Below are 111579 nucleotides of genomic sequence, written 5' to 3'. Positions count from 1 at the left end.
CCCGCGCGCCGCAGCCGGAGCCAGCGCGGCGACGAGGCGGAGACCGCGCCCCCCGCTCCGGCGACGTCGTGCGTGTAGTCGTACTGCATCCGCAGGCCGTGGCCGGCCGTGACCATGACCGCCGCGTAGGACGAGCCCTGCGTCAGGCCGTCCTTGACGAGGATCCCGGCCTTCGCCCAGGGTGCGAGGCCGGGTCTCGTGCGGCCGGGTCCGGTGGCGATCACGCCGGTGAGCGAGGTCACGGCGACGGTGATCGTGCCGTCGCCGGTCAGCGACCGGTGTACGAAGGAGAAGTCGTCGTTGACCGCTTCGCCGCCCGGGCCGACGGGCAGGGACGGGCCGGAGCCCTCGTTGCCGGCCGCGGTGGCGAGCAGCCCGACCAGGCAGAGGGCGAGGGCTGCGCCCACGCTGCTCACCCACCAGCCGCGCACGGTACGGAACTTGGTCCACTCGGCGTGCAGCACCGCCCCGAACGCGCCCAGACCGGACGTGGTCATCGGCCGGTCTCCTCGGGCAGGGTCCCGTGGTACTGGACGGTGTCGCGGGTCAGTTCCATGTACGCCTCCTCCAGCGAGGCGCGGTGCGCGGCCACCTCGGCGAACGGCACGCCGTGCCCGGCGAGCAGCGAGACGACCCGCTCGGCGGGCAGCCCGGTGACGGTGACCGTGCCGGGGGCCGTGGAGCTGACGGTGGCGCCGGCGCGGGCGAGCACGGTCATGGCGTCGGCGCGGGCGGAGGTGTGCAGCGTGACCTGTCCGCGGGAGACGGACTCCAGCAGCTCGCGCACGCTCATGTCGGCGACGACCCGGCCCCGGCCGACGACGATGACGTGGTCGGCGGTGTCCTGGAGTTCGCCCATGAGGTGGCTGGAGACCAGGACGGCGCGGCCCTCTCCGGCGAGGCCGGCGAGGAAGCCGCGCATCCACCGGAAGCCGTCCGGGTCGAGCCCGTTGAACGGTTCGTCCAGCATCACCGCGGGCGGGTCGCCGAGCAGGGCGGCCGCGATGCCGAGCCGCTGCCGCATGCCGAGCGAGAAGCCGCCCGCCCTGCGGTCGGCCGCGTCGCGGAGGCCGACCTGCCGGAGCACCTCCTCGACCCGTCCGGCGCGCAGTCCCTGGGAGTGCGCCAGCCAGAGCAGATGGTGGCGGGCGGTGCGGGCGGGCTGGACGGCGGCGGCGTCCAGCAGCGCCCCGATGTGGGTGAACGGGGTGCGCAGCTCCTGGTAGCGGCGGCCGCCGACGAGGGCGCTGCCCCGGTCGGGCCGGTCCAGGCCGAGGATCACCCGCATCGTCGTGGACTTGCCCGCCCCGTTCGGGCCCACGAATCCGGTGACCTGTCCGGGCCGGACCGTGAACTCCATCCCGTCCAGCGCCCGCACGCTCCCGAAACGCTTGCGTAAGTCCCTGACCTCGATCGTCGTCTCCATGACCGCCAGGCTAGGCAGCGCGGCGGCCGGATACGTCACCCCTCGGAGCCAGCTTTCGCATCCCTCGCACGGGGGACGACGAGTCCGGACTCGTAGGCGGCGACGACGGCCTGCGTGCGGTCGCGCAGGCCGAGTTTTGCGAGGATCCGGCTGACGTGCGTCTTGACCGTCTCCTCGCCGACGACGAGCCGGGCCGCGATCTCCGGGTTCGACAGGCCCTCCGCGACGAGCAGCAGCACCTCGGTCTCGCGGGCGGTGAGGGTGCCCAGCCGGGGCGGCGGGACACTCGCGGCGGCCCGGTCGGGCAGGCGGGCGAACTCGTCGATCAGCCGCCGGGTGATGGCGGGGGCGAGCAGCGCCTCCCCCGCGGCGACGACCCGTACCGCGTCGAAGAGCCGCTCGGCGGTGACCTCCTTGAGCAGGAAGCCGCTGGCGCCGGCGCGCAGGGCGTCGTAGACGTACTCGTCCAGGTCGAAGGTGGTGAGGATGAGGACCCGCGGCCCGCCGGCGGGCTCCCGTGCTGCGCGCAGCAGCCGGCGGGTGGCCTCGATGCCGTCCAGGCCCGGCATGCGGATGTCCATCAGGACGATGTCCGGGCCGGTCTCGCGGCACACGCCGACCGCTTCGGCACCGTCGGCGGCGGTGCCGACGACGGTGAAGTCGGGCTGGGAGTCCAGCAGCGCGGCGAAGCCGGTCCGGACGACCAGGTGGTCGTCGGCGATCACGACGCGGATCGGCGGGGTGGGGACGCTCATGCGCTGTCTTCCGTCCCGGCCTCGGGGTCGGCGCGCGGCGGCGCGGGAAAGCGGGCGGCCACCAGGAAGCCGCCGACGTCCGCCGGGCCGGTGCGGACGTCCCCGGCCACCGCCGCGGCCCGCTCGCGCATGCCCAGCAGGCCGTGTCCGTCCGTGGGCCGGCCGGTGGCCGGTCCTGGTCCGTTGTCGCGGACGCGCAGGTGCAGGCGGTCCGCGGCGTAGTGCAGCTCGACGTCCACGGCGGCGCCCCGGGCATGTCTGCGGGCGTTGGTGAGGGACTCCTGGACGATCCGGTAGGCGGCCAGTTCGACCCCGGGGTCGAGGGCTCGGGGAAAGCCGCTGAGGACCAGCCGGACCGACCCGCCGGAGGCCGAACGGGCCTCGTCGAGCAGTTCGTCGAGGTGCCGCAGGTCGGGCTGGGGGCCGCGTTCGGCGCCGGTCGCGGACCCGGTGTCCGTGCGCAGCACGCCGAGCAGCCTGCGCATCTCGGTGAGCGCGGCGCGTGCGGTGTCCCCGATGCCGAGGAGGCGTTCGGCGCCCTGGGCGGGCATGCCGGGGGTGGCCACCCGGGCGGTTTCCGCCTGTACGGCGATCATGGACAGGTGGTGGCCGACGACGTCGTGGAGTTCGCGGACGATCCGGGCCCGCTCGCCGCGCGCCGCGTTCTCCCACTCGGTCACGGCCATGACCCGGCGGGCGGCGGAGTGCGCACGGCGGTGCTCGGCGGCCCGCGCGGCGAGCCCGGCGCAGGCCGCGGCGGGCGCGAGCGCCGCGAGCAGCACCGTGCGCACGGCCAGGTCCGTGTCCGCGGCCGTGCCCGTGACCGTGGCGAGGGCCGACACGAGGAAGGGCGCGCCGAGCAGGAGCGCGAGGAGCGTGGCACCGGTGCGGGCCTGCCGGTACTGGGCGACGAGCTGGGCGGCGAGTCCCGCGGCCGTCAGGGTGTGCAGGAGCGTGAGCGAGCCGAGGTTGGCGGCGGTGACCGTGACGCCGGCCGTCAACGGGCGCAGGAACAGCGGTGGTAGCGCCGTAGCCAGGCACAACACCCCTAGGAGTAGGGCGAGTTGCACACGACCGGTGCCGCTGGAGGCGGCGGCGAACAGCCGGGGGACCGAGCCGTGGCCGGCGACGAACTCCACGAGGGATTCGGAGATCGCAAGGAACGCGAGCAACACCGCGCAGGCGTAAGGCCGTTGGGCGATCCGGCGGCGCAGCCGGCGCCAGGTGTCCCGCCATGCCCCCGCACGCATCACGCCGGCCAGTATGGCAGCACGCGAGCATGACGAGGGTCACACCTCCGTCGTCGAACTTCGGCGCCCGTCCCGCATCTGGTTCGCGTCGGTTCACGGGTGGCCGGGGGGCAACCCCCCTCCGCGGCCGGCCCGTTCGTCTTCGTCCCCCTCTTCGTCCAGCAAGCTCTTCGTCCAGCAAGGAAATTCAATGGGTTTTGTGGCTTACCTGCGCGGCTTCGTCCCCTGGATCGTCGCCGGTGCCGTCTCGGGCTTCGCCGACTGGCGGTGGGGTGCGCTCGGCGGTGTCGTCTCGGGCGTGCTGCTCCTGCTCCAGGACCTCCGCCGGGGTGCCGACCTCGACGCGCTGATCCTGGAGATCAGCACCATCGTGTACTTCGTCGTGATCGGCGCCGTCTCCGTCGCGGACCCCGACTCGGCGCTGAAGGACCACAGCGACGTCCTGTCGTTCGCCTGGCTGGCCGCCACCGCCTGGGGGTCCATGGCGATCGGCCGCCCCTTCACGCTCGGCATCGCCAAGCGCCAGACACCGCGCGAGTACTGGGACATGCCCGAGTTCTTCCAGGTCAACAACCGCATCACCGGCGCCTGGGGAGCCGGCTTCACCTTCATCGCCGTGGTCCTCGCCGTCGGCGGCGCGGTGGACGCCCCGGCCTGGGCCGGCATCACCGCCCACGTCGTCGGCCTCGCCGCCCCGATCGTCTTCACGAAGGTCTACCCCGAGCGGGTGCAGCGGCGCCTGCTGGAGTCACAGGGGCTGCTGCCCGTACCCGAGTGACCCGCGGCCGGCACCGCCCCACCGGCCCGGACAAGGAAAGCACCATGACCGAAGGGACCGCCCTCCCCCTCTACCTCAAGGGCCGCTTCGCGCCGGTCCCCGAGGAGCACAGCGCCTTCGACCTCACCGTGCGCGGCACCCTCCCGCCGGAGCTGGACGGCCGCTATCTGCGCAACGGCCCGAACCCGCTGCCCGGCGAGGACGACGGCCACTGGTTCACCGGCCCCGGCATGCTGCACGGCATCCGGCTGCGCGAGGGCCGCGCCGAGTGGTACCGCAACCGGTGGATCCGCACCAGGGAGCGGGAGGGGCACCCCTTCGTGCGCGAGGACGGCACCTTCGACCTGACGGCGACGCCCGGCAACACCCATGTCATCCGGCACGCGGACACGGTGCTGGCGCTGTGCGAGGCCGGCTTCCCGTACCGGGTCACCCCGGCGCTGGAGACCGTCGGGCCGTACGACTTCGGCGGCAGGCTGACCACCGCGATGACCGCGCACCCCAAGGAGGACCCGGTCACCGGCGAACTCCACCTGTTCGGCACCGGGTTCGCCCCGCCGTACCTCACCTACCACCGGGTCACCGCGGAGGGGGAACTGGTCGACAGCCGTCCGATCGAGGTGCCGGGCCCGACGATGACGCACGACTTCGCCATCACCGGGCACCACATCGTCTGGATGGACCTGCCCGTCGTCTTCCGGCCCGGACCCGCCGGCCGCGGCGGCATGCCCTACCAGTGGGACGACGGCTACGGCGCCCGGCACCTGCCGTCGACGGAGGCCGGTCCGGAGCAGTGGCTGGAACGGAGCACGCTGCGGGACTGGGTCTGGGAGGCGCTGGAGGAACTCTCCCCCGCCCTGCGACTGCAGTTGGTGCTGCGCCACTTCACCACGCACGTCACCTCGTACGAGCGGATAGCCGCCGCCTACGGGATCCCCGTCGGCACCGTCCGGAGCCGGCTCACCCAGGGCCGGACCAAGCTCGCGGCGGCCCTCGCCGGCACGGCGGACACCGCGCACGGCGACACCGCACGGCGCACCCTGGACAGCCGCACCCAGGCCCGGGAGACCCTCGCCGCCGCCGAGAGCGGGCACTTCGGAGCGCTGCTCACCGAACGCTGGTCGCCCGAGGTCGCGCTGTTCAGGGGCGGCGACCGGGTCGGCGGCCGGGACCTGCTGGTGCGTGCCATGGACGGCGACATCGCGGCCGGGGTGCGGCAGCGGCTCGTCCAGGCGATCGCCGGACGGTCGCTGGCCGTCTGGGAGATGGACATCGTCAACCCGGCCGACGACCCCGGGCACTGCCCGCCCGCCGTGGCCTGGCTCATGACGCTGGACGCGACCGGCCGGGTGCACCGGCTGCGCCTCTTCCATCCGCAGCCGCTCCGGGCGCTGGAGCTGCTCCCAGCACTGTGACCGGCCCCCCGCCGGGAGCAGCGCGTCATGGACGGCGACGGCCTCGGACGCAGACGACCGGCACGGTGCCGCCCTCTTGACGGTCCGTCAGGTTCGACGACGGCCCGACGGGCAGCCACTGGACGCGCTGTACGACCTTCTGCCGGAATCCGCGGGAACGGGCCGTTTCCGGGAATCCGGAAAGCCGCAAAAGCGGAGGGATCGCGGCGGTCGCTGTAGCATCTCGGTATGGCTGCGGAGCGTCCGGAGGCCGTAAAACAACTGTCCGTGGTCGCGGAGAACGTAGGGTCACGTCTCTCGGACGTCGGCCGTGACATCGCGGAATACGTCCTTGCCGAGATCCCGGAACTCCGGGGTGACGCGACCGTCACGAGAATCCTGCGGGCGAGCATCGCGGAAAACGTCGCCACCCTGCTGCACGTTTTCGAGAACGACATTTCCCTGGAGAAGATCGAGGGTCCGGCGGCCGCTCTCGAATACGCGAGGAGGCTGGCCCAGCGGGGCATCCCGATCAGCCCGATGATCAGGGCCTACCGGCTGGGGCACTGGCGATTCCTGCAGTGGTGTCTGGACGAACTCGACCGGCAGGGTGCCGACGACGAGCTCCACGCCGCGACCGGCCGGCGCATGCTGCGGGTCAGCTTCGGTTACATCGACCGGGTCACCGAGCACGCCGTCCTGGTCCACCAGCACGAACGCGACAACTGGCTGCTCAGCCAGACCGCAGCGCGGGCCGCCCGGGTACGGGACATCCTCGCCGAGGACGACATCGAACTCGACCGGGCCGAGCCGTCCCTCGGCTACCGGCTCCGGCAGCACCACCTGGGGCTGGTGGCCTGGCTGCCCACACCGACGGACGGGGGCGAGGGAATCGCCAGGCTGCACCGGATCACCGACGAGATCGCCCACCGGATCGCCTGCCCCGCCAGGCCGCTCTTCGTCCCCCGGGACGCCTTCCTGTCCTGGATCTGGCTGCCGCTCGGCCCGCACGGCGAGGCCCCCATGGACCAGGTGGCGCAGGTGCTCGACCACTGCGACCCCTCCGTCCACATGTGCGCCGGGGAGGTGGGGTACGGCATCGACGGATTCCGCACCACCCACCGGCAGGCACTGCGCACGCAGGAACTCGCCGCGGCGGCCGACCCCGTGCCCCGGTTCACCGACTTCACCACGGTCGCTCCCATGGCCCTGATGGCCACGAACATCGACGACATGCGCGACTGGGTGTGGAGTGCCCTCGGTCCGTTGGCCGTTGACGACGAGAACAGCGCACGGCTGCGGGAGACCGCGCTGATCTTCCTCGACCACGGCTGCAGTTACACCGCCACCGCCGGCGCCCAGATCCTGCACAAGAACACCGTGCAATACCGCATCCGAAAGGCCGAGGAGATCATGGGGCGCCCGGTCCAGCCGGGACACACCGACCTGGAGATCGCGCTGCGCGCCGTACGGTACCTGGGCTCGACCCTGCTGCGCGCGGCGCCGGACTGAGCACCTGTCAGTTGCCCTGCCAGTGCGGTTGGCGCCGCTCGGCGAAGGCGTGGGCGCCCTCCTGGGCGTCGTGGGAGGCCAGGACGGGTTCGGCGATGCGGTCCTGGTCGGCGAAGGCGTCCTGGTCGCTGAAGGCCCGCCGCTCGTTGACGACGCGTTTGACGGCGGCCACCGCCAGGGGCGCGTTGAGCGCGATGCTGCTGGCCAGTTCCAGGGCCCGCCGCAGCGTCTGACCGGGTTCCGTGAGCTCGTTGACCAGGCCGAAGCGCTCGGCACGCTCGGCGGACAGGGTCCCGCCGGTGAGCAGGAGCTCCAGCGCGATGTTGTGCGGGATGCGTTCGGGCAGCCGGACCATGCCCCCTTCGGGCGGCACGATGCCGAAGCGGACCTCGGTCTGGCCGAAGGTGGCGTCGCGGGCGGCCACGATCATGTCGCAGGCGAGCGCCATCTCGGTGCCGCCACCCAGCGCGTAGCCCTCGACGGCGGCGATGAGCGGGGTCGTGATCCGGGCCCGGGTGATGCCGGCGAAGCCGCGTCCGCCGACGATGGGCTTGTCGCCCGCCGCGAAGGCCTTGAGGTCCATCCCGGCGCTGAAGACTCCGCCGGCGCCGGTGAGGATGCCGACCCTGAGGTCGTCGCGGGCCTCCAGCTGGTCGAGGGCCTCGGCGAGAGCCCGTGCGGTGGCCCCGTCGACGGCGTTCCTGGCCCGGGGCCGGTCGATCGTGATCACGAAGATGCCGTCGATCTCCTCGGTCCGTACGGTCGGTGCGTTCGTACCCGTGGTCATGACGTGCTTCCCTTCTTCTCTTCCCGGCTTTTCCGGCTCTTCCCGGCGCTGCCGGGCCGTGGCTTCAGGCGACGGCTCCGGCGGTGCGCAGTTCCTTGATCCCGGCGGCGTCGAACCCGATGTCGTGGAGCACCGCCTCGGTGTGTTCGCCCAGGTCGGGGGCCGGGCGTGGACGGACCTTCGGCTCCTGGTCGAGCCGTACGGGGCTGTCGACCGTCAGGTGCGGCTCCGCGTTGCCGTCGTCGATCGGCACGAGGATCCCGTTGGCCACGAGCTGCGGGTCGTGGGCGAACTCCTCGATCGTCTGCGCGACTCCGTAGGTGAGGCCCGCGGCGTCGAGCACCTGGCGCCACTCGGCCAGGGGACGGGCCGCGAACGTCTTGTCCAGCAGGCCGGCGATCTCGGCCGCATGGGCACGGCGGCTCTGCGAATCGGCGTAGCGCGGGTTCCGGGCGGCCTCGGGGTGGCCGATGGCCTCCAGGAACAGCGGGACCTGCTTGTCCTCGTTGGCGAAGGCCAGCAGCAGCCAGCGGTCGTCCGCGGTGCGGTAGGCGTTGGCGAGCGCGTTCGGCGGGTCGGTCCGGTCGAGCGGCCGGGGGGCCTTCCCCCCGACCAGGACGGCCTGCAGCCACATGCCCGCCGACCAGGCGCCCTCGGCCACCAGCGAGGCGGTCACCCGGGCGCCCTCGCCGGTCTTCTCCCGCCGGTACAGCGCGGTCATGATCCCGGCGAACAGCGTGATCGCCGTCGGGTGGTCGCCCGATCCCCACGCGTTGATCGCCGGTGGTGCGTCGTGCTGGCGCGTGACGTCCATGAGGCCGCTGCGGGCCCAGAAGGCGGTCACGTCGAACCCGGGCAGGTGCGCGTCCGGACCTTCCTCGCCGAAGCCGGTGACGTCGGCGTAGATCAGCCGGGGGTTGAGGGGGGCCAGGTCCTCGTAGTCCAGTCCCAGCTTGGCGCGGGTGCGCGGCGGGAAGTTGGTCACCAGCACGTCCGCCCAGGCCACCAGCCGTTCGACCACCGCCCGGGCGTCGGGCGACTTCAGGTCGAGCGCGATGCTGCGTTTGTTGCGGTTGTCCAGCTGCCAGGGGTAGTTGACCCCCTCGACCCGGGGGTTCGGTGGCAGGCGGCTGAGCGAGCGGTAGGCGTCCCCCACGCCGGGTGGTTCGACCTTGACGACGTCCGCGCCGAAGTCACCGAGGACGGTGGCCGCGGCGGGTCCCGCGATGAAGCTCGCGAGATCGACGACGTGCAGTCCCCGCAGGAGGGGCGTGTCGGTCATGACGACTCCTTGTCCGCGCCGGGCCGCGCACCGCGCCCGGGCGGGGTCGACCCGCCGGCACGGGCGCCGCGGCAGTTGTTCCTGAGGGCGGGTCAGCACCAACGACGCTAGGAGGGAGCGGAGGCCCGGCCACTGGGCGCGGAACACCAGATTTCCGGCCGATTTGGTGCTCCTGTACCAATTCGAGCGGGAGGCTCTTGCGTCCGGGCCGCGGAAGGGCGCCTGTACCGGGGGACCAATAACCCGCCCGAATCCTGGTCGCGCGGCCCGATGCGCCGGCGGACCCCCGGGCCGACGGTGGTCGGGTGGCCGCCGCACGGCACCTCCGCACCTCTCGTGGCCAACGACCGGGAGCAGTGATCAGCCATGACATCCCACAGGCCCGTCCACCGCGTGGCGATCGTCGGGACCGGCACCATCGGTGCCAGCTGGGCGACGCACTATCTCGCCCGTGGCTTCGACGTCACGGCCACCGACCCCGCGCCCACCGCCGAGAAGGCCCTGCGGTCGTACGTGGCGGGCGCCTGGGCCGCGGCCGCCGCGATCGGGCTGGCCCCCGGCGCCTCACCCGACCGCCTCGGCTTCACGCCGGACATGCGGCAGGCCGTCGCGGACGCCGACTTCGTGCAGGAGAACGCGCCGGAACGCCCGGAGCTCAAGGTCAGGCTGTTCGCCGACCTCGACGACGCCGCACCACCCGAGTCGATCATCGCGTCGAGTTCGTCGGGCATCACGATGAGCGCCATCCAGGCGGACTGCCGGCACCCGGAGCGGACCGTCATCGGCCACCCCTTCAACCCGCCGCACGTCATCCCCCTGGTGGAGGTGGTCGGCGGCGCGCGGACCGCCCCGGAGACGGTCCGGGACGCCATGGCGTTCTACGCGGCGATCGGCAAGCGTCCGATCCACCTGAAGAAGGAGCTCCCCGGGCACGTCGCGAACCGCATCCAGGTCGCGCTGTACCGCGAGGTCGTGTACCTGATCCAGGAGGGCGTGCTGGACGTGGCCGACGCCGACGACGCGGTGTCCTGGGGGCCGGGGCTGCGCTGGGGCGTCATGGGCCCGTCCCTGCTGTGGCACCTGGGCGGCGGCGAGGGCGGCATCCGGCACTTCATGGACACCCTCATGCCGCGCATGGCCGCGTCCTGGGACCAGTTGCGCGCCCCCGAGTTCACGCCTGCGCTCAGGGACACGATCGTGAGCGGTGTCCTGGAGGAGGCGGGCGGCCACTCGATCGACGAACTGTCCGCCCGCCGTGACGCCATGCTCGCGGCCCTGCTGGCCGTACGCGCACGGCACGACCCGTCCGGACCGCCGGACAAGGCCGGGGCCACGGCGGGACCGGACGCGAAGGCGGGCGCGAAGGAGGGACCGTGATGGGAGGCCGGGAGAGCGTGGCGGGAGACCGGGAGCGACTGTTCGTGCTGGAGGCGAGCGGCGGTGGCCGGCTGTTCTCGGTGCGCCCCGACGGCTCGGGCCGGACGGTCCTCGTCACCGGGTGCCGGATCCCCGACGGCGTCGCCGTCGACACCGGCGCGGGGCACGTCTACTGGACGAACATGGGCGTCCCGCCGGAGAACGACGGCTCCGTCGAGCGCGCGGACCTGGACGGCGGCAACAGGACGACGATCGTCCCCGAGGGAGTCACGCACACGCCGAAGCAGCTCCACCTCGAAGCTGCCGACCGGAAGCTGTACTGGGGTGACCGCGAGGGCATGCGCGTGATGCGCTGCGACCTGGACGGCTCGAACGTCGAGACGCTCGTGCGGACCGGCGAGGGCGACGAAGACCGCCGCGACGAGACCAACTGGTGCGTGGGCGTCGCCGTCGACCCCGTCGGCGGCCACCTCTACTGGTCCCAGAAGGGTCCGGGCGACGCGGGACGCGGCAGGATCCTGCGGGCCGGCCTCGCCCCGCCGGCCGGACAGCCACCGGACCGGCGCGGCGACGTGGAGGTGCTGTTCGAGGGACTGCCGGAGCCGATCGACCTCGAACTCGACCTCAGGGCAGGGGCGTTGTACTGGACGGACCGCGGGGACCCGCCGCGGGGCAACACCGTCAACCGGGCCCCGCTGGACCCGCCGGACGGCCGCTGGACGTCCGAGATCCTGCTGACCCACCTCATGGAGGGGATCGGCATCGCCCTCGACCCGGACGGTGGCCGCATGTACGTGACCGACCTCGGCGGATCCGTCTACGCGGCCGGCCTCGACGGATCGGAGCGGCGCGAGATCCTCGCCGCACAGGGCAACCTCACGGGTATCGCCCACGCCGTGCTGCACGCGGCGTGAACCCGCTCGTCCGCCCCGCCCGGCGTCATGCGCGGCGCGGGACGTGTGCGGTGGTCCGCAGTTGCGGGCCCCGGATGGACAGCCGGCCGCCGTACTGGGTGAGCTGGGAGGCGGTCGCCGCGGCGAGCGTGATGGTGCGGGTGCGGGTGGCCGGGTGGGAGAGCCAGCGGGGTACCGCGTCGGGGGTGACGGAGATGGTGCGGTCCGCCGGGAGCGGGCCGCCGCCGAGGCCCGTGACCCTGCCGGTCAGTCTGCGGACGTAGAGGGTCGCCACCCCGCCGTCGCCCTGCCCTCTGAGCGTGGAGGTGGTCGCCGGCCTCGCCCGCAGGCGCATCGCCGCGCGGCCCCGGCCCGCGGTCAGATCGAGGTTGACGGCGTCCAGCGACCGTACGGTGAACTTCAGGGCCCGGACGCTCCCTTCCCCGGTGCGCACCGAGACCACCCCGCGGAATCTGGCGCCGCGGAGTACGAGCCGGTCGGCGCGGAGCACACAGGGGCCCTTCGCGGGACGAACCGGGGGCCTGGAATCGAGCCGTGCGGCGGAGACACGGCCGGAAACACCCCCGGCGGCGTCGCCGGGCAGGCGCGGCACGTCCAGGCGCAGGAGCGCGGCCACGCCGACCACGGCCAGCGCCCCCGCGACGGGCCGGGTCACCCGGCCGAGCAGAGGACCGGCCCTGCCGGTGCGCGGGTCAGGTGCCACTGCGATCCTCCCCCGTCACGGCCGGCCGGGGGTCCGGTGGCGTCGGCGCCTCGTCGCCCGGGGGCGGCAGCCAGGCGCAGGCCAGGGAACCGCCGACCAGCCCGCCGGCCACGCCGAGGAAGAGACCGCCGAAGTTCGCGACGGGGAAGGACACGACGGCGAGCAGGAGGGTGGCGATCCCGGCGAACACCCGGAGATGGGGGCGGTGGCAGAGAGCGACCCCCAGGACCAGGAGCAGGGTCCCGATCACCAGGGACCCGGCACCCGAGGTGGTCGACAGGGCGAGCGGGATCCCGCCCAGATCCAGGTTCGCATAGGGCCAGTAGAGGATGGGCAGACCGGCGGCGAAGGTGAACAGCCCGGCCCAGAAGGGACGTTCGCCCCGCCAGGTGCGGAACCTGCGACGGAACTCCGGCGCCCTGGCGAGCAGTTCACGTCCTCCGGTGAATGGGTTGGTGATCACGCGTCCTGTCCTGATGAGTGGGGTTCTGGTCCCGGGCGCGGGAGTCGGGTCCCGGGCGTGCGGCCCGGCCCCCGCGCGCGGCGGCCACCGGGATCAGAAGCATGCGTGGTCGCCCTGTCGGAGCCGCACGCTGAGGCCCGGGATGTTGAAGGTGCCGGCGGAGACCGCGACCGCGGTCACCCGCACGTCGTTCAGGGTGGTCGACGTCGCCTGCTGGCCGACGCCGTCGGGATCGAAGAACTGCGAGTTCCGGTCTCCGGACCTGACCGGGCCCTTGGTGAGGGCCCCCTGGGCGACGCCGATGTCGAGGCCGTTGAAACTCGCCTCGCCGACCGACTCGGTCGTCGCGTCGATGAAGAAGTTCGAGGTCTCGACCGGCCGGCCGGAACCGCCGGTGAGCCGCAGGGTCTGCGTGCCCAGCACCGGGACGTCGACGACGACGGACTGGCAGAGCGTGCTGATCGTGGCGTGCCGGAAGCCGGAGACGACGACGGGGACGAGTTCGTGTTTCCTCGTGACGTCGACCATGCCGTAGAGGCTGAACCCACGGGCGGTCAGGGTTTCGGCGGACAGCTGGAACTTCTGGCCGGAGATGAAGAACGAGGCGGCGAGCACTCCCTGCGCCATGGCCACGCCGACGGTCGCGCAGGCGGCCACGCCCGGCACCAGGACCACCGCGAAGCGTCTCCAACGGGTTCTTCCGGCGCGGTGCGACATCCCGTCTCCTTCGCTCGTGAGGTGGACCCGCCCATGCCGACAAGGCAGCAGATGCCCCGTTTGTCCGGTGATGGATCCTAGGCTCCCGGCTGCGCCGACCGACTGCACGCCAGGCCCGCCGGACGAGTGACGCAAGTTCTGCTGCTCTCTTCGGGCGACGGGTCCCGGCGGCGGCCGGTCCGCGAGAGCGCACGACACCGCCCTTCGTCCGGCATCCCGTCCGGACGCGCGGCGGCCCGGCATCCCGTCCGGGTGCCGGGCCAAGGGCGGTCCGGCGCGCGGCCGGGCGGGAATCCTCAGGAGGCGAACGGCACCTGTGCCGAAGGCACTTCACCCGCACCCGCGGGGTGCCGCCACACGCCCGCGGCGGCCAGCCGGGGCAGTACTCCTTCCCCGAACCAGTACGCCTCCTCCAGATGCGGGTACCCGGACAGCACGAACTCCTCGATGCCCAGCGCCGCGTACTCCCTGATCCGCTCGGCGACCTCGTCGTGGGAGCCGACCAGTGCCGTTCCGGCGCCGCCCCGTACCAGCCCGATGCCCGCCCACAGGTTGGGGTGGATCTCCAGCGCGTCCCGGCGGCCGCCGTGCAGCGCCAGCATCCGCCGCTGGCCCTCGGACTCGCTGCGGGCGAGCCCCGACTGCACCGACCGCACGGTCTCCGGGTCGAACCCGTCCAGCAGCCGGCCGGCCTCGGCCCACGCCTGCTCGGCGGTGTCCCGGGTGATGACATGCAGCCGGATCCCGAACCGCAGGGTGCGCCCCTGTGCCGCGGCGAGCCCCCGGATCCAGGCGATCTTCCCGGCGACCTGGGCCGGCGGCTCGCCCCAGGTCAGGTACACGTCGACGTACCGGGCCGCGACCTCGCCCGCGACCGGCGAGGACCCCCCGAAGTACACCTCGGGCACCGGCTCGGGCACCCGGGCCAGCCTGGCGTCCTCTACCCGCAGGTGCTCCCCGTCCAGGTCGACCGTCCTGCCCTCCCACAACCCCCGTACGACCTCCAGGAACTCCCCGGTACGGCGGTACCGGGCGTCCTTGTCGAGGAAGTCCCCGTAGGCCCGCTGCTCGTGACTCTCGCCCCCGGTCACCACGTTGAGCAGCAGCCGTCCGCCGGTCTGCCGCTGGAAGGTGGACGCCATCTGCGCGGCGAGCGTCGGTGAGACGAACCCCGGGCGGAAGGCGACCAGGAACTTCAGCCGCTCGGTGTGCCGGCTGACCATCGCCGTGGTCAGCCACGCGTCCTCGCACCAGGCGCCGGTCGGGGTGAGCGCCCCCACGAAGCCGAGGTCCTCCGCGGCCCGGGCGATCTGGCTCAGATAGGCGACCGTCGGCGGCCGGTCCCGTCCGGAGACGGTCGCCGGGGTGCCGTGACCGCCGCCGACGACGTGCCGGCTGTCCCCGTTGGTGGGCAGGAACCAGTGGAAGGTGAGGGACACGGGGGTCTCCGATCTGGGGAGGCGGGGGGTCACAGCAGGCCGTGGCGGGGCGGCCGGGTGCCGTTGAGGACGTACCGGCCGATGTGCTGGATCTTCCAGCGGGCCGGATCGTGCAGGGTGTGGGTCCTGGCGTCCCGCCAGTGCCGGTGCAGGTTGAGGGAGTTGAGGGCCGAGCGGGTCCCGGACACCTCGAAGAGCGCCCCGGCCCCCTCGACGGCGGCGTCGGCAGCGGTCACCTTCGCGGCGGCCACGGCGACGGACGCCTCGGCGGCCGACGCGTCGGTGAGGTCGGCGCGGGCCGCGTCGACCGCGCGGGCGGCCTCCCGCAGCAGGGCCTCGGAGGCCCTGACCCGGACGGCGAGTTCACCGAACCGCTGGATCAGCAGCGGGTCCTCGGCGGCGGTCCCGACCCCGCTCTCGAACCAGGGCCTGCTCCTGGTCCGGACGAACTCCGCCGCCTCGGCCAGCGCTCCCCCGGCGATCCCCACGTCGATGGCGGTGTGCAGCAACTGGGCCACCGCACCGTGGAGTTGCGGTCCCCGGAAGGTCAGGTGGTGCGGCAGCACACGGTCGGCGGGGACCGCGACGCCGTCCAGCCGGACGGTCCCGCTGGCGGTCGTACGCTGCCCCATGCCGTCCCAGTCGTCGACGACGGTGAGGCCGGGGGCGTCCCGGGGGACGTACGCCACGTGCAGGTTGTCGTCCTCGGTGCGGGCCAGGACCGGGATCCAGTCTGCGAAGAGGGCGCCGGTGGAGTAGTGCTTGACGCCGCGCAGCACATACGAACCGTCCGCCGACCGATCCAGCCGGGTCCGGATGTCCTGGACGTGTTGGGTGCCGGCCTCGGACTGCGCGTTCCCGAAGCGGGCGCCCGCGAGCAGCTCCGCGAAGAAGAACTTCCGCTGCTCCTCGCTGCCCTGACGGCGAATCACGTTGACGTACGCGAAGTGGCTCTGCGGGATCTGGGCGAGGCTGCCGTCGGCCGAGCCGAGGAGCCGGAAGATCTCCGCGAGGGTCAGGGCGTCGACGTCGGCGCCGCCGTGCTCCGCGGGCACGGTGACGCCCAGCAGACCCGAGGCCGAGAGCCGGTCCAGCTCGGCCCGGGGCAGGCGGCGTTCGGCGTCGCGTCCGGCGGCCCCGGCCCGGAACCCGTCGGCCAGGGCCGTCGCCACGGCGAGGGCCTCGGTGGCGTCGGCGATGACGTGGGCGGTCACCGGGTCAGCTCGCCGCGGCGAGGACGGGGGTGCCGCCGAGCGCGGCGGAGAACCGCTCGACGACCGGGGTGAGCGCCTCGACGACGGCCGGCGCGAGGGCCAGCGTGCCGTCCTCCCGCACCGTGATGTCCTTGTCGAGGGTGAACCAGCCCTGGACTATGTGGGCGGCCCCCATGGAGTTGAGGACCGGGCGCAGCGCGTAGTCGATGGCGAGGACATGGGCGGTGGTGCCGCCGGTGGCCAGGGGCAGCACGGTCTTCCCGGTGAGGGCGTACTGCGGGAGCAGGTCGAGGAGGGCCTTGAGGACCCCGGAGTAGGAGGCCTTGTAGACCGGGGTGCCGACCACGACTCCGTCGGCGCGGGCGAACAGCTCGGTCGCCTCGACGATCGCCGGGTGCCGGAAGTCGGCGCCGAGCAGGGCCTCGGCCGGGATGGTGCGTACGTCCAGCGGGACGACCTCGTGCCCCTGGGCGGTCAGCCACTGGTCCAGGTGGCGCAGCAGTCTGCCGGTCCGCGAGGAGGCGGAGGGGCTGCCGGAGACGGAGAGAACGGTGGCCATGGGTGCCTCTTTCGTGGTGAGGGGTCGGTCAGACGGACGCGCTGTCGGCCTCGCGGGCCTCCAGCTCCCGGACCAGGGGCAGCACGCGCCTGCCGAAGTACTCGACCTCCTCGTGGTAGTGGAGGAAGCCGAGCAGGAAGAGGTCGACGCCGAGCTTCTTGTAGGCGACGATCCGCTCGGCGATCTGTTCCGGGGTGCCGATCAGACCGGTGCGGAAGCCGTCGTTGTACTGGACGAGGTCCTCGAAGGTGGAGTCCTGCCACATGCCCTTGCCGTCGGCGGCGGACTGCCCGGCCTGCTTGACGGCGGCGCCGAAGCCCTCGACGGCCTCGCTGTCGGCCTTGGCGATGATCTCGCGGAGGGTGTCGCGGGCCTCGGCCTCGGTGTCGCGGGCGATGAGGAAGCCGTTGAGGCCGAACTTAGGTGCCCTGCGGCCCGCTTCGGCGGCGGACTTGCGGACGTCGTTGAGCTGCTCGGTCACCCCGTCGAAGTCCTTGCCGTTGGAGAAGTACCAGTCGGAGACGCGCCCGGCCATGGCGCGGGCGGCGGTGGAGTTGCCGCCCTGGAAGATCTCGGGGTGCGGGCGCTCGGGGGTGTTGAGCGGCTTGGGCTTGAGGGAGAAGTCCCGCAACCGGTAGAAGTCACCGGCGAGCTCGGTGTGGTCCTCGGTCCAGATCCGGCGCAGGGCCGTGATGAACTCCTCGGCGCGGCGGTAGCGTTCGTCGTGCTCCAGCCAGGGCTCGCCGAGCGCGGTGAACTCCCCCTTGAACCAGCCGGAGACGACGTTCACGGCGAACCGGCCGCCCGAGAGGTGGTCGGCGGTGGCGCCGAGCTTGGCGAGGACGCCGGGGTGCCACAGGCCGGGGTGGACGGCGGCGATCACCTTCAGGCGCTCGGTGGCGAGCAGCAGGGCGAGGCTGAAGCTCGTCGACTCGTGCTGGAACTCGGCGCCGTAGCTGGCCATGTAGCGGACCTGGCTGAGCGCGTACTCGAAGCCGTTGTTCTCGGCGAGGACGGCGAGTTCGCGGTTGTAGTCGTACCCCCAGTCGGTGCGCTGCTCGATCGTGCTGGTGACGAGTCCCCCGCTGACGTTGGGGACCCAGTAGGCGAATTTCACGGGCGCGGCGGGCATGCGGAACTCCTGTTGCGAGTTTTCGGGCACGCGAGAATTCACGGGGCCCGGCGCGGGCACGGCACGGTGAATTCAGGCGGGAAAAGGAGGGGAAATGGTGGGGAAGAGAGCGCGGCGGATCTCGATGGGGTGGTGATCAGGCCGCGGCGCAACAGGAGGCGCTGGAGACGCGCGCGAGGTCGACGTGGCGTCGCCGCGTGAGGTCCAGTCGCATCTTCATGCCGTCGATGGTCGCAGTCGGCGTCGACGGGCGTCAAGGAAAACCCGACCGTTCTCGCATCGCGGACCATTGAATTTCACGAACGTGTGACAGGGAAACCCTTGAACACGCCGCGAACGGCGGCGCATTCTGCCGGGGTGCGGACCGAACAGCTGGAATACATTGCGGCCGTCACCCGGCTCGGCTCGCTGCGCCGGGCGGCCGACGAACTGCGCCTGTCGCAGCCCGCGTTGAGCGAGACCGTGCGGAACCTGGAGCGGGAGCTGGGCATCGACCTGCTGGAGCGCAAGCGGACCGGGGCGACGATGAGCGCGGCCGGGCAGGAGCTGATGCCGCTCATCGCCGAGGTGCTGGAGGCGGTGGACCGGCTGCGGGTGGCGGCGGGCGAGCAGCACCGGATCAGCCGGATGGTGCGGGTCGGCACGGTCAACGCGGCGACCGTGCCGCTGCTCATCCCGGCGCTGCGGGACTTCCGGGCCACGCATCCGGTCACCCAGGTCGAGGTGGTGGGCGCCCAGCAGACGGAGATCCACCGGGGGCTCGCCGAGGGCGGATTCGACCTGGGACTGGTGAACCATCTCGACGGCGACGACGTGCCCGCCGGTTTCGAGGCCACCGAACTGCTGCGCGGGCGGCCGGTGGTGTGCGTACGGCCGGACAGTCCGCTCGCCGGGCGGGCCGAGGTGGCGGCCGACGACCTGCTCACCGTGCCGCTGATCGCGATGCGCACCGGCTATGTGATGCACCGCTACGTGCACCGGCTGCTGGCGGACCGCACCCCCGTCTTCTCGTACTCGACGGACGGGGCCGAGATGGGCAAGCTGATGGTCGCGGAGGGGCTGGGCGCGACGGTGCTGCCGGATTTCAGCGTGGTCGGGGACCCGCTGGAGCGCGACGGCACGATCGTGTGCCGGCCGCTGGCCGGGGACGCCACCGAGGTGGTGCTGATGCTCCAGCGCCGACGGGCCGAGTCGGTGCCGCAGGCCGCGCGGGACCTGCACGAGACGTTCGTGCGACGGGCGGCGGAGCTGGGCGCGGACGCCGGACGAGCCGCCGACTGAGCCGCTGGACGTGCCGCGATGTACCGTCAGTCGGCCGCGGCGCCGTCGTGGCTGGTCGCGCAGTTCCCCACGCCCCTTACGGGGCGCTGCTCAGACGGTTCCGCAGTGCCGTGGTGAGCTCCTGCGCCGCGGCGAGCTGGTCCGGGGTGAGGGCCGCCACGAACAGCTCGCGTACGGCGCGCAGATGAGGCAGCGACGCGTTCCGGAACGCCTCCGCACCCTCCGGCGTGAGCACCACCTCGGCGCCCCGGCTGTCGGTGACGCACTCCTCGCGCCGGATCAGCCCGCGCCGCTCCATGCGGCCGATCTGGTGCGAGAGCCGGCTTCGTTCCCAGCCGACGCCGGCCGCCAGTTCGGAGGAGCGCAGCCGCCGCCCGTCCGCCTCGCGCAGGGCGAGGAGCACGGCGTAGTCGCCGGGCGACAGGGCACTCTCGCGCTGCAGGCGGGACGAGAGCTCGGAGCGCAGCGCCTCCGTGGTCTCGATGAAGTCCCGCCAGATCCGCAGCTCTTCCGCGGTGGGGAATTCCTTCCGTCGTGCGTTCATCGTGCCGCCACTCCTCTTGTTGACACGTCAATCATATGAGAGGGATGATTGACACGTCAACCACTCGAAGGAGCCCCGCCATGCCAGACACAGCCCCCGACCCCGGGCCGGGTCTCGTCTTCGGTCTCGACACCTTCGGCGACGTGCCGCAGGACGACTCGGGAGCCCCGGTGTCCTACGCGCGGGCCATCCGGCAGGTCGTCGACGAGGCCGTGCTCGCCGAGGAGACCGGCGTCGACGTCATCGCCCTCGGCGAGCACCACCGCCCGGAGTACGCGGTCTCGACCCCGGAGACCGTCCTCGCCGGCATCGCCTCGCGCACCCGGCGGATCCGGCTGGCGTCCGGCGTGACCGTGCTGAGCTCCGACGACCCGGTCCGCGTCTTCCAGCGCTTCGCCACCGTGGACGCCCTCTCGAACGGCCGGGCCGAGGTCATCCTGGGGCGCGGTTCGTTCACCGAGTCGTTCCCCCTCTTCGGCTACGACATGAGCGACTACGACGTGCTGTTCGAGGAGAAGATCGAGCTGTTCGCCAAGCTCCTGGAGGAGAAGCCCGTCACCTGGAGCGGCACCAGGCGGGCGCCCCTCGAAGCCGCCGACGTCTTCCCCAAGACCGAGTCGGGGCACCTGAGCACCTGGGTCGGGGTGGGCGGCACCCCGCAGTCGGTCATCCGCACCGCCCGCTACGGCTTCCCGCTCATGATCGCCGTCATCGGCGGCTCCCCGGAGCGCTTCGCGCCGTACATCGACCTCTACCGGCGCGCCGCCGACCAGTTCGGCACGACCGCGCACCCGGTCGGGATGCACTCGCCGGGGTTCGTCGCCGACACCGACGAGGAGGCCCGGGAGCAGCACTGGCCGTACTACAGGGTCATCCGGGACCGCATCGGCGCGCTGCGGGGCTGGCCGCCGATCCGCAGGGAGGAGTACGAGGCCGAGATCGAGCACGGCTCCCTCTACATCGGCTCCCCCGAGACGGTCGCCCGCAAGATGGCCCGCGCGGTCAAGGCGCTCGGCGTCGGCCGGTTCGACCTCATCTACACCAGCGGGGCGCAGCAGGTCAGCGCCCGCCTGCGCACCGTCGAGCTGTACGGCACGAAGGTGGTCCCGATGGTCCGCGACCTGCTCGCCGGCTGACGCCGTGACCGGAACCGAGAAGGCGGCGACCGCCGTGCGTACGGTCGGGATCCTGGGCGCCGGGAAGGTCGGCACCGTACTGGCCCGGCTGGCGCTGGCGGCCGGCTGCCGCGTGCTGATCGCGGGGTCCGGCGATCCCGCCGCCATCGCCCTCACCGTCGAGGTACTCACCCCCGGTGCCGTCCCGGTCGGCGCCGCGCGGGCCGCGGCGGAGGCGGACGTGGTCGTCCTGGCCCTGCCGCTCGGCAAGTACCGTGCGGTGCCCGCCGAGGAGCTGCGGGGCAGGCTCGTCGTGGACGCGATGAACTACTGGTGGGAGGTGGACGGCGTGCGCGCGGATCTCACCGACCCGCTCACCTCCTCCAGCGAGACCGTGCAGGCATACCTGCCGGATTCGCGGGTGGTCAAGGCGTTCAACCACATGGGCTACCACGACCTGGAGGACGGGGCGCGGCCCGCGGGGGCGCCGGGACGCAAGGCGATCGCGATCGCCGGCGACGATCCGGAAGGCCTCGCCACCGTCGCGCGCCTCGTCGACGCGTTCGGCTTCGACCCCGTGGTGGCCGGTCCGCTCGCCGCGGGGGTACGGCTGGAGCCGGGCACCGAACCCTTCGGCGCCAACGTCGGCGCGGACGAACTGCGGGCGATGCTCGCGCGTTTCCCGGAGTCCGACCGCGGACGTACCGTGCTCGCCGCGCGGGCGGCCGCCCCGGCGCCGGCCGGACCCGCCGCCTGAACACACCTGCGGCGAGGACGCCTTGCGCACCCGGGCGCATCGTCCCGATCGTGCAGTGCAGTCATGGTTCGTCCGCTTCGCCCTCGATGTTTCGGTACGGTGGGAGCCGCTCCGCGGACGGGGCCCCCGGTGGTCCGGCTCCCGGGCGCTGACACGGCAGCACGGACCGGGCAAGGAGACAGCATGCTCTCGGACTCGACCGACTCCACCGGCTCGACCGAGTCGACCGGCCCGGCCGACTCGATCGTCTTCGGTGCCGGGGGCTTCATCGGACGCTCGCTGGTGGCGGAACTCCTGCGCCGGGGCCACCGGGTGGCGGCCGGCGTGCGCGGTTCCGGTGACGGGCTGACGGCGTGGCTCGACGGGCAGGGCGTGGACCGTACGGCGCTGCGGGTGGTCCGGGCCGACGTCACCGTCCCCGGTCTTGGGCTGCCGCGGGACGCACTGTCCGGGGTCCGCGACGTCTACAACACAGCCGCGCGCTTCGCGTTCGGCATCACGGCGGCGCAGGCACGGGCGGTCAACGTGACGGGTGCCGTGCAGGTGGTCGCGTGGGCGGCGGGCCTGCCGAAGCTGCGCCGGGTGGTGCACATCAGCGGGTACCGCATGGCCGCCGCGGACGGAGGGCCGCCCGACTACCGCCGGCTGGGCGCGTACGAGGCGTCGAAGCAGGAGGGCGACGCGGCGGTGCGGGCCCGCGCAGGCGAGCTTGGGGTTCCGCTGAGCGTCGCCAATCCAAGTACGGTGATCGGGCCGGGCCAGTACCTCGGCCTGGCCGAGGTGGTCTCCGGGCTCTGGCAGGGCCGGCTGCGGGCCCTGCCCGGCGGCCCCGGCGTCTTCCTCCCGGTGGTGCCCCTGGACCACTTCGTCCGGTTCCTGGCCGCTCTTCCGCGGGACCCCGGGAGCGCGGGCCGCACCTACTGGGTGCTGGACGACTCCACCCCCGAACTGCCCGCGCTGGTCGGCCTGCTCGCCGGGCACATGGGGGTGCGCTCCCCCAGCCGCTCGATCCCGCTGGGTCTGCTGCGCAGGCTGCCCCGTGCGATCACCCGGGCGGATCCCGAGACCCTCTCGTTCCTGTCGACCGACCGCTACGACACGGCCGCCGCCCGTGCCCTGTCCGCGGCGCACGGTCTGTCCATGGCGCCCGTGCAGACGGCGCTGCGCGAATGGGCCGACGACCTGGTCGCCACCCGCTTCGGCCGCTCCGGACCGTGCCGCCGCCCCTACGGCTTCCACGGCGTGGCGGGCACCCGCACGTGGGTGACGGGAGAGCGGCGGCACCCCGGATACGTGCTGCTGCACGGACTCCTGCTGAGCGCCGACGCCTGGGCGGGCACCGCGGACCACCTGGACGCGCCCGCCCTCGCTCCCGACCTGCCCGGCTTCGGCCGGTCGGGCGCGGGCGCGGGGACGCTCGACGACTGGCTCGCCGACCTGCTGCGCCCGGTGGAGACCCGGCCGGTACTGGTGGCGCACTCCCTCGCGTGCGGCCCCGCACTGCGCTACGCGGCGGCCCGGCCCGGCCGGCTCGCGGCGCTCGTGCTGGTCGCGCCGGCCTTCCTGCAACGGCCGTCCGCCGCGGTGCTGCGCTCGCCGCTCGCCGTACCGCTGCTGCGCACGGCTCCCGCCGCCCGCCTGGCCCGTTCGCTCGGTCTGCCCGAGGGCCCGGGGTGCGAGGCGCTCGCGCTGGACCTGCGGCGCGCCGGGGCCGCACGCCGGGTGGTCGCCGCGCTGCGCGACGCCCACCGGCAGCGCGCCGAACTCCGCAGTGTGCTGCGGGAGTTGCGGCTTCCCGTGCACATCGTCGTCGGGTCGGCGGATCCGCTCGCCGAGCCCGTGGAGACGCCGGTCACGGTGATCGAGGACGCGGGGCACTGTCCCCAGCTCACCCGTCCGGAGGCCGTGGCGCGCCTTCTGACGTCCTGCCGGGAGCGGGCCGTCGCCCCGGGAACTACCTCGTGAAGGCGAGGACCACGTTGTGTCCGCCGAATCCGAAGGACGTGGACAGGGCCGCCCTGACGGGTGCCCGTCGCGGCCCGCCGGACACCAGGTCCAGCTCGATCCCGTCCGAGGCCTTGTCCAGGTTGCGGACCGGCGGGATCAGGCCGTGGACCAGGGTGAGGACGGTGAAGACGGCCTCGACCGCGCCGGAGGCGCCCAGGAGGTGACCGGTGGCGGACTTGCAGGCGGTGACCGCCGGGTGCGGGCCCACGGCCTCCTGTACGGCCCGGGCCTCGGTGACGTCGCCCAGCGGCGTACCGGTGGCGTGCGCGTTCACATGGCCGATGTCGGCTCCGGCGAGATCCGCGTCCCGCAGCGCCGCCCGGATGGCCCGCACCTGTCCCTCCGCGGCGGGCAGCGTCACGTCGTAGGCGTCGGAGGTGACGCCGGCGCCCGACAGGGTCGCGTGCACGTGCGCGCCGCGCGCCCGCGCGAAGTCGGCGCGCTCCAGTACGACCATGCCGGCGCCCTCGGACATGACGAACCCGTCGCGGTCTTGGTCGAAGGGCCGGGACGCGAGGTCCGGTGCGTCGTTGCGCAGGGACAGGGCGCGCATCCGGGCGAACGCGCCGAGCGCCAGCGGGTGCAGGCAGGCGTCCGTGCCGCCCGCGACGACCACGTCCGCCCGGCCGGACCTGATCAGCAGCGTGCCGACCGCCAGCGCCTCCGCACCGGACGCGCAGGCACTGGTCGGGGCGTGCGTGCCGGCCCGGGCCCCCAGCAGCAGGCCGACCGCCGCGGCGCTGCCGTTGGGCATCAGCATGGGCACCGTGTGCGGTGAGATGGCGCGCGGGCCCCGTTGCTCCAGCCGGTCGTCCTGTTCGAGGAGGGTGAGCCCGCCGCCGATGCCGGTCCCCACGACCACCGCGAGCCGCTCCGGCTCGACCTCCGGCGCGCCCGCGTCCGTCCACGCCTCCCCGGCCGCCACGACCGCGGCCGCCTGACTGCGGTCGAGGCGCCGCCGCCGGATCCGGTCCAGCCGTAACACGGGGTCCTCGCGCATGCCTCCTGCGATGCGGACGGGCAGCTGCTCGGCCCAGGGGGTGTCAAGGCGGGTCACGCCGGACCGGCCGGAGAGCAGCGCCGCCCAGCTGGACGGCACGTCGCCGCCGAGCGGGGTGGTCGCGCCGAGGCCCGTCACCAGCACCTCGGCACTCGGGGGTGTTCGCCGGCCGGTGTGGGGCCGGTTCGTCTCAGTGGTCGCGGGCAGCATGACGGGTTCCTTCCGCGCGGTGTTCCTGTCTCTTGCCTCGGGGCGCCGGCGGGAGGTTCTCCTGCGTCTCCCAGGACGCGGGAGGGAGCCCGGCCGTCACCAGCGCCATGATGGCGATCAGTAATTCCCCGGAGGTGAGAATTTCTTCGGCGCTTTCCATGGCTTTCCCGGAGTCTTCGAATGCCGGCCTATTTGTTCGGCCCATCTGCTCGGAGAAATCTACCCGCCCGGAACGGCCCGGCGCTTCACTCCTTTTCACGAGATCCGGGCAGGTCCGGGAGACCACACAAAGGACCATTAGAACTATTAACAGCCCACGGCCTGTCCTATTTTATGCAGATAACCCGGCGGCGCCCCCGCTAATGCGCTTGTTGCCGCGACGCTTGAACACCCTGCATAGTGAGGTAGTAATGCCGCAGGGGGGAACGGGACCGACAGGATCTCGCATAATTCCAGCCACCCGAAAGGAGAAGTCAATTCGTGCCTCAATACAGTGAGGGGCAGTTATTCTCGGCCGCCCAGGACGTACGTGTCCTGCGCTGGCCGGTCGAGGTGCAGGAACTGGAACAGCTGCGGCGCCGCGGAATCCTCCGCCTCCTCGTGGTGGAGAACGGCGCGACGCCGCCGGTGCCGAGCGACTCGCGGGAGGACTGGGTCAGGGCGCCGGTCAGCAGGGCCGACTTCGCCGCCCGGGTCGCGGCGCTCCGGGCCCGGGCCGGCACACACCGGATCCCCGTCCTCGACCAGGACGGGCTGCTCCGGTACGGCACCCGGATGGTGCCCGTGTCACCGACCCAGATGAACCTGCTGCAACCGCTGGTCGAGCGGTACGGCACCCTCGTGGCCCGGCACGAACTGATCGCCCTGCTCCGCGACCGGCGCGGCACGGCCAGCCAGAACGCGCTGGACCTCCACATCATGAGGATCCGGCGCAAGGTGGTCCCCCTCGGACTGTGCGTCCGGACCGCCAGCGGACGCGGATATCTCCTCGAATCCAGCGACTGATCTTCACAACAGCCAACGGAACGAGCCCTGTTGAGCGCCATGCGCTCAACAGGGCTCGCGCGGAGCACCGCAGGCTCACTGGAGCGCCCGCGGAGCGCGGGAGCCGGTCCACCGGCGGACGGGCTCCGGGCAGGGCGGCGCCATCAGGCCCGTCCGGTAGGCGTGGATGACCGCGTGCACCCGGTTCCGCAGGTTCAGCTTTTCCAGCAGCCGTTGCACATGGGATTTCACGGTGTTCTCGCTCAGCACCAGCACCGCGGAGATCTCCGTATTGCTCAGTCCCTGGGCGAGCAGCCGGAACACCTCCCGCTCCCGCCGGGTCAGCGACTGGAATCCCGCCGTCCCCGCCGCCGGAACGCCCGGGAATTCCGTGGCCCGGGGAAACCGGTCGCCGCCGTCCCCCGGGGTATCCCGCTCCCCGAAGAAGATCCGGTAGCCGGCCGCCACGACGTGCACGGCGGACAGCAGCTCTTCCGCGGTGACCCGGTGGAGCACGACTCCGTGCACGCCGGCCCGGAGGGCGGCGCGTGCGTCCGGGGCGCCCTCGTGGGCCATGAGCAGCACGGCGGGCCCTTCGTCGCCGCAGCCCGCGGAGAGTGCGCCGACCAGTTCCGCGGCGTCGGCGGAGTCGGGGAGGATGCCGGCGAGCAGCAGCCTCGGCCGGAGCGCACGGGCCTTGCGCACCGCGCTCGCGAGGTCGGACGCCTCGCCGACCACCTCGATGCCGCCGTCCCCGTCGAGGACGGACCGGATCCCGGTGCGGGCTATGGACCGTTCGTCCGCCAGCAGGACCCGGATCGGTGCGCTCATCGCTGTCCCCTCCCGTCCCTCCGACCGGCATGCCGATGGCGGGCATGCCGTCACACCAGGTCGCCCACGCATCCCGGCACCGCCGGTTCGGGGTCGGCGGGGCGGCCGTTGCGCCGGCGCCGCGGTACCAGCAGGACCGCCAGCGCCCCGCAGCCGATCAGGGCGACGCCGGTCCACACCGCCGGAACCATGCCGTCCGTGAACCGGTCCGCGGTGGTGAGGTCCCCGTGCGCGGAGAAGACCGAGGCGAGGACCGCGATGCCGAGCACCCCGCCGAGCTCGCGCAGCGCACTGATCGATCCGGAGGCCATCCCGCGCTCCCCGGCGTCGACCGCGCTCATCACCATGTTCGCGGTGGGGGTGAAGTAGCAGGTCATGCCGAGACCGCACAGGACCAGGGCGGGGATCAGCGACGGATAGGGCACCTCGGGCGAGACCCTGGCGGCGATCCACCCCAGTCCGAGAGCCTGCAGGGCCAGGCCGAGCGCGACGATGGTCCGGCCGCCGACGCGGTCGGAGACCAGGCCCACCAGGGGCGCCACGAAGATGGGCACCGCGGTCCAGGGCAGGATCCGCAGGCCCGCCTCCAGAGGGGTGTAGCCGCGCGGTCCCTGGAGGAACTGGGTGAGCAGGAAGACCGAGCCGAACATGCCGGCGAACATCAGCAGCCCGGCGGCGTTCATGGCGCCGAAGGTCCGGTGGCGGAACAGCTTCATCGGGAACATGGGGTGCTCGGCCCGCAGTTCCCAGCCGACGAAGGCGGTCAGGACGGCCGCGCCGCCGGCCAGCGACAGCAGGACGCGCGCGCTGCTCCAGTGGTCGGCATGACCGTTGATGATGCCGAACACGATGCCGAAGAGCCCGGCACTGGCCAGGACCGTGCCCACCAGGTCCAGGCGCGGACTGGGGCCGTGGCTCTCGGTGAGCTTCCACCGGGCGACGGGCAGCACCAGCGCGCCGATCGGCACGTTGATCCAGAAGATCCACTGCCAGCTCAGGTGCTCCACCACCGCGCCGCCGAGGAGCGGGCCCATGGCGATAGCGACGCCCTCCACGGCACTCATCGCGCCCAGCAGGGCACCGCGCCGCCGCTCCGGCGCCGCCTCCGTGAGGATCGTCAGGTTCAGCGGCATCAGCAGCGCGGCGCCCAGCCCCTGCACGGCACGGGCGGCGATCAGGGCGCCGATGCCGGGGGCCAGCGCGGCCCCGGCCGACGCGACGACGAAGACGCCCAGCCCGATGCCGAACATCCGCCGCCGCCCGAACCGGTCCCCGAGCGCCGCGCCGGTCAGCATGAGCACCGAGTAGGTGAGGGTGTAGGCGTTGACGGTCCACTCCAGTTGCTGGATGCTCCCGCCGAGGTCCTCGCGGATCGACGGCAGGGCCGTGATGACGACGAGGTTGTCGAGCGACACCATGGCCACGCCCAGGCCACAGCAGAAGAACGTCCACAGCACGTTCCGTTGCCGAACACTCATGTCCATCTCCGTGGTCGCGATGGCGGCGCGGGCGCCGGCGGCACGGCCTCGCCCGGCCTGCGTCATGAGGCCGCGCGTTCGCACCCGGTGCGACACCGGTGAACGCGCGGCCGGGGGTCGGTACTTCGGGGCCGGAGGTCAGGAGGCGTCGCGGTCGACCGCGGCCAGCGGCGCCCGGCCCGCGCCGGCCCGCCGGGCCAGCCGCAGCAACTCCGGGAGCAGCGCCCCCAGTTCCACCGGCCAACGCGCCCGGCTGCGCCACCGCTCCGCGAGTGGCCTGGCCTCCTGGTGCACGTCGAGCCGGACCTCGGGCCGCACCCGCTGCCCGGTCAGCAGCCGCACCACCATGTGGGAGCTGAGCACGCCGAACGCCATGGCCGTGTAGGCGACCTGCGGAAAGCTGTAGTCGGTCCGGGCGTGGTTGGCCCGGATCTCCGCCAGCATGTCGGTCGGCACGTGCCGCAGCGGCACGGCCCGGCGCAGCAGGTCCCACATGTCGTAGCGGTCCGCGTCGCGCGGCCCGACGGCCCCGGCGAACGGTTCGCGGACGTACCGGTAGTCGTAGCAGCGGACGTACTGGGTGCCCGCCATGTCCCAGCCGGTGATCAGGGGCAGCCGCCGCTGCACGGCGTGGCGGTGGAGGAGGAGTTTGGCCCGCCAGCCCTCGGGGGTCGTCACGTCCACCCCGTCGATGACCACCTGGCAGGAGGCCGTCAGCTTCTCGACGGTCCGCCCGGTGACCCCTTCGGTGCACACCTCGACCGAGGCGTGCGGGTTGATCGCCCGCACCCGGTCCCCGGCCAGCGCGGCCTTGTTCCGGTCGAGGTCGGCGACGGTCGCCGACTGCCGGTTGAGATTGTTGAGTTCGTACGTCCCCGGGTCGGCGAGGACGAACTTCTGCAGGCCGAGCCGGGTGAGTGGTTCGACGGCCGCGCCGCCGATCGATCCGCAGCCGGCCACCAGGACGGTGGCCGTGCGCAGCGCCCACTGGTCGGCCTCGGGCACCACGCCGGCGTTCCGGGCGGTCAGCTCGGCGTAGAACCGGGCTTTCGCCGTGGGCCCGCCGGCCGTATCGGGCATCGGTCCGCTGTCGCCGTTCGTCACCTGCGGGTCCCTCCTCGTGCGGGATCGGGGCGCTGTCCGGCACGCGTCCTGCGTGCGGCCAGGGTGGTGATCACGGCCTGCCAGGAGGCCAGGTCGCTCGTTCCTTCGAGGTAGGAGCGGACCACGTCCCGGTACCAGGCGATGTCGGCGGGCACCGGGGCCGCGAACGGCTTGGCCACGACCGCCTGCCGGTAGATCGGCGCCATGGGATCCGACGCGCACAGGGACGGCGCGGTGCCCTCGACGACGTGCAGGTCGAAGCCGACCAGCCGCAGATGGCGCAGGGCGACGTGCTCCTTGGCGTCGCCCAGCACGACGCGCACGCCGTCGCCCAGCGCGAGCAGCGCCTCGCCGATGCCGAGCATGAGGTGCCAGGGAACACGGGCGTGCTGCTCGTCCCGCGGCATCGTCTGGTCCCGCAGGAACCGCTTGAACTCGAAGGCCTGGTGGGTGCCGAGGCCGGGCCGGGCGTACCTCCCCAGCAGGTCGATGCCGTGCGCCGCCTCGGTCGGGAACGGGGTGCGGCAGGCGGAGTCCAGGGGCAGGCTCTCGGGGTCCGCCGAGCAGGCCAGTCCCACGTAGCCCCGGATCTTCCCGGAGCGCGCGCAGAGCGTGACCGTGTGGATGTTCTCCACGGGCGAGTGCGGTAGTGGTTCGTGGAAGGCGGCGGTGCGGTGGACCGCCTCGGCGGAGATCCAGTTCAGCCTCAGGTACTGGGCGAGGCGGAACCCCAGGATCCCCTTGAGGTAGCGGGCCGGGAACTGGCTGTCGCGGCCGGTGACGGTGACCAGTGCGCCGGCGGGGTCCTCGACGAGGGAGAGCGGGTCGCCCGTGAGCTCCAGGGGCAGCCGGCGGTAGCTGAGCCGGTCGTGGAGCCGGATGATGTCCCGGGCGTAGCGCAGGGCGCGGCGGTCCCGGGTGGCGGCGGGCTCGGGGCCGGGGGCACCCGGTAAGGCGGGGGCGGCGGCTCGGCCGGCGGCGCTCACCACTCGTCCTTCTCGGCGTAGAGGCTCTCGGTGACGGCGAGTGCCAGCACCTCGGGGGTGCCCTCGTAGATCCGGGTGCCGAGCGCGTCCCGCATCGTCTTCTCCAGGCCGTAGGAGCGCAGGTAGCCGCGTGCGCCGAGCAGGGACAGGGCCGTCTCCGCCACGTCGATCGCGGTCCGGTCCGCGAACAGCTTGGCCGCGGCCGGTTCGTAGACCGGCGGCGGCAGTTCGTTGTCGACCTTGTCCGCCGCCCGCAGGTACAGCATGCGGGCGGCGTCGACCTTGGCGGCCATGCCGGCCAGCTTCGCCGCCGTGAACTGCTGGTCCTTCAGGGGGCGTCCGCCCTGGACCCGCTCGCCGCACCAGGCGACCGCCTGTTCCAGGGCGCTGCGCGCCACGCCCGTGGAGATGCCGGCCACCGCGGCGCGGGCCATGTTGCTCTGCGCCATGTTGATGGCCATGCCCTCGCCCTCCGCGCCGATCATGTACTCGGCGGGCACCCGGACCTCGTGGAACTCCAGCTCGCTGCCGAGGCAGGCGCGGTATCCCATCTTGTCCGCCACGGGTCCGCGGACCACTCCGGGCAGGTCGAGGGGGACGATGAAGGAGGTGAGCCCGGTCGCGCCCGGGCTGCCCGCCATGTTGGCGAAGACGGAGGCGAACGCGGCGACCTTCGCGTTGGTGATGAACCGCTTGCGGCCCGTCAGCACGTAGTCGTCGCCGTCCCGGCGCGCGGTCGTCACGTTGCGCGCATGGCCGGCCTGGGAGGGGATGATGAGGTCGCAGCCGGCCTCCTCCTCGGTGACCGCGTTGCAGGCGAGGACCGGTTCGTCGCCCGAGAACAGCGGCAGGAAGCGGGCCTGCAGCCGCGGGTCGCCGGAGAGCAGGATCGGCGCCTGGCCGAGCAGGGTGGCGCCGAAGACCAGTGCCGTGCCCGGGCAGACCGCGGCCACCTCCTCCAGCGCGGTGGCGACGCCCAGCATCCCCACCCCCAGGCCGCCGTACTCCTTCGGGACCGCGGCGCGGGTGAGACCGATACGGTGGCCCCGGCCGACGAGGTCCCAGTCGAAATGCGCCGCCGGTTTCTGGTCGAGTTCCTGTACACGGGGTCGGACGACGTTCCGGGCGAATTCCCTTGCGGCCTCCCGGAACTGCTCGACGTCGTCCGGCAGCACGTCGAAATTCAGCGCCGCCTCGGACACGGATTCGGAGAGAGCGGTGTTCACGTGCGGTGTCACTCCTTGTGTGTGTCGGTTCGGTGTTCGGAACGGGTCGCCCCGCGTCGGTTCACGCGCCGATACCGGCGGCGGTCGCGATGTCGGGGTACCGGTCGAACGCGGGCCGCAGCATGGGCACCAGCTCCAGCACCTTCGCGACCCTGCCGCGGATCCGGAGCCGGCCCGTGGCGATGGCGACGGGCACCAGGAGCCGCCCCATCCACAGCGCGTGCGCCGTGTCGCAGGACATCCGGAGGGTGATCGCCGCCGGCCCCGGCTGCTCCGCGCCGACGTGGACACCGGTCTGCGGTGACACGAAGATCTCGCAGTCGGGCTTCGTGTGGACGAGCCGGACGGACAGTCCCTCCCGCCGGGCCCGCGCCACGAAATCGTCGTCCTCCAGCAATACGGCGAACAGACTGCTGAATACCTTCACGGCCATTTCACTGGACGGAAAAACGGACATGTTCCCCCTTCGCTCTTCGCTCGCTTCTCCTGCACGAAAGTGCCCGTGAAAGAACGTTAGGGGCCGTACCGACCGGGTTCCACCACGCCAACATAAGGCCGAAGGGAAGCGGAAAGGACACGGAAAGAAGGCGCGGAGACCGGGCGGCGGATAAACAGATCCCGGAAAGGAGAACGCCCGGGGAGACCTCAGGGAGACCTCAGGGAGACCTCGGACGGATCTCAGGGCGACCCGGGCGATCTGATCCAGCCCAGCGACCGTTCGACGGCCCGCTGCCAGTTGGCGTACTCCGCCTCCCGGTGGCCGGGGTCCATTCCCGGCAGCCACCGGGCGGCCGGGTGCCAGTTGCGGCGCAGGACCTCGAGGTCCGGCCAGTAGCCCGCGGCGAGCCCGGCGGCGTAACCCGCGCCCAGGGAGACCGTCTCGGAGACCATGGGCCGTACGACGGGCACGTCGAGCACGTCGGCGACGAACTGCATGAGCAGGTTGTCCGCCGTCATGCCCCCGTCCACCTTCAGCTCCTTCAGGGCCACCGACGAGTCGGCGTTCATGGCGTCGACGACCTCGCGGGTCTGCCAGCCGGTGGCCTCCAGGACGGCCCGGGCCAGGTGCCCGCTGGTGATGTAGGAGGTGAGGCCGACGATGACGCCGCGTGCGTCGCTGCGCCAGCGGGGCGCGAAGAGGCCGGAGAAGGCGGGGACGATGTAGCAGCCGCCGTTGTCCTCGACGGTCCGGGCGAGGGTCTCGATCTCCGGCGCGCTGTTGATCAGCCCCAGCCGGTCGCGGAACCACTGGACCAGCGCGCCGGTGACGGCGATCGATCCCTCCAGGGCGTACACCGGCTGCCGGTCCCCGATCTTGTAGGCGACCGTCGTGAGCAGCCCGTGCCGGGACCGCACGACGTCGGTACCCGTGTTGAGCAGCAGAAAGCTGCCCGTGCCGTACGTGCACTTGGCCTCGCCAGGGGAGAAGCAGGTCTGGCCGAAGAGGGCCGCCTGCTGGTCGCCGAGCGCGGCCGTGATGGGAACGCCGGGAAGCTGCGCGCTGGCCTCGCCGTAGGTCTCCGCGGAGGACCGGATCTCGGGCAGCATCGGACGCGGGACGCCGAAGAACGCCAGGAGTTCCTCGTCCCAGGTGAGGGTGCGGATGTTCATCAGCATGGTGCGGCTGGCGTTGGTGGCGTCGGTGATGTGCAGTCCGCCGTCGGCGCCGCCGGTGAGGTTCCAGATCAGCCAGCTCTCCATCGTGCCGAACAGCACCTCGCCGTCCTTCGCCCGCTGTTCCAGGCCCTTGACGTGGTCGAACAGCCAGCGGATGCGCAGCGCCGAGAAGTAGGTGGAGGGCGGCAGGCCGCACCGGTCGAGGAAGAACTCCTCGCCGGGCCGGACCCTGAGCTCCTCGACCAGCGGTGCCGTGCGCGTGTCCTGCCAGACGAGCGCCCGGCCCACCGGGGCGCCGGTACGCCGGTCCCAGACCACGGTCGTCTCGCGCTGGTTGGCCAGGCCGATGGCGGCGACCTGGCTCGTGTCCACGGCCGTACCTGCGCCGGTCAGGACCTCGGTCATCACCCGTCGCAGGTTCTGCCAGATCTCGACCGCGTCGTGCTCGACCCAGCCGGGCCGGGGGAAGTGCTGCTGGTGCTCCCGCTGCGCGACCGACACCAGCCGCCCGCCCCGGTCGAACAGGATGCATCGCGTGGAATTGGTGCCCTGATCGATGGACATCACATAACGTTCGACCATGATCGGGTCCGCCTTCCGATGGGTCGCGGAGTGGGCGAGGCGCGCTGAGCGCGAGGGGTGGCTTACCAGCGGGCGGCTCCCAGGTCCCGGGAGATGGCTCTCGCGGCCTCCCGGATCAGGGTGATCAGGTTGGGCCGGGGCCGGCCCTGGCTGTCGCAGATCCGCTCTACGGGGCCGGACAGCCCGATGGCGCCGACGACGAGTCCGCCGTGCCCCCGGATCGGCACGGCGAGCCCCGCCTCGCCCATGCTCATCTCCTGCACCTCGGTCGCCCAGCCCGCTTCCCGGACCTCGGCGAGCGCCCGGGTGAGCTGCTCCTGGGTGACCAGGGTGTGCCGGGTGTAGGCGTCCAGCCCGGATTCCACGGCGGAGTCGACGGTGGCGGTGCCGTAGGCCAGCAGCACCTTGCCGAGCGAGGAGGCGTGCAGGGGCAGCAGCGCGCCCACGTCCAGGGTCTGGAGGGTGTCGTCCGGCCGGAACACGTGGTGGACGACCAGGACCATGCCCTCCAGCGGGGTGCCCAGGCGCACCGCCTCCCCGCTGCGGGCGGCCAGGGCGTCGGCCCAGTTGATGGACCGGGAGCGCAACTCGTTGACGTCGAGATAACTCGTGCCGAGGTGCAGCAGGGCCGCTCCGAGCTGGTACTTGCCGGTGGTCGCGTCCTGCTCCACGAAGTCCACGTGCTGGAGCGTGCGCAGGATGCCGTGGGCGGTTCCCTTGGCCAGCCCGAGCGAGGCCGCCACCTCCCCGAGTCCGAGTCGGCGAGGCCCACCGGCGAGCAGGCGCAGGATCGCGGCCGCCCGTTCGATCGACTGGACCGGACCGGTCATGAAGCGAGCTTATTACCGTCCCGGAAGGTCTGCCGTGCGTGCGGAGGGCCGCCACCGCGGCGGAGTGCGGGGCCGCGTTCGGTAATGCCGACCCCCGTTCATTGACCCGACCCGGCGTGTCTCTTTAGCGTGCTTTGAGGCCTGGCAACGTGCCGAGGTGCGTGATGCAGGGCCTGTGGCACTGACCCCTGGAGACACGAGATGGCGGTACAGCTCAACACGCGGGTGCGGGGGGCAAGCGAATACGTCTTCCCGATGCCGCCCGTCGCCGGTGCCGTACCGGACGTACGACGACGGGCCGGCGCGGTTCTGGCCGCCTGGAAGGTGTCCCCTGACGTCATCGAGGACGCCTTGCTCGTGGTGTCGGAACTCCTGACCAACGCGATGGTCCATGCGCTGCCCCCGGCGGTGCTGCGGCTCTCGTGGATGCGCGACGCCGGACTCGGCACCCTGCGCATCGAGGTCACCGACTCCGGCCCCGCGCGTACGGCGGGACAGCCGCCCGCGGGCATAGACCCGGACGAGCACGGCCGGGGCGAGGAGATCGTCCACGCCCTCGCCACCCGCTACGGCATCCACAGCCGCCCGGGTGCGGTAACCCGCTGGGCCGACCTCGTCGCGGTGTGAGCGCCCCTCATGCGCGCCCCTCGTGAGCGCCCCGAAGGGGCGCGGGGAACTGCGCGACCGGCCACGACGGCGCCGCGGCCGACAGCCGACACCTCCCGGCACTGACAGCACAGCGCCCAGGCGTTCTCCCGTCAGCGGCCGGGCCCGGACGAGAACACAGCCGCACGGGCTCGGGTGCGCGACACCACGGGCGCGGACTCGTGGCCACCCCGCCCCTCCGGTTCCGCAACGCCCGTTTCCCGCGCCTCCGGCGCGACCGGTACCGGTTCCCCCACGTCCTGCATGCGCAGCAGCAACAGCGCCGCGTCGTCGTGCAGCCGCCCGCCCACATGCGCCAGCAGTTCGTCGTGGACCGCGGAGAGGATGTGCTCCGGCTCGCCGGACACATGGCGGGCCACCCTCTCGGCCAGCGGATAGAACTCGCGGGCGCGGTCGCGGGCCTCGATGACCCCGTCGGTGTACAGCAGCAGCTGGTCGCCCTCGGCGAACGGCAGGATCTCCAGGCAGGGCGGCTCGTCGACGAGGACGCGCAGGCCGAGCGGCGGAGCCGGCCGGGTGGCCTCGACCACGGTCACGCCCCCCGACGCGGGTATCAGCAGGGGCGAGGCGTGTCCGCAGTTGACCACCTCGAGCTGCCCGGCGCGCGGGTGTCCGACGACCACCGCGGTGACGAAGTCGTCGGGGCCGAGGTTGCGCGCCAGACTCCGCTCGATCCTGCCGACGACGGCGAGGAGATCGGGCTCGTCGTAGGCGGCCTCGCGGAAGACACCGAGGACCAGTGCGGCGATCTCCACGGCCGGTAGCCCCTTGCCGCGTACGTCGCCGACGATCAGCCTGACCCCGTGCGGGGTGGGCACCACGGCGTAGAGGTCACCGCCGATGCGGGCCTCCGCCGCGGCCGCGCTGTAGCGGACCGCCACCCGGAACGGGCCGACGGTCTCCGGGATGGGCTTGAGTACGGCGTGCTGGGCGGCCTCCGCGACCGAGCGGACGGCGGCGAGCACGCGTTCCCGGCGACCGCGCAGCGCGCTGGCCAGGGTGCTCGCCAGGGTGACGGCCACCAGAGCCGAGAGCACGGCCGCCAGCTCGTGCCCCGGACCGGCCTCCCTGACCCCGAGGGTCGCGCCCAGTACCGAGGCGAGGAGTCCCACGCACAGGACGCCGCGGGGACCGTTGGTGCTGGCGGCCAGCGCCGGACCGGCCGCCAGCAGCGGGAGCCAGAACATCCCGGACCCGCCGATGACGTCGAAGAACGCGATGCCGAAGACGATCAGAACCGGGGCGACGGGCATTCCGGCGGCCAGTTGTGAGGCGGCCCGCCGGGAAACCGGCGGGCCGTGGTCGGCCGCCGGTTTCCCGAGCGGCCGCAACGGCCGGTGGTTGCCACCATGGTCTCGCGCCTGCCTCATGTCTCTGTCCGTAATCCTCACCCGTGCGGGCCGAGCCCGGCTTGTCCGTTTCATCCAGGAAAGAGGTTCGGTCAGCGAGCCACAAGGCGCTGGATTTCAGATAGTGAGCGACAGGCCCCTGGTCACACGGTCCGCGGTGGGGATCAGCCGGGCCCTGACCTCCGGGAGGCGGGCGAGCCGTTCCACCGGGAGGGAGACGCCGAGCGAGCCGAGGACGTCACCGCGGTAGATGGGCACGGCCACGCACACCGTGCCCAGCGCGTACTCCTCGAGATCCGTGACGGCCGGCGCCAGGGGCGCGGTCTCCAGACTCCGGAGGAGCTCCGGGAGGGTGGTGATGGTCCGTGGCGTCAGGTCGGCGAGATCGTGCCGGGAGAGGTAGTCGCGGCGGGACTCCTCGTCCAGTTCGCGCAGTACGGACTTGCCCAGCGCGGTGGCGTGCCCGGCGTCCTCGAAACCCACCCAGAGGTCGACCCGGGGCGTGCGGGGGCCGTCGACGATCTCGGCGACGCTGATCTCGCCGCCCTCGTAGAACGTGAGGTAGGTGGCGGCGCCCAGCTCGTCACGGAGCGCGGCGAGGGTCGGCCGGACCCGGCTGAGCAGCGCCTGACTCTGCCCTGTGACGTGCAGCGTCCCCAGCTTGTCGCCGAGGACGAAGCCGCCGTCGGCCAGCTTCCGCAGGTACCCGTCGTGGACCATCGTCCGCAGCAGGTGGTAGGCGGTGGCCAGGGGCAGCCCCGTCTCCCTGGCCAGCTGCTTCGCGGGCGCGCCGTTCTCGTGCGCGCTCACCGCCTCCAGCAGGCGGAAGGCACGCTGCACGGACGTGATGAGCGTGGGGCTCTCGTGAACGCTCATGCCACCAGCGTGCCCCCGGCCTCCGGGACGGGCAAGGCGCGGAGGCGCGCGCCGCGACAGCGCGGTGGCGCACCGTGAGTTCCCGCGTACGACGCGTCGCCGTGACCGGTCAGCCGCTCCGTGCGGCGAGCGGCAGATGAGGATCGCGACGATCACGTCGGGGTCGAACGGTGCCGCGATGTCGGCGCAGCCGGCCCCTGTCCGCGGCGCCTGGTCGGCGCCGGCGACGCACTGGCCCGGGTCCGTGGACCCACCCGGATCGAACCGCCCGCCGGCTCCTTCGACTCGGCGTTCGGCCAGAACTCCTGGCGTTCCGGCCCGCTTCGCCCGCGCTGCGGGTCCCCGCGGTCAGCGGCGCTCCGGCCGCGTCCCCAACCGGTGCAGGCGCAGCGCCAGTTGGATCTCCAGGGCGCGGGCCGGACTCTGCCAGTCGTCGCCGAGGAGGCGGGCCACCCGCTCCAGCCGCTGGGCCACCGTGTTCACGTGGACGTGGAGTCCGTCCTTCGTGCGGGCCGGGCTCATCCCGCAGGCGAAGTACGCGTCGAGGGTGCGCAGCAGCTCCGTGCCGCGCCGTCTGTCGTAGGCGACGACCGGGCCGATGGTGTTGGTGACGAACGCGGCGACGTCCCGTTCGCCGGCGAGGAGCAGGCCGAGGAAGCCGAAGTCCTCGGCGGCGGCGCCGTCACCGCCCCGGCCGAGGAGGTGCAGCGCGTCGAGGCAGCGGCGGCCCTCGGCATAGCCGGCGGCCACGGCGTCGGGGTGGGCGGCGAGGTCGGCGACGGGGGCGGAGGCGCCGACGGTCACCTGCCGGCGGACGGCGGAGCCGAGGTGCCGGGCGGTGCGCCGGGCCACGTCGGCGGCGGTGTCGCCGGGTTCGAGGGGCAGCAGCAGGACGGCTCCGCCGTCGCGGGCGGCGGCCAGGCCGCGCCGGGTGGCGGCGAGGCGGGAGGCGGCCGACCACAGTCGCCGGCGCGCCGCCGCCGACTCCTCGGCGTCCTCGGCCGGTCCCTCCGGGCGGGCGGCGAGCACGACATGGGTGGCGTCGAGGTCGGCGTGCAACCGGGCGGCACGGTCCCGCAGTTGGCGCGGCTCGCGGTCCCGGGCGTCGAGGAGGTCGTCCAGCAGCTCGCCCCGCACCCGCTGTTCGGCCTCGGCGGCGGAGCGGCGGGCCAGCAGGAGCAGCGAGGTGACCATCGCGGCGCGCTCCAGGGTGCGCTGGTCGACGGGGTCGAGGCCGGGCCGTCCGTGCAGCACCAGTGCGCCGAGGAGTTCGCCGCCCGCGGCGACCGCGGCGATCCAGTCGCCTCCGTGCCGTACCGCGTGCCCGTCCGTGCGCGACGTCTCCAGCGACCGCGGGTCGGCGGTGTCGGTGAACTCGACCGTACCGCCCAGGACCTGGGTGACGGCGGCGGCCACGTCGTGGACCTGGCCGCCGCGCAGTACGAGTTCGGCGAGCCGGTCGTGGATGTCCGAGGCACGTTCGATGACGGCGCTGTGGTCCTTGATGATCTCGTTGGCCCGCTCCAGTCCGGCCACGGCCGAACGGGTCTCGGTGAGCAGGTTCGCCGTGTCGATGGCGGCCGCGGCGAGCGCGGCGAAGGAGCCGAGCAGCGCGATCTGCTCCCGTTCGAAGACGCGTGCCCGCCGGTCCGCCGCGAACAGCACCCCGATGACCTGCGGCCCGAGCATGAGCGGGACGCCGAGGATGGCGACCAGCCCCTCGTCGCGCACCCCGGCGTCGATGGGGAGCGTGTGCTGGAAGCGGTCGTCCTTGAAGTAGTCGTCGGTGACGTACGGCCGCGCGGTCTGTGCCACGAGTCCGCCGAGCCCCTCCCCCATGCCGAGCCGCAACTGCTGGAAGCGGGCCGCGACCGAGCCCTCGGTCACCCGCATGTAGGTGTCCCCGCGCGCCGGGTCGTGCAGGCTCAGGTAGGCGACGTCGGTGCCGAGCAGGGAGCGGGCGCGCTGGACGATGGCCTGGAGCACGGCGTCCACGTCCCGCAGTCCCGCCAGGTCGTGCGCGGTCTCGAACAGGGCGGACAGCTCGGCCTCGCGTCGGCGTCTGCCCTCCAGCTCGGTGCGGACCCGCAGCGCGAGGAGCTTGGCCCGCTCAAGGGCGGCGATCCGCTCCGGCGGCCGGTTCTCGGCGCGGGCGAGCAGCACCGGCTGCTCGTACGCCTCCGCCGAGGCGCCCCTGGCCAGCAGTTCGAGGTACGCCTGCTCGGCGCCCAAGGGGCCTTCGGCACCCGGGTCGAGGACACCGGCGGCCGGGGCCGGCCGCCTGATGGACTGCACGTGATCGCGAGACATGGTCACAGGATTCCGCATCGCCGCTCCGGCCCGTCGGGCCTGTGGAAAACTCGCCCGGCCGACGGGACGGCGTGCGTCAGTGGGCTGTCCAGCCGCCGTCGAGCACCAGTGAGGTGCCCGTGGCGAAGGACGCCCAGGGGCCGCAGAGATAGGCCACGGCCTCGGCGACCTCCTCCGGTTCGACGAGCCGCTTGACGGCGCTGTCGGTCAGGAGCACCTCGGACAGCACCCGCTCCTCGGGGATGCCGTGCGCCTGTGCCTGGTCGGCGAGCTGCTGCTCGACCAGTGGGGTGCGCACATAGCCCGGGTTCACACAGTTCGAGGTGACCCCGTGGGGCGCGCCCTCCAGAGCGGCCGTCTTGGACAGGCCCTCCAGTCCGTGTTTGGCGGCCACGTAGGCGGACTTGTAGGCGGAGGCCCGCAGCCCGTGGACGGAGGACACGTTCACGATCCGGCCCCAGCCCTGTCCGTACATGTGCGGCAGCGCGCCCCTGATGAGCCGGAAGGGTGCCTCCAGCATCACGGTCAGTACGGTGTGGAAGACGTCCGGCGGGAACTCCTCGATGGGGCGCACCAGTTGGAGGCCCGCGTTGTTGACGAGGACGTCGGTGCCGGCGGCGGCGCGTTCGGCCGCGTCCAGGTCGGTGAGGTCGAGGACGTACGGTTCGACGGCACCGCCGCCCGCCGTGCCCAGGGCCCGCCCGGCCGAGTCCACGAGCTCGGCGAGTCCCGCCTCGTCCCTGTCGACGGCTCTGACCCGGGCGCCGGCGGCCACGAGACGCAGGGTGCAGGCGCGGCCGATGCCCCCGGCGGCACCCGTGACGAGGGCGGTGCGGCCCCGCAGGTCGACGACGGGGGCGGGGCCGGGGACAGCGGCGGCGGCGGAGGTGGTGTCGGCGGAGCCGGTACTCGGCGAGCTCATGGACGGACCCTAAGCGGCGGCCACCCGCTTTCACATGGCGTCAGCACACATACTTCAGCCGAAAGTCGTAGTGTCGAACCATGTGGGTGCGTCCGACATGGCTTGCTTGATCCGGAACACCCCGAACTCGTTCAGCTCCGGCAGGGCGTCCAGGTCGAACCAGGCCACGTCCAGCGACTCGTCGTCGTTCACGCGGGCCTCGCCGCCGACGGCCCGGCAGCGGAAGGTGATGTCCATGTACTGGCAGACGTCGCCGTTCGGGTAGGTGACGGGGTTCAGCGCCTGGACGAGGACCACCCGCTCGGCGACGCAGCGCACCGCCGTCTCCTCGAAGACCTCCCGCACGGCGCAGGCCGCGGGCTGCTCCCCCGGCTCCGGAATGCCGCCGATGACCGACCACTTGCGGGTGTCGGTACGGCGGCCGAGGAGCACTCTGCCCTCGTCGTCGAAGACGATGGCGGTGATCCCGGGCAGCCAGAGGAGCTGGTGGCCGGCGGCGGCCCGGATCGTGCGGATGAAGTCAGGAGTAGCCATGAACCGACCCTAACGGCCCGGTTCCGCGCACCCGGCCGAAGCCACGGGGCGTACAGCGGGTGTACGGCTACGCGTCACCGGCGCGCCGGCCGCGCACTCCGGCCCCGATCGCCCAGCCGATTCCGCCCGCCGCGACCAGCACCAAAGCGATCTCGGGGAGGATGCCCAGCCTGGTCGCGGGCGTCTCGGAGGTGCGCAGCGGCACCTTCTGCACCAGGTAGGCGGGCACGAACATGCCGGTCTTCTGGGTGATCTTCCCGTCCGGCATGATGATCGCGCTGACGCCGCTGGTCACCGGCACGGTGACGGTCCGGCTGTGCTCGACCGCGCGGATCCGGGACATGGCGAGCTGCTGGTAGGTCATCTCGCTGCGGTCGAAGGTGGCGTTGTTGCTCGGCACGGAGATCATCTCGGCGCCGTGCGTGACGGTGTCCCGCACGTCCCAGTCGAAGGCGGCCTCGTAGCAGGTGGCGAGGCCGACCTTGGTGCCGTCGATGTCGAAGACACCGGGCTTGGTGCCCCGGCTGAAGTCCTGGCGGACCATGCTGGTCCAGTCCTTGTTGATGGCACCGACCAGTCCGCGCAGCGGGAGGTACTCGCCGAAGGGCTGGATCTGCCGCTTGTCGTACGTCGAGATCGGGCCCTTGACCGGGTCCCACAGGATCTGCTCGTTGAGCAGCTTGCCGTCCCGCTCGACGACCCCGCCGACCGAGATGGGCACACCCATCGCCTTGGCCGCGCCGTCGATCACGGCGGCCGCGTCGGCGTCGGAGAACGGGTCGACGTCGGAGGAGTTCTCCGGCCACAGCACGAAGTCCGGCTTGGCGGCCTTGCCCGCCTGGACGTCGGCGGCCAGCTTGAGGGTCTCCTTCACGTGGTAGTCGAGCACGGCCTGCCGCTGCGACGCGAAGTCCAGGCCGGCCCGCGGCACGTTGCCCTGGATGACCGCGACGGTGACCGAACCGTCCTCCGCCTTGTCGCTCACCAGCCCCCGCGCCGCGACCGCGCCGACCACGGGCACGGCCACGCTCAGCAGCGCCACGGCCGCCGCTCCGCGCCGGATCTCGCGGGTACGCCGGCCCTCGACGGCCAGCCGCCCCACCTCGTACAGACCGAACCCGCACAGGACGACGGCGAATCCGAGCACCGGCGTGCCGCCCAGCGCGGCGAGCGGCAGGAAGACGCCGTCCGCCTGCCCGAAGGCGATCTTGCCCCAGGGGAAGCCGCGGAAGGGCACACGCGCGCGTGCCGCCTCGCCCGCGATCCACAGGGCGGCCGCCCACACCGGCCAGGCCGGCAGCTTGGAGACGGCGGCCACCCCCACCCCGACCAGCGCGACGAAGATCGCCTCGATGGCCACCAGCGCGAGCCAGGGACCAGGGCCGACCTCGACGCCGGTCCACACCAGCAGGGGCAGCAGGAAACCGAGACCGAACACGTAGCCGAGGCCGAGGGCCGCCTTCCAGCTACGGCCGCGCAGCACCCACCCGAATCCGGCGAAGGCGGGCAGCGCGAGCCACCACAGGGGGCGCGGCGGGAAGCTGACGTACAGCAGCACTCCGCTGAGCGCGGCGGCGGCGGCCGGGACCAGACGGCGGAGCAGCCGCAGGCCGCGCGCGCGGGGCGTGGGGCGCGGCGTGAGCTGGTCCGACTGGTCGACGGAAGTTGCGGTGACGGTCACTCCGGGAGTGTACGGCGGTCGACCTTGCGGCCGACAGCGCGGTCTCGGCATGCAGGAATCACACCGTTCCCGCGCAAGTCATCCACAAAGCGGGCATCGCCGGTTACGGTGAGCCGAGGCGGGCGGCGGGGCCCGCCGCAGGTCGGGGGACCGGGGTACGGGGGGCGACGGTGGGGGCTACCGGGATGACGTCCGCTGCCGACAGGGACACGGACGACGACAGACGAAACGTTTCCGACGTGGTGGGCGTCCTGGTGCTCGGGGCGTGCGCCGCGTGGCCGCTGATCTCGGCGGCCGGTCGCGACGCACGGCCCGAGGGGGTGCTGCTGGCGGTGCTCGCGGTGGCCGCGGGCTATGCCGCCGGCCGGATGTCCGGGGCGCTGCTCCCGGTGGCCGCGCCGGGTGTGGGCGCGCTGGCCGGGCTGGCGTTCGCGGTGGCGATGCCCCGGCTGGCACCGGGCCCCCAGTTCGCGACTCCGCTCGGCCACGCCGGTGCCGTCGCGGCGCTGCTGGCACTTGCGACGGGCGGCGCGTGCTGCGCCGCGTGGGCGACACCGGTTCCGGCGCTGCGGCTCGGGCTGCGGATGCTCGCCGCCGGGATCGCGGTGGCCGGCGCGGCCGTGGGCTCGGCGGCCGGCTGCGCGGCCAGTGCCGTCGTCCTGCTGTGCTCCCTCGCCGCCGGCCGGATGCGGCGGCGGGGTCCGGCCGTCGGCGGGCTGGCCCTGGTGGCCGCGCTGGCGACGGGCACGGTCTGGGCGGTCGCCGCGGACGTCCTGCCCGCCGGCCTCGCCGACGCCCTCGGGGGCCCTCTCACGGAGCACCGCGTCCTGCTGTGGCGGGACGCCCTGCGTCTCGCCCGCCGGCACACCGCCGAGGGGGTCGGCCCCGGGCGCTTCGGCGAACTGAGCGGCAGCGCGTCCGAGGCCCTGCTGCCCGACGGCAAGCCGCACTCCGCGCCGCTCCAGCTGGCCGCGGAACAGGGCCTGGTCGGCGTCCTGCTGCTGGCCACCGCGTTCTGCTGGATCCTCTACGCCCTGTGGCGCTCCCCCCGCTCCACCCCGGTCACCCTCACCGCCGGCGCGGCACTCACCGCCCTGGCCGTGATCGCCTCGGTCGGCAACGCGCTGAGCTTCACGACGGTGTCGGCGGGCGCGGGCCTGCTGGCGGGCCTGGCGACGGCACGCCCATGGGTGACGGGGACGACGGCGATGCCAGGCGGTTGAGCCGAACGGGTGCACGGCCTCGCCACATGTGATCCCGCCGTTCCGCCACATGTGACCCGGCCACACCGGATCCCGCCACGTGTGGTCCGGCCATATGCGGCCCAGCCTCCCTCGGCCGACCACATGTGATCCAGCCCCACTCGGTCGGCCCCATGTGATCCCGCCCCACTCGGCCGACCACATGTGGTCCGGCCCCGTGTGCGGACCGCGTCAGTGCGCCGTGCCCGGCGTGATCGTCCGCAGGCGTTCCCGGATGACCCGCACCGCGGACTCGGCGTTGTCCACGGTGATCGTGAAGGTGTGGCCGTCCCACAGGCTCAGGACGATGCCCTCGCCACGGCGGACGACGACGGCCGTGCCCTTCTCGGGGCGCCAGCGATAGCCCCAGCCGCCCCAGTGGCGCGGGGTGATCTGCGGGGAGAAGTCGGCGCCGACCACATGGGAGAGCGGAATGCGACGGCGCGGCACTCCTATATGACCGCAGCGGACCTCGAGACACTCCCTGTCGAGTCTCAGGTCGACGTGGACGAAGGCGAGGGTGCCGAAGAGGACCAGCAGCCCGGCGGCGATACAGCCCACGACAGCCATCACCAGCGCGGTGACGCCAGAGCTCCAGGCGGAGTCCACGGCCAGTTCGATGCCGAGCGCCATACAGGCTGCGCCGACCAGTGCCAGCAGCCACTGGACACGGTTCGTGGCGCGCCCGGTCCAGACGTCCGGGTGTGAGGCGTCCTCGTCCGGAGAGTGGTCTCGGGGGTGGTCCCTCATGTCTACGAGATTACTCAGGTTTCGCTGCGCGGGTACCGCGTTGCGGAGGGTGACTGCTCACATCGGGGGTATTCACGGCCCCGGACGGTTCACTGGGACGCGGCAGGAGTGGCGGTGCGCAGCAGGCGGGCCTCGGCGTAGCCGAGCGCGGCCTCGGGCAGGTCGCCCTCCCGGCCGTTGAGCAGCACCGTCACCGTGCCGGTGGCCGGTGCGTCGGGGGCAGGCTGCGCACCGATCCGGCGCAGCGCCTGGGCGGCCACGGCACCGGCGGAGCCGTGCAGGACCAGAGGGGCGGCGCCGGGGCGCTGGACGGCGGCGCGGATACGTTCCGCCAGGAGTTCGTAGTGGGTGCAGCCCAGGACGACGGTCGTCACATCACCGGGGGTGAGCCGGGCCGCCGCGGTCACCGCGGCGTCGATGGCGGCCTGGTCGGCGTGCTCGACGGCCTCGGCCAGTCCCCAGCAGGGCACCTCGGTGACCGGCACGCCTCCGGCGAAGTCCTCGATCAGGCCCCGCTGGTACGCGCTGCCCGTGGTCGCGGGGGTCGCCCAGATCGCGACGTGACCGCCGCCGGCGGCGGCCGGCTTGATCGCCGGGACCGTGCCGATGACCGGGATGCCGGGCTCCAGACGCGCGCGCAGCGCCGGGAGGGAGTGCACGGTCGCGGTGTTGCAGCCGATGATCAGCGCGTCGGGCCGACGGGCGGCGGCGGCCTCGGCGACGGCCAGGGCGCGCTCGGTGACACCCTCGGGGGTACGCGGCCCCCAGGGCATGCCCGCGGGGTCGAAGGAGAGGACGAGATCGGCGTCGGGGCGCAGCCGCCGTACCGCTGCGGTGGCCGCCAGCAGGCCGATTCCGGAGTCGATGAGCGCGATCTTCACCCGGCCACGATAGACGATGGGCCGTTGGGAGCAGGCCCGATGGGGCAGACTGCGCGCGTGAGCGTCTTCACGTGGACCGCCGCCGTATCCCTCGCCGCCTGGCTGTGGCTGCTGCTCTGCCAGGGCTTCTTCTGGCGCACCGACGTCCGGCTGCCGCCCCGGCGCGAGCCCGCCGAATGGCCGGACGTGTGCGTGGTCGTCCCGGCCCGGGACGAGGCCGCCGTACTGCCCCTGAGTCTGCCGTCGTTGCTGGCGCAGGACTATCCGGGGCGGGCGGAGGTGTTCCTGGTCGACGACGGCAGCACGGACGGCACCGGGGAGCTGGCCCGGGAGCTGGCCGCGCGCCACGGCGGACTGCCGCTGACCGTGGCCTCCCCCGGTGAGCCGCCGGCGGGCTGGACCGGCAAGCTGTGGGCGGTACGGCACGGCATCGCTCTCGCACGCGCGCGTGACCCCGAGTACCTGCTGCTGACGGACGCCGACATCGCGCACGGGCCGGACAGCCTGCGGCTGCTGGTGGCGGCGGCCCGCACCGGGGGCTTCGACATGGTCTCGCAGATGGCTCGGCTGCGGGTGGCGAGCGTGTGGGAACGGCTCGTGGTGCCCGCCTTCGTCTACTTCTTCGCCCAGCTGTACCCGTTCCGCCGGATCGGCCGGAAGGGCTCGCGCACCGCGGCGGCGGCGGGCGGCTGTGTCCTGCTGCGGACCGAGGCGGCCGAGCGGGCGCGCGTCCCGGACGCGATCCGGCACGCCGTGATCGACGACGTGGCGCTCGCCCGCGCGGTGAAGGGCACCGGCGGGCACATCTGGCTGGGTCTCGCCGAGCGGGTGGACAGCGTGCGCCCCTATCCGCGCCTGCACGACCTGTGGCGGATGGTCTCCCGCAGCGCGTACGCGCAGCTGCGGCACAACCCGCTGCTGCTCCTCGGCACGGTCGCCGGTCTCGCCCTCGTGTACCTGGTGCCGTCGGCGGCGGTACTGGCGGGGGCGGTCGCCGGCAGCACGCCGACGGTGCTCGTCGGCGGCGCGGCCTGGCTGGTGATGACCGCGACGTACCTGCCGATGCTCCGCTACTACCGGCAGCCGCCGTGGCTTGCTCCGCTGCTGCCGTTCACCGCGTTCCTCTACCTCCTCATGACGGTCGACTCGGCGGTGCAGCACTACCGGGGGCGCGGGGCGGCCTGGAAGGGCCGTACGTACACGCGTCCCGACACCGTCGCCGACGAGGGCTGACCGCCCGCGTCCGTCACTTGCGGCCGGGCGTCCAGTTCATGCCCCAGCCGTAGGCGCGGTCGACGGTCCGCTGCGGGCTGACCCCGCGCTCCGGGACCAGGTAGCGCGCCTCGCGCTGTACGACGAGGTCACCGCCGGTGCTGGTCAGCAGCGCGAGCGCGCACACGGTCGAGGGGACCGTGCACTCGTCCAGGGAGAAGTCGACCGGTGCGCCGTACTGCGGCTGGAGGGTGACCGTGGCGTGCAGGTCGGCGAAGGACGTGGCGCCCTGGTAGATCGTCACGAAGACCAGGATGCGCTTGAAGTCCTGTTTGCGGTCGAGGTTGACGGTGAGGTTCTCGCCGCTCGACACGGCACCGGTGCGGTCGTCGCCGTCGAGGTGGATGTACGGCGGCCGGTTCAGGGCGCCGAAGGCGTTGCCCAGCGCCTGGACGACGCCCTTGCGGCCGTCGGCGAGCTCGTACAGGGCGCACAGGTCCAGGTCGAGGTCGCCCGCCCCGCCGCGCCGGCCGCCCCAGCCCGTGAGCTGCTTGCGGACCTGCCAGTTGAGGTTGACCCGCAGCGCGCCCGAGGTGCCGCCCTGCTTGGCCAGCGACACGGAGGGGGCCGCCTTGGTGAGCGTCACCTTGGACAGCCGTACGGGGGCGGTCGGCGGGGGCGGCGGGGTGACCGGAGCAGGGGCCGGCGGAGTGAACGGCGCCGGGGGCGGCGTCGTGACCGGAGCGGGGGCCGGCGAGGCGGTATGCGGCATCGGCGGGTGCGCCGGCTGCTGCGGCTCGTCCACCGTGATCCCGAAATCCGTAGCAAGCCCTTCCAGCCCGCTCCCGTATCCCTGCCCGACCGCGCGGAACTTCCAGCCGCCCTGGCGGCGGTAGAGCTCACCGAGCACGAAAGCGGTTTCCACCGTGGCGCCCGTACTGTCGAACCGGGCGACCACATTTCCGTCGGCCGCGTTCAATACCTCGATGTAGAGGCCAGGGACCTGCCCAAACGTTCCACCGTCGGCCGACGCGGCGAGGACGATCCGCTCGATCGGGGTCTCCACGCGCGCGAGGTCGACGAAAAGGCTGTCGGTGACCAGGTCGCCGGAGCGCCGCTTGCCCTCGTGGCGGACCGCGCCCGAGGCGTGTGCGGGCTGGTTGTAGAAGACGAAGTCGCCGTCGGACCGCACTTTCCCGGCGACCAGCAGCAGCGCCGAGGCGTCCGCGTCGGGGGCACCCGGGCCGGAGCGCCAGCCCAATTCGACCCGCAGCGCCGTGGTCGGCACCGGCGTATTCGATCCTTTCGACATTGACATGTCCGCCCCCATCGTGTGTCGGCACGCCGGGCACGCCCCGGCCACCCCGGTCATCCCTACCCGCACAACCTATTCCCGGGGACAGGGATCTCCCATGAGCGGCACAGGAAGATCCCTGGCCAACTGCCGGTAACCGGGTCGGAACTCGGCCTTTACACGATCAGAACGCTGATTGCCGTCCTTTTTTGCCGAGTTCGCTCGGATTGGGGATCCGGCGTCACTGCCGACACGGAAAACAACCCTCTTATCGGTCTCCCCAACCAGCACATCGTGGGCTTAACTTATGTGCCATGACCTCCCCCCGCTCCACCTATGGCGGCGGCTACTACTCCGCCTCCTTCCCGGACACTCCGATCTACGACTCGCTCGTGGCCGAACGGGGCACCCCTCAGATCGCCCCGATCCGGGTTCCTCCCGCCTACGACGCGCCCAGCAGCTTCAGCAACCTGCCCGCGCTGCCGTCGGCACTGCCCGCCCTCCCCGCGGGCCCCTCCCAGCCGGCCCCGGGCTACGGCTACCCGCAGCAGATGCAGCAGCCCGCCCCGCTGCAGCAGGCGCCCGCGGCGTACATCCCCCAGCAGGCGACGGGCCCGCGCGGCTACCCCGCGCAGCAGCCGCAGCCGCCCCGTCCGATGATGGGCGGCACCGGGTACGAGGCGATGCGCCCGGCGGCTCCGCGCCCCGCGCAGGCGGCTCCGTACCAGGACCCGTACAACAACCAGCAACAGCAGCAGTACCGCGGCTACTGACCGGCACCCCCGGATGTCCGTGCCACCTGGCACGATGGCGTCATGGGGATGGCCGAGCTGCAGTCGATCCACGTTCACCCGGTCAAGGCGCTCCGGGGCTTCTCGCCCCGGGAGGCCGTCGTGGAGCCCTGGGGGCTGGCCGGTGACCGACGCTGGGTTCTGATCGACGACGGGGGATAGGTCGTCACCCAGCGTGTACAGCCGCGTCTCTCGCTCGCCGCTGCCGAGCTGCTGCCCGGCGGCGGCCTACGCCTGTCCGCGCCCGGGCGCACGCCCCTGACGGTGCCGGTACCGGAGCCGGGGGTCACGGTGCCGGTGGACATCTTCGGCACGAAGGTGGAGGCGGTCCTCGCCGCGGACGCGGCCCATGTGTGGTGCGGCGCGTATCTGGAGGCCGACGTCCGCCTCGCGCACATGGACGATCCCGCGAGCCGCCGCCCGATCGACCCGGACCACGCGCTGCCGGGCGAGACGGTGAGCTTCGCCGACGGCTATCCCCTGCTGGTCACCACGCAGGCCTCGCTGGACGCCCTCAACTCCCTGATCGCGCGGGGCGGGCACGCCGACGAGGGTCCGCTGCCCATGGACCGGTTCCGGCCGAACGTGGTCGTGCGGGGCACCGGGGCCTGGGCCGAGGACGAATGGCGGCGGATCGCGATCGGCGAGGTCGAGTTCCGGGTCGCGAAGATGTGCGGGCGGTGCGTGGTGACCACCACCGACCAGGTCACCGCCGAGCGCGGTCGAGAGCCGCTGCGGACGCTGGCCCGCCACCGCCGGTTCGGCAACCAGCTGGTGTTCGGCCAGAACCTGGTGCCGCGCTCCCCCGGCACGATCCGGGTGGGGGACCCGGTCCACGTCCTCGGCTGAGAACCGGAAAGGGTCGCGTTGCCGGGGACCACGCACCGGGCGAGCTCCGCGGCCGGCCGGGAACCCGAGCCCGCGGTCCGGTCGTTGGGGGTCGTGAGAAGTTCATGAGACCCCGGCCGGGGGTGATTTCGCTCTCTCTTCGGCCAGGGGCTCGGGTGAACGGACCGGGCGGGGGTTATCACGGAGCGGGAAGGGGGTGGTGGTCGGTGCGAGCGATCCGCGGCCTGTGGCGCTGGCGGCACAATCCGCTGCGCCGGGCGACCGACCTGGCCGAGGCCTGGGTGGCCCTGGTGGCACTGGTGCTGATCGTGGTGGCCGCGCCGGTGCTCGGCTCGTTCGTCGGCGCCGCGGCCCAGGCCACTCTCCAGCGGTCGGTCCGCCAGCAGCAGCACGACCGGCACCTCGTCCTGGCCACGGTGGTGCGCAAGCTGGGCGGCGCCCCGGTGGAGCCCGACCCGGACGCCACCAGCGCCCACGACCCGCGCAGCCGGGTCCTCGCCGACTGGACCGCACCGGACGGCACCCGCAGGCACGGCCAGGTCCTGACGACCCTCAAGTCCCCGCACAAGGGCGACCACTTCGACCTCTGGACGGACCGGCACGGCCTCATCACGGCCCGCCCGCTGGACGCCGTGACGGCGACGACCCACGCGGTGCTGGCCGGATTCGGCGCGGCCCTGCTCACCGCGGGGCTGGTCGACAGCGCCAGACGCATGATCGTCTGGCGTATGGTCCGCCGCCGCTACGCACGGTGGGACCAGGCCTGGGACCGGGCGGGCCCGGACTGGGGCAAGGCCGGGACGGGCAGCTGACGGCCTTTCCGTCTCTGGTCAACCCACCACCTCGGCGCACGCTACGGTGGACCGGCCGAAGCGCATTCGGCATCGACCCGCGCGCGAGCGAACCACAGGGGCCGGGCACCGTCCGCGGTACCGCCCCGAAGGCGAGCGAGCGACCTGTACGACGAGGTGGGGGCACGGCAACGCCATGGCACAGGGCACGGTCCAGGTGACGCACACCGGCACATCGAGGTGGCGGCGCCGCACAGGTGAGTACGCCTCGCTCGCCGCCGCCCTGGAGGCCGCCGCCGACGGCGACGTCCTCACGGTCGCGCCCGGCACCTACCGGGAGAACCTCGTCGTCCAGCGCGCGGTGACGCTGCGCGGTCCCGAGGGCTCGCCCGGCTCGGTGCGCATCGCCCCCGCGGACGGGGTCCCGCTGACCGTGCGCGCCTCGGCGGTCGTACAGGACCTGCACGTCGAGGGGCAGGACGCGGCCGCGCCCGCGCTGCTGGTCGAGGAGGGCACCCCCGAGCTGCTGGACGTACGGATCGTCACCCGGTCCGCCGCCGGGATCGAGGTACGCGGCGGAGCCCGGCCGACCGTGCGGCGCTGCACCGTGGACAACCCGGCCGGCATCGGCATCGCCGTACTCGAGGGCGGCGGCGGGGTGTTCGAGGAGTGCGAGGTCGTGGCGGCCGGTCAGGCGGGCGTGGCGGTGCGCGGCGGCGGCCGCCCCCGGCTGGAGCGCTGCCGGGTGCACCACGCCTCGGGCACGGGCATGACGGCGACCGGGGAGAACTCCGCACTGGAAGCGGTGGGCTGCGAGATCTACGAGGTGCGCGGCTCCGGTGTGCAGGTCACCGCGCGGGCCACGGCGCACCTCACCGACTGCGATGTGCACCGCACCACCGCCGACGGGGTCACCCTCGACACCGACGCGGTGCTCACCCTCGCCGACTGCCGTATCCACGACATCCCGGAGAACGCGGTCGACCTGCGCTCGCGTTCGGTGCTCACCCTGACCCGCACGACGGTGCGTCAGTTCGGGCGCAACGGGCTGTCGGTGTGGGACCCGGGCACCCGGGTGGACGCCAACCAGTGCGAGATCTTCGACAGCACGGGCGACTATCCGGCGGTCTGGGTCAGCGACGGCGCCACCGTGGTCCTGGACTCCTGCCGGGTGCACGACGTGCCGGACGCCCTGTTCGTGCTGGACCGCGGCTCCCGTGCGGACGTCGTCGACAGCGACCTCTCGCAGGTGCGCAACACGGCGGTGTCGGTGAGCGACGGCGCCACCGCGCAGCTCGACGACTGCCGGATCCGGGACGCCGCCACCGGCGCCTGGTTCCGCGACCACGGCAGCGGCGGCACCCTCAACAACTGCACGGTGGACGGCACCCAGACCGGCGTGATCGTCACCAAGGGCGCCGACCCCACCATCGAGCGGTGCACGGTCGACTCACCGGCCGAGGCCGGCTTCTACGTGTCGGCGGGCGGCCGTGGCACCTTCCAGAACTGCCGGGTCACCGGCAGCGGCGGCTACGGCTTCCATGTGATCGACGGCTGCCGTACGACGCTGCGGAAGTGCCGCACGGAGCGGTGCGCGCGCGGGGGCTACGAGTTCGCCGACGGCGGTCCGGACACGGGGTCGGGCACCGGCCCGGTGGTGGAGGACTGCACCAGCGACGAGAGCGGCAGCCTCAGGCCGCCCGAGGCGCGCGAGACGGTCGTGCAGACCTCGTACCAGTCCCCCGGCCTGCTGGGTGCGATCCCCGGCCAGCGCAGCACCGAGCAGGAGCCGCTCCTCGCCCCCGTCGCGCCCGAGGAGCCGGCCCGGACCTCCAAGGCCGTGCTCGGCGAACTCGACGCGCTGGTCGGCCTGGACAGCGTCAAGCGCGAGGTCCGTGCGCTCACCGACATGATCGAGGTCGGCCGGCGCCGCCAGCAAGCCGGGCTGAAGGCCGCCTCGGTCAAGCGGCACCTGGTGTTCACGGGCTCCCCCGGTACCGGCAAGACGACGGTCGCCCGGCTCTACGGCGAGATCCTCGCCTCCCTCGGGGTGCTGGAGAAGGGCCATCTGGTCGAGGTGTCCCGGGTCGACCTGGTCGGTGAGCACATCGGCTCCACGGCGATCCGCACCCAGGAGGCGTTCCAGCGGGCGCACGGCGGTGTGCTGTTCATCGACGAGGCGTACGCGCTGTCGCCGGAGGACGCGGGGCGGGACTTCGGCAAGGAGGCCATCGACACGCTGGTGAAGCTGATGGAGGACCAGCGGGACGCCGTGGTGGTGATCGTCGCGGGCTACACCGAGGAGATGGAGCGCTTCCTCTCGGTCAACCCGGGTGTGGCGTCGCGTTTCTCCCGGACCATCACGTTCAGCGACTACGGCCCGGACGAACTGCTGCGGATCGTGGAGCAGCAGACCGACGAGCACGAGTACCGGCTGGCGCCGGGCGCGTCCGAGGCGCTGCTGACGTACTTCACGGTGCTCCCGAAGGGCCCCGCGTTCGGCAACGGCCGTACGGCGCGGCAGACCTTCGAGGCGATGGTGGAGCGGCATGCGAGCCGGGTCGCCCAGCTCGCCGACCCGACCACCGACGACCTCACCCTGCTGTACCCGGAGGATCTTCCCGAAGTCGCCTGATCAGCCGCCCGGTTGCGGTCGCTGTCCGGGCAGCTCCGGGCGCAGCCGGGCCAGCAGCCGCTCCCGTTCCTCGGCGAATACCGGGTCCGCCTGGTAGTCGGAGTGGCCGAGGATCGGGGCGGGGAGCGGGTGCCCGGGGGTGCGGCCGTAGGCGAGCGGGTCCTTGAGGGGCACGTGGTCGACCCCGGGGCCGTCGCCGTCGGGGATCCGTACGGGGCCGCCGATGGGGTCGGTGAGGCGGTAGAGGTTGCGCCAGCAGGCGACCTCGTGGTGCAGGGAGCCGAGTTCGGCGGGGCCGAAGTGGGCCGGGAACCAGCGGCCGTAGAGCCGTTCCAGCGGCGAGCCGTACGTCAGCAGGGCGACCCGGCCACGGACCGCCGGGGTCAGCTGCCAGGCGGCCGCGGCGGCGAGGACGCTGCCCTGGGAGTGGCCCGAGATGACCAGCCGGCCGCCGGTGCGGCGGGTCCAGGTGTCCATCCGCCAGGTCAGGTCGGGGACCGCGCGCTCGGCGTAGCAGGGCGGGGCGAAGGGGTGGGCGGCGCGCGGCCAGAAGGTGCCGACGTCCCAGAGGATGCCGATGGTGCGCCGTGCGGAGGGGTCCTTGTAGGCGCGCCGGCCCCAGGTGACGAAGAGTATGAAGCCGAGCCCGACCAGCCAGGAGCCGAGCGCCTGCGAGGCCTCGGCCGCCCCGTGCACCAGCGCGTACGACCCGTCGGCCGCCGCGTCCGGGGTCTTCCCGGTGGTCAGCGCGCCCGCCAGCGCCCCGGCGCCCAGCACCAGCGTGGCGGCGCAGAGCACGGTGACGACGAACGGCGTCCGGTCGGTGAGGACGGCCATGGCCCGGACCCGGGCGATACGGCGGCTGCGGGCCGCGTCCTCCGGCTCCCCGGGGTGACCGAGGTCCACGGCGGCGCGTTCCGTGCGGCCGAGCCGCGAGGTGCGCCAGGACAGCCACCCGGCAGCGGCGAGCAGCACCACGAGCACCGGCGGGATCACCGACGCCTGCCAGGTCAGCAGGACCGGAGGCCCGGCGATGGAGGTGCGGGTGCCGTCCAGCCAGTCGGCGACCCGCTGGGCGACCCCGCCCGAGATCACCCCGCCGAGCGCGCAGGCGAGCAGCGCGACCGCGGGCCCGCCGAGGCCGCGCATCGCGGCGCGCGCGTCGGGCAGCCGGCGGTGCAGGTCGTGGGCGACGGCCGCGAGGGCGATCACCAGCATGCCCTGGGCCAGGGCCAGTCCGCCGAAGGCGGTGTCCCCGGCGAGCCGCCCCGTGGAGTGCCACCCCGGCCGGGACCAGCCGGCGTAGACCGTCACGAGCAGCAGCAGGGCGAGCGCGCCGAGCGGCAGGCGGCGTACGAGGTGCCGGTCGAGTTCCTGGTCGAGGAGGTTCTCGCTGCGGCCCCGGCGGCAGACCACCCACACCACGGCGAGGGCCCCGGCGATCAGGCCACCGGTCAGCAGCCACCCGATGGTGTCCGGTACGGCGGTGCCGCCCGGCCCGCGGTCGAAGGAGGCCGCGGGTGCGAGGACCGCGGCGGCGACGGTGAGCAGCCCCGCGGCGGTGTGGGCGGCACGCAGCCGGGCGACCAGCCGGCGTCCATACCAGAAGCCGGGGCTGCCGAGGGAGGTGTGGCCGGGCTCGGGGTCGTTGGCCAGGGGCCGGGTGGACTCGTAGGCGCTCCAGGTACGGTGCGAGAGGTACCAGAGCAGGCCGGTGAGGGCGGTGGGGACCAGGGCGGCCAGGGCGAGGCGGCGGCCGGGTGCGCTCCACCAGCCGCCGTCGGATGCGGCGGGCGAGAGGAAACCGAGCCAGGTGTGCCGGCGGGCGCAGGCCGTCACGCCCGCGCACTGCCAGGCGGCGAGGTCCAGGGCGACCTCGCAGGCGGCGGCGACCAGCAGCACGGTCAGGGTGAGCCCGGCGAGCCGGACCAGCAGGCCGTAGAAGCGCACGGTGCGCGGCCGGTCGTCGGCGGCGGGGCGCATCCAGTGCGCGAGGTTGACCACCATGAACGGCAGGAGCAGCAGCCACAGTGCGCGGGAGGCGTTGCCCGAGGTGAGGTTGCACCAGACGTACGCCTCGGGCACCGTCCGGTCGCGGTAGTCGCCGGGCCGGGACTCGGCGTCGACGTCGTCGGCGCGCCGGAAGACGGCGGCGGTGCCGTCCCCGGTGATCCGTACCGTGCGCGGATCGTCGAGCATCTTCTCGGGCGTGGTGCCGCCGACGCCGTGGACCAGGAGCTCCAGGTCGATCTCCGGGACGGCGGGCCGGTCGGCCGGGTCTGGCTTCGCGGTCGTGGGCCGGCCGGCGGGTGCGGTCGTGGTCGGCCGCTCGGCGGGGCCGTCTGCGACGGTTCGATCCTGCGCGCGTTCCACTGTTCTCGCACTTCCCCCGTGACGCGCCGATGGTCTGTGTCCGTGCGGGTCTCAGGATCGCCGATTCCGGTGTGACGCACACCACCAGTCACGGAATCTCCCCGTTGTGTGTGACACCCAGTGCAACTCGTGGTGACCGAATGACGTGTGTGCGCCGACACAGGGAGTGGCGCAACCTGTGTGGTCCCGTGAAAGGATGGGGCGCCCGCGCACCGGAGCCGGACGGAATGTCCTGGTCGGAGCCGGTATGCAGGGCGTGTCGGACGGTTTGAGGCGAGAGGACCGGAGCGTACGTGAGCGAGAACCAGAACCTCCTCGCGGAGCAGCGCCGCGCCCTGATCCTGGACGAGGTCCGGCGCCGGGGCGGCGTACGGGTCAACGAGCTGACCCGCAAGCTCGGTGTGTCGGACATGACGGTGCGCCGGGACCTGGACGCGCTGGCCCGGCAGGGTGTGCTGGAGAAGGTGCACGGCGGTGCGGTGCCGGTGGTCGAGGCGAGCACGCACGAGCCGGGGTTCGAGGCCAAGTCGGGGCTGGAGCTGACCGCCAAGGAGGACATCGCCCGGGCCGCCGCCGAGTTGGTCGTGCCGGGTACGGCGATCGCCCTCTCCGGCGGTACGACGACGTACGCGCTGGCCCATCACCTCCTGGAGGTTCCCGACCTGACCGTGGTGACGAACTCGGTGCGGGTCGCGGACGTCTTCCACGCGGCCCAGCGGGTCTCCGGGCAGCGCCAGGGCGCGGCGACGGTGGTCCTGACCGGCGGGGTGCGCACCCCGTCCGACTCCCTGGTGGGCCCGGTGGCCGACCAGGCCATCGCGGCGCTCCACTTCGACCTGCTCTTCCTCGGCGTGCACGGCATATCGACGGAGGCCGGTCTCTCCACCCCGAACCTCGCGGAGGCGGAGACCAACCGCCGCCTGGTGCAGTCGGCGCGGCGGGTCGTGGTGGTCGCCGACCACACCAAGTGGGGCACGGTGGGCCTGAGTTCGTTCGCCAAGCTGGAGCAGATCGACACGCTGGTCACGGACGCCGGACTGCCCTCCGACGCGCGTGCGGAGATCTCGGAGCATCTGCGCCGGCTGGTGGTGGCGGGCGAGGCGGAGGCCTGATCGCGTCGGCGGTACAGACATCTGACGGGACGCCAGTTATCGTGACGGGGCCGGTCAACCGCCTTACCGGCCAAGGGGGTTCTCGTCCATGGCACGCCGACTGCGCCCCGTGGGGCTCGACTTCGTCGAGACCGCGCCCGTACGTCTGGTCTTCGCACAGGAGATGTCCGCGCCACCCGAGCGGGTCTTCCACGCGCTCAACGACGACGTGCCCGGCTGGGCGGAGTGGTTCGCCGCGGTGACCCGTGCCGAGTCGGTCGACGACGGAGCCGGGCGCGACATCCGGCTCAAGGGCGGCGGGCACTTCCGGGAGACGATCATCGCCGCCAAGGAGGCGGAGGTGTACGCCTACCGGGTGGACCTGACCAACGCGCCCGGCGCCCACGCGATCGCGGAGGAGTGGCGGCTGATCCCGTCCGGCGGCGGCACCCGCGTGCAGTGGACCTTCGCCGTGGACGGTACGGCGCCGTTCCGTCTCGTGGTGAAGGCGGCACGCGCCGGGCTGGGCCGGGCCTTCCGGGGCGCGGTCGTCGAACTGGACCGGCGCCTGGCACGGTAGTGGCTCAGGCGGGCCAGACCCCCGTCTCCAGCAGGGACTCGATCGCCGCCGCGTAGGGCGCGATGTCCAGGCCCTGCTCGGCGAGCCAGGTGTCCGAGTAGTACTTGTCGAGGTACCGGTCGCCCGGATCGCAGAGCAGGGTCACCACGCTCCCCTGCCGTCCCTCGGCCACCATCTCGGCGACGATCTTCAGCGCACTCCACAGCCCGGTCCCGGTCGACCCGCCGGCCTTCCGGCCGATCGCCCGCTCCAGCGCCCGCACCGCGGCCACGCTCGCCGCGTCCGGCACCTTCATCATGCGGTCGACGGCCCCGGGCACGAAGCTCGGCTCCATCCGCGGCCGGCCGATGCCCTCGATGCGGGATCCGCAGTCGCAGGTGACGTCCGGATCACCGGTGGTCCAGCCCTCGAAGAAACAGGAGTTGTCGGGGTCGGCCACACAGATCCGGGTGTCGCGCTGGGTGTAGTGGACATAGCGAGCGAGCGTCGCGGACGTACCGCCCGTGCCCGCCGTGGCGACGATCCAGGCCGGCTCCGGGAACCGCTCCAACTCCAGCTGGCGGAAGATGGATTCGGCGATGTTGTTGTTGCCCCGCCAGTCCGTGGCCCGCTCGGCGTAGGTGAACTGGTCCATGTAGTGGCCGCCGCTCTCCACCGCGAGGCGCGCGGACTCCTCGTACATCTTCCGGGAGTCGTCCACGAAGTGGCACTGTCCGCCGTGGAATTCGATGAGCCGGCACTTCTCGGCGCTGGTGGTGCGCGGCATGACGGCGATGAAGGGCACGCCGATGAGTTTGGCGAAGTACGCCTCGGAGACGGCCGTGGAGCCGCTGGACGCCTCGATCACCGGGCGGTCCGGCCGGATCCAGCCGTTGCACAGGCCGTAGAGGAAGAGCGAGCGGGCCAGCCGGTGCTTGAGGCTTCCTGTCGGGTGCGTCGACTCGTCCTTGAGGTAGAGGTCGATGCCCCAGGCCTCGGGCAGCGGGAAGCGCAGCAGGTGCGTGTCCGCCGAGCGGTTCGCGTCCGCCTGGACCTTGCGGACGGCCTCTTTGAGCCAGTCACGGTAGGCGGCGTCACTGCGGTCGACGTCGAGGGTGGCGCCGGTCCGGATCTGCGGGGTGGTGCTCACGACGGGCTCCTTACGCTTCGCGTCGACGGCGTCCGAACGCGGCCGACGCACCGATCATAAACACCTTCCGCACGCTTCTCACCTGCATAAACGCATCTTTGGGCGACTCAAAGGCACCCCTGGGGAACAGCGGCGGACAGTGGCCCGAACCCTTCGGGGGCGCACGGTCGCGAGTGCTCCGAGCGCCCCCCGCCCGGCGGTCCGTGCACACTGGTGCTCCGCGCCGGGGGCGGGCAGACTGCCACCGGACGGGACGAACGTCTCGAACGGGGGCGCACACTGGATCACGACACGAGCCGGAGCGCGCCGGGCCGGGGCCACAAGCTTCCGGACGGCGACCGACGTACTCGAAAAGGGGCGGGGCAGGATGGCGGAGCCGGAGTTCACGGCGAACGGCGTGCGGATCGACAAGCGGCTGCGTTCGCTCACCCGGGCCGGGCAGGTCCGGATAAGGGACGGCAGGCTGCAGTTGCTCACGAGCTACGGCAGCGAGATCGACAGCGCGCCCGTACAGGCGGTACGGGCCTCGAAGCCCTGGTTCGCGTCGGAGGACCGGGCCCTGGCCGACCTCAACGGCCAGCGCTACTCACTCACCCTGGGTGACCACGACCCGGCGCCGGGCGAGCCCGGTCCGCCCGCGGCGCGCCGCTTCATCGAGGCGGTACGGCGAGCCGCGGGGCGTGACCGCTGAACCGCACGGAGCCGCGGGGCGCGACCGTCCGGCCACGGCGAGTTGCGGGACCGTGCGCGCTGGGTCACGCTTGTCTCACGTCACTCTGGGTCTACCGGCGATAACGCTGCGAACCAGCCCGCCGGCCACGACAGCAGGCGGCCCCATGGACGGCGGCGCCCTGCTGGATCCGTTCTCCGTGTTCTTCCGGACCTCACGTCGGGGAGTCGCAGCCGTGATCAAACACCCAAGCAGACACTGCTCGGTGGAGCTCCAAGCATTGCCCTCGCGGATCGGCCAGGTCCGCAGAATCGTATCTGCGCAATTGCGCTACTGGCATCTCGACCCGTTGATCGACCGGGCCGCGCTCGGTGTGACGGAGTTGCTCACCAACGTCCACCGGCACGCCCGGACCGACAAGAACTGCACCGTGGAGATCGAGCTCCAGCTCGACCGCCTCACGGTGTCGGTCCGCGACCACGATCCGCGCCTTCCGGTGGTGGAGGACGGCCTGGAGATCGCACCGCTGGCCACCTGCGGGCGAGGGCTCGCGATGGTGGCCGCGGTCAGCGAGAGCTGGGGGGTACGGCCGCACGACGACGGCAAGGTCGTGTGGTTCACCCTGCCGGCACCGACGGCCACCCCGAAGGCCGCGCGTCCGCAGCGCCCGATCACCGAACCGGCGCCCCGCCGGATCGTCGAGCCGGAACCCACGCCCGAAGCCGCGCCCGCCTCCGCACCCGCGGCCGGGCCCGTCGGCGCCCCGGCCCCCGTGCACGCGACCGCCGGCGTCCCCGGCGCCGCACACGCTCCCGCCCGCTCGGCTGTCGCCAGTTGAGCGGGCGGTGAGTCTTCCTCGCCGAGCCTCTCCCCGGCATTACCGCCGTTTCATACCGCACCGCCCTTGCCGATGCGGCCGAACTGCTCCTCCAGGACGGACAGCCTGCGCCAGTACTCGTCCTCGTCGATCTCGCCGGAGGCGAAGCGGCGGCCGAGGACCGCGAGCGGCGAGTCGCCGGACGGACGGCCGGCGTCCGTCGGGCGCCAGGGTCCGCCGCGGCCACGCCACACGGCGCGGCGCAGGAACGTGCCGACGCCGATCACGACGGCCGCCCAGATCAGCGGGAAGAACAGGATCCACGGACCGGGCCCGCCGTTCCAGTTCGCCAGGGTCTCCATATCGGTCAACTCCCCAGGGTCTCGGTGTGATGTACCGAGACTGGCCGCCGGAAGGGGTCCGGGTCGTCGTGCGGCCGACGGCACCGTCCGTACCTCCCGGGGAGTACGCGGCGGCGCGGGGCCTGCTCCCCGGACGACTGGCGTTCTGTAACTACTAGTATGTACAGTCGTTGTGTGAGCACGTCGGAGCGGTTGATCGAGTCCACCCGCGAACTGCTGTGGGAGCGCGGCTACGTCGGCACGAGCCCCAAGGCGATCCTGGAGCGCGCGGGCGCCGGCCAGGGCAGCATGTACCACCACTTCAAGGGCAAGCCGGACCTGGCGCTGGCCGCGATCCGGCGGACCGCCGACGAACTGCTGGCCACCGCCGAGGCCGTACTCACCGGACCGGGCACCCCGTACGAGCGGATCGAGGCGTACCTGCGGCGCGAGCGCGATGTGCTGCGCGGCTGCCCGATCGGCCGGCTGACCATGGACCCGGACATCGTCGCGAGCGACGAACTGCGCGCGCCCGTCGACGAGACGCTCGACCGGATCCGGGAGCTGATCGCCGGGATCGTCGAAGAGGGCAGGGAACAGGGGCAGTTCGGGCCCCGGGTGGACGGCGAGGAGATCGCCGCCACCGTCCTCGCGACCGTGCAGGGCGGCTACGTCCTCGCCCGTGCCTCCGGTTCCCCGGCCGCGTTCGACGCCGGGGTGCGCGGACTGCTGTCCCTGCTGAGGAGTTGACGTACGTGCACATCACCAGAGAGCGCCCGGACACCCGGCAGGGCCCGGCGGAGAACTTCACCGGCACGGTGTGGCTGGACGAGCTGGCGGCGCCCGCCGCCCCGTCCCGGCTGCGCATGTTCAGCGTCCACTTCGCCCCGGGTGCCCACACCGCCTGGCACCGGCATCCGCACGGCCAGGTCCTGCACGTCCTGGAGGGCGAGGGGCTGGTGCGGCGCAGGGGCGGCGAACCGGAGGCGATCCGCGCGGGCGACACGGTGTGGATCGAGCCGGGCGAATGGCACTGGCACGGCGCCGGGCCGCGCACCTTCATGACGCATCTCGCGGTCGTGGAGGCCGCCGAGGACGGCACGACCGCCGAGTGGCACGAGCACGTGACCGACTACCCGGCCTGAGGAGCGACCAGCGCGATGCACGCCATGCAGTACGAGTTCACCCTGCCCGCGGAGTACGACATGGGCGTCATCCGCTCCCGCGTCGCGCGCGTCGGGCACCTGCTGGACGGCTGGGACGGCCTCGGCGTCAAGACCTACCTCATGCGCGAGCGGGGACGCCACGGCTCGCCGGTCAACCAGTACGGGCCGTTCTACCTCTGGAACACCGTGCGGGGCATGAACTCCTTCCTGTGGGGAGGCGCCTTCCAGGGGCCTGTCGACGACTTCGGGCGACCGCGCATACGGCAGTGGACGGGCCTGGCCTTCGAGGAGGGCACCGCCGCCGGCTCCCCCGCCGCGTTCGCTCTCCGGCGCCGCCAACCGGTGCCGGACGGCGTGGAGTTGGCCCCCTTCATGGCCGGGGCGGCGGACGAGACCGGGCGGCTGGCGGCCGAGGACGGTGCCGTGCTGGCGGCAGCCGCCGTGGACACGAATACCTGGGAGCTGGTCCACTTCTCGCTCTGGGCGCACGACACGCCCAAGGCCGAGGGCGACGTCTTCCAGGTACTGCACCTGTCCGCGCCGGGACGCGACGCGCTGCCGCGCGGGCGGCAGTGGTGAGCGGTGTGCGTACGGTCCTCGGCGACATCCCGCCCGCGGACCTGGGCGTCTGCGACGCGCACGACCACCTGTTCCTCCGCAGCCCCCGGCTGCCGGGACAGGAGCTGAACGACGCGAGCGCCGCCGGGGCCGAGCTGGCGGCGTTCCGCGCGGCGGGCGGGGCGGCCGTCGTGCAGTGGACGCCGTACGGCATGGGACGGCGGGCCGCCGACCTGCCCCTGCTGTCCCGGTCCGCCGGAGTGCACGTGGTCTGCGCGACGGGACTCCACCAATCGGCGCACTACGCACCGGAATTGCTTGATGGACTACGGGGACGACTGGCCGAAGTCTTCGTCTCCGAACTGACCGAGGGCATCGGGACGTCCGGGGTGCGCGCGGGACTGGTCAAGGTGGCGGGCGGCTTCCACCACCTCGACGCGCACGCCCGCTGGACGATGGCCGCGGCGGCCGAGGCCCACCACGCGACGGGCGCGCCGATCGCCGTCCACCTGGAGCTGGGCACCGGCGCGCTCGACGTACTCGACCTGCTCTGCGGGGAGTTGGGCGTCCCCGGGGACCGGGTCGTCCTCGGCCACCTGAACCGCTCCCCCGACCTCGCCGTCCAGCGGCAGGCCGCCGCCTCGGGCTGCTGGCTGGCCTTCGACGGGCCGTCCCGGGCCAACCACGCCACCGACTGGCGGATGCCCGAGGCGGTACGGGCCCTGGCCGAGGCCGGGTTCGGGGACCGGCTGCTGCTCGGCGGGGACACCGTGGTGGCGGGGGCGCGGTCGGTGGACGGCGGACCCGGGATGCCGTACCTGCTGCGGCGGGTGCGTGCGCGACTGGTGGACGAACTGGGCGCGGAGCCCGTCGACCGGATCCTCACCGACAACCCGGCCCGGGCCTTCGCCGTCGACTGGCGCTGATCCCTCTGCGGCCACCGAGAGGGCGGCGCTTCGCCGCGGCGGGCCGTCAGCGAAGTGCCCCCAGCGGGTCGTCCAGTACCGGCTGCCAGGCCAACTCGGCTGCGCCCACCAGGCTGTTGTGGCTCAGTGTGCACGGCAGGATCGGTACGCTGCCGCTCTGGCCCCAGAGGCTGCGGTCGGCGACGACGGCACGGAGCCGTTCCGGGTCGGCGTCCAGCAGGGTGCGGTGCAGGCCGCCGAGGATGATGCGGTCGGGGTTGAGGATGTTGACCAGTCCCGCCAGGCCCTGGCCGAGGCGGTCGATCAGGGCCTCGGTGGCCCTGCGGACGGTCGGGTCGGCGTAGTGGTCGCGGATCAGGTCCTCGGCCTGCCGGAGCAGCGACACCTCGGGGCCGGGCTCGCGGCCCGCCTCGATCAGCAGCGCCAGCGGATCGGCCTCCACGTCCAGGCAGCCCCGGCTGCCGCAGTGGCAGGGGCGGCCGTCGGGGTTCACCGCGAGGTGGCCGACCTCCAGGGCCAGGCCCGAACTCCCGGTGTGCAGGCGGCCGTCCAGGACCAGGGCACCGCCGACGCCCCGGTGCCCGGTGGCCACGCACAGCAGGTCCCGGGCGCCCCGGCCGGCGCCGTGCCGGTGCTCGGCGAGCGCGGCCAGGTTCACGTCGTTGCCCGCGAACGCCGGGCCGGTGATCCCGGCCGCGCGCACGCACTCCGCGAAGATCCGGCGCACGGGCGCCCCCACCGGCCAGGCCAGGTGGAGGGGGTTGAGGGCCAGGCCCTCCGGTTCGGCGACGGCGGACGGCACGGCGAGACCCGCGCCGACGCAGTGCAGGCCGGTGGTGCGCAGGAGGTCGGCGCCCGCCTCGACCACCGAGCCGAGCACCTTCGCCGGGTCGGCGTCGACGGCCTCGCAGCCGGGCGCGGTCGCGACGATGCGTCCGCCCAGGCCGACCAGCGCCGCGCGGAAACCGTCGGCGTGGATCTGCGCGGCGAGGGCGACGGGGCCGTTCTCGGCGACCTCCAGCCGGTGCGAGGGGCGGCCCTGCGACCCGGCCGCGGCGCCCGGGTGGGCGTCGACCCTGATCAGGCCGAGCGCCTCCAGTTCGGCGGCGACGGCGCCGGCCGTGGCCCGGGTGACGCCGAGTTCCGCGGTGAGCACCGCGCGGGTGGGGGCGCGGCCGGTGTGCACGAGTTCCAGGGCGGGGCCGAGTGCGCCGCGTCCTCGGTCCAACCGGGGTTTCGAGGTTCCGTTCCCCGTCGGGTCGGGGACCACCTTTCCGCTCATGGGAAGGAGTCTGCCATGATCCGCAGAAGCGGCCGTAGCGAAGGTGCGGCGCCGTTGGGGCTGGTCGCGCCCACGCGGCGGAGCCGCACATCGATACAGCCCCGCGCCCCTTTGGGGCGCGCTGCAGCCGAGCCATGTCAAAGGCCGCTCACTCTCAGTGTGACGTTGAGTCGGCCGGTCAGGCCCAGCTCTGCCGGTCCCGTGCCCGGGTACACCTTGGGCACCCCGTGGTACGCGAGCCTGCTCCCGCCCCCGAACACGAACAGGTCCCCCGACCGCAGCTCCACGTCCGTGTACGGCCTGCCCCTGTTCTCCGTGCTGCCGAAGCGGAACACGCACGTGTCGCCGAGGCTCAGCGACACCACCGGTGCGTCCGACTTCTCGTCGGCGTCGCGGTGCATTCCCATGCGGGCGTCCGCGTCGTAGAAGTTGATCAGCGCGATGTCGTACGACAATCCGCCGACCGTCTCCGGCCCCAGGGCGTCGGTCACCGCGCGGCGGCCCAGTTCGCCGAGCGAGGGCGGGAACGGCTTCACGGGACTGCCGTCGCCGTCGACGACGGTGCGGGCGTAGGCGTACGGGTACCAGTGCCAGCCCAGGCAGACCTGGCGGGCGGTCATCGTGCCGCCGCCGGGGGTGCGGACCGTACGCAGGCCGGCCGGGGGCCGGGCCCAGTCGCGGCAGGCGGCGAGCAGCGCGCGCTGCCGGTCCGGATCCAGCCAGTCGGGGACGTGCACGGCGCCCGGTGCGATGCGGGCGCGCGCCCTCGGGAACAGTTCGTCCTCCATGCCCCCATCCTGCCCGACCGGGCCTGAACTGGGGTTCCGCTAGCCTGGACGCACGATGAGCGACCGTATGACGACTGCCTGGGGCGAGTTCGAGCTGTCCCGCTTCCCGGATGATCCGCGCGACCGGCTGCGTGCCTGGGACGCCTCCGACGCGTACCTGCTGCGTTGTCTCGACCGGGAGCGGACGGGGCTGTCCGGCACGGTCGTGGTGCTCGGGGACCGCTGGGGCGCGCTGGTCACGGCGCTGGCGGAGCACCGGCCGGTGCAGATCACCGACTCGTACCTGAGCCAGGAGGCGACCCGCGTGAACCTCGCGCGCGCGGGTGCCGAGCCGGGCGCGGTGCAGTTGCTGACCACCCAGGATCCGCCGCCGGAGCGGGTGGACGTACTGCTGGTGCGGGTACCCAAGAGCCTTGCGCTCCTCGAGGACCAGCTGCTGCGGCTGGCGCCCGCCGTGCACGCGGGGACGGTCGTGATCGGCGCCGGCATGGTCAAGGAGATCCACACCTCGACGCTCCGGTTGTTCGAGCGGATCCTCGGGCCGACCCGGACGTCGCTCGCCGAGCAGAAGGCCCGGCTGATCCACTGCACGCCGGATCCGTCGCTGCAGCGCCCGGAGAACCCGTGGCCGTACAGCTACGCGCTGCCCGAGGGCATCGGCGCGGCCTCCGGGCGTACGGTCGTCAACCACGCGGGCGTCTTCTGCGCCGACCGGCTCGACGTCGGGACGCGGTTCTTCCTGGCGCATCTGCCCGAGGGGGGCCGCCGGATCGTGGACCTGGGCTGCGGGAACGGGGTCGTGGGTACGGCGGTGGCGCTGGCCGACCCGACGGCCGAGGTGCTGTTCGTGGACGAGTCGTTCCAGGCGGTCGCCTCGGCGGAGGCCACCTACAAGGCCAACGGGGTACCCGGGCATGCCGAGTTCCGGGTCGGCGACGGGCTGGCCGGGGTCGCGGCCGGGAGCGTGGACGTGGTGCTGAACAACCCGCCGTTCCACTCCCACCAGGCGACCACCGACGCGACGGCGTGGCGGATGTTCAGCGGGGCGAAGCGGGCGCTGCGCCCAGGTGGCGAGCTGTGGGTGATCGGCAACCGGCACCTGGGCTACCACGTGACGCTGCGCCGCCTGTTCGGCAACAGCCGACTGGTCGCGAGCGACCCGAAGTTCGTCGTGCTGAAGGCGGTCAAGCGCGGGTAGCCCCGGCGGCCAGTACGCCGATGATCCTGGTCACCTCCCGGGCCATCGCCTCTCGGCCGGCACCGAGGTACGTGCGGGAGTCGACCGCCTCGGGATGGTCCGCGAGGTAGTGGCGGACGGACGCGGTCATCGCGATGTTCAGTGCGGTGCCGACGTTGACCTTGGCGATGCCGGCGGCGACCGCGGCGACCAGGCCCTCGTCCGGGACGCCGGAGGAGCCGTGCAGGACGAGCGGGACCGGTACGGCGGCCGAGAGACGCCGGAGCAGGTCGTGGTCGAGGGCGGCGGTCCGGGTGGTCATGGCGTGGGCGCTGCCGATCGCCACGGCCAGCGCGTCGACACCGGTGCCGGCGACGAAGTCCCGCGCCTCGGCCGGGTCGGTACGCGCCCCGGGTGCGTGCGCGTCCAGCGCCGGGCTGCCGTCCTTGCCGCCGACCTCGCCCAGCTCCGCCTCGATCCACAGGCCTTGGGCATGCGCCCAGTCGACGGCCGCCGCGGTCGCGGCGAGGTTCTCGGCGTACGGCAGCCGGGAGGCGTCGTACATCACCGAACTGAATCCGGCGCCCGGGGCCTGGCGCAGCAGGTCGTCGCTGCGGACGTGGTCGAGGTGCAACGCGACCGGCACATGGGCGCGTTCGGCGGCCGCGGTGGCGGCGCGGGCCAGCGGGAGAAGTCGTCCGTGGCGGAACTTGACCGCGTTCTCGCTGACTTGGAGGACGACGGGTCGGCCGGCCGCCTCCGCACCGGCGACCACGGCTTCCACGTGTTCCAGGGTGATGACGTTGAACGCGGCTACGGCGGACCGGACTTCGGCGGCCGGGGCCAGCAGGGCGCCGGTGGCTGCGAGGGGCACGCTCACTCCCCGCCGGTCGGAGTGAGGATCACCGAACGGGTGAGATGGCGCGGCCGGTCGGGGTCGAGGCCCCGGGCTGCGGCCACGGCGACGGCCAGACGCTGGGCCCGGACGAGTTCGGCGAGCGGGTCGAGGGTGCCCTGGACCCACAACCCTCCGGTGGCGCCGACCTGTTCGGCGAGTCCGGCGGGGGCCGGGCCGAACATCCAGGTGGCCGTGGTGCTGGTGGTGATGCTGATCGGGCCGTGCCGGTACTCCGTCGCCGGGTATGCCTCGGTCCAGGACAGCGAGGCCTCGCGCATCTTGAGCCCGGCCTCGCTGGCGAGCCCGACGGTCCAGCCGCGCCCGAGGAAGGTGAACTGGGTGCACTCGACCAGCCCCGGCGGCAGCGGGGCCGCCAGCGCGGTACGGGCGTCGGCGACCACGGCATCGGTGTGCAGGCCGAGGTGGGCGCGGAGCAGGGTGAACGCGCTGGTGGCGAACCGGGTCTGGACGACGGAGCGTTCGTCGGCGAAGTCCAGGACGACGAGGTCGTCGGCGGCCTCCGCCACGGGGGTGCCGGGGTCGGCGGTTATCGCGGCGGTGCGCACCCGCCCCTTCAACTCGCCCAGCAGGTCCAGCACTTCGGTGGTGGTGCCGGACCGGGTGAGGGCCAGTACCCGGTCGTAGGACCGCCCGCGCGGGAACTCCGAGGCGGCGAAGGCGTCCGTCTCGCCGAGTCCGGCGGACTCGCGCAGTACGGCCGCGGCCTGGGCCATGAAGTACGAGGTGCCGCAGCCGACGATCGCGACCCGCTCGCCCCGGTCGGGGAGCGCGTGCGCCTGGCGGGCGGCCTCGGTGGCGGCTTGCGTCCAGCACTCGGGCTGGCTGTTCAGCTCTTCGGTGGTATGTGACATATCACTACCCCTCCCCTGGATCCCCGAATGGACCACGTGATTGTTCTTGCAAGATAGAGCCACCTTTCAATCACAATCAAGCATTCCGTCGAAGGCCGGGTGCGCTAAGGTCGCCGGAAGATCGATGAACGGAGGCGGCGGATGTCGCGCGACGCCCGCTGGAAGGCGCTGCTCGAGTTGCTGGTCGAGCGCGGTCGCCTCGAGGTCGAGGAGGTGGCGGCCGAGCTGGCGGTCTCCGCGGCCACCATCCGCCGGGATCTCGACCAGCTGGCCGAGCAGCAGATGCTGGTGCGCACCCGGGGCGGTGCGGTGGTGCACGGGGTGTCGTACGAGCTGCCGCTGCGCTACAAGACAGCCCGGCAGGCCTCGGAGAAGCAGCGGATCGCCAAGGCGGTGGCGGACCTGGTCGCGCCGGGCGAGGCGGTGGGCCTGACGGGCGGCACGACCACCACGGAGGTGGCCCGCGCCCTGGCCGTGCGGGGCGACCTGGCCACCGGGACGCCGGCGCTGACGGTCGTCACGAACGCGCTCAACATCGCGAACGAGCTCGCGGTAAGGCCCCAGTTCAAGATCGTGGTGACGGGCGGGGTGGCCCGCCCGCAGTCGTACGAGCTCGTCGGGCCGCTCGCGGACGGGGTGCTGGGACAGATCACCCTCGATGTTGCGGTGCTCGGGGTGGTCGGCTTCGACGTCGTCCACGGGGCCGCGGCCCATGACGAGGCGGAGGCCGCGGTCAACCGGCTGCTGTGCGAGCGTGCGGCCCGCGTGGTCGTCGCGGCCGACTCCAGCAAGCTGGGCGGGCGGGCGTTCGCCCGGATCTGCGCGGCGGAACTGGTGGACACCCTGGTGACGGACACGGCGGCGGCACCGGAGACGGTGCGCCGGTTCGAGGAGACGGGGATCCGGGTCCTGGCCGTGTGAGTGCGGCGCGGTACGGCCCTGCGACTCGGCTCGCCGTCACATCCCGCTGGTGTCCGCGCTGACGAATCCCGCGCCCCGCTGGTCGTTGCAACCGAACACCGGCCGGTCGGCCGGGTCGGGCCAGCTCTGCTGGGCCTGGAGGGCGACGCTCACCAGGGTCAGCAGCAGGTCGACGTCGCTCGCGGCGTCCAGTCGTATGGTCACCCACTGCGAGCCCGGGACGATCCGGATCGCCCCCGTGTTCTTCAGGTCCTTGGCGAAGTGCCGGATGGCATGAGTGGTGAGACGCAGGTCCACATCGCGGTCGGAGTGGAAGTGCGCGATCTCGCCCTGCACCGAACTCACGGCCTGCCCCAGACCACAGCTCGGTACGGCCTGGGTCAGGTCGGGCCAGGTCGCCAGTTGCGCCAGAGCGCGCGAGGCCAACGTCATGGGCCCATCATGGCCCGCTCACTCTCCGGTAACCAACCAGCGAGCAGTTATTAACCGAGCTGTTGCCGGACTCTGTCCGAACACAGACACCCGGGACGAGTGAATATCCGCAGGATTTCAGTGGTTCGAGGGACGGAAGGTACCTCTCGGACGTCCGGGACGACCGTGTCCGACGTCACGTTCCACGCGGGCCGGACACCTGCGCTACGCGCGCCTGACACCCTTCGCCGCGAACGCGTCGGCGGTGGCCAGGTCGAAGTCACCGTGGTCGCTGCCGAGGCCCTGGGCGACCAGGGCCGCCACGGCGTTGCCGAGGACGGCGGCGTCGCGCGGGCCGCGGCCGAGCCCGACGCCGTAGACGAATCCGGCCGAGAAGGCGTCGCCGCAGCCGGTGGTGTCCACGACGTCGATCTCGAAGGCGGGCACCGGCTCGGCGCCCTCGGCGGTGACCAGCAGCGCGCCGTCGCCGCCCCGGGTGACCGCGACCAGCCCGGCGCCGGCACCGACCAGCTTCTTCGCGCCCGCCAGCAGGTCGTCCTCGCCGGAGAAGCCCCGTACCTGGTCGTCGTTGGGGAGCAGGTGGTCGACGTACGGCAGGGCGGCCGCGATCTGCTCGAAGCTGCCGAGGACGCCGGGCGCGAGCAGGTCCACGGAGGTCGTCACGTCGTGTTCCTTGGCGAAGTGCAGGATGCGCGCGGCGACGTCGACGCCGATCAACTCCGGTCCGCCCAGGTGGAGATGGTCGGCTTCGGCGAGGGCGTCCCAGGGCACGTCGTCGACGCCGTAGGTGATGTTGGCGCCGAGCAGGTGCAGGGAGGGCCGGTCGCCGTTGGGGCGGATGGGCAGCACGCTCGCCGAGGTGGCGGTGTCGGTCCGGCGGACGAGGAACCCGGTGTCGATCCCGGCCCTGCCGAGCAGTTGCACCAGCATGTCGCCGGTCGCGTCGGCGCCGACGGCCCCGGCACTGAGTACGGTGGCGCCGAGCTTGGCGAGGCTCAGCGCGGTCCCGCCGGCGGTCCCGGCCGCGGTCATCCTGATGTCCTCGACCAGGGTGGCGCCCTGCCCCTCGGGTATCGCGTCCACGGGCCTGACCAGCACGTCCAGTACGTGCACGCCCATCGTGACGACTCTCATGGCTTGCCCTCCTGCAGGGTTCGGGTGGTGCCGTAGTTCCGGGCGATCGCGGCCTCGATCACCGCGAGTTGCTGCCCCTCGTCCAGGACGCGGGGTGTGCCGAGGGCCGCCGCGTGCTGGTAGACACCGCAGGCCCATTCGAGCAGCAGCGCGTTCTCGACGGCCTTGTCGAGGGTCGGGCCGACGGTGACCGAGCCGTGGTTGGCCATCAGCGCCGCGCTGCGGCCGTCGAGCGCGGCGAGCACCGACGCGGCGAGTTCCGGGGTGCCGAAGGTGGCGTACGGCGCCACTCGCACGGTGCCGCCGAGGGCGAGCAACTGGTAGTGGATGCAGGGCAGTTCGTCGACGACGCAGGAGAGGGCGGTGGCCATCGGGGCGTGGGTGTGGACGACCGCGCCGGCGCCGTAGCGGCGGTAGATCCCGAGGTGCAGGTCGAGTTCGGAGGTCGGCTGGAGGGTCCCGGCGACGACCTCGCCGTCCAGGTCGACCACCGTCACCTGGCCCGCGGTGAGTTGGGCGAGCACCGCGCCGGTCGCGGTGACCGCGACCCGGTCCCCCACCCGGACGCTGACGTTTCCCGCCGTTCCGACGAGCAGGCCCGCCGCTCCCAGGCGACGGCAGACGTCCGCCACCGCGGCCCGTTCCTGAACCAGCGCGGAGCTTGAGTCCGTCATGGCCGCGACGGTAACGTAAACCTGAAACAAAGTCACGTTCAGGTTCAGGGGTGGTTGTGTGAGCGGGCCGACCGCCGAGGAGTCCGGGGCCGTGCTCCGCCGTACTCCCCAACAGGCCCGCAGCAGAGCCAGGTTGGCGCGGGTGCTCTCGGCGGCCGAGCGCGTTCTGATCGCGGAGGGCGTGCCGGCCCTGACCACCACCCGGGTCGCGGCGGAGGCCGGGGTCTCGGTCGGCTCGCTGTACCAGTACCTGCCCGACCGGGACGCGATCATCGACGCGCTGGCCGCGACATACTTCGCCCGGCTCGAAGCCGTGATGGAGGGGTTCGTGCACAGCGCGGCGGCCGAGCGCTGGTCCGACCCGGTCGGCGTGCTGATCGACACCTACGCCGGGCTCTACCGCACCGAACACGGCTTCCGGGCCCTGTGGTTCGGCAGCGGTCTGACCGACCGGACCCGGGCGGCGGACCGGGACCACAAGCGCCGGATGGCCGACGGGGTGCGCCGGGTCCTCCTCGCGCTCGGCATCGTCGGCGACACGGAGGGGCTCGGCCCCGCCTGCCATGCCGCCGTCCTCGCCGCCGACGCACTCGCCCAGGAGGCCTTCCGCCGCGACGCCGAGGGCGACGCCGCCCTCCTCGACGAGGCGAAGGTGATGCTGCGCGGCTACCTCACGGCCGTCACCGGAAGGGCGGGGCGGCGGGCCGAGGACCACGGGCCATGACGGGGCGCGGCGACAGGGCCCCGGCGGAGAGCTGACGCCCCCGCCCAGAAGTGTTCGAGTCGCATGCGGTGACAGCATCGGCGGGTGCGTCCGGAGCGGTCGAGGTCCGGTCAGGCCTGTTGCAAGAGGGACAGCGTGCTCCGTGCGCTGTTGATGTGGCGGTGGTCGGGCTCGAGAACGCGCTGGGCGTCGTGGAGGATCCGCGTGAGTTCGTCGACCGCCTCGCCGGTACGGCCGTCAGCGACGAGCGCCTGACACCTTTGCAGCCGGGAGTGCATCACGTGCGGGTGGTCGGCGCCGAGGACGCGGCTACGGTCGATGACCAACTGGTCGAATATCGCGAGGGCTTCACTCGTCCTGCCGGCTCGTGCGGCGAAGTCCGCCTGGGTGCTGACAATGGCCAGCGTGTGCGGGGCATCGGCTCCGAGGCAGTCGTGCGCGTCCTCCAGGAGGCGCTGCAACTCGCGTTCCACCTCAGTTGAATTCTCCTGAAGGCCGCGAAACCAGACGAGGCTGCGTCGCGTGGCGAGAACCTGCGGATGCCTCGGTCCTTCCAGTCGTAATCGGTCCTCGAGAAGTCCGTGAAGCTGCCGGACGGCCGCCTGCGTGTCCCCCGTCTCCCCGGAGAAGTAGGCCTGCTGGTGGCGAGCGGCCAGGGTGTCGCTGTGCGTCGGGCCCAGCGTCGTCGACGTATCGGCCACGAGTACCCGGAACGCGGCCTCGGCCGTGTGCGTCTCGCCCGCCTCGCCGGTGAAGAACGCCAGTTGGTGCCGCGCGGCAAGTGTGTCCGGATGGCATGGGCCGAGTTCGGCCCGCCTCCCGCGTACGATGTCCTCCAGCCTGCTCACCGCCAGTCGCGGCCAGCCACGATCGCCCACGGCGACGGCCAGCTGGAAGTCGGCCCCCACAACCCCTCCGGCAGCGGCCCGTTCGAGCGCCTGCACCGCCCGGGCCAGCCGATTGGCCTGATGGGCGACCATGCCCATGTCGTAGGCGTCGTCGGGCTCGACCCGGCCCAGCAGGGCATTCCACAGGTGATCCGGCACAGGGGCCAGCCCCGGTGCGCTCAGCAGGTAGTCGAACGCCACATATCCCTGGCTGTAGTTGCCGATCAGGAGCCCGCTCGTCGCGTAGGCGGCCTGGCAGGCCCATCGCATCGCTTCCTCGAACGGCTCGGGTTGCAGGTCCGGCCCACCACGCTCGGCGAGGTAGGGCGGATGGAGTTCCCGGAGCCACTCTCTGCTCACCGGCCGCCTCAGTCCCGCGCGGCGGCAGTCAACGGCCGCGGCCACGACGGCTCCTCCGCGCGGGTTGGCGCCGGGCGCCCATGCGTGGCCCCAGGCGGCAAGCAGTTCGGGACCGGCCGCGATCACCTCCGCGAGGCCGAACCGGTCGCAGGACTCCAGGGCGAGTCTGAGCCTCGCGTCGGTCCGATGCGCCGCGGCACGGTGCTGTTCGGTCGGTGACCAGTGCCGGGCCAGGGGAATCCTGGCCGCCTGGTCCAGCACCTCCCGCTGGGAGCGCCAGGCATCGCGGGCGGACCCGGTGAGCCTGCTCTCCTCTCGGGCGTCGTAACGGCGGTACTCCTCGGACCGCATGGTCGCCACCACCACGGCCCGGCGGGAGCGGCCCTGGAGCAGCCCGGCCAGCATGGAGATGGTCAGTCCGTCGGCTCCCAGGTAGTTCTCCAGATCGTCCAGCCACAGGACAGCGTGCCTGCGACGCCGGGCGGCCTCGACGGCGGCGGTCAGAGCGGTCCTGGTCAGGGGGCGTACGAAGGAGTGCCGGGGGAAGAGCGATCGGACGACCTCGTAGGCCAGGCGCGTCTTGCCGGCGGTCGACTCGCCCACGATCAGCACGAAGCCGCCCTGCGCGAGTGCTTCTCTCAGCGCGGGCTCGACGTCGCGTTCGACGTACGGGGGCGGCGGTCGCGTGCGCTGTCCGTCCGCGGGATGTGCCCCGACCAGTTCGGGATGCTCGATCTGACTGAGCCTCGGGATGCGGCCGTCCAGCGTCCACAGCAGTGCCACCGCGTGCGAGGAGAGCCGTTGCGGACGCAGGTGGTCCGCGACGAGGCCGTACACCGCCGTCACGGCCGCACCGATGCCGGTGGCGAGCGGACCGGTCGTCCAGGTGGCGGCGACGGCCACCGTGCCAGCTCCGATCCCCACGGCTGCCAGGTACCTGATCCAGCCCCGGCTCGGCCCCCCTGGTGGGCGAAAAGTTGGCAACGCGCCTGCCCCCATCGCGTGATGTGGTCGCCCATTGTTTCTTCGCCTTCTCAGCCGTGTCGATAGCCTGCCTCGACGAGGGGTACGACGCCCCGGCGGGACGACGGTTCCCGACTGCCCGGCGCATGGCGCGCCGGCCGACAGGGCTGTGACCGCACGGGTTCACCGGGGTCGGCCGTGTTCTGGGATCCGTTGGCCATGGGGGGGATCTGTTCGTGGCCGGTGGCGCCTGGCTCGTGCCGTCCCCGCGGTGCCGGCCGCGATCGTGCTGCCGACCGGTTGAACGCGGTGAACAATGTGCGCGGCACGCTGCTGCAGGCGGTCGCCGGTGCGGTCGTCCTGTTCGGCGCCCATGCCACCCGGCGGCAGGTGCGCGTCAGCCTCCCTCGGCGTCCTCAACCAGGAACGCCGCCCTGAGCAGCCGGGCAGCGGGCAGCGGGCAGCACATTCCTCCACGAGCCGGCGGCCCCGGTGGACGCGCTTCCCGCCGGGAATGTTCGTTCCTGCGTCAGGCATGCGGCATCCGGTTCCCAGCGCGGTGCCGGCGGGGACGTCCGGACAACGCCCCTTGTCCCAGCTCCGGCCCTCGCCTAGCCTGAGTTTGTGCCGCTAATAAACAAAACCCGGACGCACAACGTCGTGCCCGGCAACGCCCTCACCCGACTCCGTGTCGCCCTGACCGTCTTCTTCGCCATGGACGGCTTCATCTTCGCCGGATGGGTCGTGCGCATCCCGGCCGTCAAGGAGCAGACCGGCGCCTCGGCCAGTGCCCTGGGGCTCGCCCTGCTCGGCGTCTCGGCCGGGGCCGTGATCACGATGATGTTCACCGGACGGCTGTGCCGCCGTTACGGCTCCCACCCGGTGACCGTCGTCTGCGCCGTCCTGCTCTCCCTCAGCGTCGCCCTGCCCCCGCTCACTCACTCGGTCCCGGCCCTCGGCGCCGTCCTGCTGGTGTTCGGCAGCGCCTACGGCGGCATCAACGTCGCGTTCAACAGCGCCGCGGTCGACCTGGTCCGAGCCCTCCGGCGGCCGATCATGCCCAGTTTCCACGCCGCCTTCAGCCTGGGCGGCATGCTCGGCTCCGGTCTGGGCTCACTGATCGCGGGCGTGCTGACCCCCACGCAGCACCTGCTCTGCCTCACCGGCGTCGGCCTGCTGGTCACCCTCGTCGCAGGCCGCACTCTGCTGCGCACGCCCCCGCCGGCCACACCCGCGGACGACGTACCGCAGAGCGCGTCCGCACCGCGCCGCCTGGCACCCCGCACCCGGCTGCTCGTCGTCACGTTCGGTCTGATCGCCCTGTGCACGGCCTACGGCGAGGGGGCCATGGCCGACTGGAGCGCCCTGCACCTGGAGCAGGACCTGGGCACCGCACCCGGCACGGCCGCCATCGGCTTCTCCTGCTTCGCCCTCGCCATGACCGTCGGCCGGCTCAGCGGGACGAGGCTGCTGGAGGTCCTGGGCCAGACGCGCACCCTGGTCCTCGGCGGCACGACCGCCGCGGCCGGCATGCTGCTCGGCGCACTCGCCCCGGACCTGTGGGCGGCCCTGCTCGGCTTCGCGATCGCCGGCCTCGGCCTCGCCAACCTCTTCCCCGTCGCCGTCGAACGCGCCGGCCGACTGGCCGGCCCCGAGGGCGTCGCCATCGCCTCCACCTTCGGCTACGGCGGCATGCTCCTCGGACCGCCCGCCATCGGCTTCATGGCGGACTGGCTCTCCCTCCCCACCGCCCTCACCACCGTCGCAGCACTCGCCGCCACCGCTGCGGCCATCGCGCTCCTGACCCGGCGCACGGCGGGGCACTGACCGAGGTCACCACCCGCCTCTGGAACACCCGCACGGTTCGGCGTTCTTCTCCGCGGGTGCCGGGCAACGGACAGCGGCTCGGCTCAGTCCAGCAGCCCCGGTTCCCGCACCGACTCCAGCACCCCGGCCAGTCTCGCGGTGTCGGCGTCGGTCCACCCGGGTGGGCTCGTGATCTCCGCCCACGCGCTCGTCGGCAGGGTTCCGTACCGGTGGCCGAAGCCGTCCGGCACGCTGTCGGCGCCGGCCAGGTCGCAGGCCACCTGCCAGAACGTCAGGAGCGGGTACCACTGCATCGCCGCCGAGACGTCCCGGGCGCGTGGCCGGTCGAGCCAGTCGGGCCGGTGGAAGGCGAGGTCGGGCGACCACCAGACGACCGGGTCGGAGCCGTTCTGGAGGTAGAGCGCGCGGGGCTCGCCCCAGGGCGCGTCCGGGATGCCGTAGTCCGCCGGTACCTGCGCGAAGCGCACGTGTGCCCCGTCGGCGACCACCGGCCGCCACTCGGGGCTGCCCGGCTGCCGCTGGGCGGTGACGGACTTCCACAGCGGGTTGTCGTAGGTCGGTCCGACGAACAGCGCGCCGCCGGTCTGCGCGACGAGCGTGGGCAGGGAGCCGTCGAGGGCGGACTCCATGGAGAAGGAGCCGAGGCTCTCGCCGTAGACGAGCAGCCGGGGGCGGGAGGCGGCGGGGAGGGTGAGCCACTTGGCGTGGACGGCGTCGAAGAGGGCCCGTCCGGTGGCGGCGGCCTCGTCCTCGGTGAGCGCGGAGACCCAGCTGGGCAGGTAGGAGTACTGCATGGCGACCATGGCGGTGTCGCCGCCCCACATGTACTCCAGGGGTTTGCTGCCCTGGTCGTTGATCCAGCCGGTGCCGGTGGTGCCCATGACGGCGAGGATCCTGCGGGAGAAGCCGCCGGTGCGTTCGAGTTCGCGTACGGCGAGGGCGGCGCGCTCGTCGAGGGTGTCGGCGGTGCGCAGGCCGACGTAGACCCGTACCGGATCCTCCGCCGGGCGGCCGGTGAAGGCGGCGATGTCGGCGCGGGGCGTGGCGGTGCCGACGAAGTCGCGGCCCTTGGCACCCAGGGTGTCCCAGTGCGCGGCGGACTCGGGGCTGCCGGAGAGGGTCGGCAGGCCGGGCCGGTGTACGCCCTCGGTGGTGCCCTGGTCGGCGAGGGAGGCGCCGCTCTCGATCGCGTCCAGCGCGGCGCGCAGCAGGAAGCCCTGGACGACTCCGACGATCACGAACGCGGCCAGGACGACCCCGGTGGCGTAGGCGACGGGGCGCGGGACGAGGGCGTCGAACGCGCGGGCGGCGACGCGGGTGCCGAGCCGTACCGTCCGGGCGGCCAGGAGCAGCAGCGTCGCGACGAACGCGGCCACGACCGGGACGAGCGTCCACTGCCACCAGACGATGTGCGGGGGCAGGGTCACGGCCCTGCGGACCTGGTCCTCCCAGCGGACGCTCCAGGCGGTTGCGGTGACCACCGCGGCGGCGCCGAGCGCCCACACGGCGGCCCACAGGGTACGGCGGACCCGCGGGCGGACCCGGACACCGGCCCAGCGGAGCAGCAGCCGGGCGAGTGTCTCCAGTACGGCCCCGACGGCGTAGCCGACGGCCGCCGAGACGCCGGCCGCGAGTCCCTGCAGCCACCAGGCCCGCGGGAGCAGGGACGGGGTGAGGGACAGGCAGTAGCACAGGACCGCCACCGCGGTCCCGCCCCAGCACGGCCGGCGCCGGACCACCCGGTCGGGGCCCAGGTGCGGGCGCACCCGCTCCGCCGTCCACCGGGTCCATTCCTTCGTACGCTTCAGAGCCCTGCCCGCACCGCTCACTTCGCCACCACGGGACCACGATCGGTCACCGCGCCCGCCGCCGCATCCTGAAGATCCTTCCGGCTGCGGCGGCTCCCGCTCCGGGAAAAGGTGCGCGGCCGGACGAGGTGTCCCATGGTGGTGGGCATGGCCGAGGCCCGGACGACCGCGCACGCCACCCCGTTCGTCGCCGTGGTCGCGCCGGAGCCGGAGCCGGGTCTGGATCTCGCTTGCGACCGCACCGTCCACACCGGCCGCATCGTGCGAACCGGCCACACCGTCCGGACCGGCCGGACCGGCGCACTGCCGAGGCCGGCGGGTGGCGAGGTAGGCGCCGTCGCCCGTGCCGCGCCGGGCCGGGGGCGTGGCGGCGGACCGGGCCGGGGTGGTGACGGCGGGCCCCGCACGACCCGGCTGCCGTGTCGCGGCCCGGTCGGGTTCTGACCCCCGCCCGTCATGACCTTCCCCCGGCTCCCCCGGCTCCCCCGGCTCCCCACCCGTACCGCCGTGGCCGCGGTGGTGGCGGTGCTGGTGCTCGCGAACCTGCTGGACAACCGCTGGGCCGGTTCCTGGATCCTGCTCACCGCGGTCGTCACCTCCGCCGTCCTGGTGGGGCTGCTGTTCTGGGCCGGGGGTGGTTGGCCGGAGCTGGGGCTGGGGCGGAACGCCTTTGCGGACGGGGTGCGTTGGTCGGTGGCTCTGATCGGGATCGTCGCGGCGGTCTATCTGTGCGCGGCCCTGCTGCCGGTCACCCGCGGGCTGTTCGCGGACCAGCGGACGGACACGCTCAGCGGTGCGGAGACCGCCTTCAAGGCGCTGGTCGCGGTGCCCGTGGGGACGGTGCTGCTGGAGGAGACCGCCTTCCGCGGGGTGCTGTTCGCGCTGCTGTGCCGTCTGCGCACGGCGACGACGGCCGCCGTCCTCTCCTCCGTGCTCTTCGGCCTCTGGCACATCCTGCCCTCGCTGAACCTCAACAAGGAGAAGCCGACCCTGGGTTCGCTCTTCGGGCACTCGGCCGCCGGGGCGGTCCTGGTGGACGTCGGCGCCGTGCTCTTCACGGCCGTGGCCGGCTGTCTGCTGTGCTGGCTGCGCGACCGCAGCGGCTCCCTGCTGGCTCCGATGGCCCTGCACTGGGCGGTCAACGCCCTCGGGTACGCGGTGGGATTCCTGCTGCGCTGACGGCGGGACCGGCCGCGCGTCCGGCAGACTCGCCGCATGGAGACTGCTGAGTTTCTCGAGATCCTCGACCGGGAGGGCCGGCTGCTGGCCTCGGCCGCCACGGACGCGGGGCTCGACACCCCGGTGCCCACCTGCCCGGACTGGCGGGTGCGCGACCTGCTGCGGCACACCGGCACCATCCACCGGTGGGCCGCCGGTGTCGTCGCCGACGCCGAGACCTCGCCCCGCCCCGTCCCCGAGCCCCCGGACCTGGACGGCACGGACCTGACGGACTGGTACCGGGACGGCCACCGGCGGCTCGTCGACACCCTGGGTGCCGCACCGCGGGACATGACGTGCTGGACCTTCCACCCCGCCCCGGTCTCCTCGCCGCTGGCCTTCTGGCTCCGCAGGCAGGCCCACGAGACGACCGTCCACCGGTACGACGCCGAGGCGGCGCGGGGCGGCCCGGCGACCCCGGTCGGGACGGGCTTCGCGGTCGACGGCATCGACGAGTTGCTGCGCGGCTTCCACGCCCGCACCCGCAGCCGGGTGCGCAGCGAGCACCCGCGGGTGCTCGGGGTGCGCACGGTGGACGTCGACGCGGCCTGGACCGTACGGCTGTCGGAGCGGCCACCGGTCACGGAACTCGGCGCGTCCCCGGAGGCGAAGGCCGAACTCGCCGGTCCCGCCGATCAGTTGTACCTGGCCCTGTGGAACCGGCAGCCGGTGCCGAAGGTGACCGGCGACCCGGACCTGGCCGATCTGTGGCTGACGAACTCCGGGATCTGACCGGCCGGCGCTCGCGAACGGCCCGACCGGCCCGCGGCCGGGCCTGCCGGGCTCAGCCCGGCTCGGCGGCCAGCATCCGGGTGAGCACCGCGCGCTGCACCGGCAGCACCTCGCCGTGCAGCGCGCGCCCCTTGCCGGTGAGCGCCACCCGCACGCCCCGCCGGTCCTCCGCGCACATGGCCCGCTCGACCAGGCCGTCCTTCTCCAGCCGGGCGATCAGCCGGGACAGCGCGCTCTGACTGAGGTGCACCCGCTCGGCGATCTCCTGCACCCGGAAGCTGCAGACGCCGTCCGCCGCCGTGCCGTCGGAGAGCAGGTCGAGGACCTCGAAGTCGCTGCCGCACAACCCGTGGCCGTTCAGCGCACGGTCCAGCTCGCACTGGGTGCGGGCGTGCACGGCCAGGATGTCCCGCCATTGCTCCACGAGCGCCTGCTCGGGCTTCATCGCCGCCATCGGGGCACCGTAGCAGAGAAGCGGGATTGTTGCATCGTAATTAAATGTACTTGCATTCGATGCATGTGCATGTAGTGTCTGGATCCATGACCTCTCCGCTCACCGCCCCCGCTTCCGAGGGACGCTGGACCCCCCGGCTCTGGGGCACGCTGCTGGTGCTCTGCGCCGCCATGTTCCTGGACGCGCTGGATGTGTCGATGGTCGGCGTCGCCCTGCCGTCGATCGGCTCCGACCTGCACCTGTCCACCTCGACGCTGCAATGGATCGTCAGCGGCTACATCCTGGGGTACGGCGGCCTGCTGCTGCTCGGCGGCCGCACCGCGGACCTGCTCGGCCGGCGCCAGGTGTTCCTCGTGGCCCTCGGCGTCTTCGCGCTCGCCTCGCTCCTCGGCGGCCTCGTCGACTCGGGCCCGCTGCTGATCGCCAGCCGCTTCATCAAGGGCCTGAGCGCGGCCTTCACCGCGCCGGCCGGCCTCTCGATCATCACGACCACGTTCCCGGAGGGCCCGCTGCGCAACCGCGCCCTCGCCATCTACACCACCTGCGCGGCCACCGGCTTCTCCATGGGCCTGGTGCTGTCCGGCCTGCTCACCGAGGTCAGCTGGCGCTTCACCATGCTGCTGCCCGCCCCGATCGCCCTGATCGCGCTCACCGCCGGCCTCAAGCTGCTGCCGCGCAGCTCCCGCGAACGCGACCACAACGGCTACGACGTCCCCGGCGCGATCCTCGGCACCGCCGCCATGCTGCTCCTGGTGTTCACCGTCGTGGAGGCGCCGCAGGCGGGCTGGGCGTCGGCCCGCACCCTGCTCTCCTTCCTCGCGGTCGCCGTCCTGCTGACCGTCTTCGTCCAGGTCGAACGCCGTTCCCCCGGACCGCTCGTCCGGCTCGGCGTGCTGCGCTCGGGCAACCAGGTCCGCGCCCAGCTCGGCGCGATCGCCTTCTTCGGCTCGTACGTCGGCTTCCAGTTCCTGACCACCCTCTACATGCAGTCCCTGCTCGGCTGGTCCGCGCTGCACACCGCCCTGGCCTTCCTCCCCGCGGGCGCACTGGTGGCGGTGTCCTCGACCAAGGTCGGCGCGATCGTGGACCGCTTCGGCACCCCGCGGCTGATCGCGGCGGGCTTCGCGTTCATGGTCGTCGGCTACGCCCTGTTCCTCCGCGTCGACCTGAGCCCGGCCTACGCGGCGGCGATCCTGCCGTCCATGCTGCTGATCGGCGCGGCCTGCGCGCTGGTCTTCCCCTCCCTCAACATCCAGGCCACCAACGGCGTCGACGACCACGAGCAGGGCATGGTCTCCGGGCTCCTCAACACCTCGGTGCAGGTGGGCGGGGCGATCTTCCTGGCGATCGTCACGGCCGTGGTCACCGCGGGTGCGCCCGCCCACGCGTCCCCGCAGGCCGTGCTCGACAGCTACCGTCCGGGGTTCATGGTGGTGGCGGCCGTGGCCCTCGCCGGGCTGCTGATCACCCTCACGGGGCTGCGCGCCCGGCGCCCGCAGCAGACCGTCGTGATCGCCAAGTCCACCTCCCTGGAGGCGGAGCGCGTGTCCGCACGCGACTGACCGGGGACGCCTCCGAACGTGTGCCCGGCGGGGCCTGTTGCCCCGCCGGGCACACGGCTGTGAGACTGCCGGGATGACGACGCACGGGGGACGGCGCGGTCAGGCCGAGCGGGACGCGATCACCGTCGAGATCAGATACGCGCTGTGCAGCGCGGTGTTCGCGGCCGTCGTGGTGTTCGGGGCGGTGGCCGGTCCGGCGCTGCTGTTCGAGCTGCCGGGCGGCCTGGAGCGCGCACTGCCGGTCGCCGGCGCGGTAGTCGCCGGCGTGCTGTTCCTCGCCCGGGTCGTCAGCGTGCTGGTCCGGTTCCAGCGCTCGGATCAGCCCAGCCAGCCCGGTCGCACCAACCCCGACTCGTAGGCCAGGACGACCAGTTGGGCGCGGTCGCGGGCGCCCAGCTTGACCATGGTGCGGCTCACATGGGTCTTGGCGGTGAGGGGGCTGACGACCAGCCGACGGGCGATCTCCTCGTTGGACAGACCGATGCCGACCAGGGCCATCACCTCCCGCTCCCGCTCGGTGAGCCGCGCGAGGGCATCGGCGGCGGCAGGCTCCTTGGAACGGGCCGCGAACTCCGCGATCAGCCGCCGCGTCACCCCCGGCGACAGCAGCGCGTCCCCGGCCACCACCGCCCGGACCGCCCGCACCAGTTCGTCCGGCTCGGTGTCCTTGACCAGAAAACCCGAGGCGCCGGACCGGATCGCCTCGAAGACGTACTCGTCGAGCTCGAACGTCGTCAGCATGACCACCTTGACGTCCGCCAACTCCGGTTCGCCGGTGACCCGACGGGTCGCGGCCAGGCCGTCCAGACGCGGCATGCGGATGTCCATCAGGACCACGTCGGGGCGCAGTTCACGCACCTTGTGCAGCGCCTCCTCGCCGTCCGCCGCCTCACCGGTCACCTCGATGTCCGGCTGCGCGTCGAGCAACGCCCGGAAACCGGCCCGCACCAGCGACTGGTCGTCGGCGAGCAGCACCCTGATCATCGGTCCTCCCGGTCGTCCCAGCCGCTCAAAGGCAGTACGGCGAGCACCCGGAAGCCGCCGTCGGCGCGCGGTCCCGCCTCGATGGTGCCACCCAGGGCCGCCGCCCGCTCCCGCATCCCGGCCAGCCCGTTCCCGCTGCCGCCCGCGTCCGCCCCGGTCGCCGGACCGTCGTCGTCGATCCGCAACCGCAGCTCCCCGCCCCCGCGTTCGAGCCGCACACGCGCGTGCCGCGAACCCGAGTGCCGTACGACATTGGTGAGGGCCTCCTGCACGATGCGGAAGGCGGCCAGGTCGGCGCCGGGCGCAAGGCGCGGCGGCTCCCCGGTCACGTCGACGGTGAGGCCGGCGCTCGCCGCCTGTTCCACGAGCTCGGGCAGCCGGCCGAGACCGGGCGCGGGCGTCCGCGGCGCGTCTCCGGAGGCGCGCAGGGTGTCGAGCACCTGGCGGACCTCGCCGAGCGCCTCCTTGCTGGCCGCCTTGATGGTGGTCAGCGCCGATCTGGCCTGCTCGGGGTCGGAGTCGAGGAGCGCGAGTCCCATGCCCGCCTGGACGTTGATGACCGAGATGCTGTGCGCCAGGACGTCGTGCAACTCCCGCGCGATCCGCAGCCGTTCCTCGTCCGCACGCCGCCGGGCCGCCTGCGCCCGGTCGGCCCGCTCCCGCGCCCACTGCTCGCGCCGCAGCCGGACCAGTTCGGCCACCGAGACGATGATCAGCACCCAGGTGGCGACGATCACCTCCTGGCCGGGGCCGGCACCCGTGTCGCCCGGCGGCGGCAGCCACCGGTACAGCCAGAGCGAGATCAGCAGATGTCCGGCCCACAGCATCCCGAGCGCCGCCCAGGCCGCCCTGCGGTGCCCGGCGACCACGGCACCGAAGCAGGCCACGGCGACGGCCGCGAAGACCGGCCCGTACGGGTAGCCGGCGCCGAGGTAGACCAGGGCGAGCGCGGCCGTGCCGAACACCACGGTCACCGGGTGCCGGTGCCGCCACAGCAGCAGGGCGCAGGTGGCGAGAAGCAGCAGGCGGGCGTAGGTGTCGAGGTGCTCGCGGTGGGGCTGGGTGTGGGCGGCGAAGTTCGAGCCCACCAGCACGAGGACGGTGAGCAGGAGGGTGGAGCGCCAGGGCAGGCGGTGGCGGGGGGTGCCGGCACCGGTGCCGGTGGGGGCGCCGGTGCCCGCGCCGGTGGCAGAGGCGGTCGCGGTGGTCGCGGTGGCTTCCGGGTGGTTCCACCACGGGGGGCCGTGGTGCCACCACTGCGCGGGGCCGCGCTCCCGTACCCGCTGCTCGTCCATGACCGCCACGCTAGACGCCCTCGCTCCGCGCGAGCGTCAGCCCGGCGAGGTGATCACGCGTACTCCCCCGGTAGTAGGTGGCGCGAGGTCGCCGGACCTGGTCGGCGGCCGGATCGGTGGGCAGATCAGTGGGCCGGTCGGTGGCCGGGTCAGCGCCCGGGTCAGCGCCCGGTTTTCAGCTCCGCCACCTCGGCGTCGAACAGGCGGTCCGGGTCGAAGCCCATACCCGTGAAGTGGCCGGCGAGTTCGAGGGAGAGCACCCCGTGCATCCTGGTCCAGAAGGCCAGCGCCCGGCGGAGCACTCCCGGCGGCGCGGGGTGGCCGCCTGCCCACTCGCGGTGCTGCGAGAGGTGCGCGGTGAACCCGGCGGAGACCGGCGGAGGCGCCTCGGGCTCGGCCGCCGCGCAGACGTCGAGCAGTGCCCCCATGATCTCCTGGGCGATGCCGGTGATGTCCTCGGGCGCGTGGTAGCCGGGGACCGGCGTGCCGTAGACGAGGAAGTAGCGCTGGGGGTCGTCGAGCGCCCAGCGGCGCAGGGCGTGGGCGAGGCCGTCGATACCGGCCGCGGCGTCGGCGGCGGCACGGCAGGTGTCGGCCAGGCCGCGGTATGCGTCCCGGATCAGCTCGGTGATCAGCTCGTCGCGGCTGCCGAAGTAGCGGTAGAGGGCCGGACCGCTCATGCCCAGTTCCTTGGCGATCGCGTTGAGGGACAGGCCCGACGCGCCTGACTTGGCGATCTGCTCCCAGGCCCGCGCCTTGATGTCCGCTCGCACCTGGGTCCGGTACCGCTCGCGGGGGCTCAGCGCGTCCGTGTCCGCGTCCGCCGCCATGGCCATCACGCTCCTCTCGCACGTCCTCGTTTCAAGCTATCACTTTTGAGAGGACTTCTAACAGTCGTGACGACACCACCCATCGCGACGGCTTGACACTCCCGCGAGCACCAGTCATGTTTGTTATAGCTTCTAACGCAAGCGAGAACCTCTCTCGCTTGCGACCGCATGTACATCCAGCTACGCACGGAGGCCGTCGTCATGGGAATCGCAGAAATCGCAGGAACCCCCGGAACCCCCGGAAGCGCCCAGCTCGTCGAGGTCGTCCTGCCGGGTGTCGTGGAGCCGGAGGGCCTCCGCATCGAGCGCCGGGAGATCCCGGCCCCCGCCGCCGGCCAGATCGTCGTCCGCATGGAGGCGACCGGTGTGTCCTTCGCGGAGCAGCAGATGCGCCGCGGCCGGTACTACGACCAGCCGCCCTTCCCCTTCGTCCCCGGCTACGACCTGGTCGGCACGGTGCTCGCGGCCGGGGCGGGCGTCGCGCCGGGGCTCGTCGGCAAGCGGGTGGCGTCACTCGTGAAGGTCGGCGGCTGGGCCAGTCATGTCGTGCTCGACGCGGCCGACGCCGTACCGGTGCCCGCCGGTGTCGGCGCGGCGGAGGCGGAGACGCTGGTCGTCAACGGCATCACGGCCTGGCAGATGCTGCACCGCAAGGCGCGGGTGCGCGCCGGCGGCACGATTCTGGTGCACGGCGCCAACGGCGGGGTCGGCACGGTGCTGGTCCAGCTCGCGCGGGCGGCCGGCCTTCGGGTGATCGGCACGGCCTCCGCCCGTCACCACGCGGCGCTGCGGGAGCTGGGCGTGATCCCGGTCGACTACCGCGCCGAGGACGTCCCGGCCCGGGTCCGGGAGCTGGCCCCCGACGGTGTCGACGCCGTCTTCGACCATCTCGGCGGCCGTAGCGTCGTCGACTCCTGGCGGCTCCTCGCCCCGGGCGGCACCCTCGTCTCCTACGGCAGTGCCACCACCCGGGACGACTCCGGTTCCAAGCAGCTGCCGGTACTGAAGATCCTCGGCCGGGTGTGGCTGTGGAACGCGCTGCCCAACGGCCGGCACGCCTACTTCTTCAACGTCTGGGAGGGCCGCGCCCTCGGCAAGAACCGCTTCCGGGCCCGGCTGAGCGCCGACCTGACCCAGGTGTTCCAGGCGTTCGAACGCGGCGAGGTCACCGCGCGCATCGCCGCGCGGCTGCCCCTGACCCGGGCCGCCGAGGCCCTGCGGCTCGCCGAGTCGGGGACCGTCGCGGGGAAGATCGTGCTGGTTCCGGACGGCGGCGACGGGGCGTCGGCCGACTCGGCGCGATGAGGCCCACCGGTCCGGTGGGCGCCGGCTCAGCGGTCGCCGTCCCCCGTGGCCGCGAACGCGCCGACGCCCGCGAAGGCCAGTGCGGCGAAGCGTTCGCCGATACGGCGGTGGGTGGCCGCGTCCGGGTGGAGCCCGTCGGGCAGCGGGAGTTCGGCCGCGTCGGCCTCGCCGTAGAGGGCACGGCCGTCGAGATGGTGGAGGTGCGGGTCCTCGGCCGCACGCCGGGCGACGATCCGGGACAGCTCGTCCCGGATGACGTTCAGGGTGAGCTTGCCGCTCGCGCGCTCGGCCGGGTCGCCCGCGGCCGTGAAGGCGAGCCGGCCGGCGCCGAAGGCGCTCAGGTCCATGGCGGTGGGGCCCGGCGTGTCCTCGTGCATGGGGCACAGGATCGGCGAGACGACCAGCAGCGGGGTGGTGGGGTGCCCCTCGCGGACGGTGTCGAGGAAGCCGTGCACGGCGGGGCCGAAAGCGCGCAGCCGCATCAGGTCGGTGTTGACGACGTTGATGCCGAGCTTGAGGCTGATCAGGTCCGCGGGGGTGTCCCGGACGGCGCGGGCGGTGAACGGGTCGAGCAGGGCGCTGCCGCCCAGCCCCAGGTTGACCAGCTCCACCCCGGCGAGCGCCGCGGCGAGCGCCGGCCAGATGGCGGTGGGGCTCGCGGCGTCGGAGCCATGGCTGATCGAACTGCCGTGGTGCAGCCAGACCTTGCGGCCGTGGTCGGGTACGGCGGTGAGCGGGGCGTCGGTGCGCAGCGCGACCAGTTCGGTGGTCTCGTTGTGCGGCAGCCAGATCTCGACCGACTTCTCGCGCTCGGGCAGGCCGGTGAAGCGGAGGGTGCCGACCGGTCCGGGGCGCAGCTCCGTGGTCCCGGTGCCCATGTCGACGACCTGGACGGTGCCGCCGGACACGCTGCCCTGGCCGGCCAGGGTGCCGTCGACGAGGAGGTCGTAGACGCCGTCCGGGCGTGGGGGCGCGCCGACGTAGAGCCGCTTGGTGGGGAGGGTGTCCAGTTCCAGGGCGGTGGCGCGGGTGCGGAACACCAGTCGTACGCCGGAGGGCTGGGACTCGACCATGGCGAGCTGCGGGTCGGCGCACTGGGCGCGGGCCCGGGCCGGGAGCCGGTGCGGGAGCAGGCCGTGCTCCGTCCGCTCCAGGTCGAGGGCGCCGCGCAGGAGGTCGGCGGTGATCGGCGTGGTGATCCAGCGGGGGTGGGTGTTCATCGCCTCTGCGTTCCGTCCGTCTTGCGTCGGTGTTCCGTCGGTGTTCCGTGCGAGGGGGGTCCGGTCGGGGTGGGCCAGTTGCGCAGCAGCGCGTCGAGGGCGTCGAGGACGCGGGTCCAGGACTGCTGACTGTCGGGGGCGCTGTGGCTGAAGCCGCCGCTCAGTTCCAGGTCGACGTAGCCGTGGAAGACGCTGCCGATCATCCGCACGGCATGGGTCTCGTCCGGTTCGGTCAGGTCGTAGCCGCGCAGGATCGCCCGGGTCATCTGGGAGTGCCTGCTTCCGGCACTGGCCGCGGCCGTCTCCGGGTCGAGGCGCAGCCGGGCCGCCGTGTAGCGGCCGGGGTGGGCGCGGGCGTAGTCGCGGTAGACGTCGGCGAACGCGACGAGGGCGTCCTTGCCGGCCCGTCCGGCCAGCGCTTCGGCGGCCCGGTCGGCGAGCTCCTCCAGCGCCAGCAGCGCGATCCTCGTCTTGAGGTCCTGGGAGCTCTTGACGTGCGAGTACAGGCTCGCGACCTTCACGTCGAACCGCCTGGCCAGCGCCGAGACCGTCACCTGGTCGAAGCCGACCTCGTCGGCCAGCTCGGCTCCGGCCCGGACCAACCGTTCCGTGCTCAGTCCCGCTCGCGCCACTCCGCTCCTCACCTCCGCCCTCCTGTTGCCTGAACCGATTATGCATTTGCCTAAAGCTTTTAGGCAAAATAGCGTGCGCTGCATGAGACAGCTGACCGAGCAAGAGATCCGTGCCGCGTTCGTGAACTGCACCAAGGGCGCGGCGAAGCGTCTGAACATCCCGCACGACCTGGACGAACGGCCGTGGGCCGAGCTGGACTACTTCGGCTGGCGCGACCCGCAGGCTCCCGACCGCGCCTACCTGGTGACCGAGTCGGACGACGGCCTCGCGCGGGCGGTGGCGCTGCGCTGCCCGAGCCCGTCCTCGTGGCAGACCCGGCGCAGCATGTGCTCGATCTGCCTGACCACGCACACCGGAGGCGTCTCCCTGATGGTCGCCGCCAAGGCGGGCAAGGCCGGGCAGCAGGGGAACTCCGTGGGCGCCTACCTCTGCAGCGACCTGGCCTGCTCGCTCTACGTGCGGGGTCTGCGGGACCCGGGCGTCGGCGGGCGGATGCCGGAGTCGCTCACGCTGGAGGAGAAGATCCGGCGGACGGCCGGGAACCTCGCCGCGTTCCTGGACAGGGTGACCGGGTGACCGGGTGACCGGGTGACCGGGTGACCGGTTGACCGAGCGCCGTCAGGGGAAGACCAGGCCGACGCCGTGGGCGAGTTGCGCGGCCGCATGCCGGAAGAACCGCTCCCGCTCCGCTTCCGCCACGATCCCCTTGAACTGACCGAACAGCTCGAACCCCACCAGTCCGAACAGCTGGGCCCACGCCGCAGCCATGGCCACCGCGACCTCCGGCGGCAGGCCGGGCACCAGTTCGTCGGCCATCCGGCGGGCCTCGGGGGCGAGTTCGGCGGGTACCGGGGTGCGGGCCAGACCGCGCCCCTCGAACGCCTCGCGCAGGATCCCGACGAGGACGAGGCCGACCCGGGCCGCAGGCGGGATCGTCGTGTCCGGCGCCGAGTAGCCGGGCACCGGCGAGCCGTAGATCAGCGCGTACTCGTGCGGGTGGGTCAGCGCCCAGCCGCGCACCGCCTCGCACACGAGGACCCAGCGGTGCGCCGGGGCCGCGCCGGCGGCAGCGGCGTCGGCTGCGTCGGCGGCCTCACCGAGGGAGTCGTAGGCGTCGATGATCAGAGCGGTGAGCAGGTCGTCGCGGCTCGGGAAGTAACGGTAGAGCGCCGAGGAGACCATGCCGAGCTCGCGCGCCACGGCCCGCAGCGACAGCTTGGCGGCGCCCTCGGCCGCGAGCTGTCTGCGCGCCTCGTCCTTGATGGCCGTGGTGACTTCCATCCTGGCTCGCGCGCGGGCGCCCTGCGGGGTGGTCATGAGGGGCAGTTTGCCATGACTGTGGAGCGGTGCACACGTTTTGGAGCACTGCTTCTGTTTTGGATCAGCGAACACAGTTCAGTGCGACGCTCACATACGAGTGCACCGCTCAAAAAAGAGAGCACTGCTCTTGCAATGGATCACCGATCTCCCCACACTGTCCCTCAAGAGAGAGCACTGCTCTCCCAAACAAGTGGGGGTCACCATGTCGCCGTCGGAACCGCAGCCGTCGTCCCAGCCGTCGTCACGGCTGTCGTCCCAGCCGTACTACGCGGAGGCCAACCCGGTGGCCGTCCGCGTGAACAGCCTCGTCGGCTGGCTCGCCCGGCACGGGATCAGCCTCGCGGGCAGCGCGGAGCTGTCGGTGCGCGGCCGCAAGAGCGGCCGGATGCAGCGCGTCCCGGTCAACCCGCACACGTACGACGGCACCCAGTACCTGGTCTCGGCGCGCGGCAACTCCCAGTGGGTGCGGAACATGCGCGTGGCCGGCGGCGGGGAGCTGCGCGTGGGGCGGAAGGTGCGCGAGTTCACCGTGGTGGAGCTTCCCGATGCCGAGAAGCTCCCGGTGCTGCGGGCCTACCTGGAGAAGTGGGGCTGGGAGGTCAAGCAGTACTTCCCCGGGGTGACGGCCGGCTCCTCCGACGACGAACTCGTCGCGGCCGGCGCCGACCACCCCGTCTTCCGGGTCACCGTCACGGGGTGACGGCTTCCTCGTCGGCCGGGTCCTCCTCGGGTGCGCTCTCCTTCGCCGCCGGCTCCGGGCCGAAGGCGGTGAGGGCGCGCTGGGCCAGCGGGTGCGAGCGGATGAGCTCGCCGAGGGAGGTGCGGCCCTGGGTGATCTCCTTGAACGCCCGCCAGGCGGGACGGAACCCGGTCAGCGCCGCGTGGAACAGGCCGGGTCGGCGCTCGAAGACCGCGAGCATCCGCTTGCCGACGCTCATCTCGACGCCGAGGCCCGCCTTGACGGCGAAGGCGTAGTTCAGCGCCTGGCGGCGGGTGTCGACGGCGTCGTGGGCCTCGGCGATCCGCACCGCCCACTCCCCCGCGAGCCGCCCCGAGCGCAGTGCGAAGGAGATACCCTCGCGGGTCCAGGGTTCGAGCAGGCCCGCCGCGTCACCGCAGACCAGCACCCGGCCCCGGGACAGCGGGGAGTCGTCGGCGCGGCAGCGGGTCAGGTGGCCGGAGGAGATGCTCGGTTCGAACCCGGCGAGGCCGAGCCGGGCGATGAAGTCCTCCAAGTACCGCTTGGTGGCGGCACCTTCACCGCGGGCCGAGATGACACCGACGGTCAGCGTGTCGCCCTTGGGGAAGACCCAGCCGTAACTGCCGGGCATCGGCCCCCAGTCGATGAGGACCCGGCCCTTCCAGTCCTCGGCGACCGTCTCCGGAACCGGGATCTCCGCCTCCAGGCCGAGGTCGACCTGGTCGACCTTGACTCCGACGTGGGCGCCTATGCGGCTGGCGCTGCCGTCGGCGCCGACCACCGCGCGGGCCAGCAGGGTCTCGCCGCCCTGGAGCACGACCGCGACCGTCCGCCGGTCCGGGACCGCCGAGCCGTGCTGCTCGACGCGCTGCACGGCGGCGCCGGTGCGCAGCTCGGCGCCCGCCTTCTGGGCGTGCTCGACCAGCTGCTGGTCGAACTCGGGCCGGTTGATCAGGCCGAACATCATCTGCTTGGAGCGGCGGGTGCGGGTGAACCGTCCGTTGTTGGAGAAGGTGACCGCGTGCACCCGGTCCTTGAGGGGCAGCTCGAAGCCGGGCGGCAGCGCGTCGCGCGACGGGCCGATGATGCCGCCGCCGCAGGTCTTGTAGCGCGGCAGCTCGGCCTTCTCCAGCAACAGCACGCGCCGTCCGGCGACCGCCGCCGCGTAGGCGGCCGAGGCCCCCGCGGGTCCCGCGCCCACCACGACGACGTCCCACACCCGCTGCGCCTCGTCCGCCCGCACGTCGTCCGCCGAAGAATTCTCGCCGCTCACGATGGTCCGCTGCTCCGATCAAGCCGTAGAAGCCGTATCACGCCGTATCAAGCCTCAGGTCAGGCCCTGTCCGTTCAGGCCTCAGGCCAGGCCCCCGTCCGTCCGTGGGCCGACACCTGCCACCTGTCCCCCCGCATCCTACGGCGGAGATCGCCGCAGGCCACTGTGGGAGGATCGGTCCACTCACCAGTTCAACGTCGCACCCACGAGGAGCGTGCCCATGTCGTCGAATCCGGTCGCCGAGACCGTCGCAGCCCTGCTGCCCAGGGCCAAGGCGGAACTCGCCGAGCTGGTGGCCTTCAAGTCGGTGGCTGACTTCGCCCAGTTCCCGAAGAGCGAGAGCGAAGGCGCCGCGAACTGGGTGGCCGACGCACTGCGCGCCGAGGGCTTCGGGGACGTCGCCGTACTGGACACCCCGGACGGCACGCAGTCGGTGTACGGCCACCTGCCGGGACCGGAGGGTGCCAAAACGGTCCTGCTGTACGCGCACTACGACGTGCAGCCGCCGCTGGACGAGGCCGCCTGGACCACCCCGCCGTTCGAACTGACCGAGCGGGACGGCCGCTGGTACGGGCGCGGGACCGCCGACTGCAAGGGCGGTGTGATCATGCACCTGCTGGCGCTGCGCGCGCTGAAGGCGAACGGCGGCGTCCCGGTCAACGTCAAGGTGATCGCCGAGGGCTCGGAGGAGATGGGCACCGGCGGCCTGGAGCGGTACGCCGAGCAGCACCCCGAGCTGCTGGCGGCCGACGCGATCGTCATCGGCGACGCGGGCAACTTCCGGGTCGGGCTGCCGACGGTGACCACGACCCTGCGCGGCATGACCATGGTCCGCGTCCAGATCGACACATTGCAGGGCAATCTGCACTCGGGCCAGTTCGGCGGTGCCGCCCCCGACGCCCTGGCCGCGCTGATCCGGGTCCTGGACTCGCTGCGCGCCGAGGACGGTTCCACCACGGTCGACGGGCTCGCGCCGGAGTCGCGGTGGGAGGGCCTGGAGTACGACGAGGAGCAGTTTCGCAAGGACGCCAGGGTGCTGGACGGTGTCGGGCTGATCGGTGACGGTCCGGTCGCGGACCGCATCTGGGCCCGCCCGGCGGTCACGGTGCTCGGCATCGACTGCCCGCCGGTGGTCGGCGCCACCCCGTCGGTGCAGGCCGGCGCCCGCGCCCTGATCAGTCTCCGGGTGCCGCCGGGCGTGGACGCGGCCGACGCGACCAAGCTCCTCCAGGCCCACCTGGAGGCGCACACGCCGTGGGGTGCCCGGGTGCGGACCGAGACGGTCGGGCAGGGCCAGCCGTTCCGCGCGGACACCACCAGCCCGGCGTACCGGGCGATGGCCGACGCGATGGCGACCGCGTACCCGGACGAGACGATGCAGTACGCCGGTCAGGGTGGCTCCATCCCGCTGTGCAACGCCCTCGCCGACCTCTACCCGCAGGCCGAGATCCTACTGATCGGCCTGAACGAGCCGGAGGCGCGGATCCACGCCGCCAACGAGAGCGTGTCCCCGGAGGAACTGGAGCGGCTTTCGGTGGCGGAGGCGCTGTTCCTGCGCAACTACGCGGCGGGCTGACGCATCCCGGGGCGGCGGACATCGGAGACGGCGTGGCCCCGGCCACGTGGATCCGGTGACCGCCGACGCGGCGCGGGCGCTGCGCGAATCCGCGGACACCTGCGGCCCGCCGCGGTGAGCATGGAAGCATGACCGACACCGCGCGCCGTATCGCCGCCCATGCCGACATCGCGACCTCCCTGGCCCTGTTGAGCGACGTCGAGCTGGCCGAACTGGTCGCGGCGGGCGAGCCGCTGGGAACGGGCGTCGGCGGCAGAGCCGTGCGGATCACGGTGGACGGCAGCGCGGTGTTCGTGAAGCGGATCCCCCTGACCGACCGGGAGCGCAGCCCGCTGCACGTCCGCTCCACCGCGAACCTCTTCGACCTGCCGCCGTACTGCCACTACGGCATGGGTGCCGTCTGCGGCCCGAGATTCACCGCCTGGCGAGAGCTGGCCGCGCACACGGCGACGACGAACTGGGCACTGACCGGCCGCTTCCCCGGCTTCCCGTTGCTCCACCACTGGCGGGTACTGCCGGACACGGCCCACCCTCTGCCGGACGAACTCGCCGACGTCGAGAAGGTGGTGGCCTATTGGGGCGGCTCGACGGGCCTGCGTGAACGGATCGAGGGTCTTCGGGACGCCTCCGCGAGCATGACCCTGTTCCTGGAGCACTTCCCGTCCACCCTGCACGACTGGCTGGACGCCGAGCTGCGCACAGAGCGGGCGGATGCGGCCTGCGGCCAGGTGGCGCGGCAACTGGAGGAAATGACGTCCTTCCTCCACGGAGAGCAGCTCCTGCATCTGGATGCCCACTTCCGCAACATCCTCACCGACGGCCGGGATCTTTACCTCACCGACTTCGGGCTCTCACTCAGCTCCCGTTTCCGCCTCACGCCCGCCGAGCGGGACTTCTTCGACCGGCATCGGCACTACGACAGCACCTACACCTCCTACCACCTGGTGATCTGGCTCGTCACCGCCCTGTACGGGTACCGGGGTGAGGAGCGGGCGGAGTTCGTGCGCGCCTGCGCCGACGGGCGGCGGCCCGAGGGGATCCCCCGGGGCGCCGCCGAGTTGGTGGTCCGGCACGCCCCGCTCGCCGTGGAGATGGAGGACTTCTTCCGGCGGCTGGGCCGGGAGAGCCGGCTGACACCGTTCCCGTACCCGGACGGTCACAGCAGCTGCACGCTCTCCGCGTAGTGGCAGGCGACCGGGTTGCCGCCGCCCCGGTCGACCAGCTCCGGCACCTGCTCGACGCAGGCAGTGCGCTCGCCGTCGGTGAGCTGGTTCGCGAACTTGGGACAGCGGGTGCGGAACCGGCAGCCGCTGGGCGGGCGGACCGGGCTCGGGACGTCGCCCTGGACGATGATGCGTTTCCGGGCGCGTTCCTTGCGCGGGTCGGGCAGCGGGATCGCCGAGACCAGGGCCTGCGTGTAGGGGTGGGCGGGGCGGGCGAAGAGCTGCCGGGCGGGGGCGATCTCCACCAGGCGGCCCAGGTACATCACCGCGACCCGCCCGGCGACATGGCGCATCACGGAGAGGTCGTGGGCCACGAAGAGGAAGGACAGCCCGAGTTCGGACTGGAGGTCCATCAGCAGGTTGAGGACGCCCGCCTGGATGGACACGTCCAGCGCGGAGACCGGCTCGTCCAGCACGATCACCTTGGGGCGCAGCGCCAGCGCCCGTGCGATGCCGATGCGTTGGCGCTGGCCGCCGGAGAACTCGTGCGCGAAGCGGTTGCCGTGCTCGGGGTTGAGGCCGACCAGGCGCAGCAGTTCGCGTACCTCGTCGGCGGCGCCGGGACCGTACCTGCCGTGGATGCGCAGGGGTTCGGCGACGATCTCGTGGACGGAGATCCGGGGGTCCAGGGAGGCGTACGGGTCCTGGAAGACGATCTGCAGCTCGCGGCGGAGCGGGCGCATCTGACGTCTGCTCAGGTCGGTGAGCGGGCGGCCCCGGTAGTGGACGGAGCCGGAGGTGGCCGTCTCCAGGTTGAGCAGGGTGCGGGAGACGGTCGTCTTGCCGGAGCCGGACTCGCCGACCAGGCCGAGCGTCTCGTTCTCGTGCAGGTCGAAGGAGACCCCGCAGACCGCGTGCACGTCGCCGACCCGGCGGCGGACCACTCCCCGGGACATCACCGGGAAGTGTTTGACGAGGTCGCGGACCTGGAGGACGGGGTCGCCTGTGCCGCCGTGACCGGGCAGCGGGGGCAGCGGAGTCAGCGGGTCGGTCATCGGGCATCGTCCTCCAGGTCCGCGAACCGGGCCAGGGCCTCGGTGTCGGCGCCGACGGCGTCGAAGACCTCGCCGGCCGCCGCGTCCACGAGTTCGGCGGCGAAGTGGCAGGCGCTGCGGTGGGCGTCGGATCCGGCCGGGCGCAGCGCTGGTTCGGTGCTGTCGCAGGGCTCCCGGCGCATCGGGCAGCGCGGGGCGAAGGGGCAGCCCGGGGGCAGGTTGAGCAGCGAGGGCGGGGAGCCGGTGATGGGCGTCAGGCGGTCCTCCTCGCGGTCGAGGCGGGGCAGGGAGCCGAGCAGGCCCAGGGTGTAGGGCATGCGCGGGGTGTAGAAGATGTCCTCGACCGAGCCGGTCTCGACGATCCGTCCGGCGTACATGACGGCGACCCGGTCCGTGTGGCCGGCGACCACGCCCAGGTCGTGGGTGATCAGGACGAGGGCGGCGCCGGTCTCGGCGCGGGCGGCCTCCAGGGCCTCCAGGATCTGCGCCTGGACGGTGACGTCGAGGGCGGTGGTGGGCTCGTCGGCGATGATCACGTCCGGGTCGTTGGCGATGGCGATGGCGATGACGACGCGCTGGCGCATGCCGCCGGAGAGTTCGTGCGGGTAGCTGTCGACGCGCCGTTCGGGGCTCGGGATGCCGACCGTGCCGAGGAGTTCCACGGCGCGTGCGCGGGCCGGGCGTCTGCCGAGCCTCGGGTTGTGCCGGAGCAGGGTCTCGGCGATCTGGTAGCCGACGGTGTAGACGGGGTTGAGGGAGGTCATCGGGTCCTGGAAGACCATGGCGATGCCGCTGCCCCGGACGTCCGAGAGCCGGGCGTCGGACATGCCGAGCAGTTCCGCGCCCTCGAACCGGACCGAGCCGCGCACCCGGGCCGAGCCGGGCAGCAGGCCCATCACGGCCAGCGCGGTGACGGACTTGCCGGAGCCGGACTCGCCGACGATGCCCAGTGCCTCGCCCCGCTCCAGCCGGTAGCCGACGCCGCGCACCGCCCGTACGGTCCCGTCCTCGGTGGGGAACTCCACGCTCAGGTCCTCGACTTCGAGAACGGCACCGGACTCCTCGCCCTTCCCCACGACCCTGTCGATGCCCTTGCCCTTGCCGGTGTCGGTGTCGGTGTCGGTCACTGTCGCACCCTTTGCTGCCGGGGGTCGAAGGCGTCGCGGAGCCCGTCGCCGATGAAGTTGATGGTGAGGGCGATGGCGATGATGAAGGCGCCGGGGATGTAGAAGAGCCAGGGCCGGGTGTCGACCGCGGTCTGTGCCTGGGCGACCAGCAACCCGAGGGAGGTGTCGGGCGGTTGGACGCCGAACCCGAGGAAGGACAGGGCGGTCTCGGTGAGGATGCCGGTGGCGACCAGGATGGTGGCGTTCACGATGATCGGGCCGAGCGCGTTGGGCAGCAGGTGCCGGAAGATGATCCGGGTGTCGGAGGCGCCGAGCGCCCGGGCGGCCTCCACGAACTCCTTCTCGCGCAGGGAGAGTACGGAGGAGCGCACCACGCGGGACACGTACGCCCAGGTGAGTCCGGCGATCACCGCGGCGATCCAGTACCAGGAACCGCCGCTGCGCGAGGAGATGACGAGCGCGATCGCGAACAGCGGGAGGGTGAGCACGAGATCGGCGATGCGCATCATCAGCGCGTCGACGAACCCCCGGTAGAAGCCGGCGACCGCGCCCCACACGGCGCCGACCAGGGTCGAGCCGAGCGCGATCAGGATGGCGATCTTCAGGGAGGTCTGGGTGCCGCGCATCACCTGGGCGTAGGCGTCGTACCCGGAGGAGTCGGTGCCGAACGGGTGCTTCCAGGACGGTGGTTGTGAGTTGTCCGGGGTGAACTTGGCGTAGGAGTAGCGCCAGAAGTGCGGGCCGACGAAGGCCCAGAGCACGATCAGCACGAAGACGGCCAGGCTGATCATCGCGGCCCGGTGGCGCAGGAAGCGGCGCAGGACGAGCTGGGTCTGGCTGCGCTGCGCGACGGTGAACTCGTGGTCGTCGTCCGGCGTCCGGGTGCCGGCCGGCCCGAGTGCCCCGATGTCAGTCATAGCGGATCCTCGGGTCGAGTACGGCGTAGAGGAGGTCGGCGAGGAGGTTGAAGACGATGACGACGACGGCGGACAGCAGCAGCCAGGCCATGGTCCGGTAGACGTCGAGGGTGGTGGCGGCCTGGACGAGCATCTCGCCCATGCCGTGCCACTGGAAGATCGTCTCGGTGATGACGGCGCCGCCGAGGATGATCGCGATGTCGAGGGCGGTGACGGTGGCGAGCGGGATCAGCGCGGTGCGCAGGGCGTGCCGGACGAGCACCCGGCCGCGGCGCAGTCCCTTGGCGCGGGCGAGCCGTACGTAGTCGCTGTCCAGGACTTCGAGCAGGGAGGCGCGGGTGTAGCGGGTCCAGGAGGCGAAGGAGACCAGGGCGAGGGTGATGGTGGGCAGGATGAGATGGCCGATGCGGTCGGTGAACTCGTTCCAGGTGGTGTCGACTTCGAGGTACGGGGACTTCTCGCCGATGGTGCCGAGGAACTGGCTGCCGGTCTCCTGGTTGAACCAGATCCCGGCCTGCTTGAGCAGGACCGCGAACCAGAACACGGGCATGGCGAGGAACAGGAAGCCGAGGAAGGTGATGGTGTAGTCGGCGGCGCTGTACTGGCGGATCGCGCTGAACACCCCGAAGACGACCGCCATCACGAGGGCGAGCAGCATGGCGGCGGCGACCAGGGTGACGGTGACCCGGAAGCGGGTGAACAGGTCGTGGCCGATGTCCAGGTTGGACTGGACGGACGGGCCCCAGTCGCCGTGCAGGACGCCGGTGATCCAGTTCCAGTAGCGTTCCGCGACCGGTTCGTTCGCGTGGATGTGCCGGGCGAAGGCGGTCACGGCCGCCTTGCTGGGCGGCGGTTGCCGGGAGGTGGCGAAGTTGGCCACCGGGTCGCCGGAGTTGACGACGACCAGGAAGACGATGAACGTCGAGACGATCAGGACGGGGATGGAGACGAGGATGCGGCGCACGGTGTAGGCGAGCATGCGGTCTTCTCTCGCGGAGGCCCGGCCCCGGGGTCTCCGGGGCCGGGAATCGGTCCGGCCGGTCGCTGGGGTTACTTCTTGAGGCCCCACTCGCCGACGTTGTACGGCGGTCCGACGTTGGTGGAGTTGTTGCGCATGTTGACGAACCGCGTCTGCACCGCGAGGAAGGTGGGCTTCTGGTACAGCGGCAGCACGTAGGCGTCGTTGACCATGATCTGGTCGGCCTGGTTGAGCAGGGCGTCGGCCTTGGTCTGGTCCGTCTCGCCGATGGCCTGGCTGATCAGGGAGTCGACCTGCTTGTTGCTGTAGCCGCCGTAGTTGCCGCCGCCTCCGGTCGACCAGGTCTGCTGGGCGTTGCTGGTCGGGAAGGGCGAGGCGACCCAGGCGAAGACGATGATGTCGTACTGGTGGCCGGCCAGGACCGTGCCGAGGTCGGCGGCGCCGATCGGCTTGATCGTGACCTTGATCCCGAGGTTGGCGAGGTCGCTCTGGAGGATCTGGCACTCGCTCTGCCGGATCTGGTTGCCGGTGGTGTAGCGGCAGTTGAAGGGCCCGACCGCCTTGCCGTCCGGGGTCTTCAGAGCGGTGCCGACTCCGGTGAACTTGGCGTCGGTCAGGTACTTCTTGGCCTTGGTGAGGTCACCCGAGCCCTGGCCGCCGGCGCTGACCACGTCCTTGTAACCGGCGGTCCCCGGGACGAAGTTGTGGTTGTAGAGCTGCTTCACGCCGGGATCGAACTGGGCGACCGTCTTGGCCATGATGTCCTTGACGCTGATGGCCGTGAACATCGCCTGCCGCAGGGCCAGGTACTTGCCGATCACCGGGTTGTGCAGGTTGAGGTCGAAGTGCTCCCAGGTGAGCCCGCTGCCGATGGTGTAGGTGACGTTGGGGATGGCCTTGACCTGGTTGACGAGGTCGACCTCGGGCTGCGGGTAGATGCCCTGGACCTCGTTGTTGCGCAGCGCGATCGGCTCCTGGGTGGCGTCCGTGATGACCTTGAAGATCAGCCGTTGCAGGGTGGCCTTCGTGCCCGTCCACTTCGGGTCGGGCTCGTAGGTGGCGTGGTCGTTGTCGACCCACTCGGTCATCTTGTAGGGGCCCGCGGTCGCGTACTTGGTGGGCGGGTTCTTCTGGAAGTACTGCCAGCCCTGGGTCATCTGAGCGGCCGTCATGTGGGCCGCGTCGCCCGCCTTGGCACCGGAGATCTTCTCGGCGACGTGCGCCGGGTAGAACGGGTAGCCCGCGCCGAACAGGGACTTCCAGTCGGAGTACGGCTTGGTCATCACCACGGTGACGGTCTTGCCGCCGTCGGAGCCGGTGACCGACTTGATCCGGTCGTAGCCGGCGGTGCTCTCCGGCAGACAGCCCTTGGTCTGGGTGGAGTCGCTGGCGGGCGGCGGCGGGCAGTCCTTGCCGTCGTTGGTGCGCCAGTAGTAGACGAAGTCGTCCGCGGTGATCGCGGTGCCGTCGTTCCAGGACGCCTTGGGATTGATCTTGTAGACGATGGTCTGCGGGCTGGTGCCCGTCTGGGTCGCCGAGGTCACCAGGTCGGTGTCGAGCTTGACGCTGAAGTCCGGCTGCGGGATGTACACCTGCGGCAGCACGGGGCTCAGCGCCTCGGCGTTCTCGAAGGTGTTGCCGTTGGTGTCCTGCACGTTCCACTGCTGGATGTTCTTCTCGAGGACGTAGGTGAAGGTGCCGCCGGCCTTGGTGGTGCCGGCGTTGCAGGTGTCGGCCTTGCCCTGGCTTGAGCAGTTCGCGAGACCGGCCGAGGTGCCCTTGCTGCCGCTGCCCCCGCCGCCTCCCCCGCTGCTGCAGGCGGCGAGCGCCAGAACGAGCCCGGCGGTCAGTGCGAGTCCCCTTGTGAGGGCCGAAGAGTGCGCGCGCATGTCCCTCCTTCAGCCGGCGGTTGTCCGGCCTGTGCACGGCGGCCAGCGGCCGCGAGGAAGTTGAGCTGCGCAACGACGTTAGAACGTCTGTGTACCTCCTTCATGTTCTTGTTCATACCGGGACGGCGACAATTCACCCTCGTTTTTCCCCAGGAACCTTCCACCTCGCGCAAAGTCCCCTATACACGCCCCGGAAAGGCCAAAGTCCCCGCCAACATCACTGATGTGGTGAGGACTTGACGAATCGTCAGGGAATGTCAACCGACCGGGACGCCGGCCTCCAGGTAGAGCGCGGCACCGCGCTCGCGGGCCCGCAGCGCCCAGCGGAGCCGTTCGTAACGCACCGGCGGGAGCAGGTCGGCGGCCTCCTGCTCGGTGACGAACCGCCAGTCGCGCAGCTCCGGCCCCGGGAGCACCAGGCGCGCGGCCTCGACGGAGTGGAGCCGGCCGCCGTCGAAGAGCAGCCGCAGGCCGCCGTAGCGGGGCGGGGCGGGCTGCTCCCAGTCGACGACGAGCAGCCCCGGCAGTTCCTCCAGCCGTATCCCGGTCTCCTCCTCGACCTCCCGCACACCGGCCCGGGCGGGGGCCTCACCGGGCTCGACGACACCGCCGGGGAACTCCCAGCCGGCCTTGTAGGTGGGGTCCACGAGGAGGACGCGGTTCTGCTCGTCGAAGAGGAGGACGCCGGCGGCGGTGGTCTCGGCGGTGGGTTCGGGGGTTTGTACTATGTCACATACCACGGCTTCGCCGCTGGTCACCGCCCCCGCGATCCGCACCGCCGCCTCGTACCCGCTGAGCGCGCTGGTGTCGACGAGATGGGCGTCGGCGCTGATCCAGGAGGCGAGGGCGGCGCGGTAGGGCTCGATCTGGTCGTAGGACCACTGCCGGACCCGCATCTCCCCGTCGGGCAGGTCGGGCGGGATCTCCCGGTCGGCTATTCGCTCGCGCAGGATCGTTTCCGCCGGGGTGAGGCACAGGTGCCGGACGGCGATCCGGCGGGCCGCGAGACCGCCGAAGATCTCGTCGCGGTACTCCTGGCGCAGCAGCGTCATCGGAACGACCAGGGTGCCGCCCAGTTCCGCGAGCATCGCGGCGGCCGTGTCGATCACCAGTCGGCGCCAGATCGGCAGATCCTGGAAGTCTCCGACCTCGGCGAGGTGCTTGGCCGGCAGCAGGTGCGTCAGCGCTCCGCCGATGAACTCGGGGTCGAAGAGCGTGCTGTTCGGGATCAGTTCGATCAGTTCACGTGCGGTGGTGGTCTTACCCGCACCGAACGCGCCGTTGACCCAGACGATCACGGACTCCCCCTCTGCTGTTGGCCCCCTGTGGCTTGCCCGCTCCACACTGCCACGGAAACCAGTTCCCGTTGAGGGCACGCAAACGGAGTGCCGGCGTCCGCCGCCCGGAACACCGGCACCGTCGTCCGCCCGGAATCCGCCGGGCTACTCCTGGCCCAGGAAGTCCGGGTCGGTCTGGAAGCTGTCGTCGCCGACGATGTGGCCGACGTGCTCCAGGGCGTCCGAGATGTGCAGGTCGCCGAGCGGGCCTTCGTCGGCCGCGTGGGACGGGGTGATGGCGGCCACGACGAATCCGGTGGCCAGGCTGGCGATGGCGAGCATGCTGCGCTTCTTCATGCCCGTTCCAACTCCGCCGGCGGCCGGGGGTCACGGGCATACCCGCGAGGGGAGCAACGCGGTACGCCGGGGCGGAGTCCCGCCCTCGCCGACCCGAACATCGGATGACCCGTTTCGTTCCGGTCTGGACCAGAGGGATTCCGAACTCGACGTCGAACCATCACTACCGCTCTCTATTCAACACACTCCGACGGGTTCTAACGTAACCGCACAGAGCGATGACGCGTACATGTCGTCATCGCACCTTTCGCGAGTCGGAGGAACGTAACGATGCGTCACCCTCACACCCGCACGACCCGCCGAAGAGTGATCGGAGCACTGGCCGCGGCCCTGTTGTGTACGGCGGGCCTCGCCGCACCCGCCGTCGCCGACGCCAGGACCACCTCCCCCGCCGAGGCCGACGGTCTCGCGCCGACCCCGCCGATGGGCTTCAACAACTGGAACTCCACGCACTGCAGGGCCGACTTCAACGAGGCGATGGTCGAGGGCATCGCCGACCTCTTCGTGGCCAAGGGCCTCAAGGACGCCGGCTACCGGTACGTCAATCTCGACGACTGCTGGGCCCTGCCCGACCGGGACGCGAACGGCAAACTGGTCCCGGACCCGGCCCGGTTCCCGAACGGGATCAAGGCCGTCGCGGACTACGTGCACGCCAAGGGCCTGAAGCTCGGCATCTACACCAGCGCCGGCACCAAGACCTGCAACGCCGCGGGCTTTCCGGGCGCTCTCGGCCACGAGTACAGCGACGCCCAGCAGTTCGCCGACTGGGGCGTCGACTACCTCAAGTACGACAACTGCAACAACCAGGGTGTCGACGCCAGGCAGCGGTACACCGCCATGCGCGACGCGCTCAGGGCGACCGGCCGGCCCATCGTCCTCAGCATCTGCGAATGGGGCGAGAACAAGCCCTGGGAGTGGGCCGCGGACGTCGGCCAGCTCTGGCGCACCACCGGGGACATCGGCGACAGCTGGGGCTCGATGGTGTCGATCCTGAAGCAGAACCTGCCGCTCGCGCCGTACGCGGGCCCCGGGCACTGGAACGACCCGGACATGCTGGAGGTCGGCAACGGCGGCATGACCGACACCGAGTACCGCTCGCACTTCTCGATGTGGTCGGTCATGGCCGCCCCGCTGCTCATCGGCACCGACCTGCGCAAGGCCACTCCGGCGACCTTCGACATCCTGGACAACAAGGAGGTCATCGCCGTCGACCAGGACCCGCTGGGCAAGCAGGGCACGGTGGTCTCCTCGGCGGACGGGCGCTGGGTCGTCGCCAAGGAGATGGCGGACGGCAGCCGCGCGATCGCCCTGTTCAACGAGTCCGGCTCGGCGCAGCGCATCGCGACGTCGGCGACCGCCGTGGGCCTCCCGAAGGCCCCCGCCTACACCCTGCGCGACCTGTGGCAGCACCGGAGCTACAACACCGCGGGCACCGTCTCCGCCGTCGTCCCGGCGCACGGCACGGTCCTGGTGCGGGTCGCCGCCGACCGGCGCTGGGCCGCCCACCCGCCGGCCGTGGAACTCGGCCTGGACGGCAGCCGGTTCACCGAGCCGGGCAGCACGTCCGCGCTGACCACGTCGGTGACCGACCTCGGCCGCAGCACGGCCACGAAGGTCTCCGTGTCCCTCACGGGCCCTGCGGGCTGGACCGTCAGGGCGGCCTCGCCGACGAAGGCGCCCGCCCTGCCGACCGGCCGCGCGCTGCGCACCGGCTGGGAGGTGACCGCTCCCGCGGGGACGCCGAGGGGGTCGTACGACCTGGAGCTCAGGGCGAGTTACCGGTCGCCGACCGGAGTGCGTGCCCGGAGTGCGACGACGGTCACGATGACCGTCGCGGACCCGCCGCCCGCCGGCGGTTCCTTCCTCAGTGACCTGCCGTGGCTGTCGGCCGACAACGGCTGGGGGCCGGTGGAGCGCGACACCAGCAACGGCGAGACCGCCGCGGGCGACGGACATCCGATCACCATCGGCGGGGTCGTCTACTCCAAGGGGCTCGGCACCCACGCGCAGAGCGAGGTCGACTACTACGCCGGGAAGGCGTGCGAGCAGGTCACCGCGGACGTCGGGGTGGACGACGAGGAGACCGCCAACGGCAGTGTCTCGTTCGAGGTCTGGGCGGACGGCACGAAGGTCGCCTCGACCGGCGTGCTGACCACCGACATGCCGGCCCAGCCGCTCACCGCCGACGTGACCGGCGCCGAGGTGGTCAGGCTCGTCGTCACCGACGGCGGTGACGGCATCACCTCCGACCACGGGGACTGGGCGGACGCGCGGATCTCCTGCTGAGGTCACGGGCGTGCGCCCCGGCCCGGTCGGCCGGACCTGAACCCCGGCCGACCGGGCCTGAACGTTCCTGCGCGGTCCGGCGACAGCCGCCGGACCGCCGTCAGACCCCCGCCGCCTCCGCGTCCGGCCTGGCGGCCAGCGCCGCCGCCGCGGCGCCCACCAGCCCCGCGTCCGTGCCCATCTGGGCCGGTACGACCGTCAGGCGCTGGACGAAGGAGAGGGTCGCGTAGTCGGTGAGCGCCTTGCGCAGGGGCGTGAAGAGGATGTCCCCCGCCTTGCCGACGCCCCCGCCGATCACCGCGATGTCGATCTCGACCAGGGTCGCGGTGGCCGCGATCCCGGCCGCGAGTGCCTGCGCGGCCCGCTCGAAGGAGGCCACGGCGACCGGGTCGCCGGCCCGGGCCGCGGCGGCCACCGCCGCCGCCGAGGTGTCGCCGTCGGGGCCCGGCTGCCAGCCGCCCTCCAGGGCGCGGCGGGCGATGTTGGGGCCGCTCGCGATGCGCTCGACACAGCCGCGCGACCCGCAGGGGCAGGGATCCCCGTCGAGGTCGACGCTGATGTGGCCGATGTGGCCGGCGTTGCCGGTCGGGCCGGGGTGCAGCCTGCCGCCGAGCACCAGGCCGCCGCCGACGCCCGTCGACACCACCATGCACAGAGCGTTGTCGTGGCCGCGGGCCGCGCCCTGCCAGTGTTCGGCGGCCGTGATCGCGACGCCGTCGCCGATCAGCTCGACCGGCAGCCCGCCGGTGGCCGCCCGCACCCGTTCGACGAGCGGATACTCCCGCCAGCCGGGCACGTTGACCGGGCTCACGGTGCCGGCGGAGGCGTCCACCGGGCCGGCGCTGCCGATCCCGAGCGAGCGGGCGCGCCCCCACAGCGGTGAACCGGCGAGTTCGCCGACCACCTCCTCGACGGCCCCCATGACCGTCTCGCCGTCCTGCTGGGCGGGTGTCGCGCGCTGGGCGCGCGCCTGGATCCGTCCGTGACCGTCCACCAGCGCGCCGGCGATCTTGGTGCCGCCGATGTCGAGGGCCGCCACGAGGTCGGTGTGCATCAGAGTCAGTTCTCCCCGTCAACCATGAGTAGCCGAGTGACACAACAGGCCGGTCAAGCGGTGGGGACGCAGGCCGGAGATTGCGGTGGACAGTCTCCCTTGCATCTGACAACGTTGTCCAGGCTCTATGCTCGACGCCACATCCTCATACAAACCCACGAGCCTGTGTATCCCTGATACAAACCCATGAGCCCAGACGTAATTCGTGAGCCCATGCCTCCCGTGGACGACAGGACAGGACGCCGCATCGTGCCCGACACCTCCCGCCGCGCAGACCGTCTCCCCGGCTCCCGTTACGGGACCCGGCCGACGATGAAGGACGTGGCGGCGCGGGCCGGGGTGGGCCTCAAGACGGTGTCCCGGGTGGTCAACGGCGAGCCCGGGGTGACCCCGGACACCGAGCGCCGGGTCCAGGAGGCGATCGACGCGCTGGGCTTCCGCCGCAACGACAGCGCGCGGGTGCTGCGCAAGGGCCGTACCGCGAGCATCGGCCTGGTCCTCGAGGACCTCGCGGACCCGTTCTACGGGCCGTTGAGCCGCGCGGTGGAGGAAGTGGCCCGGGCGCACGGGGCGTTGCTCATCAACGGGTCCAGCGCCGAGGACCCGGAGCGGGAGCAGGAGCTGGCGCTGGCGCTGTGCGCGCGGCGGGTGGACGGCCTGGTGGTGATCCCGGCCGGGGACGACCACCGGTACCTGGAGCCGGAGATCAGGGCCGGCGTGGCGACGGTGTTCGTGGACCGCCCGGCCGGGAGGATCGACGCGGACGTCGTGCTGTCCGACAGCTACGGCGGCGCCCGGGACGGGGTCACCCACCTGATCGCGCACGGCCACCGCAGGATCGGGTTCATCGGCGACATGCCCCACATCCACACGGCGGCCGAGCGGCTGCGCGGCTACCAGGCGGCGATGGAGGACGCCGGGATAGCCGTCGAGCCCGCGTGGACCTCCCTCGGTGTGACGGACCCGGAGCGGGTGCGCCGGGCCGCCGAGGAGATGCTGGCCGCGACGGACCCGATCACCGCGATCTTCGCGGGCAACAACCGTGTCACCGTCACCGTGATCCGCGTCCTCGCCGAACAGAGCCGCCCGGTCGCGCTCGTCGGCTTCGACGACATCGAACTCGCCGACCTGCTCCACCCCGGCCTCACGGTCGTCGCCCAGGACGCGGCGCTGCTCGGCCGCACGGCCGCCGAACGGCTCTTCCGCCAGCTGGACGGCACCCTCATGCCACCGGAGCGCATCGAACTGCCGACCAGGCTGATCACCCGCGGCTCGGGCGAACTGCCCCCGGCGGACTGAGCCGCGCATGACGGACCGGACACCCGCGGCCCCGAGCCGCCCGTCGCCGGCCCGGCCCCGCACGGAACCGGACCGCACGGCCACCGGACGCACGCGCAGCGAACCGAGCACCACGACCACCGGACGCCCACGCACGGAACCGAACCCCGCGGCCACCGGCCGGGCCCCTGCCGAACCGAGTCGCCCGGCGGGCGGGCGCGTGCTCGCGGGGCGGGGGTGTCCGTGACCGGCCGTACGCTCGCCGAGTTGGGGCTCGACACGGCGCCGCGGGATCATCCGCTGAGTTACCCGGGCGCCTGGCCGGCCGGCTCCGGGCTTCTCGACGGTGATCGGCTGTTGCCGCTCGACCGGTTGGTGCACGACGACGGGCGGGTGCCGGTGCTCGCGGTCGGCTCCAACGCCTCGCCCGCCCAACTGCGGAACAAGATGGCGGAGTCCGGCGTCACCGGGCCGATCCCGATGGTGCGTGCCCGGGTGGCCGGCCTCGACGTGGGGGTCTCCGCGCACGTCAGCCGCCTCGGCTATGTCTCGGCGTCCCCGGTCGCCTCCCCCTCGGCGGTACGGGAGTTGTTCGTCCTGTGGCTGGACGGGCGGCAGCTGGAGGTGATCGACGCGAGCGAGGGCGTACCGCTGCCGCACGGCAACTTCCGACGGGCCTGGCTGCCCGCCCCGGCCGTACGCGCCACGCTCGCGGACGGCACGGCGCTCCCCGGCGTCCACGCGTACGTCAACCGGCACGGTGTGCTGCACGACGGCTCCGGCGCGCCCCGCCGCCATCCCGGCGAGCACACCCTCCTCACCGAACTCCTCGCGGAGTCGGTCGAGTTGAGAGAGCTGTTCGGTGTCACGCCCGAGGAGTTCTGCGCGCGGGCGCGGGCCGACGCGGCGCTGTGCGGGCGGGGCACCCGGCTGTTCGCGGAGCGGAGGTGGGCGGTCGCGTCGGGGCTGGAGCGGTACGTCCGTACTCAGCAGACCGGAAGCCCGGGGAGCGGCTCGTCGTTCGTGCCGCCCTTGATGTAGACGTCGCTGATGTACACGCCGGTGTTGCCCTTGTCGTCGTCGGTCAGCGCCCACCAGACGTTGGTCCGCTGGCCGTGGGTCTCCCGGCGGCCCAGGTCGGCCTGGCAGTAGAACGAGTGGGCGCCCTGGCGGACCCGGCCGGCCTTGGCGCCGTCGGCGGTGTAGGACTTGGCTCCGCCGCTGCGCACCCTGCAGGTGTACGTGCCGTCTCCCGCGGACTGGCAGACCGCGGTGGCGGGCGCTGAAGCCGTCGCGGTGGCGGGCGCGGTGGCCGTGGCGGTGCCGGAACCGCCGGTGGGGCCGGGGTCTGCGGTCTGGCCCCGGGAGGGCGTCGCGGAAGCGCCGTCGGCCTGGCCTCCCGCGGGCTCGCCGGCGGTGGCGTGTGTGGCGCCGGCGGCCGGTACGGTGCCCGTCTCCGCGCCCTGTCCCACGGGATCCGCGTCGGCCGGGTGTCCGGCGCCGGTGCCGGTGCCCGTGCCGCGGACGCTCTGCGAGGCACCGGCCACGGTCGGGGCGGGCGGTCCGGCGTCGGTCTTCGCCGTCTGCCCCTTCTCGTTCCGTAACGCGACGGTCAGCCCGGTCGCCGTGAGGACGACGGCGACGGCCACCACCACGAGCATCCGGACCCGGCGGCGGGTGCGGATCGGACGGATGGGGCCCGTCGGGCCGTCGGGGGCGCCGGGTCGGGGCGCGGGGTCTAATCTTCGGGCGGACGCGAGTTCGAGTCCGGCTCCCGGCCCGGGAGTTCCGGCTCCCTCGGCGAGCCCGGCGGCGGGCACCGGGGCGAGTCGTCCGGCGGACTCCGCCGCGGGCTCCTCGGGGGATCCGACGGCGGCCCCTTGGGCGGGCCCGTGCACAGGTCCCTCCACAGCCCCTCCGGCCCGCCCGTCCGCTCCTCCCCGACCGGCACCGGCCTCGCCCGCCGACCCGCCGTCGGCCCCGCCGTCGGCCCCGCCGTCAGCCTCACCACCGACCTCACCGTCGGCCCCGTCGCCGGCCCTCTCCTCGGTCTCCTGGACGGGGCCGCCCACCGGAAGCAACACCGGCGCCCCCGCCCCGGTCTCCCGCCCCGCAGTCTCCTCCCCGCGCATCCGCCGCCACTCCCGCAGGACCGTCGTCGGCGTGTCCGGGACCGGCTCCAGCGCCACCGCCCGCAGCAGCCCGCAGGCCTCCTCGGCGTCCGGGCGGGCGTCGGGAAGCTTGTCCATCAGGCGCCGGAGGACGGGGGCGAGCGGACCGGCCCTGCGGGGCTCCGGGAGGGGCTCGTCGACGATCGCGGTGAGCGTCGAGAAGGTGGACGTACGGCCGAAGGGCGAGGCGCCCTCCACGGCCGCGTACAGGGCGGCGCCGAGGGCCCAGATGTCGGAGGCCGGGCCGGGGGCCGCGCCCTTGGCCCGCTCGGGCGCCAGATAGTCCAGGGAGCCGACGAGTTCACCGCTGCCGGTCAGCTGGGTGGCGGAGCCGTCGCCGGGATCCGCCATGGTGGCGATCCCGAAGTCGGTGAGGACGACCCGGCCCGAGCGGTCGAGGAGGATGTTGGCGGGCTTGACGTCGCGGTGCAGGACGCCGACCCGGTGGGCCGCGGCCAGGGCGTCCATCACCTCGGCGCCGACCCGGGCGGCCTCCTGCGGGCCCAGCGTGCCGCGCTCGCGCAGCAGGTCGTCCAGGGAGGGCCCGTCGACCAGTTCCATGACGATCAGCGGGCGGCCGTCGACCTCGGCGATGTCGTGCACGACGATCACCCCGCGATGGCGTACCCGGGCGGCGGCCCGCGCCTCGCGCTGCATCCGCAGCCGCAGGTCGGCCAGTTCGGGCCCGGCGCTGTCGGTGTAGGCGCGCAGTTCCTTGACGGCGACCTCGCGGCCGAGGACCTCGTCGACGGCCCGCCACACCACGCCCATACCACCGCGCCCGAGTCGGTCGACGACCCGGTACCTCCCTGCCAGCAGGCGACCGGTCCCGTCAGCCTGTCCGTACGAACCCGACACCACAGCCCCGATCCTGAACACGTCCCCGAATGGCGCACCAGAGTACGGGGCAGTGACAGGGTCGGTTCAAGTCGACTGGAAAAGCTGTGACTTGACCGGTACGCGCTACTTCCCGGAGGCCGTCAGACCACCGCGCCCGGGCATCGCGAAGCCCTCCAGATCCGCCCGGGTCAGGCCGGTCAGCCGGGCCACCTCGCCGTTGTCGAGGGCACCGCAGTCGAGGCCGCGCAGCAGGTAGCCGCCGAGGGCCTTGGCGGTGGCGGGCTCGTCCATGACGTCACCGCCGGCCCGGTTGGCGTACCGGGCGAGCCGGGCGGCGGCCTGCTCCAGGCCCTCGCGGTAGAAGGCGAACACGGCCGCGTACCGGGTCGGCAGGTGGCCGGGGTGCATGTCCCAGCCCTGGTAGTAGGCGCGGGCCAGGGCGCGCCGGGTGAGACCGTAGTGCAGCCGCCAGGCGTCGTGCACCCGGGCCGTCGGGCCGACCGGCAGGACGTTGGTGGAGCCGTCCGACACGCGTACGCCCGTACCGGCGGCGGCGACCTGCATGACCGCCTTGGCGTGGTCGGCGGCCGGGTGGTCGCTCGCCTGGTAGGCGGCGGAGACCCCGAGGCAGGCGCTGTAGTCGAAGGTGCCGTAGTGCAGTCCGGTGGCCCGGCCCTCGGCGGCCTGGATCATCCGGGCGACGGTGGCGGTGCCGTCGGTGGCGAGGATGGACTGGCTGGTCTCGATCTGGATCTCGAACCCGATCCGGCCGGGCTCCAGTCCGTGGGTCTTCTCGAAGGCCTCCAGGAGCCGGACCATCGCGGTGACCTGTTCGGGGTAGGTCACCTTGGGCAGCGTCAGCACGAGCCCGTCGGGCAGGGGGCCGGCCTCGACCAGCCCGGTGAGGAAGATGTCGAGGGTGCGGATGCCCCGGTCGCGTACCGCGGCCTCCATGCACTTCATCCGGATGCCCATGTACGGCGCCGCGGTGCCCTCGGCATACGCCTCGGCGATCAGCCGGGCGGCGCGGGCGGCCGCCTCGTCCTCCTCGGCGTCGGGGCGAGGGCCGTAGCCGTCCTCGAAGTCGACGCGGAGGTCTTCCACCGGCTCCCGCTCCAGTTTGGCGCGGACCCGGGCGTGGACGGGCTCGGCGAGGTCGTCGGGCAGGCCGAGGACGGCGGCGAAGGCGGCGGCGTCGGGGGCGTGTTCGTCGAGGGCGGCGAGGGCCCGGTCGCCCCAGGAGCGGATGGTGCCGGCCGTGAAGGCGTCGCCGGGGACGTACACGGTGTGGACGGGCTGACGGGTTCCCGGATCACCTGGATAGCGGCGCTCCAGTTCGGCGTCGACGGGTGCGAGAGAGGCGCTGATCTCCTCGCTGACGGCGCCCGCGAGGCTCGTCGCCACCTTCTCCTGCCGTCCCTGACCCATCCCGCACCCTCCTGTTTTCCACTGTACGGAATCAACAATCCGTTGAATGAAGGTATCCGGGCGTCTTCGGGGCGGTCAACACCCTGTCCGCGGAGCGACACGCCCCCATCTGGGCATGTTCACGCTCGTCACACACCTGGGTATCACACTGCTCAACGCCCGCCCGTCCGGCTTGTGCCCCCTGAAGGAGCCGTCGTGCCGAACCAGCGCCGAGTCACCCGCCGGCTGGGACTGCAGGCCCTGTTGGCCGCAGCGGTCACCGTGCCCCTCTCCAGTGCCGCGATCACCACGTCCTCCGCCTCCTCCGCCGTGTCGCGGGCCCGCCGGGCAGCCACCCTCGCGGCACCGGCCCGGCCGGCGCCCCGCCTCGACGTCATGACCTTCAACCTGCGGTACGCCAGCACCGCCGAGCCCAACAGCTGGGCCGACCGCCGGCCGGTGATGGCCGAACTGCTGCGCCGCGCACAGCCCCAGATCATGGGCACCCAGGAGGGTCTCTACCAGCAGCTGCGCGACATCGACAGCGACCTCGGACCGCACTACGACTGGGTCGGCACCGGCCGCGAGGGCGGCAGCCGGGACGAGTCGACCGCCGTCTACTACGACCTCCGGCGCCTGGAACCCCTGGAGCACTACACCTTCTGGCTCTCCGACACCCCGGAGGTCATCCGCTCCAACACCTGGGGCGCCGCCTTCCCCCGCATCGTCACCTGGGTCCGCTTCCGCGACCTCGCCGACGACGGACGGGAGTTCTACGTCGCCAACACCCACTTCGACCAGAAGAGCCAGTACGCCCGGGAGCGCAGCGCCACGCTCCTGGTGCGGCGGATCGCGGAGTTCGACCGGAAGCTGCCGGTCGTGGTGACCGGCGACTTCAACGCCTACGCCCACAAGAACCCGGCCTACGACACCCTGGTGGGCTCGGGGCTCGTCGACACCTGGGACGCGGCGGAGCACCGCGGCCCCCAGTACGCGACCTTCCACGGCTACCACCGTCTCAAGCAGGACGGCGACCGTATCGACTGGATCCTGACCTCGCCGGGTGTGACCACGCATCAGGCGACGATGGACACCTTCTCGATGCACGGCCAGTTCCCGAGCGACCACCTGCCCGTACAGGTCTCACTGAGCCTGCGCTGACCCGAGCCCGCACGCAGACGGCGAGGCCCCCGTGACCGGTACCGGTCACGGGGGCCTCGGACAGCCCGGCGGCGGTGATCAG

At 72.7% G+C, this 111579-nt stretch carries 105 protein-coding genes and 1 pseudogene (1 of these 106 only partly in view); 43 read left to right on the top strand and 63 right to left on the bottom strand.

The features are described 5' to 3' along the window. The 4 genes in view from ACGF5O_RS35005 to ACGF5O_RS34990 are tightly spaced (at most 35 nt apart) and all read right to left on the bottom strand, a layout consistent with a single transcriptional unit that may run on beyond the window. On the bottom strand, positions 1-497 hold the 5' portion of the coding sequence (locus ACGF5O_RS35005) for an ABC transporter permease subunit (protein WP_393813918.1). Its footprint begins 1018 nt before the window's first position; 497 of the gene's 1515 nt are visible here — the first part of the coding sequence; the start codon lies at positions 495-497; the stop codon falls past the left edge of the window. Next, positions 494-1426, bottom strand: a complete 933-nt coding sequence (locus tag ACGF5O_RS35000) for an ATP-binding cassette domain-containing protein (protein WP_393813917.1) — start codon at positions 1424-1426, stop codon at positions 494-496. Before ACGF5O_RS35000 ends, ACGF5O_RS35005 begins: the two co-directional genes overlap by 4 nt. Positions 1427-1461: 35 nt before the next feature. Beyond that, positions 1462-2181, bottom strand: coding sequence for a response regulator (locus ACGF5O_RS34995; protein WP_393813916.1), 720 nt, complete (start codon positions 2179-2181; stop codon positions 1462-1464). Next, positions 2178-3431: a sensor histidine kinase gene (locus tag ACGF5O_RS34990; protein ID WP_393813915.1), complete on the bottom strand. Its 1254-nt coding sequence runs from the start codon at positions 3429-3431 to the stop codon at positions 2178-2180. The genes ACGF5O_RS34995 and ACGF5O_RS34990 overlap by 4 nt, the downstream gene beginning before the upstream one ends. Before the next feature lie 190 nt (positions 3432-3621). Here ACGF5O_RS34990 and ACGF5O_RS34985 point away from each other — a divergent pair, with 190 nt between their 5' ends. From ACGF5O_RS34985 to ACGF5O_RS34975, 3 genes are all read left to right on the top strand, one after another. Continuing rightward, positions 3622-4209 (top strand): hypothetical protein, encoded by a 588-nt coding sequence (locus tag ACGF5O_RS34985; RefSeq protein WP_393813914.1) that lies wholly within the window; start codon positions 3622-3624, stop codon positions 4207-4209. Between the two features lie 44 nt (positions 4210-4253). Further along, on the top strand, positions 4254-5624 hold the full coding sequence (locus ACGF5O_RS34980; protein WP_393813913.1) for a carotenoid oxygenase family protein: 1371 nt from the start codon (positions 4254-4256) through the stop codon (positions 5622-5624). A gap of 228 nt (positions 5625-5852) precedes the next feature. After that, entirely contained in the window at positions 5853-7115 is a 1263-nt protein-coding gene (locus ACGF5O_RS34975; RefSeq protein ID WP_393813912.1) for a PucR family transcriptional regulator, read from the top strand. A gap of 7 nt (positions 7116-7122) precedes the next feature. Here ACGF5O_RS34975 and ACGF5O_RS34970 read toward each other — a convergent pair whose 3' ends face one another. Both ACGF5O_RS34970 and ACGF5O_RS34965 read right to left on the bottom strand, forming a co-directional pair. Continuing rightward, entirely contained in the window at positions 7123-7902 is a 780-nt protein-coding gene (locus ACGF5O_RS34970) for a crotonase/enoyl-CoA hydratase family protein (protein ID WP_393813911.1), read from the bottom strand. Positions 7903-7966: 64 nt separating this feature from the next. Continuing rightward, positions 7967-9184: a CaiB/BaiF CoA transferase family protein gene (locus ACGF5O_RS34965; RefSeq protein WP_393813910.1), complete on the bottom strand. Its 1218-nt coding sequence runs from the start codon at positions 9182-9184 to the stop codon at positions 7967-7969. A gap of 366 nt (positions 9185-9550) precedes the next feature. Here ACGF5O_RS34965 and ACGF5O_RS34960 point away from each other — a divergent pair, with 366 nt between their 5' ends. Further along, the gene (locus tag ACGF5O_RS34960) at positions 9551-10561 is read left to right on the top strand and encodes a 3-hydroxyacyl-CoA dehydrogenase NAD-binding domain-containing protein (protein WP_393813909.1); all 1011 of its coding nucleotides are present in this window, start codon (positions 9551-9553) and stop codon (positions 10559-10561) included. Then, positions 10561-11475: a 3-hydroxyacyl-CoA dehydrogenase gene (locus ACGF5O_RS34955; protein WP_393813908.1), complete on the top strand. Its 915-nt coding sequence runs from the start codon at positions 10561-10563 to the stop codon at positions 11473-11475. The genes ACGF5O_RS34960 and ACGF5O_RS34955 overlap by 1 nt, the downstream gene beginning before the upstream one ends. 25 nt (positions 11476-11500) lie before the next feature. On the opposite strand, the gene ACGF5O_RS34950 is transcribed toward ACGF5O_RS34955, so the two are convergent. From ACGF5O_RS34950 to ACGF5O_RS34915, 8 genes are all read right to left on the bottom strand, one after another. Then, the gene (locus tag ACGF5O_RS34950; RefSeq protein ID WP_393813907.1) at positions 11501-12178 is read right to left on the bottom strand and encodes a hypothetical protein; all 678 of its coding nucleotides are present in this window, start codon (positions 12176-12178) and stop codon (positions 11501-11503) included. Then, on the bottom strand, positions 12168-12641 hold the full coding sequence (locus ACGF5O_RS34945; protein ID WP_393813906.1) for a DUF6114 domain-containing protein: 474 nt from the start codon (positions 12639-12641) through the stop codon (positions 12168-12170). Before ACGF5O_RS34945 ends, ACGF5O_RS34950 begins: the two co-directional genes overlap by 11 nt. Before the next feature lie 93 nt (positions 12642-12734). Next, a complete protein-coding gene (locus ACGF5O_RS34940; protein ID WP_393813905.1) occupies positions 12735-13358 on the bottom strand; it encodes a DUF6230 family protein in 624 nt (207 codons plus the stop codon). Positions 13359-13654: 296 nt separating this feature from the next. Beyond that, positions 13655-14797, bottom strand: coding sequence for an LLM class flavin-dependent oxidoreductase (locus ACGF5O_RS34935; RefSeq protein WP_393813904.1), 1143 nt, complete (start codon positions 14795-14797; stop codon positions 13655-13657). 29 nt (positions 14798-14826) lie between these two features. Continuing rightward, on the bottom strand, positions 14827-16011 hold the full coding sequence (locus ACGF5O_RS34930) for an SfnB family sulfur acquisition oxidoreductase (RefSeq protein ID WP_393813903.1): 1185 nt from the start codon (positions 16009-16011) through the stop codon (positions 14827-14829). A 4-nt stretch (positions 16012-16015) separates the two neighbouring features. Then, entirely contained in the window at positions 16016-16570 is a 555-nt protein-coding gene (gene ssuE, locus ACGF5O_RS34925; RefSeq protein ID WP_393813902.1) for an NADPH-dependent FMN reductase, read from the bottom strand. Between the two features lie 28 nt (positions 16571-16598). Next, positions 16599-17702, bottom strand: a complete 1104-nt coding sequence (gene sfnG, locus ACGF5O_RS34920) for a dimethylsulfone monooxygenase SfnG (RefSeq protein ID WP_393813901.1) — start codon at positions 17700-17702, stop codon at positions 16599-16601. 136 nt (positions 17703-17838) lie between these two features. Next, complete coding sequence (locus tag ACGF5O_RS34915; RefSeq protein WP_350786652.1) at positions 17839-17916, bottom strand: putative leader peptide; 78 nt, start codon at positions 17914-17916, stop codon at positions 17839-17841. A gap of 143 nt (positions 17917-18059) precedes the next feature. On the opposite strand from ACGF5O_RS34915, the gene ACGF5O_RS34910 reads away from it, so the two are divergent. Beyond that, positions 18060-18983, top strand: a complete 924-nt coding sequence (locus ACGF5O_RS34910; RefSeq protein WP_393813900.1) for a LysR family transcriptional regulator — start codon at positions 18060-18062, stop codon at positions 18981-18983. Positions 18984-19059: 76 nt separating this feature from the next. Here the strand turns inward: ACGF5O_RS34910 and ACGF5O_RS34905 are convergent, their stop codons facing one another. Next, positions 19060-19527 (bottom strand): MarR family winged helix-turn-helix transcriptional regulator, encoded by a 468-nt coding sequence (locus ACGF5O_RS34905; protein ID WP_393813899.1) that lies wholly within the window; start codon positions 19525-19527, stop codon positions 19060-19062. An 80-nt stretch (positions 19528-19607) separates the two neighbouring features. On the opposite strand from ACGF5O_RS34905, the gene ACGF5O_RS34900 reads away from it, so the two are divergent. From ACGF5O_RS34900 to ACGF5O_RS34890, 3 genes are all read left to right on the top strand, one after another. Continuing rightward, entirely contained in the window at positions 19608-20663 is a 1056-nt protein-coding gene (locus ACGF5O_RS34900; RefSeq protein ID WP_393813898.1) for an LLM class flavin-dependent oxidoreductase, read from the top strand. Positions 20664-20667: 4 nt separating this feature from the next. After that, positions 20668-21399: an NADPH-dependent F420 reductase gene (locus tag ACGF5O_RS34895; protein WP_393813897.1), complete on the top strand. Its 732-nt coding sequence runs from the start codon at positions 20668-20670 to the stop codon at positions 21397-21399. 183 nt (positions 21400-21582) lie between these two features. Next, a complete protein-coding gene (locus tag ACGF5O_RS34890) occupies positions 21583-23364 on the top strand; it encodes an alpha/beta fold hydrolase (protein WP_393813896.1) in 1782 nt (593 codons plus the stop codon). Here the strand turns inward: ACGF5O_RS34890 and ACGF5O_RS34885 are convergent. Next, positions 23354-24616: a beta-ketoacyl-[acyl-carrier-protein] synthase family protein gene (locus ACGF5O_RS34885; protein ID WP_393813895.1), complete on the bottom strand. Its 1263-nt coding sequence runs from the start codon at positions 24614-24616 to the stop codon at positions 23354-23356. The two genes, ACGF5O_RS34890 and ACGF5O_RS34885, sit on opposite strands and share 11 nt — an antisense overlap. A gap of 480 nt (positions 24617-25096) precedes the next feature. On the opposite strand from ACGF5O_RS34885, the gene ACGF5O_RS34880 reads away from it, so the two are divergent. Further along, positions 25097-25621 carry a helix-turn-helix domain-containing protein gene (locus ACGF5O_RS34880; protein WP_393813894.1) on the top strand — a complete coding sequence of 175 codons (525 nt, stop codon included), beginning with the start codon at positions 25097-25099 and terminating at the stop codon, positions 25619-25621. Between the two features lie 75 nt (positions 25622-25696). Here the strand turns inward: ACGF5O_RS34880 and ACGF5O_RS34875 are convergent, their stop codons facing one another. The 8 genes from ACGF5O_RS34875 to ACGF5O_RS34840 all read right to left on the bottom strand — a co-directional run bounded on the left by ACGF5O_RS34875 (position 25697) and on the right by ACGF5O_RS34840 (position 34254). Next, positions 25697-26431, bottom strand: a complete 735-nt coding sequence (locus tag ACGF5O_RS34875; protein ID WP_393813893.1) for a LuxR C-terminal-related transcriptional regulator — start codon at positions 26429-26431, stop codon at positions 25697-25699. Between the two features lie 50 nt (positions 26432-26481). Further along, on the bottom strand, positions 26482-27909 hold the full coding sequence (locus ACGF5O_RS34870; RefSeq protein WP_393813892.1) for an MFS transporter: 1428 nt from the start codon (positions 27907-27909) through the stop codon (positions 26482-26484). A 138-nt stretch (positions 27910-28047) separates the two neighbouring features. Then, positions 28048-29013, bottom strand: a complete 966-nt coding sequence (locus ACGF5O_RS34865; RefSeq protein WP_393813891.1) for a HesA/MoeB/ThiF family protein — start codon at positions 29011-29013, stop codon at positions 28048-28050. Then, positions 29010-29999 carry a hypothetical protein gene (locus ACGF5O_RS34860; RefSeq protein ID WP_393813890.1) on the bottom strand — a complete coding sequence of 330 codons (990 nt, stop codon included), beginning with the start codon at positions 29997-29999 and terminating at the stop codon, positions 29010-29012. The genes ACGF5O_RS34865 and ACGF5O_RS34860 overlap by 4 nt, the downstream gene beginning before the upstream one ends. Then, on the bottom strand, positions 29996-31225 hold the full coding sequence (locus ACGF5O_RS34855) for an acyl-CoA dehydrogenase family protein (RefSeq protein ID WP_393813889.1): 1230 nt from the start codon (positions 31223-31225) through the stop codon (positions 29996-29998). The genes ACGF5O_RS34860 and ACGF5O_RS34855 overlap by 4 nt, the downstream gene beginning before the upstream one ends. A 61-nt stretch (positions 31226-31286) precedes the next feature. Next, positions 31287-31658, bottom strand: a complete 372-nt coding sequence (locus tag ACGF5O_RS34850; protein ID WP_393813888.1) for a hypothetical protein — start codon at positions 31656-31658, stop codon at positions 31287-31289. Between the two features lie 245 nt (positions 31659-31903). Then, on the bottom strand, positions 31904-33424 hold the full coding sequence (gene glpK / locus ACGF5O_RS34845) for a glycerol kinase GlpK (RefSeq protein ID WP_393813887.1): 1521 nt from the start codon (positions 33422-33424) through the stop codon (positions 31904-31906). 62 nt (positions 33425-33486) lie between these two features. Continuing rightward, a complete protein-coding gene (locus ACGF5O_RS34840) occupies positions 33487-34254 on the bottom strand; it encodes an IclR family transcriptional regulator (protein ID WP_393813886.1) in 768 nt (255 codons plus the stop codon). Between the two features lie 201 nt (positions 34255-34455). On the opposite strand from ACGF5O_RS34840, the gene ACGF5O_RS34835 reads away from it, so the two are divergent. Beyond that, positions 34456-34881 carry an ATP-binding protein gene (locus ACGF5O_RS34835; RefSeq protein ID WP_393813885.1) on the top strand — a complete coding sequence of 142 codons (426 nt, stop codon included), beginning with the start codon at positions 34456-34458 and terminating at the stop codon, positions 34879-34881. A gap of 131 nt (positions 34882-35012) precedes the next feature. Here ACGF5O_RS34835 and ACGF5O_RS34830 read toward each other — a convergent pair whose 3' ends face one another. The 6 genes from ACGF5O_RS34830 to lnt form a co-directional block, all read right to left on the bottom strand. Then, entirely contained in the window at positions 35013-36290 is a 1278-nt protein-coding gene (locus tag ACGF5O_RS34830; RefSeq protein WP_393813884.1) for a PP2C family protein-serine/threonine phosphatase, read from the bottom strand. 96 nt (positions 36291-36386) lie between these two features. After that, the gene (locus tag ACGF5O_RS34825) at positions 36387-37145 is read right to left on the bottom strand and encodes an IclR family transcriptional regulator (protein ID WP_393813883.1); all 759 of its coding nucleotides are present in this window, start codon (positions 37143-37145) and stop codon (positions 36387-36389) included. A gap of 348 nt (positions 37146-37493) precedes the next feature. Next, positions 37494-39455 (bottom strand): helix-turn-helix domain-containing protein, encoded by a 1962-nt coding sequence (locus tag ACGF5O_RS34820; protein WP_393813882.1) that lies wholly within the window; start codon positions 39453-39455, stop codon positions 37494-37496. A 76-nt stretch (positions 39456-39531) separates the two neighbouring features. Then, complete coding sequence (locus ACGF5O_RS34815; protein WP_393813881.1) at positions 39532-40377, bottom strand: 3-hydroxybutyrate dehydrogenase; 846 nt, start codon at positions 40375-40377, stop codon at positions 39532-39534. 54 nt (positions 40378-40431) lie between these two features. Further along, the gene (locus ACGF5O_RS34810) at positions 40432-40911 is read right to left on the bottom strand and encodes an NUDIX domain-containing protein (RefSeq protein ID WP_393813880.1); all 480 of its coding nucleotides are present in this window, start codon (positions 40909-40911) and stop codon (positions 40432-40434) included. A gap of 67 nt (positions 40912-40978) precedes the next feature. Continuing rightward, positions 40979-42592 carry an apolipoprotein N-acyltransferase gene (gene lnt / locus ACGF5O_RS34805; RefSeq protein WP_393813879.1) on the bottom strand — a complete coding sequence of 538 codons (1614 nt, stop codon included), beginning with the start codon at positions 42590-42592 and terminating at the stop codon, positions 40979-40981. Between the two features lie 185 nt (positions 42593-42777). Here lnt and ACGF5O_RS34800 point away from each other — a divergent pair, with 185 nt between their 5' ends. Then, entirely contained in the window at positions 42778-43815 is a 1038-nt protein-coding gene (locus ACGF5O_RS34800) for an O-antigen ligase family protein (protein WP_393813878.1), read from the top strand. A gap of 210 nt (positions 43816-44025) precedes the next feature. On the opposite strand, the gene ACGF5O_RS34795 is transcribed toward ACGF5O_RS34800, so the two are convergent. Both ACGF5O_RS34795 and ACGF5O_RS34790 read right to left on the bottom strand, forming a co-directional pair. Continuing rightward, positions 44026-44583, bottom strand: a complete 558-nt coding sequence (locus ACGF5O_RS34795) for a hypothetical protein (protein ID WP_393813877.1) — start codon at positions 44581-44583, stop codon at positions 44026-44028. 89 nt (positions 44584-44672) lie between these two features. After that, positions 44673-45464, bottom strand: coding sequence for a glutamate racemase (locus ACGF5O_RS34790; protein ID WP_393813876.1), 792 nt, complete (start codon positions 45462-45464; stop codon positions 44673-44675). Positions 45465-45503: 39 nt separating this feature from the next. Between ACGF5O_RS34790 and ACGF5O_RS34785 the strand changes: the two genes are divergently transcribed. Beyond that, positions 45504-46697, top strand: a complete 1194-nt coding sequence (locus ACGF5O_RS34785) for a glycosyltransferase (protein ID WP_393813875.1) — start codon at positions 45504-45506, stop codon at positions 46695-46697. 13 nt (positions 46698-46710) lie between these two features. Here ACGF5O_RS34785 and ACGF5O_RS34780 read toward each other — a convergent pair whose 3' ends face one another. Beyond that, complete coding sequence (locus ACGF5O_RS34780) at positions 46711-48006, bottom strand: TerD family protein (protein WP_393813874.1); 1296 nt, start codon at positions 48004-48006, stop codon at positions 46711-46713. Positions 48007-48284: 278 nt separating this feature from the next. Here ACGF5O_RS34780 and ACGF5O_RS34775 point away from each other — a divergent pair, with 278 nt between their 5' ends. The 4 genes and pseudogenes from ACGF5O_RS34775 to ACGF5O_RS34760 all read left to right on the top strand — a co-directional run bounded on the left by ACGF5O_RS34775 (position 48285) and on the right by ACGF5O_RS34760 (position 53036). Beyond that, positions 48285-48743, top strand: a complete 459-nt coding sequence (locus tag ACGF5O_RS34775) for a DUF6643 family protein (protein WP_362578613.1) — start codon at positions 48285-48287, stop codon at positions 48741-48743. 42 nt (positions 48744-48785) lie between these two features. Further along, positions 48786-49610 (top strand): annotated as a pseudogene (locus ACGF5O_RS34770) (MOSC domain-containing protein). Positions 49611-49816: 206 nt separating this feature from the next. Next, complete coding sequence (locus ACGF5O_RS34765; RefSeq protein ID WP_393813873.1) at positions 49817-50422, top strand: hypothetical protein; 606 nt, start codon at positions 49817-49819, stop codon at positions 50420-50422. Positions 50423-50597: 175 nt separating this feature from the next. Further along, entirely contained in the window at positions 50598-53036 is a 2439-nt protein-coding gene (locus ACGF5O_RS34760) for a right-handed parallel beta-helix repeat-containing protein (RefSeq protein ID WP_393813872.1), read from the top strand. On the opposite strand, the gene ACGF5O_RS34755 is transcribed toward ACGF5O_RS34760, so the two are convergent. Further along, entirely contained in the window at positions 53037-55286 is a 2250-nt protein-coding gene (locus ACGF5O_RS34755; protein ID WP_393814177.1) for a hypothetical protein, read from the bottom strand. A gap of 416 nt (positions 55287-55702) precedes the next feature. On the opposite strand from ACGF5O_RS34755, the gene ACGF5O_RS34750 reads away from it, so the two are divergent. Both ACGF5O_RS34750 and ACGF5O_RS34745 read left to right on the top strand, forming a co-directional pair. Further along, entirely contained in the window at positions 55703-56521 is an 819-nt protein-coding gene (locus tag ACGF5O_RS34750) for a DeoR/GlpR family DNA-binding transcription regulator (RefSeq protein WP_351494892.1), read from the top strand. 88 nt (positions 56522-56609) lie between these two features. Continuing rightward, a complete protein-coding gene (locus ACGF5O_RS34745) occupies positions 56610-57080 on the top strand; it encodes an SRPBCC family protein (RefSeq protein ID WP_393813871.1) in 471 nt (156 codons plus the stop codon). Positions 57081-57084: 4 nt separating this feature from the next. On the opposite strand, the gene ACGF5O_RS34740 is transcribed toward ACGF5O_RS34745, so the two are convergent. Further along, positions 57085-58209, bottom strand: a complete 1125-nt coding sequence (locus ACGF5O_RS34740; RefSeq protein ID WP_393813870.1) for a PLP-dependent cysteine synthase family protein — start codon at positions 58207-58209, stop codon at positions 57085-57087. Positions 58210-58576: 367 nt separating this feature from the next. On the opposite strand from ACGF5O_RS34740, the gene ACGF5O_RS34735 reads away from it, so the two are divergent. Continuing rightward, a complete protein-coding gene (locus ACGF5O_RS34735) occupies positions 58577-58900 on the top strand; it encodes a hypothetical protein (protein ID WP_393813869.1) in 324 nt (107 codons plus the stop codon). A gap of 214 nt (positions 58901-59114) precedes the next feature. Then, entirely contained in the window at positions 59115-59717 is a 603-nt protein-coding gene (locus ACGF5O_RS34730; protein WP_393813868.1) for an ATP-binding protein, read from the top strand. A 50-nt stretch (positions 59718-59767) separates the two neighbouring features. Here the strand turns inward: ACGF5O_RS34730 and ACGF5O_RS34725 are convergent, their stop codons facing one another. After that, on the bottom strand, positions 59768-60058 hold the full coding sequence (locus ACGF5O_RS34725; protein ID WP_393814176.1) for an SHOCT domain-containing protein: 291 nt from the start codon (positions 60056-60058) through the stop codon (positions 59768-59770). Between the two features lie 159 nt (positions 60059-60217). Between ACGF5O_RS34725 and ACGF5O_RS34720 the strand changes: the two genes are divergently transcribed. The 4 genes from ACGF5O_RS34720 to ACGF5O_RS34705 are packed head-to-tail and all read left to right on the top strand — an operon-like array spanning position 60218 to position 62687. Further along, positions 60218-60787, top strand: a complete 570-nt coding sequence (locus tag ACGF5O_RS34720; RefSeq protein ID WP_393813867.1) for a TetR/AcrR family transcriptional regulator — start codon at positions 60218-60220, stop codon at positions 60785-60787. Positions 60788-60792: 5 nt separating this feature from the next. Further along, complete coding sequence (locus ACGF5O_RS34715) at positions 60793-61182, top strand: cupin domain-containing protein (RefSeq protein WP_393813866.1); 390 nt, start codon at positions 60793-60795, stop codon at positions 61180-61182. A gap of 15 nt (positions 61183-61197) precedes the next feature. Then, on the top strand, positions 61198-61782 hold the full coding sequence (locus ACGF5O_RS34710) for a DUF4865 family protein (protein ID WP_393813865.1): 585 nt from the start codon (positions 61198-61200) through the stop codon (positions 61780-61782). Beyond that, complete coding sequence (locus ACGF5O_RS34705; RefSeq protein ID WP_393813864.1) at positions 61779-62687, top strand: phosphotriesterase; 909 nt, start codon at positions 61779-61781, stop codon at positions 62685-62687. Before ACGF5O_RS34710 ends, ACGF5O_RS34705 begins: the two co-directional genes overlap by 4 nt. A gap of 46 nt (positions 62688-62733) precedes the next feature. On the opposite strand, the gene ACGF5O_RS34700 is transcribed toward ACGF5O_RS34705, so the two are convergent. Continuing rightward, a complete protein-coding gene (locus ACGF5O_RS34700) occupies positions 62734-63969 on the bottom strand; it encodes an ROK family protein (protein ID WP_393813863.1) in 1236 nt (411 codons plus the stop codon). A 137-nt stretch (positions 63970-64106) separates the two neighbouring features. Then, on the bottom strand, positions 64107-64757 hold the full coding sequence (locus ACGF5O_RS34695; RefSeq protein ID WP_393813862.1) for an alpha-ketoglutarate-dependent dioxygenase AlkB family protein: 651 nt from the start codon (positions 64755-64757) through the stop codon (positions 64107-64109). A 67-nt stretch (positions 64758-64824) separates the two neighbouring features. Between ACGF5O_RS34695 and ACGF5O_RS34690 the strand changes: the two genes are divergently transcribed. Further along, positions 64825-65955: a methyltransferase gene (locus ACGF5O_RS34690; protein WP_393813861.1), complete on the top strand. Its 1131-nt coding sequence runs from the start codon at positions 64825-64827 to the stop codon at positions 65953-65955. Here ACGF5O_RS34690 and ACGF5O_RS34685 read toward each other — a convergent pair. Both ACGF5O_RS34685 and ACGF5O_RS34680 read right to left on the bottom strand, forming a co-directional pair. Further along, positions 65942-66808: a ketose-bisphosphate aldolase gene (locus ACGF5O_RS34685; RefSeq protein ID WP_393813860.1), complete on the bottom strand. Its 867-nt coding sequence runs from the start codon at positions 66806-66808 to the stop codon at positions 65942-65944. The genes ACGF5O_RS34690 and ACGF5O_RS34685 overlap by 14 nt on opposite strands. 2 nt (positions 66809-66810) lie before the next feature. Beyond that, entirely contained in the window at positions 66811-67704 is an 894-nt protein-coding gene (locus tag ACGF5O_RS34680) for an SIS domain-containing protein (protein WP_393813859.1), read from the bottom strand. A gap of 141 nt (positions 67705-67845) precedes the next feature. Between ACGF5O_RS34680 and ACGF5O_RS34675 the strand changes: the two genes are divergently transcribed. After that, entirely contained in the window at positions 67846-68625 is a 780-nt protein-coding gene (locus ACGF5O_RS34675) for a DeoR/GlpR family DNA-binding transcription regulator (RefSeq protein ID WP_393813858.1), read from the top strand. A gap of 36 nt (positions 68626-68661) precedes the next feature. Here the strand turns inward: ACGF5O_RS34675 and ACGF5O_RS34670 are convergent, their stop codons facing one another. From ACGF5O_RS34670 to ACGF5O_RS34660, 3 genes are all read right to left on the bottom strand, one after another. Further along, positions 68662-69057 carry a luciferase family protein gene (locus ACGF5O_RS34670; protein ID WP_393813857.1) on the bottom strand — a complete coding sequence of 132 codons (396 nt, stop codon included), beginning with the start codon at positions 69055-69057 and terminating at the stop codon, positions 68662-68664. A gap of 204 nt (positions 69058-69261) precedes the next feature. Beyond that, entirely contained in the window at positions 69262-70191 is a 930-nt protein-coding gene (locus tag ACGF5O_RS34665) for a carbohydrate kinase family protein (RefSeq protein ID WP_393813856.1), read from the bottom strand. Then, positions 70188-70865 (bottom strand): class II aldolase/adducin family protein, encoded by a 678-nt coding sequence (locus ACGF5O_RS34660; RefSeq protein WP_393813855.1) that lies wholly within the window; start codon positions 70863-70865, stop codon positions 70188-70190. Before ACGF5O_RS34660 ends, ACGF5O_RS34665 begins: the two co-directional genes overlap by 4 nt. A gap of 58 nt (positions 70866-70923) precedes the next feature. On the opposite strand from ACGF5O_RS34660, the gene ACGF5O_RS34655 reads away from it, so the two are divergent. After that, positions 70924-71589, top strand: a complete 666-nt coding sequence (locus ACGF5O_RS34655; protein ID WP_393813854.1) for a TetR/AcrR family transcriptional regulator — start codon at positions 70924-70926, stop codon at positions 71587-71589. Positions 71590-71699: 110 nt separating this feature from the next. On the opposite strand, the gene ACGF5O_RS34650 is transcribed toward ACGF5O_RS34655, so the two are convergent. Next, entirely contained in the window at positions 71700-73760 is a 2061-nt protein-coding gene (locus tag ACGF5O_RS34650) for a tetratricopeptide repeat protein (RefSeq protein WP_393813853.1), read from the bottom strand. A 699-nt stretch (positions 73761-74459) separates the two neighbouring features. Here ACGF5O_RS34650 and ACGF5O_RS34645 point away from each other — a divergent pair. Then, positions 74460-75626: an MFS transporter gene (locus ACGF5O_RS34645; protein ID WP_393813852.1), complete on the top strand. Its 1167-nt coding sequence runs from the start codon at positions 74460-74462 to the stop codon at positions 75624-75626. An 83-nt stretch (positions 75627-75709) separates the two neighbouring features. Here the strand turns inward: ACGF5O_RS34645 and ACGF5O_RS34640 are convergent, their stop codons facing one another. Further along, positions 75710-77455, bottom strand: a complete 1746-nt coding sequence (locus ACGF5O_RS34640) for an alpha/beta hydrolase (RefSeq protein ID WP_393813851.1) — start codon at positions 77453-77455, stop codon at positions 75710-75712. A gap of 126 nt (positions 77456-77581) precedes the next feature. Between ACGF5O_RS34640 and ACGF5O_RS34635 the strand changes: the two genes are divergently transcribed. From ACGF5O_RS34635 to ACGF5O_RS34625, 3 genes are read left to right on the top strand one after another with little or no spacing between them, the layout of a single operon-like run. Further along, the gene (locus ACGF5O_RS34635; RefSeq protein ID WP_393813850.1) at positions 77582-77878 is read left to right on the top strand and encodes a hypothetical protein; all 297 of its coding nucleotides are present in this window, start codon (positions 77582-77584) and stop codon (positions 77876-77878) included. Between the two features lie 12 nt (positions 77879-77890). Then, positions 77891-78613, top strand: coding sequence for a CPBP family intramembrane glutamic endopeptidase (locus ACGF5O_RS34630; RefSeq protein WP_393813849.1), 723 nt, complete (start codon positions 77891-77893; stop codon positions 78611-78613). A gap of 36 nt (positions 78614-78649) precedes the next feature. Further along, entirely contained in the window at positions 78650-79384 is a 735-nt protein-coding gene (locus ACGF5O_RS34625; RefSeq protein WP_393813848.1) for a maleylpyruvate isomerase family mycothiol-dependent enzyme, read from the top strand. Between the two features lie 52 nt (positions 79385-79436). Here ACGF5O_RS34625 and ACGF5O_RS34620 read toward each other — a convergent pair whose 3' ends face one another. Further along, a complete protein-coding gene (locus ACGF5O_RS34620; protein ID WP_393813847.1) occupies positions 79437-79838 on the bottom strand; it encodes a MarR family winged helix-turn-helix transcriptional regulator in 402 nt (133 codons plus the stop codon). A gap of 86 nt (positions 79839-79924) precedes the next feature. Here ACGF5O_RS34620 and ACGF5O_RS34615 point away from each other — a divergent pair, with 86 nt between their 5' ends. Both ACGF5O_RS34615 and ACGF5O_RS34610 read left to right on the top strand, forming a co-directional pair. Beyond that, complete coding sequence (locus ACGF5O_RS34615) at positions 79925-81400, top strand: MFS transporter (protein ID WP_393813846.1); 1476 nt, start codon at positions 79925-79927, stop codon at positions 81398-81400. 73 nt (positions 81401-81473) lie between these two features. Beyond that, positions 81474-81758 (top strand): DUF6332 family protein, encoded by a 285-nt coding sequence (locus tag ACGF5O_RS34610; protein ID WP_393813845.1) that lies wholly within the window; start codon positions 81474-81476, stop codon positions 81756-81758. Here ACGF5O_RS34610 and ACGF5O_RS34605 read toward each other — a convergent pair. The 3 genes from ACGF5O_RS34605 to ACGF5O_RS34595 all read right to left on the bottom strand — a co-directional run bounded on the left by ACGF5O_RS34605 (position 81719) and on the right by ACGF5O_RS34595 (position 84509). Next, positions 81719-82384: a response regulator gene (locus tag ACGF5O_RS34605; protein ID WP_393813844.1), complete on the bottom strand. Its 666-nt coding sequence runs from the start codon at positions 82382-82384 to the stop codon at positions 81719-81721. The two genes, ACGF5O_RS34610 and ACGF5O_RS34605, sit on opposite strands and share 40 nt — an antisense overlap. Further along, positions 82381-83679, bottom strand: coding sequence for a sensor histidine kinase (locus ACGF5O_RS34600; RefSeq protein ID WP_393813843.1), 1299 nt, complete (start codon positions 83677-83679; stop codon positions 82381-82383). Before ACGF5O_RS34600 ends, ACGF5O_RS34605 begins: the two co-directional genes overlap by 4 nt. A 161-nt stretch (positions 83680-83840) precedes the next feature. After that, positions 83841-84509 (bottom strand): TetR/AcrR family transcriptional regulator, encoded by a 669-nt coding sequence (locus tag ACGF5O_RS34595; protein WP_393813842.1) that lies wholly within the window; start codon positions 84507-84509, stop codon positions 83841-83843. Between the two features lie 201 nt (positions 84510-84710). Here ACGF5O_RS34595 and ACGF5O_RS34590 point away from each other — a divergent pair, with 201 nt between their 5' ends. Beyond that, a complete protein-coding gene (locus tag ACGF5O_RS34590) occupies positions 84711-85814 on the top strand; it encodes a medium chain dehydrogenase/reductase family protein (protein WP_393813841.1) in 1104 nt (367 codons plus the stop codon). A 26-nt stretch (positions 85815-85840) separates the two neighbouring features. Here the strand turns inward: ACGF5O_RS34590 and ACGF5O_RS34585 are convergent, their stop codons facing one another. Both ACGF5O_RS34585 and ACGF5O_RS34580 read right to left on the bottom strand, forming a co-directional pair. After that, on the bottom strand, positions 85841-87034 hold the full coding sequence (locus ACGF5O_RS34585) for a GDSL-type esterase/lipase family protein (protein WP_393813840.1): 1194 nt from the start codon (positions 87032-87034) through the stop codon (positions 85841-85843). Further along, positions 87031-87666, bottom strand: coding sequence for a TetR/AcrR family transcriptional regulator (locus ACGF5O_RS34580; protein WP_393813839.1), 636 nt, complete (start codon positions 87664-87666; stop codon positions 87031-87033). The genes ACGF5O_RS34585 and ACGF5O_RS34580 overlap by 4 nt, the downstream gene beginning before the upstream one ends. A gap of 82 nt (positions 87667-87748) precedes the next feature. On the opposite strand from ACGF5O_RS34580, the gene ACGF5O_RS34575 reads away from it, so the two are divergent. Next, a complete protein-coding gene (locus tag ACGF5O_RS34575; protein WP_393813838.1) occupies positions 87749-88243 on the top strand; it encodes an FBP domain-containing protein in 495 nt (164 codons plus the stop codon). Between the two features lie 42 nt (positions 88244-88285). Here ACGF5O_RS34575 and ACGF5O_RS34570 read toward each other — a convergent pair whose 3' ends face one another. Continuing rightward, positions 88286-88984: a TetR/AcrR family transcriptional regulator gene (locus tag ACGF5O_RS34570; RefSeq protein ID WP_393813837.1), complete on the bottom strand. Its 699-nt coding sequence runs from the start codon at positions 88982-88984 to the stop codon at positions 88286-88288. A gap of 205 nt (positions 88985-89189) precedes the next feature. On the opposite strand from ACGF5O_RS34570, the gene ACGF5O_RS34565 reads away from it, so the two are divergent. Beyond that, positions 89190-89687, top strand: a complete 498-nt coding sequence (locus ACGF5O_RS34565; protein WP_393813836.1) for a nitroreductase/quinone reductase family protein — start codon at positions 89190-89192, stop codon at positions 89685-89687. Here the strand turns inward: ACGF5O_RS34565 and ACGF5O_RS34560 are convergent. Next, complete coding sequence (locus ACGF5O_RS34560) at positions 89677-90960, bottom strand: geranylgeranyl reductase family protein (protein ID WP_393813835.1); 1284 nt, start codon at positions 90958-90960, stop codon at positions 89677-89679. The genes ACGF5O_RS34565 and ACGF5O_RS34560 overlap by 11 nt on opposite strands. Positions 90961-91180: 220 nt before the next feature. Here ACGF5O_RS34560 and ACGF5O_RS34555 point away from each other — a divergent pair, with 220 nt between their 5' ends. Both ACGF5O_RS34555 and ACGF5O_RS34550 read left to right on the top strand, forming a co-directional pair. Continuing rightward, positions 91181-92536: a dipeptidase gene (locus ACGF5O_RS34555; protein ID WP_393813834.1), complete on the top strand. Its 1356-nt coding sequence runs from the start codon at positions 91181-91183 to the stop codon at positions 92534-92536. 128 nt (positions 92537-92664) lie between these two features. Next, positions 92665-93720: a protein kinase family protein gene (locus tag ACGF5O_RS34550; RefSeq protein ID WP_393813833.1), complete on the top strand. Its 1056-nt coding sequence runs from the start codon at positions 92665-92667 to the stop codon at positions 93718-93720. Here the strand turns inward: ACGF5O_RS34550 and ACGF5O_RS34545 are convergent. From ACGF5O_RS34545 to ACGF5O_RS34515, 7 genes are all read right to left on the bottom strand, one after another. Beyond that, complete coding sequence (locus ACGF5O_RS34545) at positions 93693-94754, bottom strand: ABC transporter ATP-binding protein (RefSeq protein ID WP_393813832.1); 1062 nt, start codon at positions 94752-94754, stop codon at positions 93693-93695. The two genes, ACGF5O_RS34550 and ACGF5O_RS34545, sit on opposite strands and share 28 nt — an antisense overlap. Further along, positions 94751-95881 carry an ABC transporter ATP-binding protein gene (locus ACGF5O_RS34540; protein WP_393813831.1) on the bottom strand — a complete coding sequence of 377 codons (1131 nt, stop codon included), beginning with the start codon at positions 95879-95881 and terminating at the stop codon, positions 94751-94753. Before ACGF5O_RS34540 ends, ACGF5O_RS34545 begins: the two co-directional genes overlap by 4 nt. After that, positions 95878-96798 (bottom strand): ABC transporter permease, encoded by a 921-nt coding sequence (locus tag ACGF5O_RS34535; protein ID WP_393813830.1) that lies wholly within the window; start codon positions 96796-96798, stop codon positions 95878-95880. Before ACGF5O_RS34535 ends, ACGF5O_RS34540 begins: the two co-directional genes overlap by 4 nt. After that, positions 96791-97777, bottom strand: coding sequence for an ABC transporter permease (locus ACGF5O_RS34530; RefSeq protein WP_393813829.1), 987 nt, complete (start codon positions 97775-97777; stop codon positions 96791-96793). The genes ACGF5O_RS34535 and ACGF5O_RS34530 overlap by 8 nt, the downstream gene beginning before the upstream one ends. 71 nt (positions 97778-97848) lie before the next feature. Beyond that, positions 97849-99666 carry an ABC transporter family substrate-binding protein gene (locus ACGF5O_RS34525; protein ID WP_393813828.1) on the bottom strand — a complete coding sequence of 606 codons (1818 nt, stop codon included), beginning with the start codon at positions 99664-99666 and terminating at the stop codon, positions 97849-97851. A 257-nt stretch (positions 99667-99923) separates the two neighbouring features. After that, positions 99924-100964: an NUDIX domain-containing protein gene (locus ACGF5O_RS34520; protein ID WP_393813827.1), complete on the bottom strand. Its 1041-nt coding sequence runs from the start codon at positions 100962-100964 to the stop codon at positions 99924-99926. Between the two features lie 144 nt (positions 100965-101108). Beyond that, positions 101109-101300, bottom strand: coding sequence for a hypothetical protein (locus tag ACGF5O_RS34515; protein ID WP_393813826.1), 192 nt, complete (start codon positions 101298-101300; stop codon positions 101109-101111). Between the two features lie 270 nt (positions 101301-101570). Here ACGF5O_RS34515 and ACGF5O_RS34510 point away from each other — a divergent pair, with 270 nt between their 5' ends. Next, on the top strand, positions 101571-103586 hold the full coding sequence (locus tag ACGF5O_RS34510) for an NPCBM/NEW2 domain-containing protein (protein WP_393813825.1): 2016 nt from the start codon (positions 101571-101573) through the stop codon (positions 103584-103586). Positions 103587-103686: 100 nt separating this feature from the next. Here ACGF5O_RS34510 and ACGF5O_RS34505 read toward each other — a convergent pair whose 3' ends face one another. After that, entirely contained in the window at positions 103687-104640 is a 954-nt protein-coding gene (locus tag ACGF5O_RS34505; RefSeq protein ID WP_393813824.1) for an ROK family protein, read from the bottom strand. Positions 104641-104853: 213 nt separating this feature from the next. On the opposite strand from ACGF5O_RS34505, the gene ACGF5O_RS34500 reads away from it, so the two are divergent. Both ACGF5O_RS34500 and ACGF5O_RS34495 read left to right on the top strand, forming a co-directional pair. Next, a complete protein-coding gene (locus ACGF5O_RS34500; protein WP_393813823.1) occupies positions 104854-105939 on the top strand; it encodes a LacI family DNA-binding transcriptional regulator in 1086 nt (361 codons plus the stop codon). A 222-nt stretch (positions 105940-106161) separates the two neighbouring features. Next, complete coding sequence (locus tag ACGF5O_RS34495) at positions 106162-106959, top strand: hypothetical protein (protein WP_393813822.1); 798 nt, start codon at positions 106162-106164, stop codon at positions 106957-106959. On the opposite strand, the gene ACGF5O_RS34490 is transcribed toward ACGF5O_RS34495, so the two are convergent. Together ACGF5O_RS34490 and ACGF5O_RS34485 are read right to left on the bottom strand one after the other, a co-directional pair. Further along, the gene (locus ACGF5O_RS34490; protein ID WP_393813821.1) at positions 106905-108860 is read right to left on the bottom strand and encodes a serine/threonine-protein kinase; all 1956 of its coding nucleotides are present in this window, start codon (positions 108858-108860) and stop codon (positions 106905-106907) included. The two genes, ACGF5O_RS34495 and ACGF5O_RS34490, sit on opposite strands and share 55 nt — an antisense overlap. A 192-nt stretch (positions 108861-109052) precedes the next feature. Then, positions 109053-110357, bottom strand: a complete 1305-nt coding sequence (locus ACGF5O_RS34485) for a DUF6986 family protein (RefSeq protein WP_393813820.1) — start codon at positions 110355-110357, stop codon at positions 109053-109055. A gap of 195 nt (positions 110358-110552) precedes the next feature. Here ACGF5O_RS34485 and ACGF5O_RS34480 point away from each other — a divergent pair, with 195 nt between their 5' ends. Then, a complete protein-coding gene (locus ACGF5O_RS34480; RefSeq protein WP_393813819.1) occupies positions 110553-111497 on the top strand; it encodes an endonuclease/exonuclease/phosphatase family protein in 945 nt (314 codons plus the stop codon). Positions 111498-111579: the final 82 nt, after the last annotated feature.

The sequence above is a fragment of the Streptomyces sp. NPDC048291 genome (assembly GCF_043201715.1).
GTDB lineage: Bacteria > Actinomycetota > Actinomycetes > Streptomycetales > Streptomycetaceae > Streptomyces.
Note: the sequence above shows the minus strand (reverse complement) of the source record. Positions and strands in the feature narration are given on the sequence as shown.

Bases quoted from the DNA above. Each gene is read 5' to 3' on its own strand.
- ACGF5O_RS34995 (WP_393813916.1), bottom strand. From the start codon at position 2,181: ATGAGCGTCCCCACCCCGCCGATCCGCGTCGTGATCGCCGACGACCAC.
- ACGF5O_RS34615 (WP_393813846.1), top strand. From the start codon at position 79,925: ATGACCTCTCCGCTCACCGCCCCCGCTTCCGAGGGACGCTGGACCCCC.
- ACGF5O_RS34775 (WP_362578613.1), top strand. From the start codon at position 48,285: ATGACCTCCCCCCGCTCCACCTATGGCGGCGGCTACTACTCCGCCTCC.
- ACGF5O_RS34550 (WP_393813833.1), top strand. From the start codon at position 92,665: ATGACCGACACCGCGCGCCGTATCGCCGCCCATGCCGACATCGCGACC.
- ACGF5O_RS34990 (WP_393813915.1), bottom strand. From the start codon at position 3,431: ATGCGTGCGGGGGCATGGCGGGACACCTGGCGCCGGCTGCGCCGCCGG.
- ACGF5O_RS34620 (WP_393813847.1), bottom strand. From the start codon at position 79,838: ATGGCGGCGATGAAGCCCGAGCAGGCGCTCGTGGAGCAATGGCGGGAC.
- ACGF5O_RS34505 (WP_393813824.1), bottom strand. From the start codon at position 104,640: ATGCACACCGACCTCGTGGCGGCCCTCGACATCGGCGGCACCAAGATC.
- ACGF5O_RS34690 (WP_393813861.1), top strand. From the start codon at position 64,825: ATGACGACTGCCTGGGGCGAGTTCGAGCTGTCCCGCTTCCCGGATGAT.
- ACGF5O_RS34570 (WP_393813837.1), bottom strand. From the start codon at position 88,984: ATGACCACCCCGCAGGGCGCCCGCGCGCGAGCCAGGATGGAAGTCACC.
- ssuE (WP_393813902.1), bottom strand. From the start codon at position 16,570: ATGGCCACCGTTCTCTCCGTCTCCGGCAGCCCCTCCGCCTCCTCGCGG.
- ACGF5O_RS34565 (WP_393813836.1), top strand. From the start codon at position 89,190: ATGTCGCCGTCGGAACCGCAGCCGTCGTCCCAGCCGTCGTCACGGCTG.
- ACGF5O_RS34535 (WP_393813830.1), bottom strand. From the start codon at position 96,798: ATGACTGACATCGGGGCACTCGGGCCGGCCGGCACCCGGACGCCGGAC.
- ACGF5O_RS34975 (WP_393813912.1), top strand. From the start codon at position 5,853: ATGGCTGCGGAGCGTCCGGAGGCCGTAAAACAACTGTCCGTGGTCGCG.
- ACGF5O_RS34660 (WP_393813855.1), bottom strand. From the start codon at position 70,865: ATGACGGACTCAAGCTCCGCGCTGGTTCAGGAACGGGCCGCGGTGGCG.
- ACGF5O_RS34785 (WP_393813875.1), top strand. From the start codon at position 45,504: ATGGGGCAGACTGCGCGCGTGAGCGTCTTCACGTGGACCGCCGCCGTA.
- ACGF5O_RS34585 (WP_393813840.1), bottom strand. From the start codon at position 87,034: ATGAACACCCACCCCCGCTGGATCACCACGCCGATCACCGCCGACCTC.
- ACGF5O_RS34815 (WP_393813881.1), bottom strand. From the start codon at position 40,377: ATGAGCTCGCCGAGTACCGGCTCCGCCGACACCACCTCCGCCGCCGCC.
- ACGF5O_RS34820 (WP_393813882.1), bottom strand. From the start codon at position 39,455: ATGTCTCGCGATCACGTGCAGTCCATCAGGCGGCCGGCCCCGGCCGCC.
- ACGF5O_RS34710 (WP_393813865.1), top strand. From the start codon at position 61,198: ATGCACGCCATGCAGTACGAGTTCACCCTGCCCGCGGAGTACGACATG.
- ACGF5O_RS34780 (WP_393813874.1), bottom strand. From the start codon at position 48,006: ATGGGGGCGGACATGTCAATGTCGAAAGGATCGAATACGCCGGTGCCG.
- ACGF5O_RS34555 (WP_393813834.1), top strand. From the start codon at position 91,181: ATGTCGTCGAATCCGGTCGCCGAGACCGTCGCAGCCCTGCTGCCCAGG.
- ACGF5O_RS34875 (WP_393813893.1), bottom strand. From the start codon at position 26,431: ATGAGCGCACCGATCCGGGTCCTGCTGGCGGACGAACGGTCCATAGCC.
- ACGF5O_RS34525 (WP_393813828.1), bottom strand. From the start codon at position 99,666: ATGCGCGCGCACTCTTCGGCCCTCACAAGGGGACTCGCACTGACCGCC.
- ACGF5O_RS34955 (WP_393813908.1), top strand. From the start codon at position 10,561: ATGGGAGGCCGGGAGAGCGTGGCGGGAGACCGGGAGCGACTGTTCGTG.
- ACGF5O_RS34840 (WP_393813886.1), bottom strand. From the start codon at position 34,254: ATGACCGGTCCGGTCCAGTCGATCGAACGGGCGGCCGCGATCCTGCGC.
- ACGF5O_RS34970 (WP_393813911.1), bottom strand. From the start codon at position 7,902: ATGACCACGGGTACGAACGCACCGACCGTACGGACCGAGGAGATCGAC.
- ACGF5O_RS34725 (WP_393814176.1), bottom strand. From the start codon at position 60,058: ATGGAGACCCTGGCGAACTGGAACGGCGGGCCCGGTCCGTGGATCCTG.
- sfnG (WP_393813901.1), bottom strand. From the start codon at position 17,702: ATGCCCGCCGCGCCCGTGAAATTCGCCTACTGGGTCCCCAACGTCAGC.
- ACGF5O_RS34760 (WP_393813872.1), top strand. From the start codon at position 50,598: ATGGCACAGGGCACGGTCCAGGTGACGCACACCGGCACATCGAGGTGG.
- ACGF5O_RS34680 (WP_393813859.1), bottom strand. From the start codon at position 67,704: ATGTCACATACCACCGAAGAGCTGAACAGCCAGCCCGAGTGCTGGACG.
- ACGF5O_RS34825 (WP_393813883.1), bottom strand. From the start codon at position 37,145: ATGAGCGTTCACGAGAGCCCCACGCTCATCACGTCCGTGCAGCGTGCC.
- ACGF5O_RS34870 (WP_393813892.1), bottom strand. From the start codon at position 27,909: ATGAGTGTTCGGCAACGGAACGTGCTGTGGACGTTCTTCTGCTGTGGC.
- ACGF5O_RS34980 (WP_393813913.1), top strand. From the start codon at position 4,254: ATGACCGAAGGGACCGCCCTCCCCCTCTACCTCAAGGGCCGCTTCGCG.
- ACGF5O_RS34745 (WP_393813871.1), top strand. From the start codon at position 56,610: ATGGCACGCCGACTGCGCCCCGTGGGGCTCGACTTCGTCGAGACCGCG.
- ACGF5O_RS34675 (WP_393813858.1), top strand. From the start codon at position 67,846: ATGTCGCGCGACGCCCGCTGGAAGGCGCTGCTCGAGTTGCTGGTCGAG.
- ACGF5O_RS34850 (WP_393813888.1), bottom strand. From the start codon at position 31,658: ATGGCCGTGAAGGTATTCAGCAGTCTGTTCGCCGTATTGCTGGAGGAC.
- ACGF5O_RS34915 (WP_350786652.1), bottom strand. From the start codon at position 17,916: ATGCGACTGGACCTCACGCGGCGACGCCACGTCGACCTCGCGCGCGTC.
- ACGF5O_RS34510 (WP_393813825.1), top strand. From the start codon at position 101,571: ATGCGTCACCCTCACACCCGCACGACCCGCCGAAGAGTGATCGGAGCA.
- ACGF5O_RS34600 (WP_393813843.1), bottom strand. From the start codon at position 83,679: ATGGACGAGCAGCGGGTACGGGAGCGCGGCCCCGCGCAGTGGTGGCAC.
- ACGF5O_RS34985 (WP_393813914.1), top strand. From the start codon at position 3,622: ATGGGTTTTGTGGCTTACCTGCGCGGCTTCGTCCCCTGGATCGTCGCC.
- ACGF5O_RS34940 (WP_393813905.1), bottom strand. From the start codon at position 13,358: ATGTCGCACCGCGCCGGAAGAACCCGTTGGAGACGCTTCGCGGTGGTC.
- ACGF5O_RS34700 (WP_393813863.1), bottom strand. From the start codon at position 63,969: ATGAGCGGAAAGGTGGTCCCCGACCCGACGGGGAACGGAACCTCGAAA.
- ACGF5O_RS34720 (WP_393813867.1), top strand. From the start codon at position 60,218: ATGTACAGTCGTTGTGTGAGCACGTCGGAGCGGTTGATCGAGTCCACC.
- ACGF5O_RS34665 (WP_393813856.1), bottom strand. From the start codon at position 70,191: ATGAGAGTCGTCACGATGGGCGTGCACGTACTGGACGTGCTGGTCAGG.
- ACGF5O_RS34625 (WP_393813848.1), top strand. From the start codon at position 78,650: ATGGAGACTGCTGAGTTTCTCGAGATCCTCGACCGGGAGGGCCGGCTG.
- ACGF5O_RS34500 (WP_393813823.1), top strand. From the start codon at position 104,854: ATGCCTCCCGTGGACGACAGGACAGGACGCCGCATCGTGCCCGACACC.
- ACGF5O_RS34575 (WP_393813838.1), top strand. From the start codon at position 87,749: ATGAGACAGCTGACCGAGCAAGAGATCCGTGCCGCGTTCGTGAACTGC.
- ACGF5O_RS34605 (WP_393813844.1), bottom strand. From the start codon at position 82,384: ATGATCAGGGTGCTGCTCGCCGACGACCAGTCGCTGGTGCGGGCCGGT.
- ACGF5O_RS34905 (WP_393813899.1), bottom strand. From the start codon at position 19,527: ATGAACGCACGACGGAAGGAATTCCCCACCGCGGAAGAGCTGCGGATC.
- ACGF5O_RS34595 (WP_393813842.1), bottom strand. From the start codon at position 84,509: ATGGCGGCGGACGCGGACACGGACGCGCTGAGCCCCCGCGAGCGGTAC.
- ACGF5O_RS34635 (WP_393813850.1), top strand. From the start codon at position 77,582: ATGGCCGAGGCCCGGACGACCGCGCACGCCACCCCGTTCGTCGCCGTG.
- ACGF5O_RS34545 (WP_393813832.1), bottom strand. From the start codon at position 94,754: ATGACCGACCCGCTGACTCCGCTGCCCCCGCTGCCCGGTCACGGCGGC.
- ACGF5O_RS34835 (WP_393813885.1), top strand. From the start codon at position 34,456: ATGGCGGTACAGCTCAACACGCGGGTGCGGGGGGCAAGCGAATACGTC.
- ACGF5O_RS34485 (WP_393813820.1), bottom strand. From the start codon at position 110,357: ATGGGTCAGGGACGGCAGGAGAAGGTGGCGACGAGCCTCGCGGGCGCC.
- ACGF5O_RS34960 (WP_393813909.1), top strand. From the start codon at position 9,551: ATGACATCCCACAGGCCCGTCCACCGCGTGGCGATCGTCGGGACCGGC.
- ACGF5O_RS34795 (WP_393813877.1), bottom strand. From the start codon at position 44,583: ATGAGGGACCACCCCCGAGACCACTCTCCGGACGAGGACGCCTCACAC.
- ACGF5O_RS35000 (WP_393813917.1), bottom strand. From the start codon at position 1,426: ATGGAGACGACGATCGAGGTCAGGGACTTACGCAAGCGTTTCGGGAGC.
- ACGF5O_RS34490 (WP_393813821.1), bottom strand. From the start codon at position 108,860: ATGGGCGTGGTGTGGCGGGCCGTCGACGAGGTCCTCGGCCGCGAGGTC.
- ACGF5O_RS34610 (WP_393813845.1), top strand. From the start codon at position 81,474: ATGACGACGCACGGGGGACGGCGCGGTCAGGCCGAGCGGGACGCGATC.
- ACGF5O_RS34530 (WP_393813829.1), bottom strand. From the start codon at position 97,777: ATGCTCGCCTACACCGTGCGCCGCATCCTCGTCTCCATCCCCGTCCTG.
- ACGF5O_RS34630 (WP_393813849.1), top strand. From the start codon at position 77,891: ATGACCTTCCCCCGGCTCCCCCGGCTCCCCCGGCTCCCCACCCGTACC.
- ACGF5O_RS34695 (WP_393813862.1), bottom strand. From the start codon at position 64,757: ATGGAGGACGAACTGTTCCCGAGGGCGCGCGCCCGCATCGCACCGGGC.
- ACGF5O_RS34830 (WP_393813884.1), bottom strand. From the start codon at position 36,290: ATGAGGCAGGCGCGAGACCATGGTGGCAACCACCGGCCGTTGCGGCCG.
- ACGF5O_RS34965 (WP_393813910.1), bottom strand. From the start codon at position 9,184: ATGACCGACACGCCCCTCCTGCGGGGACTGCACGTCGTCGATCTCGCG.
- ACGF5O_RS34800 (WP_393813878.1), top strand. From the start codon at position 42,778: ATGACGTCCGCTGCCGACAGGGACACGGACGACGACAGACGAAACGTT.
- ACGF5O_RS34590 (WP_393813841.1), top strand. From the start codon at position 84,711: ATGGGAATCGCAGAAATCGCAGGAACCCCCGGAACCCCCGGAAGCGCC.
- ACGF5O_RS34810 (WP_393813880.1), bottom strand. From the start codon at position 40,911: ATGGCTACTCCTGACTTCATCCGCACGATCCGGGCCGCCGCCGGCCAC.
- glpK (WP_393813887.1), bottom strand. From the start codon at position 33,424: ATGGTCGAACGTTATGTGATGTCCATCGATCAGGGCACCAATTCCACG.
- ACGF5O_RS34885 (WP_393813895.1), bottom strand. From the start codon at position 24,616: ATGCTGCCCGCGACCACTGAGACGAACCGGCCCCACACCGGCCGGCGA.
- ACGF5O_RS34735 (WP_393813869.1), top strand. From the start codon at position 58,577: ATGGCGGAGCCGGAGTTCACGGCGAACGGCGTGCGGATCGACAAGCGG.
- ACGF5O_RS34670 (WP_393813857.1), bottom strand. From the start codon at position 69,057: ATGACGTTGGCCTCGCGCGCTCTGGCGCAACTGGCGACCTGGCCCGAC.
- ACGF5O_RS34890 (WP_393813896.1), top strand. From the start codon at position 21,583: ATGCTCTCGGACTCGACCGACTCCACCGGCTCGACCGAGTCGACCGGC.
- ACGF5O_RS34515 (WP_393813826.1), bottom strand. From the start codon at position 101,300: ATGAAGAAGCGCAGCATGCTCGCCATCGCCAGCCTGGCCACCGGATTC.
- ACGF5O_RS34900 (WP_393813898.1), top strand. From the start codon at position 19,608: ATGCCAGACACAGCCCCCGACCCCGGGCCGGGTCTCGTCTTCGGTCTC.